At 60.0% G+C, this 110,855-nt stretch carries 115 protein-coding genes (2 of these 115 cut by a window edge); 51 read left to right on the top strand and 64 right to left on the bottom strand.

What is annotated here, in order from left to right; translation table 11 throughout:
* Positions 1–789, top strand: partial view of a cyclic nucleotide-gated ion channel gene (locus CHH27_RS09645; protein ID WP_094074636.1) — the 3' portion only. 531 nt of this gene lie to the left of the window's left edge; only the last 789 of its 1,320 coding nucleotides appear in the window; the start codon falls outside the window, past its left edge; its stop codon occupies positions 787–789.
* A 3-nt stretch (positions 790–792) separates the two neighbouring features.
* Here the strand turns inward: CHH27_RS09645 and CHH27_RS09640 are convergent, their stop codons facing one another.
* Both CHH27_RS09640 and CHH27_RS28080 read right to left on the bottom strand, forming a co-directional pair.
* Positions 793–1,251, bottom strand: a complete 459-nt coding sequence (locus CHH27_RS09640; RefSeq protein ID WP_094071397.1) for a cupin — start codon at positions 1,249–1,251, stop codon at positions 793–795.
* A gap of 16 nt (positions 1,252–1,267) precedes the next feature.
* On the bottom strand, positions 1,268–1,564 hold the full coding sequence (locus CHH27_RS28080; protein ID WP_208988751.1) for a hypothetical protein: 297 nt from the start codon (positions 1,562–1,564) through the stop codon (positions 1,268–1,270).
* Between the two features lie 451 nt (positions 1,565–2,015).
* Between CHH27_RS28080 and CHH27_RS09630 the strand changes: the two genes are divergently transcribed.
* Positions 2,016–3,128, top strand: a complete 1,113-nt coding sequence (locus tag CHH27_RS09630; RefSeq protein ID WP_094071395.1) for a vWA domain-containing protein — start codon at positions 2,016–2,018, stop codon at positions 3,126–3,128.
* 35 nt (positions 3,129–3,163) lie between these two features.
* Here the strand turns inward: CHH27_RS09630 and CHH27_RS09625 are convergent, their stop codons facing one another.
* Complete coding sequence (locus CHH27_RS09625; RefSeq protein ID WP_094071394.1) at positions 3,164–3,802, bottom strand: glutathione S-transferase family protein; 639 nt, start codon at positions 3,800–3,802, stop codon at positions 3,164–3,166.
* 498 nt (positions 3,803–4,300) lie between these two features.
* On the opposite strand from CHH27_RS09625, the gene CHH27_RS09620 reads away from it, so the two are divergent.
* Genes CHH27_RS09620 through CHH27_RS09610 form a run of 3 tightly spaced genes read left to right on the top strand, consistent with a single transcriptional unit; the run spans position 4,301 to position 7,801 of the window.
* Positions 4,301–5,992 carry an Hsp70 family protein gene (locus CHH27_RS09620; RefSeq protein WP_157738838.1) on the top strand — a complete coding sequence of 564 codons (1,692 nt, stop codon included), beginning with the start codon at positions 4,301–4,303 and terminating at the stop codon, positions 5,990–5,992.
* Positions 5,982–6,950 carry a hypothetical protein gene (locus tag CHH27_RS09615; protein WP_094071392.1) on the top strand — a complete coding sequence of 323 codons (969 nt, stop codon included), beginning with the start codon at positions 5,982–5,984 and terminating at the stop codon, positions 6,948–6,950. Before CHH27_RS09620 ends, CHH27_RS09615 begins: the two co-directional genes overlap by 11 nt.
* Before the next feature lie 23 nt (positions 6,951–6,973).
* The gene (locus tag CHH27_RS09610; protein ID WP_157738837.1) at positions 6,974–7,801 is read left to right on the top strand and encodes a hypothetical protein; all 828 of its coding nucleotides are present in this window, start codon (positions 6,974–6,976) and stop codon (positions 7,799–7,801) included.
* Positions 7,802–7,906: 105 nt separating this feature from the next.
* Here the strand turns inward: CHH27_RS09610 and CHH27_RS09605 are convergent, their stop codons facing one another.
* From CHH27_RS09605 to CHH27_RS09595, 3 genes are all read right to left on the bottom strand, one after another.
* Positions 7,907–9,124, bottom strand: coding sequence for an NADP-dependent isocitrate dehydrogenase (locus CHH27_RS09605; protein WP_094071390.1), 1,218 nt, complete (start codon positions 9,122–9,124; stop codon positions 7,907–7,909).
* Between the two features lie 74 nt (positions 9,125–9,198).
* On the bottom strand, positions 9,199–9,822 hold the full coding sequence (locus CHH27_RS09600; RefSeq protein WP_157738836.1) for a hypothetical protein: 624 nt from the start codon (positions 9,820–9,822) through the stop codon (positions 9,199–9,201).
* Positions 9,823–9,864: 42 nt separating this feature from the next.
* Positions 9,865–10,278, bottom strand: a complete 414-nt coding sequence (locus CHH27_RS09595) for a hypothetical protein (protein ID WP_094071388.1) — start codon at positions 10,276–10,278, stop codon at positions 9,865–9,867.
* A 243-nt stretch (positions 10,279–10,521) separates the two neighbouring features.
* Here CHH27_RS09595 and CHH27_RS09590 point away from each other — a divergent pair, with 243 nt between their 5' ends.
* Positions 10,522–10,839, top strand: a complete 318-nt coding sequence (locus tag CHH27_RS09590) for a hypothetical protein (RefSeq protein ID WP_094071387.1) — start codon at positions 10,522–10,524, stop codon at positions 10,837–10,839.
* A 389-nt stretch (positions 10,840–11,228) separates the two neighbouring features.
* Positions 11,229–13,325: a bifunctional diguanylate cyclase/phosphodiesterase gene (locus CHH27_RS09585; RefSeq protein ID WP_157738835.1), complete on the top strand. Its 2,097-nt coding sequence runs from the start codon at positions 11,229–11,231 to the stop codon at positions 13,323–13,325.
* A 97-nt stretch (positions 13,326–13,422) separates the two neighbouring features.
* Here CHH27_RS09585 and CHH27_RS27605 read toward each other — a convergent pair whose 3' ends face one another.
* The 9 genes from CHH27_RS27605 to CHH27_RS09545 form a co-directional block, all read right to left on the bottom strand.
* Positions 13,423–13,656, bottom strand: coding sequence for a hypothetical protein (locus CHH27_RS27605; protein WP_157738834.1), 234 nt, complete (start codon positions 13,654–13,656; stop codon positions 13,423–13,425).
* 399 nt (positions 13,657–14,055) lie between these two features.
* Positions 14,056–14,697: a peptide chain release factor H gene (gene prfH / locus CHH27_RS09580; protein WP_094071385.1), complete on the bottom strand. Its 642-nt coding sequence runs from the start codon at positions 14,695–14,697 to the stop codon at positions 14,056–14,058.
* Positions 14,694–15,887, bottom strand: coding sequence for an RNA ligase RtcB family protein (locus tag CHH27_RS09575; protein WP_094071384.1), 1,194 nt, complete (start codon positions 15,885–15,887; stop codon positions 14,694–14,696). The genes prfH and CHH27_RS09575 overlap by 4 nt, the downstream gene beginning before the upstream one ends.
* A gap of 333 nt (positions 15,888–16,220) precedes the next feature.
* Positions 16,221–18,446, bottom strand: coding sequence for an NADP-dependent isocitrate dehydrogenase (locus CHH27_RS09570; RefSeq protein WP_371681841.1), 2,226 nt, complete (start codon positions 18,444–18,446; stop codon positions 16,221–16,223).
* Positions 18,447–18,716: 270 nt separating this feature from the next.
* Positions 18,717–19,175 carry a hypothetical protein gene (locus CHH27_RS09565; protein ID WP_094071382.1) on the bottom strand — a complete coding sequence of 153 codons (459 nt, stop codon included), beginning with the start codon at positions 19,173–19,175 and terminating at the stop codon, positions 18,717–18,719.
* Between the two features lie 125 nt (positions 19,176–19,300).
* The gene (locus tag CHH27_RS09560; RefSeq protein WP_157738833.1) at positions 19,301–19,843 is read right to left on the bottom strand and encodes a hypothetical protein; all 543 of its coding nucleotides are present in this window, start codon (positions 19,841–19,843) and stop codon (positions 19,301–19,303) included.
* A gap of 125 nt (positions 19,844–19,968) precedes the next feature.
* The gene (locus CHH27_RS09555; protein ID WP_094071380.1) at positions 19,969–20,508 is read right to left on the bottom strand and encodes an STM3941 family protein; all 540 of its coding nucleotides are present in this window, start codon (positions 20,506–20,508) and stop codon (positions 19,969–19,971) included.
* Positions 20,509–20,594: 86 nt separating this feature from the next.
* Positions 20,595–21,182, bottom strand: coding sequence for an STM3941 family protein (locus CHH27_RS09550; protein WP_094071379.1), 588 nt, complete (start codon positions 21,180–21,182; stop codon positions 20,595–20,597).
* A 41-nt stretch (positions 21,183–21,223) separates the two neighbouring features.
* Positions 21,224–21,652, bottom strand: coding sequence for a DUF2267 domain-containing protein (locus tag CHH27_RS09545; protein ID WP_094071378.1), 429 nt, complete (start codon positions 21,650–21,652; stop codon positions 21,224–21,226).
* A 526-nt stretch (positions 21,653–22,178) separates the two neighbouring features.
* On the opposite strand from CHH27_RS09545, the gene CHH27_RS09540 reads away from it, so the two are divergent.
* Together CHH27_RS09540 and CHH27_RS09535 are read left to right on the top strand one after the other, a co-directional pair.
* Positions 22,179–23,780, top strand: coding sequence for a DUF3369 domain-containing protein (locus CHH27_RS09540; RefSeq protein ID WP_094071377.1), 1,602 nt, complete (start codon positions 22,179–22,181; stop codon positions 23,778–23,780).
* 103 nt (positions 23,781–23,883) lie between these two features.
* Entirely contained in the window at positions 23,884–25,026 is a 1,143-nt protein-coding gene (locus tag CHH27_RS09535) for a PAS-domain containing protein (RefSeq protein ID WP_094071376.1), read from the top strand.
* Between the two features lie 68 nt (positions 25,027–25,094).
* On the opposite strand, the gene CHH27_RS09530 is transcribed toward CHH27_RS09535, so the two are convergent.
* Entirely contained in the window at positions 25,095–25,865 is a 771-nt protein-coding gene (locus tag CHH27_RS09530) for an ABC transporter substrate-binding protein (protein ID WP_208988747.1), read from the bottom strand.
* A 413-nt stretch (positions 25,866–26,278) separates the two neighbouring features.
* Here CHH27_RS09530 and CHH27_RS09525 point away from each other — a divergent pair, with 413 nt between their 5' ends.
* A complete protein-coding gene (locus CHH27_RS09525) occupies positions 26,279–27,091 on the top strand; it encodes an RNA methyltransferase (protein WP_094071374.1) in 813 nt (270 codons plus the stop codon).
* Positions 27,092–27,099: 8 nt separating this feature from the next.
* Complete coding sequence (gene murI, locus CHH27_RS09520) at positions 27,100–27,891, top strand: glutamate racemase (RefSeq protein ID WP_094071373.1); 792 nt, start codon at positions 27,100–27,102, stop codon at positions 27,889–27,891.
* Between the two features lie 174 nt (positions 27,892–28,065).
* Here the strand turns inward: murI and CHH27_RS09515 are convergent, their stop codons facing one another.
* Positions 28,066–29,862: a GGDEF domain-containing protein gene (locus CHH27_RS09515; protein ID WP_094071372.1), complete on the bottom strand. Its 1,797-nt coding sequence runs from the start codon at positions 29,860–29,862 to the stop codon at positions 28,066–28,068.
* 480 nt (positions 29,863–30,342) lie between these two features.
* Between CHH27_RS09515 and rpsD the strand changes: the two genes are divergently transcribed.
* Entirely contained in the window at positions 30,343–30,960 is a 618-nt protein-coding gene (gene rpsD / locus CHH27_RS09510) for a 30S ribosomal protein S4 (protein WP_094071371.1), read from the top strand.
* Between the two features lie 68 nt (positions 30,961–31,028).
* On the opposite strand, the gene CHH27_RS09505 is transcribed toward rpsD, so the two are convergent.
* From CHH27_RS09505 to CHH27_RS09495, 3 genes are all read right to left on the bottom strand, one after another.
* Positions 31,029–31,649 (bottom strand): hypothetical protein, encoded by a 621-nt coding sequence (locus CHH27_RS09505; RefSeq protein WP_094071370.1) that lies wholly within the window; start codon positions 31,647–31,649, stop codon positions 31,029–31,031.
* Positions 31,650–31,796: 147 nt separating this feature from the next.
* Positions 31,797–31,982, bottom strand: a complete 186-nt coding sequence (locus tag CHH27_RS09500) for a hypothetical protein (RefSeq protein ID WP_094071369.1) — start codon at positions 31,980–31,982, stop codon at positions 31,797–31,799.
* A 119-nt stretch (positions 31,983–32,101) separates the two neighbouring features.
* Positions 32,102–32,590: a LysM peptidoglycan-binding domain-containing protein gene (locus CHH27_RS09495; RefSeq protein WP_094074635.1), complete on the bottom strand. Its 489-nt coding sequence runs from the start codon at positions 32,588–32,590 to the stop codon at positions 32,102–32,104.
* Between the two features lie 194 nt (positions 32,591–32,784).
* Between CHH27_RS09495 and CHH27_RS09490 the strand changes: the two genes are divergently transcribed.
* The 3 genes from CHH27_RS09490 to CHH27_RS09480 all read left to right on the top strand — a co-directional run bounded on the left by CHH27_RS09490 (position 32,785) and on the right by CHH27_RS09480 (position 34,735).
* Positions 32,785–33,159 carry a hypothetical protein gene (locus CHH27_RS09490; RefSeq protein ID WP_157738832.1) on the top strand — a complete coding sequence of 125 codons (375 nt, stop codon included), beginning with the start codon at positions 32,785–32,787 and terminating at the stop codon, positions 33,157–33,159.
* A gap of 115 nt (positions 33,160–33,274) precedes the next feature.
* On the top strand, positions 33,275–34,216 hold the full coding sequence (gene ttcA / locus CHH27_RS09485; RefSeq protein WP_094074634.1) for a tRNA 2-thiocytidine(32) synthetase TtcA: 942 nt from the start codon (positions 33,275–33,277) through the stop codon (positions 34,214–34,216).
* Positions 34,217–34,273: 57 nt separating this feature from the next.
* Positions 34,274–34,735, top strand: a complete 462-nt coding sequence (locus CHH27_RS09480; protein ID WP_094071367.1) for a hypothetical protein — start codon at positions 34,274–34,276, stop codon at positions 34,733–34,735.
* Between the two features lie 61 nt (positions 34,736–34,796).
* On the opposite strand, the gene CHH27_RS09475 is transcribed toward CHH27_RS09480, so the two are convergent.
* A complete protein-coding gene (locus tag CHH27_RS09475) occupies positions 34,797–35,423 on the bottom strand; it encodes an HAD-IA family hydrolase (RefSeq protein ID WP_157738831.1) in 627 nt (208 codons plus the stop codon).
* Between the two features lie 94 nt (positions 35,424–35,517).
* Positions 35,518–36,393 carry a LysR substrate-binding domain-containing protein gene (locus tag CHH27_RS09470; protein ID WP_094071365.1) on the bottom strand — a complete coding sequence of 292 codons (876 nt, stop codon included), beginning with the start codon at positions 36,391–36,393 and terminating at the stop codon, positions 35,518–35,520.
* Between the two features lie 118 nt (positions 36,394–36,511).
* Here CHH27_RS09470 and CHH27_RS09465 point away from each other — a divergent pair, with 118 nt between their 5' ends.
* Entirely contained in the window at positions 36,512–37,504 is a 993-nt protein-coding gene (locus tag CHH27_RS09465; protein ID WP_094071364.1) for an NAD(P)-dependent oxidoreductase, read from the top strand.
* A complete protein-coding gene (locus CHH27_RS09460) occupies positions 37,501–38,925 on the top strand; it encodes an aldehyde dehydrogenase family protein (RefSeq protein WP_094071363.1) in 1,425 nt (474 codons plus the stop codon). Before CHH27_RS09465 ends, CHH27_RS09460 begins: the two co-directional genes overlap by 4 nt.
* A 42-nt stretch (positions 38,926–38,967) precedes the next feature.
* On the opposite strand, the gene CHH27_RS09455 is transcribed toward CHH27_RS09460, so the two are convergent.
* The 6 genes from CHH27_RS09455 to CHH27_RS09430 form a co-directional block, all read right to left on the bottom strand.
* On the bottom strand, positions 38,968–39,465 hold the full coding sequence (locus CHH27_RS09455) for a cytochrome c (protein WP_094071362.1): 498 nt from the start codon (positions 39,463–39,465) through the stop codon (positions 38,968–38,970).
* The gene (locus CHH27_RS09450; protein WP_094071361.1) at positions 39,465–40,130 is read right to left on the bottom strand and encodes a L,D-transpeptidase; all 666 of its coding nucleotides are present in this window, start codon (positions 40,128–40,130) and stop codon (positions 39,465–39,467) included. Before CHH27_RS09450 ends, CHH27_RS09455 begins: the two co-directional genes overlap by 1 nt.
* A 7-nt stretch (positions 40,131–40,137) precedes the next feature.
* Positions 40,138–40,602: a DUF411 domain-containing protein gene (locus CHH27_RS09445; protein ID WP_094071360.1), complete on the bottom strand. Its 465-nt coding sequence runs from the start codon at positions 40,600–40,602 to the stop codon at positions 40,138–40,140.
* Entirely contained in the window at positions 40,599–40,877 is a 279-nt protein-coding gene (locus tag CHH27_RS09440) for a hypothetical protein (protein WP_094071359.1), read from the bottom strand. Before CHH27_RS09440 ends, CHH27_RS09445 begins: the two co-directional genes overlap by 4 nt.
* A gap of 120 nt (positions 40,878–40,997) precedes the next feature.
* The gene (locus tag CHH27_RS09435; protein ID WP_094071358.1) at positions 40,998–41,342 is read right to left on the bottom strand and encodes a hypothetical protein; all 345 of its coding nucleotides are present in this window, start codon (positions 41,340–41,342) and stop codon (positions 40,998–41,000) included.
* A 135-nt stretch (positions 41,343–41,477) separates the two neighbouring features.
* Positions 41,478–41,795, bottom strand: a complete 318-nt coding sequence (locus CHH27_RS09430) for a MazG-like family protein (protein ID WP_094071357.1) — start codon at positions 41,793–41,795, stop codon at positions 41,478–41,480.
* Positions 41,796–41,974: 179 nt separating this feature from the next.
* Between CHH27_RS09430 and CHH27_RS09425 the strand changes: the two genes are divergently transcribed.
* Complete coding sequence (locus tag CHH27_RS09425) at positions 41,975–42,616, top strand: GDSL-type esterase/lipase family protein (RefSeq protein WP_094071356.1); 642 nt, start codon at positions 41,975–41,977, stop codon at positions 42,614–42,616.
* A gap of 27 nt (positions 42,617–42,643) precedes the next feature.
* Positions 42,644–44,272 (top strand): DUF427 domain-containing protein, encoded by a 1,629-nt coding sequence (locus CHH27_RS09420; RefSeq protein ID WP_208988745.1) that lies wholly within the window; start codon positions 42,644–42,646, stop codon positions 44,270–44,272.
* Between the two features lie 14 nt (positions 44,273–44,286).
* Here the strand turns inward: CHH27_RS09420 and CHH27_RS09415 are convergent, their stop codons facing one another.
* The 9 genes from CHH27_RS09415 to CHH27_RS09380 all read right to left on the bottom strand — a co-directional run bounded on the left by CHH27_RS09415 (position 44,287) and on the right by CHH27_RS09380 (position 51,739).
* Positions 44,287–44,568 (bottom strand): antitermination protein, encoded by a 282-nt coding sequence (locus CHH27_RS09415; protein WP_094071355.1) that lies wholly within the window; start codon positions 44,566–44,568, stop codon positions 44,287–44,289.
* Between the two features lie 219 nt (positions 44,569–44,787).
* Complete coding sequence (locus tag CHH27_RS09410; protein WP_094071354.1) at positions 44,788–45,300, bottom strand: NADAR family protein; 513 nt, start codon at positions 45,298–45,300, stop codon at positions 44,788–44,790.
* An 87-nt stretch (positions 45,301–45,387) separates the two neighbouring features.
* Positions 45,388–45,723, bottom strand: coding sequence for a Grx4 family monothiol glutaredoxin (gene grxD / locus CHH27_RS09405; RefSeq protein ID WP_094071353.1), 336 nt, complete (start codon positions 45,721–45,723; stop codon positions 45,388–45,390).
* Between the two features lie 13 nt (positions 45,724–45,736).
* Positions 45,737–45,868: a hypothetical protein gene (locus tag CHH27_RS28470; protein ID WP_256386430.1), complete on the bottom strand. Its 132-nt coding sequence runs from the start codon at positions 45,866–45,868 to the stop codon at positions 45,737–45,739.
* Positions 45,869–45,966: 98 nt separating this feature from the next.
* Positions 45,967–46,200 (bottom strand): BolA family protein, encoded by a 234-nt coding sequence (locus CHH27_RS09400; RefSeq protein WP_094071352.1) that lies wholly within the window; start codon positions 46,198–46,200, stop codon positions 45,967–45,969.
* A 43-nt stretch (positions 46,201–46,243) separates the two neighbouring features.
* Positions 46,244–48,442 carry a phosphoribosylformylglycinamidine synthase subunit PurL gene (gene purL / locus CHH27_RS09395; protein ID WP_094074632.1) on the bottom strand — a complete coding sequence of 733 codons (2,199 nt, stop codon included), beginning with the start codon at positions 48,440–48,442 and terminating at the stop codon, positions 46,244–46,246.
* Positions 48,443–48,571: 129 nt separating this feature from the next.
* The gene (locus CHH27_RS09390) at positions 48,572–49,537 is read right to left on the bottom strand and encodes a calcium/sodium antiporter (protein ID WP_094071351.1); all 966 of its coding nucleotides are present in this window, start codon (positions 49,535–49,537) and stop codon (positions 48,572–48,574) included.
* Between the two features lie 147 nt (positions 49,538–49,684).
* Positions 49,685–50,128 carry a hypothetical protein gene (locus CHH27_RS09385; protein ID WP_094071350.1) on the bottom strand — a complete coding sequence of 148 codons (444 nt, stop codon included), beginning with the start codon at positions 50,126–50,128 and terminating at the stop codon, positions 49,685–49,687.
* Positions 50,129–50,236: 108 nt separating this feature from the next.
* Positions 50,237–51,739: a PLP-dependent aminotransferase family protein gene (locus CHH27_RS09380; RefSeq protein ID WP_094071349.1), complete on the bottom strand. Its 1,503-nt coding sequence runs from the start codon at positions 51,737–51,739 to the stop codon at positions 50,237–50,239.
* Between the two features lie 101 nt (positions 51,740–51,840).
* Here CHH27_RS09380 and CHH27_RS09375 point away from each other — a divergent pair, with 101 nt between their 5' ends.
* The gene (locus CHH27_RS09375; RefSeq protein WP_094071348.1) at positions 51,841–52,068 is read left to right on the top strand and encodes a DUF1127 domain-containing protein; all 228 of its coding nucleotides are present in this window, start codon (positions 51,841–51,843) and stop codon (positions 52,066–52,068) included.
* Positions 52,069–52,243: 175 nt separating this feature from the next.
* On the opposite strand, the gene CHH27_RS09370 is transcribed toward CHH27_RS09375, so the two are convergent.
* On the bottom strand, positions 52,244–52,780 hold the full coding sequence (locus CHH27_RS09370; protein WP_094071347.1) for a peroxiredoxin-like family protein: 537 nt from the start codon (positions 52,778–52,780) through the stop codon (positions 52,244–52,246).
* A 109-nt stretch (positions 52,781–52,889) separates the two neighbouring features.
* Here CHH27_RS09370 and CHH27_RS09365 point away from each other — a divergent pair, with 109 nt between their 5' ends.
* On the top strand, positions 52,890–53,693 hold the full coding sequence (locus CHH27_RS09365) for an AraC family transcriptional regulator (protein WP_094071346.1): 804 nt from the start codon (positions 52,890–52,892) through the stop codon (positions 53,691–53,693).
* Between the two features lie 183 nt (positions 53,694–53,876).
* Here the strand turns inward: CHH27_RS09365 and CHH27_RS09360 are convergent, their stop codons facing one another.
* From CHH27_RS09360 to purC, 6 genes are all read right to left on the bottom strand, one after another.
* Complete coding sequence (locus CHH27_RS09360) at positions 53,877–54,131, bottom strand: DUF2164 domain-containing protein (RefSeq protein WP_094071345.1); 255 nt, start codon at positions 54,129–54,131, stop codon at positions 53,877–53,879.
* Between the two features lie 22 nt (positions 54,132–54,153).
* Complete coding sequence (gene purQ / locus CHH27_RS09355; protein WP_094071344.1) at positions 54,154–54,819, bottom strand: phosphoribosylformylglycinamidine synthase subunit PurQ; 666 nt, start codon at positions 54,817–54,819, stop codon at positions 54,154–54,156.
* A 17-nt stretch (positions 54,820–54,836) separates the two neighbouring features.
* Positions 54,837–54,944: a phosphoribosylformylglycinamidine synthase-associated small membrane protein gene (locus CHH27_RS28305; RefSeq protein ID WP_094071343.1), complete on the bottom strand. Its 108-nt coding sequence runs from the start codon at positions 54,942–54,944 to the stop codon at positions 54,837–54,839.
* Between the two features lie 14 nt (positions 54,945–54,958).
* Positions 54,959–55,198: a phosphoribosylformylglycinamidine synthase subunit PurS gene (purS, locus tag CHH27_RS09345; protein WP_094071342.1), complete on the bottom strand. Its 240-nt coding sequence runs from the start codon at positions 55,196–55,198 to the stop codon at positions 54,959–54,961.
* A gap of 107 nt (positions 55,199–55,305) precedes the next feature.
* Positions 55,306–55,845, bottom strand: coding sequence for a hypothetical protein (locus CHH27_RS09340; RefSeq protein ID WP_094071341.1), 540 nt, complete (start codon positions 55,843–55,845; stop codon positions 55,306–55,308).
* Between the two features lie 116 nt (positions 55,846–55,961).
* Entirely contained in the window at positions 55,962–56,726 is a 765-nt protein-coding gene (purC, locus tag CHH27_RS09335; RefSeq protein ID WP_094071340.1) for a phosphoribosylaminoimidazolesuccinocarboxamide synthase, read from the bottom strand.
* 320 nt (positions 56,727–57,046) lie between these two features.
* On the opposite strand from purC, the gene CHH27_RS09330 reads away from it, so the two are divergent.
* Positions 57,047–57,370 (top strand): DUF1476 domain-containing protein, encoded by a 324-nt coding sequence (locus tag CHH27_RS09330; RefSeq protein WP_094071339.1) that lies wholly within the window; start codon positions 57,047–57,049, stop codon positions 57,368–57,370.
* Positions 57,371–57,528: 158 nt separating this feature from the next.
* Positions 57,529–58,335 carry an HpcH/HpaI aldolase/citrate lyase family protein gene (locus CHH27_RS09325; protein ID WP_094074631.1) on the top strand — a complete coding sequence of 269 codons (807 nt, stop codon included), beginning with the start codon at positions 57,529–57,531 and terminating at the stop codon, positions 58,333–58,335.
* 17 nt (positions 58,336–58,352) lie between these two features.
* Here the strand turns inward: CHH27_RS09325 and CHH27_RS09320 are convergent, their stop codons facing one another.
* The 4 genes from CHH27_RS09320 to purB all read right to left on the bottom strand — a co-directional run bounded on the left by CHH27_RS09320 (position 58,353) and on the right by purB (position 61,849).
* On the bottom strand, positions 58,353–58,907 hold the full coding sequence (locus CHH27_RS09320) for an alpha/beta hydrolase (RefSeq protein ID WP_094071338.1): 555 nt from the start codon (positions 58,905–58,907) through the stop codon (positions 58,353–58,355).
* Between the two features lie 105 nt (positions 58,908–59,012).
* The gene (locus CHH27_RS09315; protein WP_247646208.1) at positions 59,013–59,489 is read right to left on the bottom strand and encodes a BA14K family protein; all 477 of its coding nucleotides are present in this window, start codon (positions 59,487–59,489) and stop codon (positions 59,013–59,015) included.
* Between the two features lie 97 nt (positions 59,490–59,586).
* Positions 59,587–60,336 carry a metallophosphoesterase gene (locus CHH27_RS09310; protein WP_094071337.1) on the bottom strand — a complete coding sequence of 250 codons (750 nt, stop codon included), beginning with the start codon at positions 60,334–60,336 and terminating at the stop codon, positions 59,587–59,589.
* Positions 60,337–60,520: 184 nt separating this feature from the next.
* Positions 60,521–61,849: an adenylosuccinate lyase gene (gene purB / locus CHH27_RS09305; protein ID WP_094071336.1), complete on the bottom strand. Its 1,329-nt coding sequence runs from the start codon at positions 61,847–61,849 to the stop codon at positions 60,521–60,523.
* Between the two features lie 159 nt (positions 61,850–62,008).
* On the opposite strand from purB, the gene CHH27_RS09300 reads away from it, so the two are divergent.
* The gene (locus CHH27_RS09300; protein WP_094071335.1) at positions 62,009–62,491 is read left to right on the top strand and encodes an NUDIX hydrolase; all 483 of its coding nucleotides are present in this window, start codon (positions 62,009–62,011) and stop codon (positions 62,489–62,491) included.
* Between the two features lie 83 nt (positions 62,492–62,574).
* Positions 62,575–62,916, top strand: coding sequence for a hypothetical protein (locus CHH27_RS09295; protein ID WP_094071334.1), 342 nt, complete (start codon positions 62,575–62,577; stop codon positions 62,914–62,916).
* A gap of 42 nt (positions 62,917–62,958) precedes the next feature.
* Here the strand turns inward: CHH27_RS09295 and CHH27_RS09290 are convergent, their stop codons facing one another.
* The gene (locus CHH27_RS09290) at positions 62,959–64,569 is read right to left on the bottom strand and encodes an APC family permease (RefSeq protein ID WP_094071333.1); all 1,611 of its coding nucleotides are present in this window, start codon (positions 64,567–64,569) and stop codon (positions 62,959–62,961) included.
* A gap of 375 nt (positions 64,570–64,944) precedes the next feature.
* On the opposite strand from CHH27_RS09290, the gene CHH27_RS09285 reads away from it, so the two are divergent.
* Positions 64,945–65,259, top strand: coding sequence for a GIY-YIG nuclease family protein (locus CHH27_RS09285; protein WP_094071332.1), 315 nt, complete (start codon positions 64,945–64,947; stop codon positions 65,257–65,259).
* Positions 65,260–65,488: 229 nt separating this feature from the next.
* On the opposite strand, the gene rpe is transcribed toward CHH27_RS09285, so the two are convergent.
* The 3 genes from rpe to CHH27_RS09270 form a co-directional block, all read right to left on the bottom strand.
* The gene (gene rpe / locus CHH27_RS09280) at positions 65,489–66,160 is read right to left on the bottom strand and encodes a ribulose-phosphate 3-epimerase (protein ID WP_094074629.1); all 672 of its coding nucleotides are present in this window, start codon (positions 66,158–66,160) and stop codon (positions 65,489–65,491) included.
* A 121-nt stretch (positions 66,161–66,281) separates the two neighbouring features.
* A complete protein-coding gene (locus CHH27_RS09275; RefSeq protein ID WP_208988744.1) occupies positions 66,282–67,025 on the bottom strand; it encodes a DUF2259 domain-containing protein in 744 nt (247 codons plus the stop codon).
* A gap of 77 nt (positions 67,026–67,102) precedes the next feature.
* The gene (locus tag CHH27_RS09270; protein WP_208988742.1) at positions 67,103–68,068 is read right to left on the bottom strand and encodes a Na+-dependent transporter; all 966 of its coding nucleotides are present in this window, start codon (positions 68,066–68,068) and stop codon (positions 67,103–67,105) included.
* 107 nt (positions 68,069–68,175) lie between these two features.
* Here CHH27_RS09270 and CHH27_RS09265 point away from each other — a divergent pair, with 107 nt between their 5' ends.
* The 4 genes from CHH27_RS09265 to CHH27_RS09250 all read left to right on the top strand — a co-directional run bounded on the left by CHH27_RS09265 (position 68,176) and on the right by CHH27_RS09250 (position 71,060).
* A complete protein-coding gene (locus tag CHH27_RS09265; RefSeq protein WP_094071330.1) occupies positions 68,176–69,444 on the top strand; it encodes an FAD-binding oxidoreductase in 1,269 nt (422 codons plus the stop codon).
* Positions 69,445–69,590: 146 nt separating this feature from the next.
* Positions 69,591–69,899: a PepSY domain-containing protein gene (locus CHH27_RS09260; protein WP_094071329.1), complete on the top strand. Its 309-nt coding sequence runs from the start codon at positions 69,591–69,593 to the stop codon at positions 69,897–69,899.
* Positions 69,900–70,100: 201 nt separating this feature from the next.
* Positions 70,101–70,673 (top strand): helix-turn-helix transcriptional regulator, encoded by a 573-nt coding sequence (locus tag CHH27_RS09255; RefSeq protein ID WP_094071328.1) that lies wholly within the window; start codon positions 70,101–70,103, stop codon positions 70,671–70,673.
* A gap of 111 nt (positions 70,674–70,784) precedes the next feature.
* A complete protein-coding gene (locus CHH27_RS09250) occupies positions 70,785–71,060 on the top strand; it encodes a PepSY domain-containing protein (protein WP_094071327.1) in 276 nt (91 codons plus the stop codon).
* Between the two features lie 86 nt (positions 71,061–71,146).
* On the opposite strand, the gene CHH27_RS09245 is transcribed toward CHH27_RS09250, so the two are convergent.
* On the bottom strand, positions 71,147–71,626 hold the full coding sequence (locus tag CHH27_RS09245) for an Lrp/AsnC family transcriptional regulator (RefSeq protein WP_006939550.1): 480 nt from the start codon (positions 71,624–71,626) through the stop codon (positions 71,147–71,149).
* Positions 71,627–71,773: 147 nt separating this feature from the next.
* Between CHH27_RS09245 and CHH27_RS09240 the strand changes: the two genes are divergently transcribed.
* The gene (locus CHH27_RS09240; protein WP_094071326.1) at positions 71,774–75,295 is read left to right on the top strand and encodes an indolepyruvate ferredoxin oxidoreductase family protein; all 3,522 of its coding nucleotides are present in this window, start codon (positions 71,774–71,776) and stop codon (positions 75,293–75,295) included.
* An 87-nt stretch (positions 75,296–75,382) separates the two neighbouring features.
* Here the strand turns inward: CHH27_RS09240 and CHH27_RS09235 are convergent, their stop codons facing one another.
* On the bottom strand, positions 75,383–75,601 hold the full coding sequence (locus CHH27_RS09235) for a hypothetical protein (protein WP_157738830.1): 219 nt from the start codon (positions 75,599–75,601) through the stop codon (positions 75,383–75,385).
* Between the two features lie 448 nt (positions 75,602–76,049).
* On the opposite strand from CHH27_RS09235, the gene CHH27_RS09230 reads away from it, so the two are divergent.
* From CHH27_RS09230 to CHH27_RS09210, 5 genes are all read left to right on the top strand, one after another.
* On the top strand, positions 76,050–77,135 hold the full coding sequence (locus tag CHH27_RS09230; protein WP_094071324.1) for a DUF2336 domain-containing protein: 1,086 nt from the start codon (positions 76,050–76,052) through the stop codon (positions 77,133–77,135).
* Between the two features lie 159 nt (positions 77,136–77,294).
* On the top strand, positions 77,295–79,691 hold the full coding sequence (locus tag CHH27_RS09225; RefSeq protein ID WP_094071323.1) for a mechanosensitive ion channel family protein: 2,397 nt from the start codon (positions 77,295–77,297) through the stop codon (positions 79,689–79,691).
* Positions 79,692–79,807: 116 nt separating this feature from the next.
* Positions 79,808–80,374, top strand: a complete 567-nt coding sequence (locus tag CHH27_RS09220) for a hypothetical protein (RefSeq protein ID WP_157738828.1) — start codon at positions 79,808–79,810, stop codon at positions 80,372–80,374.
* A 155-nt stretch (positions 80,375–80,529) separates the two neighbouring features.
* Entirely contained in the window at positions 80,530–81,579 is a 1,050-nt protein-coding gene (locus CHH27_RS09215; protein ID WP_094071321.1) for a hypothetical protein, read from the top strand.
* A 7-nt stretch (positions 81,580–81,586) separates the two neighbouring features.
* The gene (locus tag CHH27_RS09210; protein WP_094071320.1) at positions 81,587–82,462 is read left to right on the top strand and encodes a hypothetical protein; all 876 of its coding nucleotides are present in this window, start codon (positions 81,587–81,589) and stop codon (positions 82,460–82,462) included.
* Between the two features lie 37 nt (positions 82,463–82,499).
* On the opposite strand, the gene CHH27_RS09205 is transcribed toward CHH27_RS09210, so the two are convergent.
* Entirely contained in the window at positions 82,500–83,699 is a 1,200-nt protein-coding gene (locus CHH27_RS09205; protein ID WP_094071319.1) for a multidrug effflux MFS transporter, read from the bottom strand.
* A 318-nt stretch (positions 83,700–84,017) separates the two neighbouring features.
* Between CHH27_RS09205 and CHH27_RS09200 the strand changes: the two genes are divergently transcribed.
* From CHH27_RS09200 to metH, 3 genes are all read left to right on the top strand, one after another.
* Positions 84,018–85,028, top strand: coding sequence for a metalloregulator ArsR/SmtB family transcription factor (locus CHH27_RS09200; protein WP_198338385.1), 1,011 nt, complete (start codon positions 84,018–84,020; stop codon positions 85,026–85,028).
* A gap of 1 nt (position 85,029) precedes the next feature.
* The gene (metF, locus tag CHH27_RS09195; protein ID WP_094071318.1) at positions 85,030–85,941 is read left to right on the top strand and encodes a methylenetetrahydrofolate reductase [NAD(P)H]; all 912 of its coding nucleotides are present in this window, start codon (positions 85,030–85,032) and stop codon (positions 85,939–85,941) included.
* Positions 85,942–86,174: 233 nt separating this feature from the next.
* A complete protein-coding gene (metH, locus tag CHH27_RS09190; RefSeq protein ID WP_094071317.1) occupies positions 86,175–89,903 on the top strand; it encodes a methionine synthase in 3,729 nt (1,242 codons plus the stop codon).
* A 487-nt stretch (positions 89,904–90,390) separates the two neighbouring features.
* On the opposite strand, the gene CHH27_RS09185 is transcribed toward metH, so the two are convergent.
* Together CHH27_RS09185 and CHH27_RS09180 are read right to left on the bottom strand one after the other, a co-directional pair.
* Positions 90,391–91,032 carry a LysE family translocator gene (locus tag CHH27_RS09185; protein WP_094071316.1) on the bottom strand — a complete coding sequence of 214 codons (642 nt, stop codon included), beginning with the start codon at positions 91,030–91,032 and terminating at the stop codon, positions 90,391–90,393.
* A 346-nt stretch (positions 91,033–91,378) separates the two neighbouring features.
* Positions 91,379–92,065 carry a helix-turn-helix transcriptional regulator gene (locus CHH27_RS09180; RefSeq protein WP_094074626.1) on the bottom strand — a complete coding sequence of 229 codons (687 nt, stop codon included), beginning with the start codon at positions 92,063–92,065 and terminating at the stop codon, positions 91,379–91,381.
* 92 nt (positions 92,066–92,157) lie between these two features.
* On the opposite strand from CHH27_RS09180, the gene CHH27_RS09175 reads away from it, so the two are divergent.
* Genes CHH27_RS09175 through CHH27_RS09160 form a run of 4 tightly spaced genes read left to right on the top strand, consistent with a single transcriptional unit; the run spans position 92,158 to position 94,182 of the window.
* On the top strand, positions 92,158–92,490 hold the full coding sequence (locus CHH27_RS09175; RefSeq protein ID WP_094071315.1) for an NIPSNAP family protein: 333 nt from the start codon (positions 92,158–92,160) through the stop codon (positions 92,488–92,490).
* Positions 92,487–92,831: an antibiotic biosynthesis monooxygenase gene (locus CHH27_RS09170; protein ID WP_094071314.1), complete on the top strand. Its 345-nt coding sequence runs from the start codon at positions 92,487–92,489 to the stop codon at positions 92,829–92,831. The genes CHH27_RS09175 and CHH27_RS09170 overlap by 4 nt, the downstream gene beginning before the upstream one ends.
* Before the next feature lie 11 nt (positions 92,832–92,842).
* Entirely contained in the window at positions 92,843–93,763 is a 921-nt protein-coding gene (locus tag CHH27_RS09165; protein ID WP_094071313.1) for a DMT family transporter, read from the top strand.
* On the top strand, positions 93,760–94,182 hold the full coding sequence (locus tag CHH27_RS09160; protein ID WP_198338384.1) for a cupin domain-containing protein: 423 nt from the start codon (positions 93,760–93,762) through the stop codon (positions 94,180–94,182). Before CHH27_RS09165 ends, CHH27_RS09160 begins: the two co-directional genes overlap by 4 nt.
* Before the next feature lie 11 nt (positions 94,183–94,193).
* Here CHH27_RS09160 and CHH27_RS09155 read toward each other — a convergent pair whose 3' ends face one another.
* Both CHH27_RS09155 and CHH27_RS09150 read right to left on the bottom strand, forming a co-directional pair.
* Positions 94,194–95,633 carry an ATP-binding protein gene (locus CHH27_RS09155; protein WP_094071312.1) on the bottom strand — a complete coding sequence of 480 codons (1,440 nt, stop codon included), beginning with the start codon at positions 95,631–95,633 and terminating at the stop codon, positions 94,194–94,196.
* The gene (locus CHH27_RS09150; protein ID WP_198338383.1) at positions 95,630–96,370 is read right to left on the bottom strand and encodes a response regulator; all 741 of its coding nucleotides are present in this window, start codon (positions 96,368–96,370) and stop codon (positions 95,630–95,632) included. Before CHH27_RS09150 ends, CHH27_RS09155 begins: the two co-directional genes overlap by 4 nt.
* Positions 96,371–96,593: 223 nt before the next feature.
* Here CHH27_RS09150 and CHH27_RS09145 point away from each other — a divergent pair, with 223 nt between their 5' ends.
* On the top strand, positions 96,594–97,580 hold the full coding sequence (locus tag CHH27_RS09145; RefSeq protein ID WP_094071311.1) for an EF-hand domain-containing protein: 987 nt from the start codon (positions 96,594–96,596) through the stop codon (positions 97,578–97,580).
* Between the two features lie 806 nt (positions 97,581–98,386).
* Positions 98,387–99,388, top strand: coding sequence for a hypothetical protein (locus CHH27_RS09140; protein ID WP_094071310.1), 1,002 nt, complete (start codon positions 98,387–98,389; stop codon positions 99,386–99,388).
* 10 nt (positions 99,389–99,398) lie between these two features.
* Here CHH27_RS09140 and CHH27_RS09135 read toward each other — a convergent pair whose 3' ends face one another.
* Positions 99,399–99,983 carry a YceI family protein gene (locus tag CHH27_RS09135; RefSeq protein WP_094071309.1) on the bottom strand — a complete coding sequence of 195 codons (585 nt, stop codon included), beginning with the start codon at positions 99,981–99,983 and terminating at the stop codon, positions 99,399–99,401.
* A gap of 67 nt (positions 99,984–100,050) precedes the next feature.
* Complete coding sequence (locus CHH27_RS09130; RefSeq protein ID WP_094074623.1) at positions 100,051–100,428, bottom strand: VOC family protein; 378 nt, start codon at positions 100,426–100,428, stop codon at positions 100,051–100,053.
* Between the two features lie 239 nt (positions 100,429–100,667).
* Between CHH27_RS09130 and xrtT the strand changes: the two genes are divergently transcribed.
* The 4 genes from xrtT (at position 100,668) to CHH27_RS09110 (ending at position 106,765) form a co-directional block, all read left to right on the top strand.
* Positions 100,668–102,131, top strand: a complete 1,464-nt coding sequence (xrtT, locus tag CHH27_RS09125; protein ID WP_094071308.1) for an exosortase T — start codon at positions 100,668–100,670, stop codon at positions 102,129–102,131.
* A 19-nt stretch (positions 102,132–102,150) separates the two neighbouring features.
* Positions 102,151–104,382: a VIT and VWA domain-containing protein gene (locus CHH27_RS09120; protein WP_094071307.1), complete on the top strand. Its 2,232-nt coding sequence runs from the start codon at positions 102,151–102,153 to the stop codon at positions 104,380–104,382.
* Between the two features lie 65 nt (positions 104,383–104,447).
* Positions 104,448–105,161: a response regulator transcription factor gene (locus CHH27_RS09115; protein WP_094071306.1), complete on the top strand. Its 714-nt coding sequence runs from the start codon at positions 104,448–104,450 to the stop codon at positions 105,159–105,161.
* Entirely contained in the window at positions 105,158–106,765 is a 1,608-nt protein-coding gene (locus CHH27_RS09110; RefSeq protein ID WP_094071305.1) for an ATP-binding protein, read from the top strand. The genes CHH27_RS09115 and CHH27_RS09110 overlap by 4 nt, the downstream gene beginning before the upstream one ends.
* A gap of 2 nt (positions 106,766–106,767) precedes the next feature.
* Here the strand turns inward: CHH27_RS09110 and CHH27_RS09105 are convergent, their stop codons facing one another.
* The gene (locus CHH27_RS09105; protein WP_094071304.1) at positions 106,768–107,664 is read right to left on the bottom strand and encodes a LysR family transcriptional regulator; all 897 of its coding nucleotides are present in this window, start codon (positions 107,662–107,664) and stop codon (positions 106,768–106,770) included.
* Positions 107,665–107,830: 166 nt separating this feature from the next.
* Between CHH27_RS09105 and CHH27_RS09100 the strand changes: the two genes are divergently transcribed.
* Positions 107,831–108,451 carry a glutathione S-transferase family protein gene (locus CHH27_RS09100; RefSeq protein ID WP_094071303.1) on the top strand — a complete coding sequence of 207 codons (621 nt, stop codon included), beginning with the start codon at positions 107,831–107,833 and terminating at the stop codon, positions 108,449–108,451.
* A gap of 73 nt (positions 108,452–108,524) precedes the next feature.
* Entirely contained in the window at positions 108,525–110,174 is a 1,650-nt protein-coding gene (locus CHH27_RS09095) for a pyridoxamine 5'-phosphate oxidase family protein (RefSeq protein ID WP_094071302.1), read from the top strand.
* A gap of 267 nt (positions 110,175–110,441) precedes the next feature.
* Here CHH27_RS09095 and CHH27_RS09090 read toward each other — a convergent pair whose 3' ends face one another.
* Together CHH27_RS09090 and CHH27_RS09085 are read right to left on the bottom strand one after the other, a co-directional pair.
* A complete protein-coding gene (locus tag CHH27_RS09090) occupies positions 110,442–110,822 on the bottom strand; it encodes a VOC family protein (protein WP_094074622.1) in 381 nt (126 codons plus the stop codon).
* Positions 110,822–110,855: the end of a thioredoxin family protein gene (locus CHH27_RS09085; RefSeq protein ID WP_094071301.1), read on the bottom strand. It continues 524 nt past the right edge of the window; only the last 34 of its 558 coding nucleotides appear in the window; its start codon lies off the right edge, out of view; the stop codon is at positions 110,822–110,824. The genes CHH27_RS09090 and CHH27_RS09085 overlap by 1 nt, the downstream gene beginning before the upstream one ends.

The following is a 110,855-nucleotide window of genomic DNA, read 5'->3' as shown; positions in this document are numbered from 1 at the left end:
ATCGCAGGCGTCATCCTGCTGGCCGCGACCCTGATGTATCTCATCGAACATGATGACCAGCCGGAGAAATTCCGCAGCATCCTGCACGGCATCTACTGGGCGATCACGACGGTGACCACGGTGGGCTATGGTGACGTTGTCCCGGTCACCAATCTTGGCAAGATGGTTGGCAGCGTGGTGATGATGATGGGCTATGGACTGATCGCTCTGCCGGTCGGCATCATCGCGTCGGCCTTTGCGCGCGAGATCCACAGCCGCGATTTCGTTGTGACCTGGTCGATGGTTGCACGCGTGCCGCTGTTCGAAGACCTGAAAGCCACGGAAATTGCAGAAGTGACCAAGTTGCTGCAGGCACAAAGCGTCCGAAAGGGCGGCATCATCGCGGACAAGGGCGACGTTGCCGACAAGATGTATTTCATTGCCGATGGCGAGGTTGCCATCAAGCTGGAGCACGACACGGTTTATCTGGGTGAAGGCAACTTCTTTGGTGAGCTTGCCTTGATCAATCAGACAACGCGCACAGCCGTCGTCACGGCCAACAGCGATTGCCAGCTCATGGTTCTGGAGGCGGGCGCGTTGCAGCAGCTGATGGATCGCGATGAGGCGCTTGCCCACAAGATCATGGAAGAGGCGCGCGAACGCGTGTCCGAGGGCAAGAAGGTGCTGGGCGAGATCGCCGAAGAAGAGCTGCAACAGGCGGGTGTCTTTGCGTCGGCCGAAACCGCCGACGCGGAACCCGAACTGTTTGAGGGCAGTGCCTCCGTCGTTGAGCGGGATCCGGCGAAATAGCCGTCAGTCGATCCGGCAGGCCAAACCTTGCCTGGGTGGATCCTGGATCTGGATGAGCATCAGGACGCAAGGGGCTTCCCCAACGACGCCGGACAGGTGGCCGGCCCGTCCATTCGCGTCTTCCCGCGCGAGCTGATCCTCTCCGAAGGACAGCTCTCCGGGCCCCATCTCGACCCTCGTGCCATCCATGCTTTCCACGAACCAGGTTCCGGAGAGCGGCACAATCCATTGCGGTCTGGGATTTCGGTGCCATTGCAAGGTGCCTGGCTGCAGCACCAGGATCGTGATGTCTTCCGGCTCTGCTGCCAATCGTCTTACCCAGAGATCTTTGGCGGGCGGCGCGAAATTTTTGAGCTCCAGCTTGTCAAACCGGCACTTGCTTTGATGGGTGATGCCGTCCGTATCGGTCCAGAGATGCCAATAGACAGCAAATTGCGCCGCGTCGGTCGAACTGGAGGTCATTTCGGGCAAAGCCTTCTCAGTATGGCACCAGACCCAGCGGAAGCTGGGCGTAGAGCGGATCGCCCTGCCAGAAGACATCGGTCGGGCCGACCGCGAAGTCGATCAGGTTCCAGCGATTGTACTGAAACTTCAGAAGGGCAACGGTGAAGACGCCGTCCATGTATTCGGCCTGGTTGGCATAGGTGGTCTGGTAAAGGTTGATCACGCCGCCGCCCGGTCGCTGCGGACTGAGCTGAACGAAAGCCCAGCCACTGCCGGAACGCATCCAGTCGACCACGAATTCGACCGGTGGGCCGACGCGCGCTTCCAGCATCGGCCGCACCGCGTTCAGGATTTCCGATCGCTCGGCGGTTCCGCGCGCGGGTTCATGAACGGATTGCGCGAAGGCGTTCAGGCCGAGCGCAAGTGTTAGAAAGGTGCATAAGAAAAGTCTTTTAATAATCTGATTTATCTTGAGAAAAGAGCTTTCTTCAGAAAATGATTCAAACATGGTGTTCCCCGTGTGACGGTCGTGTCAGGTCCAATCAGCTGCAAAGGTAACACGAAATCCGCCAACCTGCCGGGCAGCTGATTATCACCGCCCTGTCGGGTGCTGGTCCGTCCAGGAAGCAGCGGCTTTGCATAAGCCCAAAAGGGGCTGACAACGCCTGACATCTGCCCTGTGGCGGTCGACAAGTTGCCCACAAATCGCCCAATCGACGCCCAAGTTTGAGCCTTCTGGCCTGTTCTCCTGATCTGAGCGTGCTTGCAGATGGAGGAGCCAGATGATGTGTGCCCGCCTTTTCAACAGAACCGTTTGGCTGGGAAGCGCTGTTGCGTTTCTTGCCGTTGCATCGTCTCCGGTCCTGGCCCACAGCCAACCGCATGCAGACCGGATCGAGGTTGCCTTTGTGCTTGATACCACCGGATCGATGTCCGGTCTGATCGACAATGCACGCCGCAAGATATGGTCCATCGCAAACACCATATCCCGCGCCAATCCGAATGCGGATATCCGCATGGGGTTGGTCGCCTATCGCGATTTTGGCGACGACTATGTCGTGCGCACGTTTCAGATGACGCCGGACCTGCAGGAGGTCAACGCTCTGCTGTGGAAGTTTCTAGCCTCTGGCGGCGGCGATGGTCCGGAGGCCGTGAATGAGGCGTTGGATGCTGGTGTCTCGGAGATCGAGTGGTCCCGGTCGGGCAACACCCGTCGGTTCCTGTTCCTGGTGGGCGATGCGCCGCCGCACATGGACTATCAGGGGCCGCATTATCCCGAGATCCTGAAGGAGGCGCGTCAGCGCGATATCACCGTCAACACGGTGCAGGCCGGTGACTGGTATGAAACCCGTCAATACTGGCAGACGATCGCCCGGATGGGGGGCGGCAGTTATATCGCGATCGCGCAGGACGGCGGATTGACCACGCATTACGACAGCCCGTGGGATGATGAGATCCTGGACTTGCAACGGCGCATCGACCAGACCGTGGTGCCCTATGGCAATCGGGCGCAGCAAAGGCAGTTAAAGGCGCGCATCGCCACGAAGTCCTACGCCAAGGATCATGGGGCGGTCGCGGAATCCGCCTATCTCATCGGCAAGGGCAAGGTGACCACCGGAGAAGGCGATCTGGTTGATGATCTTGAGGCGGGCCGGGTGGACTTGCAAACCCTGCCGAAAGATCAGCTGCCCGAAGCCGTTGCCGAACTTGCCGAAGAGGAGCAACGCGCCTTCGTCGCGCAGAAACTGGCGGAACGGCGTGAATTGTCCGCACAGATGAAGGAACTTGTTGCCAAGCGGGACGCCCATGTCGCTGATGCCAGAAAGAGCGAAGCGTCCGCCGCGCCGGCCTTTGACACCGAAGCCAGCCGCATTCTGGAAGAGCAACTGAACTGAGGACCAGAGGCTCCGTCCGGGAGCCTCCCGTCTGCTCAGTCGCGCGACTGCGGCGCAGTTTCCTGAAAACTGGGACGGGTCGCAAAATGCGCCAGCCACGCAGACAGCCTAGGCGCTGCCTTGAGCAACAGGGAGCCTTCCTCGGCCATCTGGAAGAGGGCCAACATCGGAGCTGCATGGCAATCGGCCAGGCTGGGTCTGGTTCCCAGCAGGAACGATCCGCCGGAGCACAGGCTCTCCAACGCGGTAATGATGGTTCTGGCAGCCCCCATGGCCGCAGCGATCTTGACCTCGTCTGCCGGGGTACCGTCCCGGGTCTTCACAATGCGTTCGACAAAAATATCCCAGACGAGGGTTCGATAGGCGTAAGTGTCGAGGATGGACAGGATCTGTGTCATGCGGGCCCGACCGAGTGGGTCGTCTGGCTGCAGCGGCGGGCCGTCAAAGGCTTCATCGATATAGCGCAGGATCGCCACCGTTTCATAAAGGGTCGCGTCTCCGTGTTTCAGAGCCGGGATCTTGCCGAACGGGTGCAGAGCCAGATAGTCCGCAGGCGGGCCTTCCGGCGCAAAGACATCGATCGGAACATGTTTGTAGGCAAGGCCCTTTTCCGCCAGCGCGAGCCGTGCGGAGCGGACATAGACAGAATAGTCGGCGCCATAAAGTTCAATCATGAAGCTCCCCCGGACAAACGGTCGAAACGCAGTCCTTTGGGGGCCACGAACCCCTGGGACCGGTCTCGCATCTGTTGCTCACCAGCCACGTTCCACTGGAAGATGGCAGTATTGCGGTGCCACTCCCGCGTCGGCGTATGGGAAAGCGGCCATCGTTCAACGTGACAAGACCGGTCTTTCTGGCCTGATCCGCGACCGCTCGCAAGAACAAGAAATTGCCCGCACAGGACGGACCCGAGATTGAGGCACAGGCATCCGGTGCGACCTTCGGATCAAGGGCGCCGATCCGTCGTGGTTTCTACTGGGCGAGCGCGGGTACTTGGGAAAAGGCTCAAGCATGCAGCCGAGGTCGTCCGGTCTGCCAAGTTGTAATTGCCATTGGTAAAAATGTCTTGCAATGCCCGGTTTTGCATACTTAAACCCTTCTTGGCATCTGCCCTGAATTGTCAGCGTATTTGATGCAGAACATGACCACAACTTTGCTTTTTGGTGCTTCTTTTGACCCATATTGGAATTGATCTCGGTACGACCAACTCTCTGATTTCCGTGTTCGAGGAAGCCGGACCGAGACTTCTGCCCAACCGTCTTGGAAAATTTCTGACCCCCTCTGTCGTCGGTTACGACGGCAAACAGCTTTATGTCGGGGAAACGGCACTGGCACGTAAAGTCGCCAATCCCGATCAGGTTGTCACCGCTTTCAAGCGCACAATGGGCACGGAAAAGGACTACAAGATCGGCGGCAAGCGGTTCGACTCCGTCGAACTGTCGAGCGCGGTCCTGGCGACGCTCAAGGAAGACGCCGAAACAGCGCTCGGCGCGCCGGTTGACGATGTGGTGATTTCCGTACCTGCCTATTTTAACGAAATGCAACGGAGCTGCGTTGCGACGGCGGCGCGAACGGCCGGTCTCAATCCGGTCCGGCTGATCAACGAACCGACCGCGGCAGCGCTCGCCTATGGGCTTCAGGACCTGGATGCAGAAAGCTGTTTTCTGGTGTTCGACCTCGGTGGCGGTACCTTCGACGTTTCGGTGCTCGAGGTCTTTGAGGGGGTGATGGAGGTCAAGGCGACTTCCGGCGACGCCTTTCTCGGCGGTGAGGATTTCAGCGATGTGCTCGCCAAACACCTTTTTTCCCTGCTGCAAAAGGACCAGCAGACCGATGCGAACCGGGTGCCGGTTGCCAAGATTGCCGAAGAGGTCAAGCGCACGCTGACCGAACGGCCCGCGGCAGAGGTGAAGATCGACCGGCCGGGCCTGTCACTGGCGGCGCATGTGACGCGGGACGAGTTCGAGGACCTCAGTGCCTCTCTTCTGAAAAGGCTGCGGAGACCGCTTGAACGTGTTCTGCACGATGCCAGGCTGGCGCCCTCCGATCTGGAAAAGGTCGTGCTTGTTGGCGGGGCCACGCGGATGCCGGTGATCCGTTCGATGCTGGCCAAGACGCTTCGGCATTTCCCGGACGCCCATATCGATCCCGATCACGCTGTCGCCCTTGGTGCGGCCGTACAGGCTGGCCTTGTCGGCAAGAACGAGGCCCTGAGCGACGTCGTCATGACGGATGTTACCGCGCATTCGCTGGGCGTCGAGACGGCGCGCCAGATCGGTGGCCGTCATTTTGACGGCTATTTCCTGCCGATCATCGAGCGCAACACGGTGATCCCGGTGTCGCGGGAAGAGGTCATCAGCGCGCTGCATCCCGGCCAGACGGCGATCGAGGTCAATGTCTATCAGGGCGAGGCGCCGGACGTGAAATCGAATGTCAAGCTGGGCAGCGTCACGGTGAATTTGCCGCGCAGCAAGTCCGGTGAAGTGGAGCCGGCTTCGGTGCGGTTCACCTATGATGTCTCCGGGCTCCTGGATGTCGATGTCACGACGCTGAGCGACGAGAAAACAACCAGTCTCCTGATCAAGAACCTTGCCGGTCACATGAGTGACAAGGACATCGAGGCGACCCGCAAGAAACTGTCGAAACTCAAGACCCATCCGGCGGAAGAGGAAGTCAACATCCTTCTGCGCGCGCGGATCGAACAGTGCTTCTCCATGGCACGGCTGGACCAACGCGCCGAGTTCTCGGAGCTGCTGACACAGTTCGACGCCGTCCTGGCCAACCAGGATCGATCCGAAATCGAACGCTTCCGCACGGACATCGCTCCGCTTCTTGACCAGTTCGAGGCCAGCTATGTCCTTTGAGAGCGACCAGTCCTTTCCCTTCGGCGTGCTCGGCATCGACAAGCCGGACACCGTGACCCGCAAACAGGTCAAGAGCGCCTATGCCCGCCGATTGAAAACGATTGACCAGGCCAGCGACGCCGAGGCGTTTCAGGAGCTGCGCGGAGCTCTCGAACTGGCTTTGCATCTGGTGGAGTTGCGCGAGCGCTCTCAGGAAGATGATCCCGACGCACAGACGGTCGGAGCGTCCGCCGGCACCAGTTCCGGGCCAGACGTTCAACAGGGTGAATTGCAACAGGAAACAGGCGAAAATGGCGGTCTGCCGGCCGATGAGCCGGAGGCTTCTTCACCAGGTGGTGCTGTGGCATCCCCGGAAGGCGAGCCGCAGCCAGACCCCGCCATATCGGCTGTCATGCGCGACCGCCTTGCCGAAATCGAAACGCTTGGCCCGGGCCACACGGCGATCCGCAAGATCTCCGAAATGCTGGATGATCCGGACTTCGCCGAATTTGAAGCCAACAGGCTTCTGGGGCTGGTCGTCGCGAACTTCCTGGAACGGGCCATTGAATGGCGCGACGACGATACGCCCCGCTTTGCCCCCGACGTGACCAAGGCGTTTCTGCAGAAGCTTGACGAACGCTATCACTGGCTTGCCGATTATCGTGCGCTGGAAGATTTCACCTACCAGCCGGAGATTCTGCATGCGGCCATCTTCCTGACGGTCAACGGCTATCCCGCTGTCGGACAGGAGGTCGGGATCGACAAGATGGCACCGATCGACGGCACGCTCGGGATTGCTGTGCTGATATCGTTTTTCGGCGGCATCCTGGCGCGCGCGCTGGACCCTGGAACCATGGCAAGTGTTGTGGTCGGCTGGATCGTGACGGTTGCCGTGGTGATTGTCTTCGCGATCCTTGCCTTCAAGATTGTTGGCAAGCTTCTCGGTTCGCTGTTCCGGCGTGACGATTTCCGGTCCTGAGAGTGACGTTCGGGGACGGGAAATTGCACGACGCTTTCACCATGGAGGCCTTTGAACTCCTGGGCATCGCCCATCCGGAGCAGGTCAGCCGCAAGCAGATCAGATCCGCCTATGCAAAGCGGCTCAAGCAGATCGACCCAGCCGAAGACCCGCAAGGTTTCCAGGCGCTGCGCAATGCGCTGGAAACCGCGCTGGCGTTTGTCGACGGTGAGGGCACTGGTCCGGCGAAACTTGACGACGTTCCGTCTCCCTTGGCCGACCCGGCTGACGGAAATAAGCCCGGTAAGGAGACAGACCGGCAGGCCGCGACCACACCCGCAGAACCGATCATTTCGGCAGCAGAGCTCGGTCTTGCCGAACTGCAATGCCTGCGGCTCGGCGATAATACCGTATCGACGATTACGCGGCTCCTGAACGACACAGCGTTCGATGACCTGGAGATGAACAAGCAGCTTGAACGAGAACTTGTTCTGTTCCTGGATCGCCGCCTGGTCATGAAGAAGGGCGGCATACCGTCCTTTACAAGCGACATCACGCCGGGACTGATGAAAGCAATGGCGGCCCGGTTCGACTGGCTGACGGATTACCGGGGCATCGAGAAGAACGCCGGGCGTCCTGAATTGGTCAGCATGGCGATTTCGTTCCTGATCGGCGCCGAGCAAACCCGGCAGCAGCATCAACGTGAAGCCATGGCGCTTTGGGACTGGATCATGGGCATTGCCATTTTTGTTGGCATCCCGCTCGGTGTTGCTGCCCAGTTTCTGGAAAAGGACAGCATCTGGCAGCTACTGGCCGGAGGGGCAGCGGGCGTTTCCTTTCTGGTGATCATGTTCGTCCTGATGCGGCGTTAAAGCGCTTTTCAAGCAGTCAACATGGCCTGACCCAGGCCAGCCCCAGATGCCAAAACGCCCCGGAGTGTCCTCCGGGGCGCCAGATATTCCCGATGAGCCTTGAGCTCAGAGCTCCGCCATCGCCTTTTTCAGGTTCTCGTCGATCTTGTCGAGGAAGCCGGTGGTGGTCAGCCAGCCCTGGTCCGGGCCGACCAGCAGCGCCAGATCCTTGGTCATGTAACCCGACTCCACGGTCTTGATGCAGACGGTTTCCAGCGTCTTGGCGAAGCGGGCAAGCTTGTCGTTGCCGTCCAGCTTGGCCCTGTGGGCGAGGCCCCGGGTCCAGGCGAAGATCGAGGCAATGGAGTTGGTCGAGGTGCTTTCACCGGCCTGGTGCTGACGGAAATGACGCGTGACCGTGCCATGCGCCGCTTCCGCTTCCACCGTCTTGCCGTCGGGGGTCATCAGGACCGATGTCATCAGGCCGAGTGAGCCGAACCCTTGCGCGACCGTGTCGGACTGCACATCGCCGTCATAGTTCTTGCAGGCCCAGACATAGCCACCGGACCATTTCAGCGCGCTGGCCACCATGTCGTCGATCAGCCGGTGCTCGTACCAGATGCCGGCCTCGGCATATTCGTCCTTGAACTCGGCCTCGTAGATCTCCTGGAACAGGTCCTTGAAGCGGCCGTCATAGGCTTTCAGGATCGTGTTCTTGGTGGAGAGGTAGCAGGGCACCTTGCGCTGCAGGGCGTAGTTCAGCGAGGCGCGCGCGAAATCGCGGATGGAGTCGTCGAGATTGTACATCGCCATGGCGACACCGGATGAGGGCGCGTCAAAGACGTCGCGTTCGATCTCGGTGCCGTCCTCGCCGACAAATTTCAGGGTCAGCTTGCCTTTGCCCGGAAAGGTGAAATCGGTGGCGCGGTACTGGTCGCCGAAGGCGTGGCGGCCGACGATGATCGGCTGGGTCCAGCCCGGTACCAGGCGCGGTACGTTCTGCATGATGATCGGTTCGCGGAAGATCACGCCGCCCAGAATGTTGCGGATGGTGCCGTTGGGCGAGCGGTACATGCGCTTCAGGCCAAACTCCTCGACCCGCGCCTCGTCCGGCGTGATCGTGGCGCATTTGATGCCGACACCGTGTTCCTTGATCGCGTTGGCGGCGTCGACCGTGATCTGGTCATCGGTCTCGTCGCGCTTTTCGATCGACAGGTCATAATAGAGCAGGTCGATGTCGAGATAGGGATGGATCAGCTTGTCCTTGATGAAGGCCCACATGATGCGGGTCATCTCGTCGCCGTCGAGTTCAACAACGGGATTGTCGACTTTGATCTTTGCCATGGAAGGGTGGCCTCGCGGTCTTTAAAAGGGATCGGGCAATCGGGAAACGCACGGTACAGACTTGTACCGGATTTCTATTGTGTGCGCTTGTATACAATCAGCCGGTGAGAGGCAAGGGCGTATTGGTCTTTCAATCGATTGCCGGAAAACCTCTGTCGAGCCAGCCGGATTAAAACCTCACTCCGCCTTGCAATGCGACCGTGGCAAGGGGACAGCAGATAGGAAGAATCCTCTGGGGTCTTGCGGATCACCGCATCGCCGGCATCACATTGGGCGAAGAAGAGATCCTTGTCCGGTTTCACCAGCAGCCGGTCGTCTGACCTTTCATGGATCTGGAACGACCCGCCGTCACACTCGATGGCACATGTCAGGGCTTCGCCCGAAGCCTCGCAAATGGCGTGATCCTGCCAGGACCGGTCCTGGCCGCGCAACCAGACATCGAGCCTGAGAACCAGCTTTGGCGTGTCCGGATAGGGCTGGAAGGGACTGTCCATGCCCAGGAGTTCCTGCCGGTTCGGAAAATGGCTGATGGCAAAGTCGATCACCTGCTGCCCGCGATGCCGTTCAAGATGTTCGGTGGAATAACTGCGGCCGTAGCAGCTGTCGGTGCTGGCAAAATAGGCTTCCAGGGGCGCGCCCGCAGCGCTGCCTGTCATGACCAGTCCCAGGACGAGGGGGGCTGTAATCCGTCTGAACATCATGTCCTCCGAGGTGCCGTGGAGAGCGCCGGCTGACGGCGATCAGCAGCTGTGGTTTGGGGTGAGGCCGGTCGACAACAAGTGGAAGGATTGCAGCACACCGGCCGGACCTGAAATGGCAAAGGCGAGGCCGGTGCCGTTCACCGTCCAGGAGCCGGTCAGTCCTTCGCCGGCGGCATCGCAACTGGCGCCGAGATAGTAGACCTTCCTTGCCGACAGGATGCGCCCGGTGAAGCCATCGCCGGACGGTTCGAAGCGATAGATGTCCTGCAGGGACGTGAACACATAGCCGTTGGGATTGGCGCTAACCGAATATAAAAGACCGTCAGTGCCGATCGCGACAAATTCCGTGTCAGTGGCATAGGCCGGCAGATCCGTTTCAATCCAGTTTTTGGCGCTTGAAGACGTTCCAGAGAACGATATGAACAGGAAACACAGAAGCAGAAACCGGATCATGTTCAGAACAGCCTTTTCTGAAAACGGGTGGATGAAAAGCCTTGTCGCTTCAAAGACTGAAACGTTAGGGATTTCTGCAGGGAAAATCCAGCAGGCATTGCCTGATGCATTAGTCAAGATCGCGAGGTAGAGGTCCTCGGCTTCCTTTATCCGGGCGACTGATTTTCCGTTCCCATTAACCTGGGCTTATGTCATTGTATTTTTGAGATAATTCGATTTTCTGCATCCAGGAATCTGGCATTGATGAGCAATATTTACGAGTACATCGCTCAAATGAAGGCCAGGCCGGGCATGTTCACAAAGGACAAGGCGCTGGACACTCTGGAGGTCATGCTTCATGGCTATGTCGCCTGTCTCAAGGCGAATGGTTTGCGGGAAGAGTACGACGGGCGCCCATTCGAACCTTCCGCGTTTTCAATCTGGCTCTACGAGGAGTTGGGTTGGTCGGGCAGTCTTGGCTTTGCCTGGGCGATCGAGCAGCACACAGAGGGCAGGGATGCAGCCTTTGACAGGTTCTTTGAACTTGTCGGGCGCTATCGACACAGCAGCCCTGACGGATGAATTCACCTGTTTTGCTGTCGCGCACTGGCTCATTCAGAACACGGAGGAATTGGGCGCGGGATGTCGGGCGCACAACATGATCAGGGTTTCACTGAGATCAGGTGTCCGAGACTTGCCTCCGGGGTGCAGGGCAAGTCTTTCGTCCTTTTTCTGAGGCGTGGGGTGAATTCATGTGTATTGAGTTGAAAAACTTCGTAGAGTTATACGTGTTTTGCTCCATGTAAAAATTGCCATGTTTGGAAACTTTGTTTCGTTTCGTCCGGAAATACGAAATTAGGGCCGTGATTCTACTTTTGCGTTTATAATTTGTTGAGGGGCGAGGGGAACACTGAAGGGGCTGAGCGGCCGTTGGCAGGCGCGGCATTTCTTTGTTTCTCGGGAGCTGTTTTGTGTTGAGTGCCCTTCGTTTCTGGTCCCACGAGCTTTTCAAACGTGTTTTTGTTCGGGCCACTCTTTATGGCGTTTTGGGTCTCGTGGCATTCTCACTCGCTCTGATCGTCATCGACTATTATTCGCAGATGAGCAAGATCGGTGACCGGCTGGCGCGCACGGCACATGACAAGGCGCTGTTTGTCACAAATATCGCTGCCCGCGAAATCCAGAACAAGAATTACGGCGAACTGGAGCGGTTATTGAACGCCATTGCCGGTGATCGCTACATTGTCGCCGCCAAGGTCTACAACCGGTTCGGGCACGAGTTTGCCAGTGATTTCACCTCTGCCATTCCCTCCAGCGAAGTCAGCCTGAACGAAGCGGCTTTGACTGCAGCGCAGACCGGCCAGTCGGCCCATTTCGAGACAGGCACGACCATCGAGTACCTGCTGCCTGCATTCCAGGGCGGCGAGGCTGTCGGCAGCGTGCTGGTCCGGATCTCCAAGATCGAGATGCAGGGCATCCTGCAGGACAAGATTTTGCAGGTCGCCATCGTGCTCGGGCTGCTGCTTTTGGCCTTTGTTCCGGTGCTGGTCTTGCTGATGTATCGGGCGACTGCCGGTGTCAGCCGTGTGACGCAGGCCGCCAATGAGGCGGCGGCGGGCTTTCTGGATTGCGGCCTGAAAACGGACGCCCCCGGCGAAGTTGGTGATCTGCAATCGGCGTTCCGCGGCATGATGATCAAGCTGCGCGAAAACATCGTGAAGATCGAGCAGCTTGCCTATACGGACCGGATCACCGGCCTGCCTAACCGCGCGAAGCTGGACAATTCGGCCCTGACACAGATCGACCTGCGCCCCAATGGCGAAGGCAGCGTGCTCTATATCGGGCTCGATCGCTTCAAGCTGATCAATGATCTGCATGGTCATGCCACAGGCGACAAACTGCTCCGGCTTATTTCCGTCCGCCTGTCGCGTTTCATTGACCAGATGGCCGGGCCTATGACCTCCAAACCGCCCTGCGTGGCCCGGTTCTCCGGCGATGAATTCGTCGTGTTGCTTCCCGGTATGAGCGACCCGGACGCCCTGGAACGCCTGGCGGAAGCCGTCGTGGACCGACTGGGCGGTGCGCACAGGATCGGCCGTCTGTCGCTGTCGGTTACGGTCAGTGTCGGGGTCGTACGCTATCCGGAGCATGGCAGAACCTCCGAAGAGGTGCTGCGCAATGCCAACATGGCGATGTACGAGGCGAAGGCGTCGGGGAGGGCGCAATCCGTCACCTATAATGACCAGATCCGCGAACGCATGACCGAGCGCGAACAGATCCGTGACAGGCTGAAAACGGCGCTTTCGGAGCGGTCCCTGTCCGTGCATTACCAGCCGAAGGTCGATCTTTCGACCGGGCGGATCGCAGGGTCCGAGGCGCTGCTGCGCTGGAAGGATGCGGAGCTTGGTCAGGTGCCGCCGTTCAAGTTCATTCCGGTTGCGGAAGAGAGCGGTCTGATCGCGCCGATTGGCGAGTTTGTCCTGGAGACGGCGCTGCGGGACATGAAAGCGCTCAACGACAATGGCGCCGATGTCTGCGTGGCGGTGAATGTCGCGCCGTTCCAGCTGCAGTCCCCCGATTTCTCCGACCGGACGCTGGGCATCATCAAGGACAGCGGTTTTTCGCGCAGGCGGCTCGAGCTGGAGGTGACGGAATCCAGCCTCGTCGACTATTCCCAGACGCTTCTCGACCAGATCATGGCCATCAAACAGGAAGGTGTGAAATTCGCGATCGACGATTTCGGCACCGGTTACTCGTCGCTTCACAGCCTTGCCAGCATGCCGTTCGACACGCTCAAGATCGACCGGTCCTTCATCATGGATATCGACAAGTCTGAAGACCGGCGGACCATCGTCGAACTGATCCTGATGATGGCACGGCAGCTTCACCTGACCACCGTGTCGGAGGGCGTGGAGACCCAGTTGCAGATGGATTACATCAATCTGTGGGGCGGAACGCTAGGACAGGGCTATTTGTGGAGCCCGGCCGTGCCTTATGGAGAGTTCCGGAAAATGGTGCTCAATCCGGAAGATGCCGGATTGGCCACGCCGCAGGCGGCGGCTTCCTGAACGTCGGACCACCTGCGACCTTCGGGCGGAAAACAGCACTGCCCCGTCCCTGGATGGGGAGGGCAGCAAACGCTCAACGCCGTCTCCAGGACGCTGGCTATTTCCGCTCTACAGACCGGCTGATCTCGGTGATGACACCAAAGGCCACGGCAGCCATGACCTTCAGGAGGCCGCTGTCGATCGCCTGTTCCGGACGCATGTTTCCAAGAAACAGTCCGGGGCGAGGCTCGGTTATGATGTCCATGGCAACGCTGATGGCCAGGCCAACCTGCATGCAGCCAAGGAAAAATACAACTCCAGCGATAAACGTTCCCAATTTTGTAAAGGGCATTGCGAAGTCTCTCGAAGTCTAGTGCATGCCTTTGAGGTTACCAATTGTTATTGTTATTGCAAGTATAAAATCGTAAATTACTGAATGATGAAAATTTTATACAATTTATCTTATAAGTATACTGAGAATTCAAATGTCCAATCTCCTTCTAATATTGAGGAAAAACAAAATATTACGTTGTGGCACCAAAGGGCGTAAGCCGTGATGGGCTGGCAGTTTCGTATTTTCTTGCTCGAAAACGGACGCAGCTGCACCTTGAGTGAACACGCCTTGGCACCTGGAGATGGAGTTCGGTCCGTATGGCAGTCAGGCCCGGCAAAAAGAGGTTCTTCCCTGCACTTTCGTGCCGGGAAGAACCTGCGCGTTCCGGCTGACGCGAGCAGGTGCCGCCAGGTGGCCTCATCGTGTCTCTTCAAAGCGCTCCCCCTTGAAGGTCCTGACCGGGTTTCCGCGCTCCAGCTGCCTGTGTTTCCGGTTGTGATCGGATCTGTTTTGGGCGGCCTGCTCCTGGCTTTTCAGGAGGAAACGGGCTCGCAAACGGTCCAGCGCCACCTGCCGATTACGATGCTGGGAGCGTTCATCGGTTGAGTGGGCCGAGACGCCGGTCGGCATATGGGTGATCCGGACGCCACTGTCGGTGGTGTTCTGGTGCTGCCCACCCGGTCCGCCGGCCCGAAAGGTCTCGATGCGCAGGTCTTTTGGGTCCAGCCGGAGGTCGCCATGTTCCTGCCGGGTCACGGGAAAGACGCCGACAAACCAGTTCTGCCGCTTGCAATGCGGCCGGAACGGGCTCTTGCAGGTCCACTTGACGGTGCCCGACCAGACACTGGCAACATTGTCTGCATCCGGTCCCGTCAACGTGACCAGGGCCGACGCCGGATCGCGTTCGCAGCTGCTGTCCGGAACGGTGGCGCAGAAGCGAAGCCCTTTCAGCAACGCTTCCCTCTCGATCCTGCGCAGCACAAGCGCAACAGCCCTGCGGCACTCCCGGGGACCGTCACCGCTGGTCACCAGAAGGTGTTGTTGTGAAGCTGAGTTCATCGCAGCCCCCTGCGCTCGATCTGGCGCCTGCGTTTGTCCTGCCGGGCGCTTTCAAGCGCCTGCGGAACGGCCCTTTTGTAGGTGAGTAGCGGTTTCAGGCTGGCAACCGGGGCAGCGAGACCCGTCAATTGCAGGTCATTGAGGACCTGGGACGGGTCCTTGTAGGCATTCGGCGCTTCCTCGATCAGCAGCTGACGATCTTCGCAAACGACGATCCCGCCGAATGAAGTCCGGGCGAGTTTCTCCCGGGCCGACCTTGTGTCACCCGCCCGTCCGGCCATGGAGCGGCGGTCGAATTTGCGACCTGCGCCATGGGCAAGGGAGGCCAGTGCTTGCGGGCGCCCGCTGCAGGGGGCGAGCAGATAGCTGAGCGCATCGCGTGATCCGGCGAGCGGCACAAGCGCCTGGTCGGCCTTCGCTGCCCCCTTGCGGTGCAGAAGGCCGTCTCCACGATCCTCGATGAGATTGTGCGGGGCGTCGGCGACAAGGCTGACCTCGCAGCGCAGGGCGTCAGCCGCCCGTTCGGCAATCAATGCCCGGTTCAGGGTAGCCCATCGGACCGCCTGGTCATGCGCTTCCAGATAGGACTTTCCGTCGGCGCTTTCCGGGTCAAGGCCGTCGAACCGGTTCAGCACTGTTTCAAACACTGCCATGCCCAGCGAACGGGAACCGGAATGAACCAGGAGAACGAGGTCCCCCTTGGCAAGGCCGGCGGCCTTCAGAGCGCAGGCATCGGCACTGTCGTCAATTTGCTGGACCTCGCAGAAGTGATTGCCGCCGCCGATCGTGCCGAGCGCCTGGCCGTGAAGATCGCCCGGCAGGTCGCTGGCTGCAAGGCGCGCCCTGGAATTGCCGCCCCAGACGCCTTCGAGCTGGCGCAGCCTGGCGGCGGCCTTGTCCAGCCGCAGCTTGCGGGCGGGCAGGCTGAGCGCATAAAGGCTCATGCCGCAGCCGATGTCGTTGCCGATCAGCTGAGGATAGATCCGGTCCGCCAGGATCGCCGCGCCGACCGGTCCGTATTTTCCGGGATGCAGGTCCGGAAAGGCAGCGACGGCAGACACGCCGGCCAAGCCGGCCACAAGGGCAAGCTGGTCTTCCGCAGCGCCTTCGATCCAGGCCTGACTTGAATAAAAACGATGGATGGGCGCCGCGCGCTCTTGCGCAGCTCCAACCTTTTGAGAAGTGCCCATGTCGGGAACCTTTTTGAAAACGGGTAAAGCACAGGGTCAGGCCTTGCCTGTCCTGATGTGCCTCCGGCGCACCGCGAACGCGGATTAGCGGAGGGGGGCTGCCCTTGAGGGCGCGCGGTGCATGGTCGTCATGTCCGGTGTCCCGTTTTCAAAAGAAATCGTTGGTGCCGCTTGTCGCGGGTGGAAGGGAGATAGGCGCCCGCTCGAGCGGGCGCAAGGGTCTTTCAGGCGGAGCGCGATCGAGGCTCCGCTCCTGTGGCAAATCGGTCACGGGTCTCTGGACGCAAAAAGGCGGCCGAGGCCGCCCTTCAAGAGGTGCCAGTTGAAGCCGTGTCAGCCGATAATGCCGTTCAGCGTCGCGCTCGGGCGCATGACCGCATCGACCTTGGCCTGCGGCGCATGGTAGTAGCCGCCGGTGTCGGCTGCACCGCCCTGAACGCCATTGAGTTCGGCCACGATGGCGTCCTCATTGCTGGAAAGGGCTTCGGCGACGGGTGCAAAATGCGCCTTCAGCTCGGCGTCCTGGTCCTGGGCGGCCAGCGCCTGGGCCCAGTAGAGCGCGATGTAGAAGTGGCTGCCGCGGTTGTCGAGGCCGCCCACCTTGCGGGCCGGGGACTTGTTGTTGTCGAGCAGGCCTTCAATCGCCTTGTCGAGCGCGTCGGCCAGGACCTGGGCCTTGGCGTTGTCCTTGACGTTGGCAAGGTGCTCCAGGGAGGCGCCGAGGGCGCAGAACTCTCCGAGCGAGTCCCAGCGCAGGTAGTTTTCTTCCTGCAGCTGCTGCACGTGTTTCGGCGCAGATCCGCCGGCGCCGGTCTCGAACAGGCCACCGCCATTCATCAGCGGAACGATGGACAGCATCTTGGCCGAGGTGCCGACTTCCAGGATCGGATAGAGATCGGTGAGGTAGTCGCGCAGGACGTTGCCGGTGATGGCGATCGTGTCTTCACCGCGGGCGATCCGCTCGGTGGAGTATTTGGCCGCTTCGGTCGGTGCCATGATCTTCAGGTCCAGACCGGACGTGTCGTGGTCCGGCAGATAGGCATTGACCTTCTTGATCAGCTCCGCGTCATGACCGCGGGTTTCATCCAGCCAGAAGACGCCGGGCATGCCGGAGAGGCGGGCGCGGGTGACGCCGAGCTTGACCCAGTCGCGGATCGGGGCGTCCTTGGTACGGCAGGCGCGCCAGATGTCGCCTTCTTCAACACCGTGCTCGATCAGGGTGGTGCCGGCGGCATCAACGACCCGGATGGTGCCGTCGGCCGGGGCCTTGAAGGTCTGCGGGTGAGAGCCGTATTCCTCGGCCTTCTGGGCCATCAGGCCGACATTCGGCACCGTGCCCATCTTGGCCGGATCAAGCGCGCCATTCTCGCGGCAGAAATCGATGACAGCGGAATAGACACCAGCATAGGACGAGTCCGGGATCACGCATTTGGTATCGGCTTCCTTGCCGTCCGGGCCCCAGCCCTTGCCGCCGGCGCGGATGACGGCCGGCATGGAGGCGTCGATGATGACGTCGGAGGAGACATGCAGGTTGGTGATGCCCTTGTCGGAGTTCACCATGTACATGGCCGGACCGTTGTCGAGCGCGGCCTTGATGTCTGCCTGGATTTCGGCGGCCTTGTCGGCAGGCAGTGTGGCAACCTTGGTTTCCAGGTCGCCGATGCCGAGATCCGGATTGACGCCGAGCTCGGCAAAGGTGGCAGCGTGCTTGGCGAAGACGTCCTTCAGGAACACTTTCACGCAATGGCCGAAGATGATCGGGTCGGAGACCTTCATCATGGTCGCTTTCATGTGGAGCGAGAACAGGATGCCCTGGTTCTTGGCGTCCTCGATCTGCTGCTCGAGGAAGTCGGCCAGCGCGCGCACGCTCATGTAGGTCGCGTCGATGACGTCACCGTCTTCCAGCGGCCAGTCACCCTTCAGCGTGGTGGCGCTGCCGTTCTTGGCAACGAATTCGATTTTGGCGGTGCCTGCGGAGGCGGCGCCAACGGTCACGGATTTCTCGTTGGAGCGGAAATCGCTTTCGCCCATCGTGGCGACATGCGTCTTGGAGGAGCTGACCCATTCCCCCATGCGGTGCGGGTTCTTCTTGGCATATTCCTTGACGGCCTTCGGTGCGCGGCGGTCGGAATTGCCCTCGCGCAGCACCGGGTTCACGGCGGAGCCCTTGATGGCGTCATAGCGGGCCTTGACGGACTTTTCCTCATCCGACTGCGGATCGGCCGGATAGTCCGGCAGCTTGTAACCCTGCTCCTGCAGTTCCTTGATGGCCGCGTTCAGCTGCGGCTGGGAGGCGGAGATGTTCGGCAGCTTGATGACATTGGCGTCCGGCTGCTTGACCATTTCGCCGAGCTCGGCAAGGTCGTCCGACTGCTTCTGGTCGTCGGTGAGATAGTCCGGGAAGTTCGCCAGGATACGGCCGGCCAGCGAGATGTCGCGGGTGCCGATGGTCAGCCCGGCAGCCTTGGTGAAGGAGCGGATGATCGGCAGGAACGAGGCACTTGCCAGTTCCGGCGCTTCGTCGACCTTGGTGTAGATGATATCAGCCATGGCGGTCACTTTTCCCGGTGTTCGAAGTGGGTCTTTCGGGGCGGCACGACACCGGCCCGACTGGAATTTCGACTAGCGTATACAATTGTACGCAATCAATTGAAAGCCCTTCGGAAGGCGTAGGGCGAATTGTCCGGCGGTGTTCTAGCAAACGGGTGGGAAAAGGCAAAGGGAGAGGGGGTTAGTCCCAGTCTCTCGTGGCGGGAGCGCCATGCGCCTTGGCGTATGCGCGTATCATGCATTCGACTTCTTTGCGTGAGAGCTTGTAGCCACTAAGCATTATACATAAATCGCGTTTGTTGAATACTTTTCGCGGTTCACGCGAAGTATCTCCAAGCGCCGAGGGGGGAGGTGATGCAACTCATCTACGTCGAGAAGAGCATAAATGTAGCCTCCAAAGGGAGCCACAAAGTGTGCACTGATAGGCGTTCGAATACGCGCTACTGCATGCCACGGCATAAACGAGCGTTCATAATAAATTCCTTCCGGAGTGAGCTCTAGCAGCGGCTTGTTGTTGAAGTTAGAGAATCGATAAATATAACCAGAAATTAAAATCAGGAAAATTATTGAACTTGCTATCAAAAAGATTCCAGAAAATTCAAATATTTTTCCTTCGTTAAATTCTTTATAAATTACTTTAAAAAATATGATCTCTACGAATAGAAGGATCAAGAAATAGGACGAGTATTTTGTTGCGGAGCGATAAAATTTTCGCTTTTTACTTGTGTCTATTACCATATCAAATATCGCCGGTATCAAATTAGCGATTTGATCATAGACCCGCGCGGTTAAATAAAAGTTGTGAAGGAGGTCGTGGTGTTCTTATGGGTGTGGCGCGGCAGTCGGCTGCTCGCACTCCGGCATTATTGTTCGGCAGGCGCTCCATGCGCCTTGGCGTAGGCGCGGATCATGCGCTCAACTTGCTTGCGCGAGCTTTTATAGCCGTCAAGCAGGATGCAGATATCGCGTTTGGGGAACACTTTCGTCGGTTTGCGCAACGTGTTTCCAGATGCTGAAGGGTTTTTCGTGTAGTGTAGTTCATCCGTGTAAAGCACAAGATACTTTGTAGAGACGCGCGCTAAATAGAGCACTCGAATGCGCGTGACAGCGTGCCAGGGGACGAACCAATGTTGGTGTACGTAAGTAATCCCATCCGGACTGAGTTCTAGCCACGGCTTGTCATTGAAATTTGTCAATTGATAGAGCGTCACTAAAACCAATACAAGGAGAAATATGGTGACAGAAATTGCCAATATTCCTTTGTCTTCGAAGATCTTTCCTTCAACGTATTCGTTGTAGGTGGCAAGCAGCATTCCGAAGGTCATGGCAAGTACTATTAAGAAACTTGCGGTGAATTTTGTTGCGGAGCGATAAAATTGTCGCTTTTTACTTGTATCAATTTCCATATCAAATTTCGCTGGTATCGAATAGGCGAATTGACCATAGACCCGCTCGGTTAATCAGGCGTTGTGAAGGAAGTCGTTGTGTTCTTTTGAGTGTGGCGGGCCTGTCGGCAGTTCGCACTCCAGCACTATTCTACTGCCGGCGCTCCATGCGCTTCGGCATAGGCCAGGACGACCGACTGCAAGTCCCTGAAGGACACACCAAAAGCCATCGGGTTCAGGCAATGCCCTTGTGCACCGACCAGCGCATTTGCGAGCCGGTAGGTCTTGTAGAGGGCAGACTGATTCAAGGTGGTCTCGAAGGTCTCGTCGAGGTCCAGTATGATGAAGGAGGAGCCGCGGCTTCGCCAGGTGGATATCCCGGTGATGTGGGCCCAGGGCAGCCAGTCCGCTGAAATCCGGGTGTCGCGGATGCCCTCGGGGCCGATCTGGATGGCCTGATCGGGCTTCAGCAGCAGGCGGATCGCGCCAAAAAGGCCGAGACCGCCGAAAAACGCCATGCAGACAATGCCGAGGATCCGGCCGTCGCCCTCGCTGCCGGGAGCGTCGAAGACGCCCGTTGTCAGCACGTAACCAAGACCCACGAAGGGGATGCTCAGGCTCAACAGCAGCAGCGTCCTGGCAAGGGAGCGTTTGAAGCGGAGCGTTTCCCCGGGATCGATCATCATGCGGGAGAGATATCCTCTTTAAAAAAACATGACAAATCTCGGTTTATCAGAAATGCCCTATGGTCGTGAGACCCGGGAGCGGGCATTCACTCCCAGTCCCTGGCTGCCGGGGCGCCATAAGCCCGCGCGTAAGCTTCGACAACGTGCAACAGCCTGCGATGGGAGCCGGTCAGATTGGAGGCGAGCAAGGCGACATCTCCATAGCCCCAGAACTTGTTGTAGCGGTGGAACCGACGTTTCGAGCTGCGCAGCGTGCGCAGTGCTGTCTCATCAACATGCAAAACGACATAGTGGAGCCGCCCTTTGTTAACGGATCGGGTTCGCTTCAAGACACGCCTAATTTGCGACCACGGTATCGGAGCTGTCACGCAGCGTTCGTCGAAAACACCGTCCGGACCGATGATGACCGGAGGACGGTTCAGGCGTGCAAACCTGACCAGATAGAAAAGGAACATGCTGGCGAAAATGCAGAGAAAAATCACCGGAAGAAGAACCGGAAGAAGACGATGTGCGCCCTGCGCTCCAGATTCCTGCCATATGGCGATCGTCATGAAAGCTGCAATGCATGTCGCGATTGCCCCGAACGCCAGATAATAGAGTGTCTTGCCCATGGAATAATGGATTTCCGTTGTTCCGGACGTTTCAACGATGTCTGGCGGCGATGAAAGAAACAAGGTGGGCCTGCTCGTGTGAATGACGCAAATGAAAGCGTTTTCTACCGATCCACCTTCCAGAAATCCACCGCTCCGTCCGGAAATCCCGCCAGCACCCGGTCCAGCTCCCGCTCATCGATGGAGGACCGGCGCAGGGCGGTCGCAACGTCCTCGATCGCGCTTTCCGGGGCCAGGTTGTGATCCTTGCGGACGGATTTCATTTCCCGGATCAGTGCGGCCCGGTCCGAAAAGGGCGGCGGGCTGTCTGAGAGCGTCCAGTCCTCGACGAAGATGGCCCGTGGCACGGCCGGCAGCACATTTGCGAAATCAAGAGCCTGCTGGGCGGTCAGGTGGCTGCGGAAGGTGTGCAGCACGGCGCGCAGCGTGTGATAGGCCTGATGATGGGTTTGCAGCATGCAGGTGTTGCGCACGTCCTTGATGAAGGCGTCGAAGTCCCGGGAAGCGAGGAAATAGGTCTGGGGCATCGGCATGGCAGGCACCGGGCAGGATTCGGTTGTCCTCCAGTCTGTCCCGGCATTGTCTGTCTGTCACCTGCAATGCCTGTGCCTTGATGCCAGGCCATGCGCCGCGCGCTGTGACCTGCTGAACAAGAAGGCTCATCTGATGGGGTTTCATGCGCCTTGCCGGTATCCGGATCTTCACTTTGCCACGCTTGCGGTGACGCTTGACGGTACGAGAGGTCAGAACCCCTCCCGTTGTTCATTCTGGAGGCCGTTGCGGTCCGGTTAGGTGTGCTTTCCTGGCTTTTTTCGCCGTGGTTCTTGCATCTGTCTCCGCCTTGCTGGCGAGAGAGGCGCGGCATGCAGCGTTCGTGACGCCCGGCATGCCGATCGTGATCACAAGGCAAGGAGCGCGAAGTAATATCCGGTCAGGAAACTGGGAACGCCAACGTCAAGAACTGCTGCGGACCTCTCCGTGAGTTGGCGGTCACTTCAACATTACCGTAACGAACGTGTCATAAGATCTTGACCTCGCAAGCACAGGGAGGCAGCGGCAATGACTCTTACCGCTAAAGGGACCGAGCCGGGAGCCACTGAGAGCAAGCCACTATTCGCAAAGACCGCAAAGGCGTCTTTGTTCAAGAAGAGATCGGATGAAAAAATCTCTTCAGCTTCAAGTTCTTGCAGGACATGGAAGGTTGCCATCGTTGATGACGATGAGCAGGTGCACCAGGTCACCAAGTTGGCTTTGTCCGGCTTTTCGTTTCGGGGTGACAGGCTCGAGCTTGTTCACGCCTATTCCGGAAAAGAAGCAAGGGAGCTGTTTCAGGAGCACCCGGACATAGCGGTGCTGTTGCTGGATGTCGTGATGGAAGACGACCATTCGGGTCTTGAGTTTGCCAAACATGTTCGGGAGGAACTCAAGAACGCTCATGTTCGGATTGTGCTGCGAACCGGCCAGCCGGGGCACGCCCCCGAAAGCAGAATTATTTCCGATTATGATATCAACGACTACAAAGAAAAAACCGAACTGACTGCACAAAAGCTCTACACGCTGATGTTTTCCTGCCTCCGTTCCTACAGAGACATCATGGCCCTGGAGCGCAACAGACGGGGGCTGGAGCACGTCATCTCGGCCTCTCAAGACATTTTCACGCATGACTCCATTTCCACTTTCGCCGAAGGGGTCATGGAACAGATCAGTTCTCTTCTTTATGCGGACCAGGGGGCTCTCATGTGTGAGCTGAATGGTCTGGTGACACATGAAAACCGGGCGGGGATAACCTTTCTGGCAGGCACCGGCAAATTCGAAAACAAGGAGGGAAAGGTTCTCAATGACTTTCTTCCCGGCGAGGTTCTAAGCCGCCTGAGCCTGGTAGAAGATGACTCGGGTAGCATCGAGGTTGGAGATCACTTCCTGTCCTACCTGTCCACCAAGGATGGTCATCGAAATATTCTGCTTATCTCCGGGGTCAGGTTTGCTCACCCCTCGGAGCGAAGGATCATGAACCTGTTCTGCCAAAACGCTCTCATTGCGTTCGATAATCTCAATCTCAGAGTCGAAATTGAAGAAACGCAAAGGGAACTGGTCTACCGGCTGGGGGAAGCCGTTGAGACCCGCTCAAGGGAAACCGGGAACCATGTGCAGCGGGTCGCCGAGTTTTCGAAGATACTCGCTCTCAAATCCGGGATGTCTGCAAGAGATGCCGAAATCTTGAAGCATGCCTCGCCAATGCATGACCTTGGGAAAATCGGCATTCCAGATTCCATTCTGAACAAGCCGGCAAAGCTGACGGAGGAAGAATGGGAGATCATGCAGAACCATGCGTCTCTCGGCGCCCAGATGTTGGGGAATTCAGACAGGGAAATCCTGAATGTTGGGGCGATAGTGGCCCTCGAGCACCATGAGAAATGGGATGGCACTGGCTATCCGAATGGAAAATCCGGCGAGGAGATTTCGCTGGTCGGGCGGATCACGGCGATCACCGACGTTTTCGACGCTCTGTCCAGCGATCGCTGTTACAAGAACGCCTGGCCGCACGACGAAGTCGTTCAGTATCTCATTTCTGAAAAAGGAAAGCACTTTGATCCCGACCTTGTGGATCTGTTTATTGAAAACATGGATGAGATGAGATCGGTTCAAAGCCGATATCCATAGGTGGGGTTGGCGGAATCTGTCTTCCGGGCGTGCGGGGCGAGCGCAAGACGAACTGCGTGTGAGACAAAATACTCGTACTGGATCAGCGGGGCGTTTTGTTCCAATGGTGGAAAAAGACGAAATAGCGCAAAATCGTGTTCTGAAGATCATCACGGAAAACACGAAGCACGGCATATCGTTCTTTGACCGGGACCTGGTGCTGGTTGCCTGTAATCATCGGTTTGCTGAACTGTTGCAGTTCCCGAGCGCGTTTTGCGAACCGGGAACGCCCATGAGGGACCTCTTCTATTTCAACGCGAGACGCGGGGAGTACGGCCCGGGTGATATCGATGAGCAAGTAAGCCAACGAATGGCGTTGGCACGTGAGTTTTCCGCTCACAAGTTTGAGCGCGTGCGCCCCGACGGTATGGTTATCGAAGTCATTGGTACACCGATAGACGAAGGCTTTGTTACGACCTACACCGACATTACCGAGCTGCGAAAGGCTCAGAAAAACCTGGTGGAAGCCGAAAAAATGGCTTCACTTGGCTCCCTCGTCGGAGGGGTGGCGCACGAAATCAATACCCCGTTGGGTATTTGCATTACGGCCGTGTCGCACTTTCAGACACAAGTCGCACAGCTTGATGCCCGTTTCCGGTCAGGTGAAATCACGGAAGACGATCTCACCGAATTCATTTCGACGGCACGGGAGGCAACCCAGCTCCTGGAAACCAACATGAACAGAGCCGCAAGGCTCGTGAAAAGCTTCAAGCAGGTAGCCGTTGACCAGACATCTGAGGAAAGGCGCAAGATCGACCTGCTCAAGTATTTTGAGGAGGTCCTGGTCAGTCTTACTCCCGAGTTGAAGAAAACCAGGGTCAAGGTAAACCTGGAAATACCCGATGGCTTGTCGATGGATACGTATCCCGGGCCCTTGGCGCAAATAACGACCAATTTGATAATGAACAGTCTCATTCACGGTTATGCGGGTGGGACTGAACATGAGGGAGCCATAAGGATTGCCGCGCTACAGGAACAGGAAAACCGGATCCGCATCCAATACGAAGATACGGGGCGCGGAATAGAGGCCGACGCCCTTGGAAAAGTATTCGATCCATTTTTCACAACAAACCGGGACAACGGTGGAAGCGGGCTGGGCCTTCACATTGTCTACAATCTGGTCACCCAGAAACTCGCAGGCACCATCGAGTGTGACAGCAAGCCTGGTTCGGGAACAACGTTCACGCTGTCACTTCCGGTGAGTTGACCCCCGGATTTCTCCTGCTTGGCCGGGAAAGAGAAGTCGTCGAATGAAGCCATGCCGGCCCGTCGGGCTCAATTGAGCACCCGCGTTTGTTTGTACTTGGAGGTAATGCGCTCGAAGTCGCCACTGTCCTTCATGGCTTTCAGCTCCGCGTTGAAGGCGGCAACGAACTCTATCGGGACGCTCTTCTTGGCGAACATGATGTAGTTGGGTTCTGAGGCGACGACGACGTTGGTAGCCTTGATCTTGTCACTGAGGCGCAGCTTGCCAATTTCGGCGGTGATGACGAAGGTTTCTCCGAGGACGGCATCCACCCGGCCGAGCATCAGTTGTTTCAGATTGAGTTCCTGGCTGTCGGTTGTCTCGATCTGGTCCGCATAGGTGTTCTTCAGTCCGGGAAAATCACCGCCATAAGCGTATTCGCGGATAACGCCAAGGCGATGGCCCTGTTCGAAAAAGGCTGAGAGCGTGCTGTAGGAGGGCTCGGTTCCGGCAGCGACGAACAGGATTTCGTCGGCATTTATATAGGGTTCGCTGAAATGGGCGAATGCCTCTCTGTCCGGTGTCTTGGTGACAGGCGTTGCAAGGTCCACCGTGCCGTTCTGCATGGCTTTCAGATGGCGGGCCCAGGGCAGGGGCACCTTGGTGAGCCGGCAGCCCATCTTGTTGAGGATGGTTTCGATGACTTCGAAATCCATGCCGCTGACGGTATCACCCTCGACGATGTTGTAGGGTCTGTAGTCTCCAGCCCCCGCGATCAGGGTGCCGTCCCGCGGACAGTCTGCTGCATGGGCAGACTGACCTTGTTGTGCAACGCAAAGCGCAAACAGGACGAACGTCACTGCGAAGGACTTGCTGGTGATGGGGCGCTTTAGGAGCCTGCACATGTGTAAAACATGACTTTGAAACGTGAAATTACTCTTGATCGAAATGTATAAATGTCAAAACAGTTTTGATCATGATAGAATTACTTAATAAGATAAAGTGGTGCAGACCCAATCTGCACGCAGGACCTGTAACAGAAGGGACGCAGAGCCTGTCCACACCCGTCTGTTCGTTTCCTTGATGCCTGGATCAGCGACCACGGACCGCAGGGCTGTACCCCGGAGGCGCCGATCTCCTTTGTCTATTCGGCTGAAACGCGCAGCAGTTTCAAGGCACGGGCGTTTCTGGACCTTGCGCGGGTGGCCTTTCGACGTTGATATGTCGGTCGGCAACTTCCCATTTTCGGCAGAACCGGGTACATCCCCCGCCCATGAGCAAAAACGCACATATCAGAGATGAAGCCCGGGTCGTGACCGCCCGGCCGCCGGCGGTGATCCTGTGTGAGCCGCAGCTTGGTGAAAACATCGGCACCGCAGCGCGGGCCATGGCTAATTTCGGCCTGGTCGATCTCAGGATCGTCAATCCGCGCGATGGCTGGCCGAGCGAAAAGGCACGCGCGGCCGCCAGCAGGGCCGATCACGTCATCGACAAGGTCCAGGTGTTCGACAGCGTCGAGGCCGCGATTGCCGATCTGCAATTTGTCTATGCCACCACGGCGCGTTCACGCGAAGTGCCGAAACCCGTGCGCGGGCCGGATGAAGCGGCGAAAAAATCTGTCGAACTTGGCGAGACGGGGGCCGCCACCGGCTATCTGTTTGGCCGGGAGCGCTGGGGCCTCAACAACGAGGAAGTGGCGTTGGCCGACGAGATCGTCACCTTGCCGGTCGACCCGGATTTTGCCTCGCTCAACATTGCCCAGGCGGTGCTGGTCTGCGCCTATGAATGGCGCAAGACGGCAACTTCCGGTGCGCTGCCCTTTATCCTGTCGGAAGAAGAGCATCCGCCGGCAAGGAAGGACGACATCCTGCGCTTCTTCGAACATCTGGAAGGTGCACTCGACAAGGCAACTTTCTTCCGCCCACCGGAACGGCGCCCGCATATGGTGCGCACCTTGCGCAACATCTTCCAGAAGGCGGAACTGACCGAACAGGAAGTCCGCGCGCTCCGCGGTGTCATTGCAAGCCTGGAAAAACGCGAAACCCGTCCGCGCAAGGACAGGGGTTCTTCAGAAAGCGAAGACTAGGAGCGGGCGTGAGCGACACGGGACCGGTTCTGTTTTTCGATTCAGGTCTTGGCGGGCTCACGGTTCTGCGCGAGGCGCGCTACCTGCTGCCCTACGAGCAGTTCCTTTACGTTGCCGATGATGCCGCCTTCCCGATCGGACGCTGGCAGGAGACGGAGCTGAAAGCACGGCTCCTGACGCTGTTTGACGATTTGATCGCCCGCCATGCCCCGAAGGCTGTGGTCATTGCCTGCAACACGGCTTTCACGCTGGCTGGAGAAGCCCTGAGAGAAGCCCATCCCGGTCTGCCTTTTGTCGGCACCGTTCCGGCGATCAAACCGGCGGCAGAACGGACGTCTTCCGGGCTGATTTCGGTTCTGGCGACACCTGGGACCGTGCGCCGGACCTATACCAAGAGCCTGATCGACAGCTTTGCCGGCAAGTGCCATGTGCGTCTGGTCGGGTCCGACGCGCTGGCAGAGCTTGCCGAACGGCATCTGCGCGGCGACAGGGTCGCTGACGAAGAGCTGCTGGCGGAGATTTCCGACTGTTTCCTGGAGCAGGACGGACTGCGGACGGATATCGTCGTGCTCGCCTGCACGCACTATCCGTTTCTCGCCAATCGGTTCCGCAAGATTGCCCCCTGGCCGGTTGACTGGCTGGATCCGGCCGAGGCCATTGCCCGCCAGTTGGTGCGTGTTCTGGGTGAAGGGGCCGCGACGCAGCCGTCGCAGGGGCCGGACCGGGCTGTCTTCACGTCGAACCCGAAGGAGGCCGCGCTGATCCGGCTTCTGGCCGGCTTCGGGCTGGCTCTCGTCTGAAGGCTGGAAAGGCTCTGAAACCCCAACCCAGGGCGTCATTCTGAGGAAGCGCATTCGCGCTGTCTCGAAGGATGGGCCACATGCACCTGAATTTGCAGCCGGTCCTGCGAGACGCGGGCGGGCGCGCGCCTCGGGATGACGCTGAACAAGTGTTTACGCTGCGCTTGGTTGGCTTTACGCCGCCAGGCTCTTGACCACGAGGCCGTCGTCGGAGCGTTTGGCTGCCCGTTTCAGTTCCATGATCTCGTGGTTGAGTGTCTCGGGATGCACGGTCGTTCCCTTGGGCAGGCTCAGGATAGAGATGGAGCACTGCAGCAGAGGAAACTGCCGCGTGGTGCCAAACCGGTCCTGAGCCTCTATGTAACCACGTTCCCGGTGCTCGGGCTCGTAAAAGCTCTCCACATCGAGCCGGAAAGCGCGTTTCAGCGCAAGCATGCGCGCGGCGACATCGGTCTGGTCGATGTTGTGAAAACCGACGAAGAAATCATCGCCGCCAATATGTCCGTGAAAGGTGCCGGATCCGGAAATGTGGCGTTGAAGCAGTTCGCCGAACAGGATGATGGCCCGGTCCCCCTGACGATAGCCGTAGGTATCGTTGAACGGTTTGAAATTGTCGAAATCGAGATAGATCAGATGCCGGTCCTGTGTGCCCTTGCGCGCGGATTCGGCGATGAACCTGGCAACGGCGCCATTGCCGGGCAGGCGGGTCAGCGGGTTCTGGTCCTGCGCCTCCTGAAGGCGCTTTTCATGAATGATCTTCAGAAGCGACGTTGCCGACAGGAAACCGGCGTAGCGAAAATTCTCCGTGATGATGATGCCGTCCGAGTTGATCGAGGAGGCAAATGTCACCAGGAGCATGTCTGCATTGGAATCGATGTCGGCGATCGGACAGGCACGAACAAAGGAACGCAGGGGAAAATCGAGCGCGGCCTTGGCGTCGTCGTCATCCGGGCCCCCGGCGTAAAGATAGGCCTTGAGATCGCGCTCGTGGATCAGCCCGCGGGGCTCGTTGTTGCTGTCCAGCACAGGCACCACGCTGGCATCCTGGTTGTGGACCACCATGTCGAGCAATTCGTTCATGGAAGCGTCGAACCGGATCGTCGGCAACTGGACGAGTTCGTTGCGGATGCGGTCCTGTTCCTCGCGCCGCTTGCCGCCGGTACCAGGCGCGCGCACGTGATCATAAAAAAGCTTTGCGGCAGAGGCCTTCTGAAACGGCCTGGCGACAAAATAGCCCTGGATCAGGTCGCAGCCGGCTTCCCGGCACGCCTTGAATTCGCGTTCCGTCTCCACGCCTTCTGCAATCACCCTTGCGCCCAGCACATGGGCGAGGTTGGCGACGGTGGTGACAAACAGTTTTCGGCGGGCATCGCTGTCGATGCCATTCAGGAAAAACCGGTCGATCTTGACATAGTCGGGCGACATGTCGTGCAGCAGGCGCAGTTCGGAGGACCCCCGGCCGAAATCGTCCAGCGCAATCAGGAAGCCGATCTGGCGCAAGTCGTTGATCGCGTGATGGGTGAGGTCGGTGAAGGTCTGCTGATGGCGTTCGGAAAACTCCAGGCAGATCTGGTTCACCTGAAGTCCGGCAGCGGAAACGATTTCGCTCAGATGCATGCGCGGGTCGTTTTCCTCGCCGAGGTCGCGTCCGTCCAATTTGAAATAGAGTTTGGTGCCCTGCGCGATCTTCAGGCTGGCGAATCGGGCGAGGGCCTTTTCGACCAGTTTTGCTTCCAGCTCCGGCAGATACCCGGCCGCGTGCGCGTCGTCGATCAGGTCATCCACCGACCGGGCCCCGACCTGATCGCAATTGCGGATCTGGGCTTCATACCCATAGACAACGCCAGTGCCGATATCGACGACCGGCTGAAGGGCATAATCGAGCGCAGCGAGCGTGTCTTTCGGCGCGCAACAGATCACACCGGTATCGTCCGGTTCTGCCTGCAGAGCTGATTGACTGTTCGCTGACATGCTTGATCCCGTTGCCTCGTTCGGCCGATGTGCTTCCACTTGTGTGATGGGTGTCTGAGGGTGCCGTCTCCCTGCTATTATTCTCTAGGGTTGTAACGGCGATTGCATAGTGAAAAGCTGCAATTAAAATTTCCTAAATGTATGCATTGTTTTCCGCTTCTTGTGAACGTAACGTCATCAATTAGGGGTGGATATCCTTTTAGATGCGATCTGAACGCTGGGCTTGTCCAACAAAAACCGGCGAAATCGGCGTGCATGAGCCGGCATTGCCCGTTCTTCCATTGACATTCCCGGGCCCTTTCTGTATCTCCGCGCGGTCCGGTGGGCTTTGCCTTCCGGATCTACGCACCCGTGGGCATCCGGCCGGCGCCGTCTAGCCGGGTCCCTGTCGATCCGATCTTCCCGCAAAAGCAGGTTGTGACGATAAAGGAGGGCGCGTTTCCTTTTAAATAACAACGCGAATTCAAAGGAAACCGCGATATGTCGAAGCGCCATAGCGTTAAGTACAAAATCGACCGCCGGATGGGCGAAAACATCTGGGGTCGTCCGAAGAGCCCGGCCAACAAGCGTGAATACGGCCCGGGTCAGCACGGCCAGCGCCGCAAGGGCAAACTGTCCGACTTCGGTATTCAGCTCCGCGCCAAGCAGAAGCTGAAAGGCTACTACGGCAACATTTCCGAGAAGCAGTTCCGCAAGGTTTACGCTGAAGCGTCCCGTCTGAAAGGCGATACGTCTGAAAACCTGATCGGTCTGCTGGAGCGTCGCCTCGACGCCGTCATCTACCGTGCCAAGTTCGTTCCGACCGTGTTTGCTGCCCGTCAGTTCATCAACCACGGCCACATCAAGGTCAACGGCAAGCGCGTCAACATCCCGAGCTACCAGCTGCGCCCGGGTGACGTGATCGAAGTCCGCGAAAAGTCCAAGCAGCTCGCCCTGGTTCTGGAAGCTGTCCAGTCCGCAGAGCGTGACGTGCCGGATTATGTCGACGTCGACCACAACAAGATGACCGCGACCTACGCGCGCATTCCGGGTTTCTCCGATGTACCTTATCCGGTGCAGATGGAACCGAACCTGGTCGTCGAATTCTATTCGCGCTAATCAGCGCCGAATACGGTTTGAGGGGAAGGGCCCGCCATCTGGCGGGCCTTTTCTTTTGAGCAACAGAGCTACTGAGCGCGCAATCTTTGCATATGCAGGTCCATTGCCTTTTCGATTGGTGATTTCTGGGTCTTGTCGGCAGGCACATAGACGCCATCGTCGGCGAGACTGGCCCACAGGGCCGATTGTTCCGCCTTTTCATGATGACGCGTTTCCTGATTGAGCTGCCTCATCAAGGCGCGGGTTTTGGCCTCTCTTTGAAAACTGAAGTGGTGTCCGTCATAGAGGCCCTTTTGAGCCGGATCTGCTGATCGATGCACATAAACCGAGGTGAGGAGTTCAATGCCGGACCGGGTTCTGCCTTTCAAGAGACACTCAAAGACCGCGACGCCATAGGTCTTGCCGCCGGTCCCGTATCTGCCTGGCAAGGAGCCCAAATCGCTGCCGAGTTTGGGGCAGGCGATTGCGCGATAGTCGTTGATCTCCCGGGTAGAGGCCTGAACGAACATGCCATCTGGCGCGATCGCATAGACATCTTCGGCCGGAGAAAATTGAAGTTTCCTTGCCAGAAGCCTGTCTGCTTCAGTCGTCTCCAGCGGCCCGGTTCCGCGAAACATGTGTATCAGAAAATAGCCGATCGCAACCGAAACAAGGCCGATTGAGATCCATTTCGAGGCGGAACTGCTCATGATCCGGTCTCCTCTTCAACGGTATCCTGCGGCCCAGTCCTCTTGGGGCCGTCCTTTCCTTCTGGGCCTCGACGGAAGGCGCCTTGCTCACGGGGCCTTTTGAGGCCCCTTGCTCAACGCCTTTGCGGCCGTTGGCAACAAGGCCGGTCAGTTGACGGTCTTGGGACTGGCGGTACGGCGGCCCGAGGCTGCGGCGACCGGAAACAGTTCCCGGGGGCTTTCCGTGCGATCGGAGCCAGGTTGTCCGCTCCAGACGGTGACCGTGACCTTCGGGGCGTCCTGCAAAGGGGCAAGGCGTGCGAAAATCCGGTCGTTCGACATCAGATTGTTCATTTGAACCAACTCGCATTGCTGAATGAATGTGACGAGTGCACCTTAGCAAACATGTCATTCTGGTTGTGTGATTTTCGGCACATCCTTGCGGTATCGTGGCACAATGTCGTCAACCTTGGTCAGATGTCATTGCGCGGAATGCGCAGCACCTGGCCCGGAAAGATCAGGTTGGGATTGCTCAGCAGATGCTGATTGGCTTCAAAGATCGGCTGATAGATCGTGTTGCCGTAGTGTTGTTGCGCAATCTTCGTCAAAGTGTCGCCGGGCCTGACGGTATAGGGCTGCCAGCCGCGATAACCGGACAGGATCCTGGGGCCAAAGAGGATCGGGATCACGACGGAGGGCCCGTTCTCATTGCCGCTGTCATCCACCAGGGTCAGAAAGAGGCGGGTCAATTCGAAGCTGTTGGTGTCCGGAATGTCGATGAAACCCTGAAACTGCCGCAGGCCCAGGGAGCCGACCTGGATAAACGACGTATATTCGTCGTGACCTTCGGAAACGCGGACACTGAGCGTGCCTTCAAAGGCTGTTGCATTGCCCGCGATCAAGATCCTTGGGCCAACGAGATCGAAGGGCTGCGGCTGCTGAATGTCGAGTGTCACGGTCATCTCGATTGCCTCCTGATACGTGCTCCGGATGTCAAAACTGCCCTCGACTGGTTCATAGTCAGCCACAATTTCTGGGCGAAAACGTGTTCGGTGCACTTGGGATTGAGGGTGACGGATTGGCAATTTTCAAGCCGGTGAACATACGCTAGAGATTGCCCCGACAAACCTGTTCAAAGACAGACGGCAAGGGCCACATGACCGACAAGTATTCAGAACTGCACCGGGAAGTTTTGAGATATTCGACAAAGAACGGATATCCGATCGACCGTTTTCAGCCTGTCCAATGCCAGTGTGGCCGGAATGATCTGCGTCTGGACAGTGACGATGAGTGCGGGGCGGCCGTTGTGACCTGTCCGTCCTGTCACTCCGAAACGGATATTCAGGACAGCCGCGATTACGCGGAGAACCTCGTTCGAAACATCTGCACCTGCGAAGAGGAGACATTGCTACTGGGGGTCGGGACCGCTGCGTATGACGACGACTCGGGCGATGTGCGCTGGGTTTATGTGGGCGGGCAATGCGAAGCATGCGGGCTTGCTGGGGTCTATGTTGATTGGCACGAACGATAACTTTCTGGCGGTTCGCTGCAGGGCGGGCCTGTGAAAGCGGGTGCTTTTTGCTTTTCCCTGCGCCAGCGATCCGCTATGTCACCGCAAACAGCCACGGAGCCCCAAGGCCGCGATCATGAACGACATTGCCGATACCGCCGACACGGATGTGCCGGCGCTCCTGCGAAACGCACCTTCAAGCGTGGAGTTCAAGAAGCTGCGCAAGCGGCTTCTGCGGCAGACGCGCGAGGCGATCGGCGACTTCGGCATGGTGTCTGCGCAGGCAACGCAGGAGAACAAGCCGAAATGGCTTGTGTGCCTGTCCGGTGGCAAGGACAGCTACACGCTGCTGGCGGTTCTGATCGAGCTGAAATGGCGCGGCCTGCTGCCGGTTGACCTCATTGCCTGCAATCTGGATCAGGCCCAGCCGGGGTTTCCGACCGATGTCCTGCCGAAATTCTTTGAAGACAACGGCATTGAACACCTGATCATCCGCGAGGACACCTATTCGATCGTCACGGACAAGATCCCCGAGCATCGCACCTATTGCTCGCTGTGCTCGCGCCTGCGTCGGGGCATTCTTTACCGGGTGGCGCGGGAGCAGGGCTGTGAGGCCATCGTGCTGGGCCATCACAGGGAAGATATTCTTGAAACCTTCTTCATGAATCTCTTCCATGGCGGCCGTCTTGCCTCCATGCCGCCGAAACTGATCAACGACGAGGGGGATCTTCTCGTTCTGCGCCCGCTGGCCTATGCGGCTGAGAGCGACATTGCCAAGTTCTCAAATGGCATGCAGTTCCCGATCATCCCGTGCAATCTCTGCGGCTCGCAGGACGGTCTGCAGCGGGAAGAAGTCAAGCGCATGCTGCAGGGCTGGGAGAAAGCCAATCCCGGCCGGCTCGGCGTGATGGCGAGGGCTTTGGGCCACACACGGCCGTCGCATCTGCTCGATCGGTCGCTCTATGACTTCGTCAACCTGCGTCCGGCGGAGGGGCAGGGCAAGGAAGAAAGCGGCGAGGCTGAGGAACCCTGCGGCGCAAGCCTCGCCATGACCGCCAAGCTGTTTGCTGCGGAGTAATAGGCCATAGCTTAACTGCTTATCGTAAGACGATTTTTCTAACCTTTTAAGGTACCAATGCTTGTTCCAGACGCAATTTTGAGAGAATGCCGGAAAGGTGGCGAGTTTGAAACACTGGAGCCCGTTCCACGGGTGAAAATCGATGAACTCAAAATCAAGTTCCCAAACTTACCCCAGCAATATCTCTATTTTCTGGAGCATGTTGGTGAAGGGGTAACTCGTTCTGAATATTGCATTTTTCAGCCCTTTGCTGCAGAGGAATACTACGACATACCGGAAGGGGGAGATTTTTTGCTGCCAGGGCCTTGGGAGACATCGGGTTTGCCAGAAGGAATGACCATGCCGCCCAGGTCAGCACTTGTTTTTGCACCCTCAGGTGGCGCCTGGGACTACTGTTTTTCCGGTCTGGGTGATGAAGCCGTTTTCACGCTTGATGTAACCGTCCCTCTGTTCAGTCGATCTTACGATGATTTCTTTTCCTACGTTTCCAGGTTGACCAACAGGACGCCCAAAATCTGACGTTATTGGGTTTGTCCTAGGGCCGATTTCCCGGGACGTGACGAGACTGCTGCGTAGAACTTCAGCTCAAATTGAATGTGATCTCCCGGAAGTCCGAAACCCGCGGACAGACGTGCGCTGCAACCTCGGGACGCGCAAAATCGATGGCAATGACGTCACAGCCTGCCCTCAGGCCAGCCTCGATCCCGGCAGGGGCGTCTTCGAAAACCAGACACGCTTCGGCACGCACATTCAGCCGTTCCACGGCCAGGAGATAGCCGGAAGGGTCCGGCTTGCCCTGTTGGATATCTTCCGCCGTCACGAACACTTCCGGAATTGGCAAACCGACGGCTGTCAGGCGCCGCGTCGCGAGATCTCGTCCCGCGGATGTCACGATGGCCCACCGGTCGGGAGGCAACCGGTCCAGCAGATTGGCGGCGCCCGGGACGGCGATGATACCGCGCACATCCGAGACCTCTGCCGCCTCAAGTCTTGCGGCCTCCGCTTCACAGTCCATGTCTGCTGTTGCAAAGTCGCGGATCGTGTCGATTGTCCGTCGGCCCTGGCAAACGGCGAGTAGAGCCTTGGGATCGACACCGTTCTGAACGGCCCAATCCGTCATCACGCGCTCAACGACGGCGCTGGAATCCAGGAGCGTGCCGTCCATATCGAACAGAACCGCCGAATACGTCCGATCCAGATGCACCATTCTCGATCTGATCCTTTGAAATTGCGGGAAACCTGAGCTGAGCATAGCCAGTCGGTCTGGTGAAATTCATGAAAAACCCGTGGCAAGGCTGGTTTTAGGCGAAAATCTCCCTCAACCAGCCTTCGACCGTTTGAACCGCCGGTCTTGCCGGGCGTGCGCTGTCACGGTGAAGCAGATGATGTGTTCGTGCCGAGGGCAGGGGGATGTTGAACGGGATCGCTAACCGGCCGCTTGTTGCCAGCTGCCGCGCGACCTTGCCCAGGAGCAGGGCGACACCGCCGCCGGACGCTGCCAGTTCAACCGCCGCAAGAGATGTGTCGACCGTGATGCCACGGCGCTGGTCCGGGGCTTTCAAACCGGCAGTCTCGAGGAAATTCGGCCAGTGATCGTCAAAGCCCAGAATGTTGATCCAGGGCTGGCCGAGAAGGTCTTCCGGTTGTCGCAGTTGCTTTCCAAGGTCCGGATGGCAGACGGGCAGAATGGTTTCCGCGCCGAGGGCTTCGGATTTCGCACCCGGCCAGCTGCCTGTACCCAACCGGATCTCAATATCGATCCCCGTTTCCAGCATGGTGTCCGCCCAGATGGCGGAGAGAAGCCGGATGGAAAGACCCGGGTGCCGGCGCTGAAGGGCAGGCAGGGCAGGAGCGATGATCAGGGCCGCCTCGGAGATCGGAGCGCGGAGGGTGACCGTGCCGGATGACCTGGTGCCGAAGAGAGAGTTGGTGGCTGCGGCAAGGTCCTGCAAGGCCTTGCGCACGGACGGTAAATAGGCGCGCCCGCTTGCGGTGAGATCGACTTTGCGCGTGGTGCGTTCCAGAAGCTGGTGGCCGAGCTGGTTTTCCAGGGAGCTGACATGGTTGCTGACGGCGGCCTGGGTCAGGCCAAGCTCCGCACCGGCCGCGGTGAAGCTGCCCAGCCGGCTGGCCGCCTCGAAGCTTCGCAACCACTGCATATTGGGGAGGGAGGACATCACGCAGCCTATTCATAAAAAATACGAAGGAAACTTGTCAGATTATATCGTTTCTCTTTTGATTTGGCGAGGCGCAAGCTGAGAGCTCCTGTTTCACTCCTTCAGAAGGCTGCGTCTCATGCGTGTCGGTTTCATCGGTCTTGGCAATGTCGGCGGCAAACTTGCCGGCAGCATCCTGCGTAACGGTTTCGAGCTCACCGTGCTCGACCTCAACCCGCTGCTGGTGGAGAGTTTTGTCGCCAGGGGCGCAACACGCGGCGACAGTCCGAAACAGTTGGCGGAAAGCTGCGATGTTGTCATCACCTGCCTGCCGAGCCCGGCGGCGTGTGCTGCCGTGGTCGAAGGCGAAAACGGCATCCTTGAAGGGATCGGCCCGGGCAGGATCTGGGCGGAGATGTCGACGACCGACGCGGCTGAGACCAGGCGTCTGGCAGAGCTCGTGATCGCCAGGGGGGCGGAGGCGATCGAATGTCCGGTTTCCGGTGGATGCCACCGCGCGGCGACCGGCAACATCGCGATCTTTGCCGGCTGCGCGCGGCCCACCTTTGAAAAGGCACTGCCGTTCCTGACCGTGCTCGGCCGGCGCGTGCTGCATACCGGCGACATCGGATCGGCCTCGATCCTGAAAGTGGTGACCAACTACCTGGCAACGGCCAATCTCGTCGCCCTTGCGGAGGCGCTGACCACCTGCAAGGCCGCCGGCATGGATCTGAACACCTCTTATGAGGCGATCCGGATTTCCTCGGGCAATTCCTTTGTGCACGAGACGGAGAGCCAGGTCATCCTGAACGGCTCGCGCGACATCTCCTTCACCATGGACCTGGTGGCCAAGGATATCGGTCTCTTTCAGAAGATCGCCGAGGACAATGACGTGCCTTTGGAACTGTCGCCCCTGCTGAACCGGATCTTTGCCGATGGCATCGAGCGGTATGGCCCGAGGGAGCTCTCGCCGAACATCATCAAACGGCTTGAAGACGCAACCAGCCTCAATGTGCTTGCGCCCGGTTTTCCCGCTGAAATGCTTGACGACGAGCCGGAAGAATCCGGCTATGAAGTTGTGCCCCATCGGGGTGAACCGGCGTCAAACAAACGGGAAGCGGCAGGCGGATGATCGAAAAGCGGCAGTTTTACATCGATGGCACCTGGGTTGAGCCGATTGAGCCGAATGACCTGACCGTGATCAACCCGGCCACCGAGCAGCCGGTTGCCGTGATTTCGCTCGGCACCGCTGCCGATGTCGACAAGGCCGTTGCCGCCGCGCAGGCCGCCTTCGACACCTGGTCGCAGACCTCTGTCGAGGAACGGGCGGCTCTGCTGGAGCGGGTCATTGCCATTTATGAGCGACGGTCAGGCGAGATGGACGAGGCGATCCGCCTGGAAATGGGCGCGCCGATCGATTTTGCCCGCGAGCAGCAGACGCCTGCCGGGACAGGCCACCTGCAGGCTACTCTGGAAGCGTTGCGGAACCACCGGTTCGAAAGACCCAGCCCGCGCGGGGGCAGTCTTCTGCGCCACGAACCCATCGGTGTCTGCGGCCTGATCACACCCTGGAACTGGCCGATCAACCAGATCGCCGCCAAGGTGGCCCCGGCGCTGGCCGCCGGCTGCACCATGGTTCTGAAGCCGAGCGAGATTGCGCCGCTGTCCGCACTTCTCTTTGCCGAGATGCTGGACGAGGCCGGCTGTCCGGCGGGCGTGTTCAATCTGGTCAATGGCGATGGTCCCGGGGTTGGCGCTGCCATGTCGTCCCATCCCGGCATCGACATGATGTCTTTCACCGGGTCGACCCGCGCTGGCATCTCCGTCACGCAGAACGCCGCGGAGACAGTCAAGCGCGTGGCGCTGGAGCTGGGCGGCAAGTCGGCCAACCTGGTGTTTGCGGATGCGGACCTGGAAACCGCGCTGCGCTTTTCCCTTGGCAGCTGCTTTTCCAATACGGGCCAGTCCTGCGACGCGCCGACCCGCCTGCTGGTGGAGCAAAGCGTCTATGAGGATGCAGTTGCTCTTGCAGGAACAATCGCGGCGGAGACCAGGGTGGGCGATCCGGCCAGGCCCGGCGATCACGTCGGTCCCGTGATCAGTGATCTGCAATATGAAAAGATCCAGGGGCATATCGAGCGCGGCATTGCCGATGGCGCCCGGCTTGTCGCCGGTGGCCCGGGAAAACCGGACGGGTTCGAGACCGGCTATTTCGTCAAGCCGACGGTCTTTGCCGATGTCACCAACGAGATGTCGATTGCCCGCAACGAGATTTTCGGACCCGTGCTGGTCATGATCCCGTTCGAGACGGAAGACGAAGCGATTGCCATGGCCAATGACACGCCCTATGGCCTGGCCGCCTATCTTCAGACCGGCGACCCGGAACGGGCCAAACGTGTCTCGCGGAAACTGAGAGCGGGCAGCGTCTATGTCAACGGGGCCAGCCCGGACTGGGACGTGCCTTTCGGTGGCTACAAGCAATCGGGCAACGGCCGCGAATACGGCGAATTCGGCCTGGAGGATTTCCTGGAGCTGAAGGCGATTACGGGCTGATGCTGGAACCCCGCATTTGCGGTTTGACGTCGAACTGCCGGATCAGTTCTTTGCGTCCTTCGACCTGTTGAGCAGGTCGTGCCGTGTGCGGATGTCTTCCGGCCAGCTGGCCTTGATGAAGGACAGAACCGCGACGATGTCTTCGTCTGTCAGCGTCTCTTCAAACGCCGGCATGTTTGAGGCAACGGTCTCCAGTCCCAGCGCTTTTCGGGTTCCGAATTTGGTGATCCGGAAGAGAAGGTCGTCGGAATGGTGCCAGGTGTGGCCTGTTTGGTCATGCGGTGGCGCCGGCAGCGTGCCGTCGGCATTCGCGGTCTGCCAGTCCGGTTCTCCTTGAAGCTGATTGCCGTGGCAGGCAGCGCAGGCCTGCTCATAGATGCCGGCACCCTGACGGACCAGCGCCGGATCGTCCGGGCGGAGAAGGCCGGCCGGAGCAGAGTTTGAGGTCCCTTGCGGCCAGGTGGCGTATCCGACGGCTGCCGCAATGGCCATGATCAAGGCGGCGCAGGCAGGCCAGACGACTTTTGGCCGAAGGATCATCACAGCACAACGATAGGCGAGCCGTCGGGAACGCGGCTGTAGAGGTCGATGATGTCCTGGTTGATCAGCCGGACGCAGCCGCTGGAGACGGCCGAGCCGATGGTCCAGTATTCCATCGTGCCGTGAACGCGGTAGAGCGTGTCCTTGTTGCCCTGAAAGATGTAGAGCGCCCGGGCGCCAAGCGGGTTCTGCAGTCCCGGCGGCATGCCGCCGTTGCGCCAGCTCCACTGCTCCAGTTCCGGCTCGCGGGCAATCATCTCCTCAGGCGGCGTCCATTTCGGCCAGGCGGCCTTGCGGGCGATCCTGGCCCGTCCGGACCATTCGAACCCGGCTCGTCCAAGACCGACGCCATAGCGCATCGCCTTGCCCTGTTCCTGGACCAGGTAGAGGTAATAGTTGTTGGTGTCGACGACCAGGGTCCCGACCCGTTCGCTGGTCGGGTAATCGACCTGCTGTCGAAAGAAGCGCTCGGGGACTTTTTTCAGATCGACCGCGGGCAGCGGAAACCGCTCTTCCGGCATGGCGCGATACATGGCGAGATTGGCCGGATCCTCCGCGGGCGACAGGGGAATTGGCGCCTTGCCGGTCGACGCGCAGCCGGTGACGGCGAGCCCTGCAAGGCTCGCCGAACCGGCAAGAAAGTGTCTTCTTGTCAGGTGTTTCATCTTGTTGTCACTGACCCATTTCCATGTAGGGTTTGGCGCTTTCAGAGCCCTTTGCCCTGATTGCGTAGACGGAGTAACGGGCATCAGGGTCGTGCCCCATGCCGAGGGAGCCTTGCGGCATTCCCGGCACGGCGATCCCGCGAATGTCAGGGCGCTCGCTCATCAGTTTTTCCATGGCCTCCAGCGGCACATGGCCTTCAACGATGTATTTGCGCTCATCGCCGATCACCGCAGTGTGGCAGGCCTGCATGTCGTCCGGGACACCGGCCTGCTTCTTGATCGCGGTGAGGTCGTCGTGGTCCTCGACGACGACCGTGTAGCCTGCGGCTTCAACGGCGTCGGTCCAGACCTCGCAGCAGCCGCACCAGGGCGTCTTGTAGACGGTGATCGTCGTCTCGTCCCCGGCCTGTGCTGCGGCAGACAGGAACAGGGCGCTGCCGAGTGCGGCAAGCATCACTTTGGTCTTGGTCATTGGTTGGCTCCGGTCTTGTTGGTGGTATGGCAGGATTTGCCCATGAAACGGTGCAGGACCGCATGCATGGCAACGCAGCCGAGCATCGGCCCGGCCAGGAGAAGGGTTTCCGTCCAGGTCAGTCCGGAAGGGGCCGAATAGATCAGGAGCCCCGTGCCGGCGAGCATGGCCAGACAGCAGGCAGCCATGAAAAGCGTGTGGGCGTTCAGGAAGCCGCGAGCGGCGACCGGTGTCGTGACGGACGAAGTCCGATTGGTGGTGTCCTCAAAGCTCATTGAGCGATTACCTGTAAGTGAGGTGAGGCGAAGCCCGGGCCGGGTGAAGGCACCCGGATCAGCTTCGTTCAACCTTGCAGTTTCTGATGATCCCGGGCCTGTCGGACCGGGGACGGGTGATCAGAAACCGATGGGAGGCTGAAGGACGGGGCCAGGCCCATGCGCGGTCAGGACGGACGATGAGGTTCTTTCGATTTCCACTTCGGCCGCCACGGGAAGCGCCAGAGACGCCAGCAGCAGAGACAGACAGTCTGCGCTGCACTGGACCGATTTGGTGCCGGGAGCCTGTCGGCTGCCCTGTTCACAGCATGCGTGATGAGGCAGTTCTAGAGCTGACGTCGTTGCAGAAACGCCAGTCTCGGGGCTTGCCATGGCACCGGCCGTCGTCTTGGCACCGCTGAAGGCGGCGGCCATGTTGACCCCCAAAAACAACATCAGCAGCAATGTAACGAGGATGGCGCGCATGCCTGACCTGTTTTCCACTCCTTGCCCGCACAGACTCACCTCTTGAGCCTTTGCAGCCTGACCCCGCAGGTAAGGGCGAAATGCGTTCAAACCGTGACTGAAGAGCTGTTGGCGGCGACTGGCGCACGGATCGGTCTAGCGTCCTGATCCGATGTCACCCTTCAGGTCGGCTCTTGCCTGATATTTCTGCAAAGCGGCCAGCAGGCTCTTTTCGGGATCGAGGCCGCATTCGATGGCGAGCGCGTGGACGGCGAACAACAGGTCGCCGATTTCCTCTTCCAGATCGGCGGTGATGTCAGGCCTGGACCGTCCGTAGTTTGAAGCCTTCAGGACTTCCTTGCTGACCTCTCCAAGTTCGCTGGTGATGTCGAGCAGACGCTGCTCCGGAGCGCATTTCAGGCCGTGTCTGGCCAGAAAGGCAGCAATATCTTCGGTTGACGTGGTCTCTGTCATGTTTTCACCGGTGCCTGATTGTCTGTTGCAACAGAATAGCCACTTGCAGCCTTCAGAACGATGCTTTTTGGGTTTGAAGACGATCCAGTGCCGCTCGGCCCGCAACTTCCCCTCCTCAAGACTGGACCCGGTGCACCGATCGGGCCAGTCTGCTGGGAAGTGGACTTGCGGGAGGTGTCATGCGGGATTTGCGGATCTGTTTTGTGGGCGACAGTTATGTAAACGGCAGCGGAGACGAAACAGGCCTTGGTTGGACCGGGCGTCTTTGTGCCCGGCGAATCTCCGGGGACCTGCGCCTGACCCGCTACGATCTCGGCATTCGCGGGGAAACCACCGATCAGATCGGCGCACGCTGGCAGAGCGAGTGCACACCGCGGCTGCCGGAGGGCGCCGACAACCGGGTGGTTCTGCAATTCGGCATCAATGATGTTGCCGTGATTACAGGGCAGGGGCGGCATGTTGCCCCCGAAGCGTCTCTGGCGAGCGCCGCGGAACTGGTTTCGGCAGCAGCCGCGGCCTACCCGACCCTGTGGGTCGGTCTGCCGCCGGCAAATGTCGCATGCTCTCCGATGCATCCAAGCGCCGGACTTGAAATCAGCTTTCGCCAGGAAGACGCGATCGCGCTCAACGGTGCCTTCAAGGACCTGGCCGCCAAGCTGGGCATTGCCTATCTCGACATTCAGACCCCTTTGCTTGGCGATACAGCCTATCTGGACAGCCTGACCCGAGGAGACCGGATGCATCCGGACGGAGAGGGCTATGCCCGGATTACGGATCTGGTGGATGCCTGGCCCGCCTGGTCGGACTGGTTCGAAGTGTAGAAATGGGAGAGGGTGAATTGAAGCGTCTTGCCCATCTTTTCGGCGGAGCGCCGGTGTGAGCGGCTGGACGACGTTTCAACCATCCCCTATCTCTTTCCCATGACCTTGCGCGCACAACAGACATCCAATGACTACGGTATCGTCGTGGAACCGCTTGCCGGCGAAGTGATTGCCTGGCGGGGCAAAGAGATAATAGCCCGTTCCAACAGAGCGAAGGTCATGTATGAGACCCGGCTGTCGCCGGTGGTCTATTTCCCGCAAGAGGACATCCTGGCAGAGCTGGAACCGGCGCCGGAGCACAAGACCTTCTGTCCGTTCAAGGGCACGGCTTCCTACAGCCACGTGAAGGTCGGTGAGGAGCGTATGGAAAACGGTGCCTGGCACTATCCCAAGGCCCTGCCGGAAGGCCAGGCGGTGGACGGTTGTTTTGCCTTCATGCCCGGTGTTGCAGACCGGATCGAGCACGAGGGCGCGGAGATCGAGGCGCTGCCGATCGGCAATATCACCGGGCCGGTGGTCGACTGGCTCCTGCGCGAGGCGTGGCTTGCCAAGTCGCCGGACGAGCTGCTGGCAGCGCTCGGCCGGAAACTGGTGGAGGACGGCGTTGCCGTTTCCCGCCTCAGCATTCTGATCTGGTCCCTGCATCCGATGATCGCCGGGCAGAACTGCATCTGGTCGCGCGACGAGGACGAGGTCATCAGCCGCTATCCGTCCTACGAGATCCTGGAAAGCCCGGTCTTTACCGACAGCCCGTTCCAGCACGTGGCCGACGGCCTCGGCGGTGTGCGTCAGAAGCTCGACACCAATCCGGACGAATTCAACTTTCCGATCATGGAGGATCTGAAGGAGAAGGGCGTAACCGACTATGTCGCAATGCCCTTGCCTTTCTCCGACGGGCGCATCAACGTCCTCACGCTTGCATCAGACCATCCGAATGGTTTCACCACCGCCAATCTCGGGCTCATTTTCGAGTGTTCCGCCCTGATCAGCCGCCTTTTTGAGGTCTTTGCCCTGACCTCCAGCGCGACCTCGCTGCTGGAAACCTATCTGGGCAAACGCACAGGTGCCCGGGTGCTGGGCGGAGAGATCCGCAGGGGCGACGGCGATGTCATCGACGCGGCAATCCTGTTCTGCGATCTGCGCCATTCCACGCGGCTGGAGACGGAGCTGGGCCGTGAAGCCTATGTGGAGCAGCTCAACCGCTTCTTTGAAGTCACCACGGACATCGTCAACTCGCATGAAGGCGAGGTGCTCAAATTCATCGGCGATGCAGTGCTGGCGATCTTTCCGGCGGGAGCCGGGCATGCGGCGGCCTGCGCTCATGCCGTGGAAAGTGCGCACGAGATTGTCTCAAGGCTGAAGGACCCGGATCCGGAGACGAATGACATGTCGCTGTCCTGCGCCATCGGCATTGCCTATGGCGAGGTGACCTATGGCAATGTCGGGTCAAAGGAACGGCTGGATTTTACGGTGATCGGCAGTGCGGCGAATGTTGCTGCCCGGCTTGGCGAATATGGCAAGGTCATCGGCCAGCCGGTGGTGGCAACGGACGAGGTTGCGGTGGAGGGCCGGTTCAGAACCGACAGTCTTGGCGGTGTGGAGCTGCACAATGTCAGGGACCGGGTCGCGGCCAGTACGGTATTCGTTGAAGGCTAAAGTTCGTTCCCGGTTCAGTGAAGGCTTTTTTCGCCTGCAAACCCGCCCATCGGCTGGTTGCGCACCAGGATCACGAGACCTTCGTCGGACGGCCCGGCGTTCTTCGCGGCGACGCCACCGTAATTGGCGCAAAGCTCTTCAGCGCTCTTCTTTTGAGCGGGCGTGAACATGGTGATGGCCTGGCAATCGACCCGGCGCAGTTCCGTGTCGGTTTTCACGCCGCCGGACAAGGCGAGACTCACGCCGGCCAGTGCAAGCGCGAAAGTGGTGGTGGCTGCAACAGTAATCTTCTTCATTGTCCCCGGTCCCATTTCCCGGCCCCGAACAGTTCAAGGGCCTCGTGATATGGACGGAGAATGGCGGAACACACCTGTACTCACCCTGACATCCGCATTCACCTGACGTTCAGATTAGGCGATTCGTCTGATATTGCCGAGGTTTGGCGCCAGAAGCTGCGATTTCGATTCGGGTTAACGTTGGATAAAGCGCAAGTCTAGGTGGTTTTGACGGGGGTGTCAGAGCTCCGTCTGGGTCACCTCGTCCGGATGCTCCAACCGAAGCTGGTTCCGGACATCGGTCAGGATCCTGCCCAGAAGGTTCTGGCCCGGCCAGTCTTCTGGCGCGGTCCGGGCCGCCTTTTGCGCGTCAAGACCAATGCCCCAGATCAGGTCGTTGGGGCTGGCTTCGGCGAGCAGCTTGTCGCCTGTCTGGAAGAGCTTGCGCCTGAGCCCCTTGTTCTGGCTGAACTTCGCGTGGTTCACGCGGTAGACGATCTCTTCCCTGCGGGCCTGCCAGATGGTTTCCTCAAAGTTTCGGACCTGCCGGCCAAGCGCCTTTTGCCGCCCCGGATCGGAAGCGGTCGCGATTTTGGCAGCCGTCTCGGGATCGTCGAACAGGAGCGCCTTGGAATACATCATGGCCTGTTCGGCGGTGTTGAAGGTCTTGCCGTCGAGATCGAACGCGGATTTCTGCCACTGGCTGAATGGTCCGCCCCAAAAGAAATGAAATCGGTCGGCGGTGTTGGTCAAAACCTTGTCCTCATGGGCGACACATCGGCAAACAAAAGGGGCGGAAGACCGCCCCTTGAAACTTCGACCCTTGCAGGTGCTGGCGGCTCAGGCCGTCTGCTGGCTGGTCTCGACACCTTTTTCGGTGAGCATGCCCTGCAGTTCCTGGTTCTGGAACATTTCACGGATGATGTCGCAGCCGCCGACGAATTCACCCTTCACGTAGAGCTGGGGAATGGTCGGCCAGTTGGTGAATTCCTTGATGCCCTGGCGCAGCTCATCGTCTTCCAGCACGTTGATGCCTTTGTACGGCGCGCCGACATAGTCGAGGATCTGCACAACCTGCCCGGAAAAACCGCATTGCGGGAAGTTCGGGGTGCCTTTCATGAACAGCACAACATCGTTGCTGTCGACTTCGTTCTTGATCCAGTCCTGGATGCTCATGGGTTTCACGTCCTCATTGTTTCGCCGGCGGCGCCAGAAGCGATTTGCCGGTGCGGTAAACCAGTTTCGATACGGAGCGCCAGATCCGAAGTTCCATGACCAGCATGGCAAGCAAGGTCACGGTCAGCAATAAGGCGAGCATCATGTTCAGATCTCCGATCGACTTCCCTGCTATCTGGACAGGTGAGGGGCAAGAATCAAGTGTTCATGCGCCTGCGCGGCAACCTGTCAGGCCGTTTTTGCTCAATCCGGAGCCTTGGTCTGAAGCGCAAGCGCGTGCAGGGCACCGCCCATGTTGCCCTTCAGGGCTTCATAGACCAGTTGATGCTGCTGGACGCGGCTCTTGCCCCGGAAGGCTTCGGAAACGACATTGGCCGCGTAGTGATCGCCATCGCCGGCCAGGTCGCGGATCTCCACCTGAGCGTCGGGCAGCGCCTCCTTGATCAGGGTTTCGATCTCATTCGCGTTCATCGGCATTGTGCATCAGTCCTTTTGTATAAGCGCCTGAACGGCAACGAGCTTAAGCCGTCGCCATATAGTTCGGGAACCAATCTTCGTGCGCTTTTTTCAAGTTTGCAACGGATATGGTGAGGATGCCTTCCACAGTCAAATCCGATCCGCCCGTTGTGCCGATTTGTTGAACGTCGACGCCGGCGTCCAGAATGTCTTCCATCACCGCCTCGACCTTGTCCTGCGCGACGGTCAGAACGTAGCGGCCCTGGTCCTCGCCGAAGAGTGCGGCATGGGCGGGGCTGTCCACCTTGACCGTGGCGCCGAGGCCGCCGGCCATGGCCATTTCTGCAAGCGCAACGCCCAGGCCCCCGGAAGAAATGTCATGCACGCCTGTGAGGCGGGCTGCGCCGATCAGCTGGCGGACCAGCGTGCCGCGGCGTTTTTCTGCGGCCAGGTCCACGGGCGGCGGAGCACCTTCCTCGCGGCCGAGAATGTCTGCGAGATACTGGGACGCGCCAAGGTGGGTGCCAAGGCCGCCGATCACCAGGATCGCGTCGCCTTCCTGCGTGAAGGCAGCAGCGGCTCGGACAGTGACATCCGGCAGCAGGCCGACGCCGCCAATGGCCGGGGTCGGCAGGATCGCTTCGCCATGGGTCTCGTTGTAAAGCGAGACATTGCCGGAAACGATCGGGAACTGCAGCTCGCGGCAGGCTTCGCCGATGCCTTTGATGCAGCCGACGAACTGGCCCATGATCTCCGGCTTTTCCGGATTGCCGAAATTGAGGTTGTCGGTCGCTGCAAGGGGTTCGGAGCCGACGGCAGTCAGGTTACGCCACACTTCGGCAACCGCCTGTTTGCCGCCTTCAAACGGATCGGCCTCGCAATAGCGCGGTGTGACATCGACGGAGAAGGCCAGGCCCTTGCGGCCGCCCTCCACACGGATGACGCCGGCATCGCCGCCCGGCGTCGCAGCGGTGTTGCCCTGGATCAGGGTGTCATATTGTTCATAGACCCAGCGGCGGGACGAACCGTTGGCGTTGCCGACCAACGTCTTCAGAGCTTCGGCATAGTCCGCCGGCTCGGCGACGTCTGAAGCGGTCAGAACAGGCAGTTTCTTGGGCTCGACCCAGGGCCGGTCATATTCCGGTGCCTCGTCGCCCAGTTCCTTGATGGGCAGGTCGGCAACGATGTCGCCCTGGTGCTTGACCACAAAGCGCAACGTGTCGGTGGTCTTGCCGACAATGGCGAAGTCCAGGCCCCATTTCTTGAAGATGGCCTCGGCCTCGTGTTCCTTTTCCGGACGCAGCACCATGAGCATGCGCTCCTGGCTTTCGGAAAGCATCATCTCGTAGGCGCTCATGCGCTCTTCGCGCACCGGCACCTTGTCGAGGTCAAGTTCGATGCCGAGGTCGCCGCTGGCGCCCATTTCGACGGCAGAACAGGTGAGACCGGCGGCGCCCATGTCCTGGATGGCGATGACGGCACCGGTTTCCATCAGCTCCAGACAGGCTTCCAGAAGGCATTTTTCGGTGAACGGGTCACCGACCTGAACCGTGGGGCGCTTTTCGTCGATCGTGTCGTCGAATTCGGCCGAGGCCATGGTCGCACCACCGACGCCGTCGCGGCCGGTCTTGGCGCCGAGATAAACGACGGGCAGGCCGACACCTTCGGCCTTGGCCAGGAAAATCGCATCGGATTTGGCAAGACCGGCTGCAAAGGCGTTGACCAGGCAGTTGCCGTTGTAGCGGGCATGGAACTCGACTTCACCGCCGACCGTCGGCACGCCGAAGGAGTTGCCGTAACCGCCGACACCGGAGACGACCCCGGAGACCAGGTGTTTTGTGCGCGGATGGTCAGGCTCGCCAAACCGCAATGCGTTCATGGCAGCGACAGGCCGGGCGCCCATGGTGAACACGTCGCGCAGGATGCCGCCGACCCCGGTCGCAGCGCCCTGGTAGGGCTCGATATAGGACGGGTGGTTGTGGCTCTCCATCTTGAAGACGACCGCCTGGCCGTCGCCGATATCGACGACGCCGGCATTCTCGCCCGGTCCCTGCAGGACGCGCGGACCTTCCGTCGGCAGCGTCTTCAGCCATTTCTTGGAGGACTTGTAGGAGCAATGCTCGTTCCACATGGCCGAAAAGATGCCGAGTTCGGTGAAGCTGGGCTCGCGGCCGATCAGCTCCAGGATGCGCTCGTATTCATCGGGCTTCAGGCCGTGGGAAGCAATCAGGTCGGGCGTGATCTTGATGTCGTTCGGGATCATGTCGGTCCGGTCATTTGAGGCCGCTGCGGCGGGGCCGCGCTGGCGCAGGCTGGCAGTGATGCCGCCCTTTAGCAGATTGTCCGGGAAATGGGGAGCCTCGCGGTTCAAAGAAAATCCGGAAATTGCCGCTCATCCAAGAGCTTTCGCCAGAATAACGCCCGTATAGCCGACATAAGCCAATAGCATGAGCGCGCCTTCGCGGCGGCTAAGGCGCCATCCGCTCATGGCAAAGACCAGCAGCGCGGCGGTTGCACCGAGCAATACCCAGATGTCGAGCCGCATGATTTCCTGCGGAACCTGCAAGGGAGAGATCACTGCCGTCAGACCGAGAATGCCCAGGATGTTGAAGAGGTTCGAGCCCAGAATGTTGCCGAGAGCGATGTCTGTCTGGCGTTTGAGCGCAGCCATGACCGAGGTGACAAGTTCCGGCAGCGAGGTGCCGACGGCCACGATCGTCACGCCAATGACGGCGTCGCTGACACCGGCTGCCCTGGCAATCGTGCTTGCACCGGCCACCAGAAAATGCGCGCCACCGAGAATCATGGCAAGACCGCCAAAGGCCATGAGCAGATTGAGAGACAGGTGCGACGGTTTCGGCTGGGGGATGACAAGCTCCGTCCCGCCGCGATGAAGCTCTGCTGCTGGCGTTTTCTGTCCCTTTTCCATCCGATAGGTGATCACAAGATAGGCGGCAAGGGCGAGCACGAGCGCAAGGCCTGCTTCCCGGCCGATCAGGCCGGTCAGGGCAAGGCCGGTAAAGGCGAGCGCTGCCAGGGCGTTTGCAGGACCGTCCCGCATGAGGGCTGCCGGATCGACGCGCAAGGGACAGATCAGCGCGGTCAGGCCAAGGATCAAAAGAATATTGGCGATGTTCGACCCGGCGACGTTGCCCACGGCAATGCCGGGCGAGCCGTTCAGGGCGGCCAGGACGCTGGTCATGAGTTCCGGTGTCGAGGTGCCGAAACCGACCAGAACCAGACCAATCAGCAATTCGGAAATGCCGAACCGCTGCGCGAGGCCCACGGAACCGCGCACAAGCAGGTCACCACCAGCCACGAGAAGCGCAAGGCCAAGCAGAATTTCAAGGACGGTCATGGTCGAGATCCAATGGAATGGCGATCGGCAGATAGGGGGCGTCCCTGCGGTTTGCAATGGCTATGGTCTGGAATGCGACCAGGCGCAGCCAGCAAACTGGTTCACGACACGAAGACACAAGAAATGCCTGTCTGCACTCGTTTCACTTCATCCCCGGATTTGTGCTTCCAGCGCCTCCACCAGGCCCTTGCCGTAAAACGTGACCCGTCGGGTCCCGGCGATGCGCGGATCGCGAATTTCAAGCCGCAGCGCTTGCGTGAAAAAGAGGTTGGTGCGGTCGGCCTCGGCGATTGCGTTCCAGGGGATCAGCAGTGGCTCGTGGCCGATCCGGAAGGGCAGGATCGGGCGCAGGAAGAGGCCGGATGGTGTCGTCATCACCGTAAGCACGTTGCGATAGCTGGACAGCCTGCCGAAGGTGGCGCTGGTGAAATGCCAGCTCTGGCCTGAAGCCGGCTGCGTCCCGGGATAGGATCGCGCCAGCGACGCCCAGCCGCTGATGCGGGCCGTCGCAAACACGATTGCCGACCACAGCAACGCAAAGCCGACGAAAAATCCTGGGATGATCAGGGCGACTAGACCGGAGTCGGACATGGACAACAACCGCTTTTGAGCGCAGCACCTGCGCATTGAACCCGCAGTCTAGCCCAGATTCGCCGCGACGGTCCGTGGAATGTTCACTGCCAGCTTCGGCAGAACGTCCTATTCGAAACTGTCGTAACAGACACAATTGTCTTCCAGCAGATCCTGCAGAACCTGAAGGCCCTTGGCGGTTTCCTCGCGGCTGCGCGGGTTGGTGATACCGATGCGCACCCGATGATAGACCTTGCCGGAGCGCCCCGCCTTGAATTCGTCCTCGTCGTCGATGAGCACGTTTTCAGAGGCGGCGGCGGCCTTGAAGGTGCCAGAGAGCCAGGGTTCGGGCAGCTTGAGCCAGAGGAACGGCGCGTCCGGCGCTGATTCCATCTCGTATTTGCCGAGATGCGCCTGGACCAGAGTGTGGCGCGCCGCAATTTCAGCCAGGATCTTCTTGCGGAAATCCTCAGCGGCACCGGACAGAACCAGGCGGGCGGAGAGTTCCGACAGCAGAAAGGAAATGCCGCCGGTCAGCATCTTGTGCGCGGTATAGACCCGCTGGGCATGGGAGAGGGGGCTGGAGACCCAGCCGCCACGCACGCCTGCGGTCACCGACTTTGACAGGGAGCCGACATGGAAGGTGCGTTCCGGGGCGAGTGCGGCTATCGGCAGAACGTCCGTTTCTCGCAAGGAGCCGTAGACTTCGTCCTCGATGATCCAGAGATTGTGCTGACGGGCCACGTCGGCAATCTCCTGCCGACGCCTGGCGCTCATGATGCGCACGGTCGGATTGTGCATGCTCGGCATTAAAAACATCAGCTTCGGGTGTTTTTGCGCGCAGACCCGCGCCAGATCGTCCGGCAAGGGTCCCTCATCGTCCCGGGCGACCTGGATCGGCCGCCGGCCGCTAAGCGCCGCGCCGCGGGCAATTGAGCTGTAGGTGAGGTCCTCGAATGCGACCTGGTCTCCGGGCGCCGTTGTTGCGGCAATGATGGCCATGATGGCGGCCTGGGCGCCGGTTGTCGGCACAATGCTGCCTTCCGACGGTTCCCAGCCGGCACGGGACAGCCAGATGCGGCCCGCCTGCCGCCAGCTGTCCGGCACCGTGCGGGTATAGCTGGCAATTTCGTAGGCTGCCTCCCGCGTGATCTCCGCCGTCAGATTGCAGATTGCCTCGGCCTGGCCGATTTCCGGCGCGGAGGTGCTGTCGAAACGGATGGCTTCCGGGGAGGGGACCGAGATCCGGGTGCCGGCGAAGGCCGTGTCTCTCGGAGCGGCCATGGCACCCTGCAGCCAGGATGTCGCCCGGGAAGCGCTGCCGGCTGGTGCGTGCGGCGGCCTGTCCAGATCCGGCTTGGTGTCTTCCTCGAGCGTCGGCTCCGGCGCACTGCCAAGCACAAAGGTGCCGCGGCCGACTTCACCGCTGACCAGACCTCTTTGCCGGATCACCGCGTAAGCGCGTCCGATCGTGCCGACGGTGACGCCGAGATCATAGGCGAGGTCGCGTTGCGGCGGCAGCTTCGCGCCCGCCGCAAGTGCGCCGGTCGCAATGTCTTCACCGATCCGGTCGGCAAGGCGGATATAGAGCGGTCCCTGGCCGTCCGGGATTTCTGGGTGCCAATTTGTCATGGTGACAATTTAATATATTGCATCCGTCATTGAGTCAATTCATATGATTGTAGCGCTACAATGTTTGGTGCAACACAAATTGTAACCCTTTGGAGTAAGAAATGAGTGCAATACACACGCTGACTGGCGCGCCAAGCGCCCCTTCAAGCTTCTTGTCGGAGATCAGGAGCCAATTGTTCCTGTTCCTGCGGGCAAGGCGGACGCGGCTGGATCTCCTGGAACTGAGTGATCACCAACTGGATGATCTCGGCCTCAGTCGGGAAGCGGCGCGCCAGGAAGCGCAGCGTCCGTTCTGGGACATTGGCGGCCGGCGCGAGGGCCGGTCTTGAAGCCCATTTTCCAAACCAGGGTCTTTCCGGGTCAGACCAGACCTGTCTGACCCGGAAAGGCCCTGGTGCAAAAGCCCCGGCCTGAGCAATTCAGCCCCTGACAAGGACCGCTGCCCCCGGCGGAGCCTTGTTGACTGCCGGACACGGATGCAGTCCCGTGTCCGGCATTTTGCGTTCAGACCGCGCCGGTATATTCGCCGCGGGCCGGATAGTCGTTTTTCTGGACAAAATCGAGGGCGCCGACCATCTCCTGGAAATGCGGGCGCACAAACGGCATTGTCTGGACAGAGGCGAAATAGAGCGTTCCGTCCGGCTTGACCAGGAACACACCCGGTTCGGAAAAGAGCGCCGGTTCCTCGATTCCGATGGATGTCGTGCCCCGGCTGGTAGAAATGAACAGCCCCCAGTCTCGTGCGACCGTCAGTGGCAGACCGTACCCGAAGCGCAGGCCAGGCTGGGCAACCTTGTCGGCCATCTTCCGAGCGCGGTCCTGGTCATCGGAGGAAATCGCGATTGTCTTCACGCCCTTGGCGGCGAAATCCTCGCTAAGACGGCCGAGTTCCTTCAGATAGGTGGCGCAGATCGGACAATGCAGGCCGCGATAGAACACGACCAGCGTTGCGAAATCCGCACCATCGCCGGACAGGTCGAAGGTTCCGTTGTCGAGCGTTTCGACGGTCAGCGCGGGAACCGACTGGCGGGGAACAAGCATGATTTACCTCTTTTCCAATGGGCAAGGTGTCTTTTTCCTTGCAGATACCCCTAAGTTAGTGAACGATTGTGATATAAACATTCTAAAAAGTTGCCTTGGAGTACGGAAAATGCAGGTTCCCTATCGCACATCCTTCAATGGCAAACTGGATCGGCTGTCTTCCCTGATTGACCGGCTGCGCGTTCATGTGGCCAATACGCTTGCTGGTGGCACCGAGTTGGATACGGCCAATTTCCGGATCTACAAGTCTGACGACGAGGCATTGCGCCTTGTTTTCTGTCCGTTGCGGCAGGATGGTATCGGTGATTGTGCCGATGTTGCGCCTGGCGAGCGGGAAACGACACTTGTTGCCGCGCGGATCACCATTTCAGGCATTGGCCGCCAGCTGATCAACGCGCTGCCGGACTGCATTTCCGTGCCGCTTGCCGAAGAGCCCTATCTGAACGCGGTGGTGACGCCCCTGATCGAGGAAGTGACGCAGCCGCGCTGCGGCGGACAGGCGGTGTTCCAGCGCCTGTGTGAAGTGGTGGTGATCCGCCTCCTGCGGCACGCAATGGAGGAGGGTAAGGCGGATACGGGTCTGCTGAACGGGCTCGCGCATCCGAGGATTGCCGCCGCGCTGGTCGCGATTCACGAGGCACCTGGCGAGGCCTGGACCCTTGAAAAACTGGCGACTGCGGCCGGCATGTCGCGCACGCAGTTTGCGGTCACCTTCAAGGATCTCGTCGGGATCACGCCGATGGGCTACCTGTCGAACTGGCGACTGGACATTGCACGCGCGGAGCTGGAAGCCGGGCGTCAGGTCAAGGCCGTTGCAACCTTGTGCGGCTTTGCCAGTCCGGCGGCTTTCTCCCGCGCCTTCTCCCGCCGGTTCGGCTATTCGCCCAAGAAGCGGCCGGTTGAAGCTGCGTGAGGAACATGGAGAGCGACAGCTCGTGTCCTTGTCGGATTTGCCCCGTCGTCATGCCACGGATAGACCATGGCGCCCATGCCGATTCAGGTTCCGCATGCACCTAGCAACTATGGGGAGGAGGCGACAGGAACTGCCGGAACACGCAAGGCAATGACGACCGACTTTTTCGGGCGGAACTCAGTCCTAACCGCGCTCGTCGATACGGCGCTCCAGGGCATAAAGCTCGTCATTGATATCGTCGGCCTTGCGTGCGAACAGCGCCTGGGCGTCCTTCAGGCCGAGATTGTAGAAATGCGCACCGAGGGTCGGCGTGAGGAAATCCATCAGCAACTCGGCATCCATGTTGCCGATATCGATGTCCAGGTCTTCGTCCAGATAACGCTTGATCTGCTGGGCGAGGCGGGTTCGGACGTCCTTTTCGAGTTTGAGTTCCGTCATTCCCGCCTCCCTGTGTGCTCTGTCAGGCCGCGTCGGCAAGGCTTTCGAACAGGGTCCGGCCGTCGAGGCCGCCATGCAGCGGTTCGACCAGGTTTTCCGGATGCGGCATCATGCCGAGCACATTGCCCTTGTCGTTCATGATGCCGGCAATGTCGTTGATCGAGCCGTTCGGATTGGTGCCGTTGGCATACCGGAATACGACCTGGCCGTTGTCCTCGATCCGCTTGAGCGTGTCTTCGTCGGCGAAATAATTACCGTCGTGATGGGCGACCGGGCAGCGCCAGACCTGGCCCTTCTCGAATTTGGAGGAGAAGCGGGTTGCCGTGTTGACCGTTTCCATCATCACTTCCTTGCAGACGAAGTGAAGATCGGCGTTGCGCATCAGCGCACCGGGCAACAGGCCGGCTTCGGTCAGGATCTGGAAACCGTTGCAGACGCCCAAGACCGACACGCCGCTGTCGGCCTTGGCCACCAGGTCCTTCAGGATTGGCGAGCGCGCGGCGATCGCACCGGAGCGCAGGTAGTCGCCATAGGAAAACCCGCCAGGCACCACCACCAGATCGACATCGGGCAACGTGCTTTCCGTGTGCCAGACACTCTGTGGCCGGGTTCCGGTGATCAGTTCCAGGGCGTGGAACATGTCTCGGTCGCGGTTGGAGCCTGGGAAAACGATAACAGCGGTTTTCATGTGTTTGGGTCCGGAAGTCAGAGCAGGAAGAAAACGGCAAGAAGAGCTGCAAGGGCTGGCACAAGGATGAAGATGGCCGCTTTGAGGGCCAGAAAAGTCACCGCCTTGCGGGCGTCTTCATCCATGATGGCTCCCGGCCTCAGGCGATCTCGATGGCGTAGTTCTCAATAACGGTGTTGGCGAGCAGCTTTTCGCACATCTGCTCCAGCTCGGCCTTGGCAGCCGCTTCATCGGAACCGGTCAGCTCGACATCGAACACCTTGCCCTGACGGACGGAACCGACATCGCCAAATCCGAGGCCGCCAAGCGCGCCTTCAATGGCTTTCCCCTGAGGATCGAGCACACCGTTTTTCAAGGTGACGATGACGCGTGCTTTCATGTGTGGGTCCCCGCAACACTTGCGCTGAGCGCAAAACAAACAGTTTGGGGCTCCCCATACACGAGGAGCCCCAGAAGAGGAAGAGCAATGTGGACAAAAGCGGTGGTTTACGGAAGCCGCTTGATGGTCGTGTTGCTCAGGTACCGCTTGAAATAGGTGTTCGCGACACTCCGTGAGCGCGAAGCTGCAACGAGAACCGATCCCCGGTTGTCTTGGATAATGAAACGGCCCGTCATCCAGATGCGACCCTCCCGGTCCTTGAAATAGGCGGTGAAATCAAATCCGGCGTAGTCCTTTTTCACGACGCGCCGCGTGATCGTGATCTTTTCCTGATCCTTGGAAGCAATATTGTAGACATTGGCGATGGCGTTGAAGAGTTCACGGGACAGAACTCCGTCCTTGATCGCCTTTTCCATGTCCCCGGACACCTTGACCGGGCCGTGAGCGATCAGGCGATCCGACTTGCAGCGTGGAGCATGGCAGACATAGCCGGTGAAGCCGTTCGATGTTTTTTTGGTCCAGCCGGCTGGTGCGTAGTTCGTCTGAATGCTTCCCGGCTTCAGACCAGTCGTCTGACAGGCTGCCAGAAGGCCGCAAAGCAATGTGACGGCAACCGTCTTGAGAATGGATTTTGATTGAAAAGACATAACGCCCCCTTGTTGAAAACAAGAGGGCGTTTAATGGGTGTTTTTTACAGGGGCAATCGTGACGCAAGGTCCGATTTGTCAAATAGAATCCGACATGTGTCCCGATTGCATCACTGTTACTTCACCAGGGTCGGACCCGACCCTACGGGCCGTTCGCTGCCGAGCATGATGCCGAGGCGCTTGGCGACTTCCTGGTAAGCTTCCAGCATACCGCCCAGATCGCGGCGGAAGCGGTCCTTGTCCATCTTGTCGTTGGTCTCGATGTCCCACAGACGGCAGCTGTCCGGCGAAATCTCGTCCGCAATCACGATGCGCATCATGTCGCCCTCGAACAGACGGCCGCATTCGATCTTGAAATCGACCAGGCGGATGCCGACACCCAGGAACAGGCCGGACAGGAAGTCGTTGACGCGGATGGCAAGGGCCATCATGTCGTCGAGCTCCTGAGGTGTTGCCCAGCCAAACGCGGTGATGTGCTCTTCGGCGACCATCGGATCGTCGAGCTCGTCGTTCTTGTAATAGAACTCGATGATGGAGCGTGGCAACTGCGTGCCTTCTTCCAGGCCGAGCCGCTTGGCGATGGAGCCGGCGGCGACATTGCGCACCACGACTTCCAGCGGAATGATCTCGACTTCCCGGATCAGCTGCTCGCGCATGTTGAGGCGGCGGATGAAATGGGTCGGAATGCCAATGGCATTGAGATGATTGAAGACGAATTCGGAGATGCGATTGTTGAGCACGCCCTTGCCGTCAACGATCTCGTGCTTCTTGTTGTTGAAGGCGGTCGCGTCGTCCTTGAAGTGTTGAACCAGGGTTCCCGGTTCCGGACCTTCGTAAAGGATCTTGCCTTTACCCTCGTAAATGCGCCGGCGGCGGTTCATAGGCTATACCGTTTGTTATTAGAGAAACCTGTGACGGGTTCCTGCTCACCTTGTCGTCCATCCGTCGGGAGTTTTTTACGTCAACCGGCGGGCGCCCTAAGGCTGCAAGCCCTATTTTGCGGCGCGGAACTTACCCGAAGCGGGAGAAAAGTACAATCCTGGTTTCCCGCGCCATGCCTAAGGTTTTTGCGGGGCCGTTATGCTTTTGACGCATGAGTGAAGGTACTGCGTTGATTTGCTGGCCCTGCGGGGATATGCAAGAGGCCAAATCAACCCCATATAGGGGGCAGTGCATCAGCGCAGTTCAGGAGACGATGAATATGAGCACATTCGACAAGCGCGAGCAGGGATTTGAAAACAAGTTTGCGCATGACGAGGAGCTGCGGTTCAAGGCAAACGCCCGGCGCAACAAGCTGCTGGGCCTGTGGGCTGCCGGGCTTCTTGGGTATGAGGGCGACAAGGCCGAGGAATATGCCAAGGAAGTGGTTCGCGCCGACTTCGAAGAGCCGGGCGACGAAGACGTCTTCCGCAAGCTGCGCGAAGATTTCGACAAAAACAATGTCGAACAGTCCGACCACCAGATTCGCCGCAACATGGAAGAATTGATGGCGACCGCCGTCGAGCAGCTTCAGAACGAAGGCTGATCCGCTTTCGAACGAAAAGTTTTCAGAAACGCCCGCCGGTCTCGGCGGGCGTTTTTTGTTGGAGGTAAAACGTGTTGGACGGCTTGGGGGGCAATCGGCACTTGCGTCGTTTCGTCCGGCAAGATCTTATGCTCCAGTCCAAAAAAGGAGAGCGCCCCGTGACCGACAAACCGTTTCTCGCCGACAAATTGCGTTCCGGACAGGCCGTTGTCACTGGCTGGTCGCTCCTGTCCGAGCCGATGGTGCCCGAGTTGTTCGCCCGGGCCGGCTATGAGGCCGTGACCATCGATCTGCAGCACGGCATGTACGATTTTGATGACGCCTGCACCACGCTGGCAGCCATTGCCCTTGGCGGTGCTCACCGCATAGCCCGCATTCCGGTCGGTGACAATGCGCTGGCCGGCCGGCTGGTCGATATGGGCGCGGAATGCCTGATCGCGCCGATGATCAATTCCCTGAAAGAGGCGGAAGAATTTGCAAGGGCCGTCAAGTATCCGCCGGAAGGTGAGCGCAGCTGGTCGCCGTTCCGGGCGGCGATGCTGAGCGAACAGACCAGCGACCAGTATCTGAAAAACGCCAATCGGCAGACCCTGGCGCTGGCGATGATCGAGACTGAGGAGGCCATGGACGCGCTGGACGACATCCTGACCGTCGACAGTCTGGACGGCGTCTTTGTCGGGCCGAGCGATCTGTCCCTGACCCTGTCTAAAGGCGCGGCGCTTGATCCCAATGGAGCGCGGACCTCGGAAGCCTGCGCGGATATTGCCCAAAAGACCCTGGCAGCCGGCAAGCTGGCCGGCATCTTCTGTCTGAACGCCGACAAGGTCGAGGAAGCCTATCACCAGGGCTTTCGCCTGATGTCGCATGGCATCGACACCATTTTCCTGGATCATTCCGCCCGGACATGCCTCAGGGAAGTCGCCTGGCTTGGAGACGTCAAGGATGGCCCGGCAACGGGGTATTGAGCTTAAGCTCTGCGGGCTCAGTCAAGCCGTTTCATGAAATGGGCAAAGGACATCAGGCCCTCGGGCCAGGGGCCGTGCCCGCTTTCCAGATTGATGTGGCCGGCTTCGCCTGCATCCTGAAACGTTGTGCCCCAGGCCTTTGAAAAGGCCTGTGCGCGCTCGTAATCGCAATAAGGATCGTTGCGGCTGGCGACCAGATGTGTCTGGAAGGGCAGGGGCTGCAGCGGCACCGGTTTGAAATCCCCGCCGTCAAATTCCGGAACCAGTCCGTCCCTGTCCCAGTCGGACGGGGCGACGAGATAGGCGCCGTGGATCTTGTCCTTCAGAGCATGCGCGCCATGAGCCACCAGAATGCAGCCCAGGGAGTGGGCGACCAGAACAACCGGCTTGTCGCAGGCCTCAACCTCGGCAACCAGGGTGTCCAGCCAGACATGGCGCTCCGGCTGATGCAGCTCGGCCTGCTTGACGATCCGGGCGGTCGGCATCTTGTCGCGCCAGCGCAGCAGCCAGTGTCCCGGGAGAATCTGGCCGTAGCCGGGAACAAGAAGAATGTCAGTCTCGGAAATTTTCACGTGTCTCAGCCTGTCGCGAAGAAAGAAGCGGTTACCCGCTCTGTTGCAGATAATCTTGGGTCTTGTCAAACGGGCTGCACGGCACCGAACAAACGCTTGCTGAGCTCAGGGACCATAAGGCGAGAGACAAGCGCGCCTTGGGCCCTTGTAGGGCTGGAAACTGTTGTCGGCGGCCCGATACGAGCGATACCGTTCGTCGCACCACTGATAGTGGACCGGGCTCAGGTGAGGTGCATAGCGAGGTGGAGGCAGGTAGAGCGGCGGACGCACCACAACATAGGGCGGTGGAACCACGTTGAAGCCAAAGGCAAAGGCGGCCGGCGGATACCACCATCCATTGTAGCGGCGGTAGCCATATCGGTATTTGGGATAGCCGCGATAACCAAGATAGTGCTGGGGGCGGCGCTGGGGCGCCTGCCCACTGGTAAAGCCGCTGCGTTGGTCGATCTTGACCAGTGGCAGATGCTTGGCCAGCGTCGTGGTCAGATTACCTTTTGGTGCTGGCAACGCTTCAACCGGCATCGTGAAGGCAAGGGCAAGGCAGCCGCAAATCATGGCGGCCGAGAATGCTTTGTTGAACACGGTCTCACTCTCCATCTGCCCTTGGAGAGTTTAACCGATTTTCGAGCGAATTTCTCTTTACCCAGCGGAAATTTTAAAAACGTGATCTGCTATCAGCTCAGGACAGGGGGCCGTAGAACCCGTGCTGAAGAGAGCGTGCCCAGCCCGGGCGTCGGTTTTTTTCCGCTTCGCGCGCGGCCTTGTCCCAATCGTAGGTCAGGATTTTTTCCTGAAAGTTCCAGGCGCCGTTGTTGTTGGTCATGGTGGCGTAGCGGGCATGAGGGCTGCCGGCTTCCATGACATGGCGGTGCGGATGGTCGTCCTCGTAGGACGGCAGGCCGACACTGCCGGGGTTGAGCAGGATCTGACCGGTCTTCTGCAACCGGATCACCCTTGGAATGTGCGTGTGGCCACAGCAGACGACAGGTGCGGCTTCGCCCTTCAACTCGGCGAGCAGCGTCTCCTCGTCCGGCAGGTGGCCCTTCGGGCCATCGACCTTCTCGGTCAGGTAGCGGTCGTCGTTGTCCGGGGTGCCGTGGCACAGGAAGATGTCGTCCGTCAGCCGGATTGTGGGCTGCGAGGTGGACAGCCAGTCCCGGCTCGCCTCACTCAGGCGCTCGACTGTGAAAGCATCTGTCGGTCCCATCTTGTCGATGGGATTGTCCAGCACAATGCGGTCGTGATTGCCGCGAATGGTCGGCCAGCCGGTTTCGCGCAGAATTGCGGCCGTTTCCTCCGGCCAGAGCGGGCCGGACACGCAGTCGCCAAGATTGACGACGAGGTCCGGGGCTTCCAGCCTGAGATCCGCCAGCACGGCTTCCAGCGCAAGGACATTGCCGTGAATGTCGGACACAACTGCGATTTTCATGGATGCGCTCCGCTTGATTCCGTCGCTGACGGGAAATCTGGAAGACCAGATGTGCGTGGGTTTGCCTGACCCGAAACCGTATTTTGAGGAAGCGCAGCGCGCTTCCTCAGGATCAGGCTGCGCGCTGCCACCGTGTTGTGCCGTGATTGGGGACAGGCACCTGATGGCCGCGAAGTTTTACCGATCAGCTTTCGCCGAAGACCCGCTCGAAGATCACATCGACATTCTTGGTGTGATAGCCAAGATCGAAGCGGTCGCGGATCTCTTCTTCGGACAGGTATTTGCGCACGTCTTCGTCCGCCAAAAGTTCGCTCAGGAAATCGACCGATGCGGAGCCGGCCACCTGGTAGCTGTCCCAGACCTTCATGGCATTGCGCTGGACAAGGCGATAGGCGTCTTCGCGGGACGACCCGGCCTGGGTAAGGGCCAGCAGGATACGCTGGGAATGCACCAGGCCGCCGAGACGGTCCATGTTGCCGATCATGCGCTCCGGATAGACCATCAGCTTGTCGATGACGCTGGTGAGGCGGACCAGGGCGAAATCCAGGGTGACGGTCGCGTCCGGGCCGATCATGCGTTCTACCGAAGAGTGGGAAATATCCCGCTCGTGCCACAGCGCCACGTTTTCCATGGCCGGGATGGAATAGCCGCGCACGATGCGGGCAAGGCCGGTGAGATTTTCGGTCAAGACCGGATTGCGTTTGTGCGGCATGGCCGATGAGCCCTTCTGGCCCTTGGAGAAGAACTCCTCGGCCTCGAGCACTTCGGTGCGCTGCAGGTGGCGGACTTCGGTGGCGACGCGCTCGATCGACGACGCGATCACGCCGAGCGTTGCAAAATACATGGCATGACGATCACGCGGGATCACCTGGGTGGAGACCGGCTCGGCCTGCAGGCCCATGGCCTTGGCAACATGCTCTTCAACGGACGGATCGATATTGGCGAAGGTGCCGACGGCGCCGGAAATGGCGCAGGTGGCGATTTCCTCACGGGCGGCCAGAAGCCGGGTCTTGCAGCGGTCGAACTCGGCATAGGCCTCGGCCATCTTCAGGCCAAAGGTGACCGGTTCGGCGTGAATGCCGTGGGACCGGCCAATGCAGACCGTGTCCTTGTGTTCCATGGCCCGGCGCTTGATCGCGGCAAGCAGCGCGTCCATGTCGGCGAGCAGGAGATCGGTCGCCTTGACCAGCTGAACGTTGAAGCAGGTGTCGAGCACGTCGGAAGAGGTCATGCCCTGGTGTACGAAACGCGCATCCGGGCCAACGATTTCCGCCAGATGGGTGAGGAAGGCGATGACGTCGTGTTTGGTTTCCCGCTCGATCTCGTCGATGCGGTTGATGTCGAAAGTCGCGTTGCCGCCCTTTTCCCAGATCGTCTTGGCGGCTTCCTTGGGAATCACGCCGAGTTCCGCCAGCGCGTCGCAAGCATGGGCCTCGATCTCGAACCAGATGCGGAATTTCGATTCCGGCGACCAGATGGCAACCATGTCGGGACGGGAATAGCGCGGGATCATCGCAGGCAGGACCTCGTTTTTGAGAGAATTTCTGGCTGCGGCATAGCAAATGGAGGAGGGCGCTTCAATGCGGCACGGCGGTTTTTGCTTGCAGCGCTGCCGTACAATGTGAATTTTACCTCTCAGACACGTGGCTTAGCTGTTCAAAAGGAGCGGTGCATGACGATCTGGCGCCCGTCCAGTTCCATAACGGTCAAGGCAATGGCCCTGATCTGGCAGGATGACGCCTTGCTCTTGTCTGAAATCCGTGATGACGCCGGCCGGGTGACGGGCATGCGCCCGCTCGGCGGTTCCGTGGAGTTCGGTGAGCCCTGGCGTGACGCACTTCAGCGTGAATTCCTGGAAGAGCTGGGCACGCGGATTACACTGCTCGACAATCACTTCGTGATGGAAAACATCTATGAGCATCACGGTGTCACCGGTCACGAGATCGTTTTCCTGTGCCATGCCCATTTCACGGACAGCAGTTACTACCGCATGGATACCGTCATCTACGAGATCAATGACGATACCATGGGCACGGCAAAGTGGATCACGCTCGATGAGCTTGCTGCCAAGGGACTGGACCTCTACCCGGCGGGGCTTGCGCAAAAACTTTCCCCGCCCGCTCCTGGCCAGAAACCCGGCCGGTTGTTCAGCTGACCCGGTTGCTCTCCTCCTTTGAGCCTCATAACCAAACTGGCCGCACCGACTGCGGCCGACTTCATTGATTGATTGGAAAACAGATGATTTATCGCCCTCTTGCCATCGCTGTCATGACCCTTGTCACCAGTGCCGGGTCGGCTCTGTCGGCAGAACCTGACTTTTCCAGGTTCATGGCGTCACCCTCCGGTGCTGCCGGCCTGAGTGCGGCCATCGGCAGCCTTGGACCCTGCGCGACAACGCCGCAATGGTCCCTGGGCTTTGACCCGGATCTCGACAAGGAAAACCCGGACCACGTCTATGTCGGCTGTCAGTATGATCCTGGCGGAGAAGAGGCCGGAGAGCTTTACGACAAGGGCGTGCTGGCGAAATTCGTCAACTACGGCGGTGTGCTGTATCTGGAGAGCCTGACACAGCTGCCCTAGGCCCACCCGGCGGCCGCGTGCACGCTCGACATATCGGCTGAATCAGCGCTTGAAGTCAGGCCGTTCGACCGGGGCATCGTCGACGCTGTCATATTCCAGCATCTCGTCGAGTTCTTCCTCGGCGATATAGCGGTTGAACTTGTCCTTGTGCAGGCTGAGCCGGACCGCCAGCAGGTAGATGCCCGTGGCCATCAGGGCAATGGCAATCATGTCGGGACCGACGGGCAGCATGCCGGAGCCTCCGCCAAAAGACCCCAGATAGGAAAAGCACACAAGGCCGATCAGGTAAGGCGGCAGCCAGGCCGCTTCGCGCCAGTCGAGACTGTCGAACCCGCCCTGTTTGCTGCGCACCAGCATCAGGGCAAAGCCGATGGCAAGGCAGATGCCGAGATGCAGCATCGTGTGCCAGCCACTCCAGTAGATGATCAGGCTGGCGACAACAAATGCAAGACAGCCGGAGACCGGGGCGGCGGGCAGGACGAAGGCGCGAGGTGTGTCGGGCAACAGACGCCGGAAGGACAAAACGGCGATCGGTCCGACAATGAACGACAGGACGATCGAGGAGGTGTTGAGCGCGAGCACTTCCTTGAAGGGCAGAAGCACGAAGAACAGCGACGCGACTGCAAAATTGACCAGAAGCGAAAACAGCGGCACACCGCGGGCAGACAGGGTTTCCATGAATTTCGGGAACAGGCCGTTCTGCGCCATGGCAAGACCCAGGCGGGCATTCGAGCCAACGGAGACGAGCCCCGAGGCGAAGCTGGAAATGCGGGCGCTGGTGTCCAGAATGCTGACGATCCAGAGCGCGCCGACCGCTGTCGCAAGGGCCGCCATGGGACCGAGCTCACCGGTAAAGTGCAGCGCCGGCCAGCCATCCGACAGCTGTGCGTGATCAAGCGCGCCCAGAAAGGCGAGCTGCAGACCGCCGTAGATCACCAGACAGACCACGAGGGACAGCACAAGCGCCAGGGGCACGTTGACTTTCGGGTTACGGGCTTCCCCGGCCATGTCTATCACGTGCCGAAAGCCGATCAGGGCGAAGATGACACCGCCGGTGGAGATGGCCGACAGGATCCCCTTGAGCCCTTCCGGCGCGAAGCCGCCATAGTCGCTGAAATTGGCATAGCGGAATTCGGAGGTCAGGATCACGGCGGCGAGCAGCGCGGGGATGACGATCTTGACCCAGGTGAGCGCCGTGTTGATCCTGGCAAAGAATTTGACACCAAAGGCATTCAGCACGGTGAAGAACAGCAAGAGCAGGCAGGCAACACCAAGCCCGGCGGGTGTCAGAAGACCATCCGGGCCGTAGAGCCAGGGCGCCATGCTCTTCGAGTAGCGCAGGACGGCCTCGACCTCGATGGTCGCCGTCGTGTTGTAGCCGACCCAGGCGGTCCAGCCCATGGTCATGGAAACGACCGAGCCATGGGAAAAATGCGGTACCCGGCCAATGCCGCCGGCAACAGGCAGGATCGTTGCAATCTCGGCAAAGGTCGCCGCCAGGAGCAGCATGGCAAAGCCGCCGATCATCCAGGCGATCAGGGAGGAGGGGCCAGCCGCCTGGGCGGCCAGAAGCGGGGCAAACAGCCAGCCGGAGCCGAGAATGCCGCTGATGGCGACAAAAGTCAGCCCAAGCAACCCGATACTGCGTTCCATATGCGCCAAGACGAATCCCCCCGGATTTTTGTCTTCGAACTGGGAGCTTAACCGAGGGAGTGTCTCATCGGGAAGACGGGTTGTTGCGGTTGTGAAGGTGTTGCGTGGAAATCCCTGATTTTTGAGGCTTATCGTAACCTCGGGCAAGCGGCCGATCCTTCGAGACGGGCCTGCGGCTCTCCTGAGGATGAGATTGTTGGGTTTGGGAACCGTTCGGTTTCTGCCGATTGAAACAAGGCTTAGTGCCTAACTCTTTCCAGTGACAGCCAAATTCCAGACCTCATCCTGAGGAAGCGCGTCAGCGCTGTCTCGAAGGATGGGCTACTTGCTCAGTATTTCTCGCAATGGTTGTGTCTGCTGTGTTAAGCATGTCGCATGAGTGCGACCGTTTACATCCTGCGCTGTGCCGATGGCAGCTACTATGCCGGGGTCACGGAAAAGGACCTTGAAACCCGCCTAAGTGAGCATGAGCAAGGTGTTTATGACGGCTTCACAGCGCGGCGCCGGCCGCTATCGCTTGTCTTTAACTGTCACTTTGAGCGGATCACGGACGCGATAGCCTTTGAGCGTCAGGTCAAGAAATGGCGGCGAGAAAAGAAGGAAGCGCTGATCCGGGGCGATTTTGAAGCGCTTCCGAAGCTTTCTCGGCGAGGGAAAAAACACGGTAAAAATGCCGGAGAAAACCGGTAGCAAGCGGCCGATCCTTCGAGACGGACCTAGCGATCCTCCTCAGGATGAGGTCTGAGGGTGTGGCAATACCGAACAGTCAGATTTGCGGGACTTTAAGACTCAGACGGCAGTCTTTGGTATCGATCCATCCAGCAAATTCTGGCATTGCAGCAATCAACGGTCTCATCCTGAGGAGGGCCGCAGGCCCTTCCCGAAGGATCGGCCGCTTGCTCCCGCATACATCATATCCTTAAGCTTCTGCCGCTGCCTCGCGGATCGCCGAGATATTCTCCCGGTAGCCGTCCACGAACCCGCCCTTGAAGACGGCCGAGCCGGCCACAAGCACATTGGCGCCGGCAGCGGCCACGAGCGGCGCGGTTGCCGGAGTGACGCCGCCGTCGATTTCCAGATCGATCGGACGGTCGCCGATCATCTCACGGATGCGCCGGGTCTTTTCGACCTGGGACTCGATGAATTTCTGTCCGCCGAAACCCGGGTTCACGGTCATGACCAGGATTAGATCGAGCCGGTCAAGCACGTATTCCAGAACGTTCTCAGGCGTGGCCGGATTGAGCGACACGCCTGCCTTCTTGCCGAGGTTGCGGATGGCCTGGAGCGAGCGGTCGAGATGGGTGGTTGCTTCCGCATGCACCGTGATGATGTCCGAGCCGGCCTTGGCGAAGGCTTCCAGGTAGGGATCGCAGGGTTCGATCATCAGGTGGGTGTCGAAGACCTTGTTGGTATGGGGGCGGAGTTTTGCGATCACGTCCGGGCCGAAGGTGATGTTGGGTACAAAATGGCCGTCCATGACATCGAGATGGATCCAATCGGCGCCAGCTTCAACAACGTCGCGGACCTCCTGGCCCAGCTTGGAAAAATCGGAGGCGAGGATGGACGGAGCGATCTTGATGTCGCGCGGCATGGCAGTCTCCCGAATGGCCCGTGCGGCCTCGACTTGGGCCGCGGAAATCTTGTGCCGCCGCGCTAGCATTTCTGGCCCTTGCGGGCAAGGCGGCGCGGCAGGCCTCAATCGGTTTAGTTGCTCAAAGCCGTCCGGTTATCGCCAGATACCGTCTGTCCGGACCTTCAAATCCGAGGCTGTCCATCTGAAGGAGGACGGCAAAGACCGGTGGTGCTTCGGCAGGGAAGAAGGTCACAAACCGCTCGATACGGTAGCTGAGCGGGCACTTGCGGCTCTTGGGAACGGATTTGTCTTCGTTGAGAACACGCGTAACGCCGTCATACACCATGGTGAGGCGGAAGCCCCTGGTTTCTGCGCCATAGCCCTGGCACGTTGCGTCGGGCAGCGCGTATTCGGACAGGGTGAGCTCCACCGGGCTGTCCCCCTCCTGAAAGAACACGCGCGGGGCGACGACCATCTTGTGGGGATCGGATGTCAGTTCCGTGAGCGGACTGAAGCCGACCGTGTCGCCCTTGCCGGCGATTGCCTTGTCCTTCAGAAGCGGTTGCGCGTTGAGGCGGTTTTCGGAGCGCGCGGCCGTCAGAGCGTTGTCGGCGGCATCCCCCAGGCCGACATCGACGTCCTTGCGCAGGCGGAAAGGCGAGGGTTTCACCCAGCTGTCGCCGATGACATCCACCACAAAGATTTCCGAATAGGGAAAGCCGGAGCCATCCTGGAAGCCGTATTGTTCAAAGGCGAAGAAACTGCCGGTCTTGGAAAAACCGAGCACATGCAGTTTTGCCGTGTCGCCGGCAAAGGCCGCCGGGGACAGAAGACCGGCGGCGACGAGAAGGGACAGGCATCTGAGTGCGCGGATAAAAGTCACGGACAGGCTCCTTCGGGGGTTGGTTGGTGTCATCCTGGAGCGGCAGATAAGCATACCACGCTCATGGGAAAGACCGGCTACGTCACACTTCCGGCGTTCGGTCCGCAGTAGAGCCGCACGAAGGGTTTCAGCATCATCGGCAGCATGTAGATCGGGAACTGGCCGACGGCGAACCACAGCCAGGTGAGTTCGGGCAAGGTGCCGCCGAGCGCGGCCACCATCAGGCCCATGTTGCGGGTGCCGCAGGTGTGGGCGATGGCATAGGCGTCTTCGCGGCTTGCGGGGGCGAAGAGGGCAAGCGACAGCAGCATCTGCACAAGCGCCAGCGCAAAAGTGAGGGCGGTCAATCCAAGCGTAAATCCAGGCTTTGCGGCAAAGCTTGCCGCGACCCCGTCCATGGCAGCAATCGCGAAGACCAGCAGCAGCAGGACGTTCAGCCCGCTGATGTGGTGGGACGAGCGCACCAGACGTTCACGCCCGGCCAGGCGCCGGAAGATGAAGGACAACAGAAAGGCGCCGACCAGAAGCGCGGACAATTGCAGGGCCAGGCCGCCAACGCTCAGGGGCAGCGACGGGCCAAGCATGAGTTCTCCGACGAGGGGCGCTGTCAAAGGGGTTACGATGAGTGCGGCGACCGAGAGGGCAAGGCTCAAGGTGCCGTCGAGGCCCAGCAGGTAGATAAAGGCTGGAGCGGCCATGACGGGCGGTGCCGCGGTCGCGATATAGAGGGCCAGGACGATGTCGGGGCCGAGCTGGTCCGGGCCAATGGCCAGGATGGCCATCCAGGTCAGGAGCGGGGCACCCAGCATCATCCAGACAAGGGCTGCGATCAGCAGCGTTGGCCGGCGCAGACGGCGGACAATGGCATCCTGGTCGACGCGCAGGAAAGCAAGAGTCAGGAGGCTGAAGACAGAGATGCCGAGATAGGGGCGCATATAGGCGGACAGGGCCGGCAGGGCGACGCCGATAAAGATACTCACAACAAGTGCGGCCGTGCCGTGACGTCCAATCCACGCCAGGCCTGCCCCGATCATCCGAATCATCTAGTGTTGTCTCCTGACATGGCTGGCTTGGCAGATGGTACGGTCCGAATTGACGGATGGCAGGACCTCAAGCAAGACCCAATGACCCTGGACCGACCGGAACAGGTATGACAGCAAAAACAAGACAGACGCAATCCTTTGACGTGATCGTGCTTGGTGCCGGCATCGTCGGCGTTACCACTGCCCTGCATCTGCGCCGCCTGGGACTGGAAGTGGCGTTGGTCGACCGGAAGCATCCGGGTGAGGAGGCCTCTTTCGGCAATGCCGGCATCGTGCAGCGCAATGGTTTTGTGCCGCACAAGGTGCCGACGCACCCGCTGCAGCTGCTCGGCATTTTCCTGGGGCAATCCAGCGCCGTGTCGCTTGATCCGGCCACGGTCCTCCGGTTGCTGCCCTGGATCAGGCAGTTCCATAAGGCTGGCAGCGAGCGCGGTGCCGAGATCTATTCCAGGGTGGTCGCGCCCCTGAGGGCATTCGCAGTCGAAGAGCATCTGGAGCTGGCGCGAAGTACCAATGCCGACCGCTTCTACCGCCAGGGCGGCTGGCTGCATCTCTATCGCACAGAGGCCGGCTTCAAGGAGAGCAACGCGGAGCGCCAATACGCACGGGTGTTCGGCGTTGCCTATGATGAACTTGGAGACAGCGAGATCAATGCTCTGGAGCCCGGACTGAAAACCGGCGGGCTGAAGGCGCTGCACTGGCTGGAAAGCTGCTCCGTTTCCAATCCGGGGGCTGTGGTCGACGCGTTCTGGCGGGGTTTCATCCGGGAAGGGGGCAGCTCCTTTCGGGGCGACGCGCGGCGGCTGACCCGCCACCGGAGCGTATGGCAATTAAGCTGTGAGCGCGGCGAGATAACGGCCTCCCAGGCCGTGGTGGCGCTGGGCGCCTGGTCTGACGACCTGCTGACGCAGCTCGGTGAAACCTATCCGCTTGCCGTCAAACGCGGCTACCACATGCATTACCGGCCTCTTTCCGGAGCGTCGCTGTCGCGTCCGGTTGTCGACGTTGAAAACGGGTTTGTCCTGACACCGACGGATAACGGTATCCGCCTGACGACAGGTGTGGAACTTGCAGCGCGCGACGCACCGCCCAATCCGGCGGTCCTGAAGCGGACTAAACGGCGGGCCGAGGAGCTTTTCCCGCTTGGCCGGCGTCTGAAAGACGAAGTCTGGATGGGGTGCCGGCCATGCCTGCCCGATTCCCTGCCGGTCGTGGGGGCGTCTCCGTTGACGCCTGGCCTGTGGCTGAATTTCGGTCATGCCCATGACGGCTTCACGCTTGGACCGATTACAGGGCGTCTGCTCGCTTCAATGATCGCGGGTAAGGATCCTTTGCTCGATCCGGCTGGCCTGTCACCGGGGCGGTTCTTTCAATAAACCTTTTCTAAACCCGCCTAAACCTTGGTTGAGCCGCGGGTTTATAAGCCTTTGAGGGATGGAGCGCCCGGCGTTGGACGGGCAAATCGGAAGCCGCGGCGCTGAAGGTGCCGTTGGCCCGACCTCCAACAGTCAAAGGACCCCCCATGACGCTCCCGATCAAATCTACTGCGCTTACCCTGTTCTCCCTAACCGGATTTCTGGCCGGGACAAGTCTTGCCGTGGCCGCGGTTTCCGTCGGCGATACGCTCGGCACGACGGAAGACGAGATCCGCGCCGCGCTGACCGCCGAGGGTTACACGGTGGAAGAGATTGAAACCGAGAATGGTGAAATCGAGGCCGAAGTCTCCCTGGATGGCAAGGAGATGGAAGTTGTTGTCGATGCCACGTCCGGCCTGGTTCTGGAAATGGAACTGGATGGTCAGGACGAGGACGATGAGAAAGACGACGACTGATATCTGACCGGCCAACCCCGGCCGGACCCGCCGTGGTCCGCCCCGACCACCCGGCCGGGGGCCAACACCAAATTCTGCCTATGATGCATCATTCGACAAACGGCCTTGGTTTACCCCTGGAAACACCGCATCATGCGGCCCATCAGACCGGCGTCGCGACGGCCGCTCTCGTGCCTGCCTTCAGGGAGATGATTTCGAACAATGCCGACTTTGCCCAACTGGAAAATTGCCTGGCCCTGGCTCCTCTTCGGCCTGCAGGCGATTTGCGTTTTCTTTCTCGTCACGGAAGAAGTCGTCGACTGGGTCTGGGGAGAAAACCCTGCTTCGGTGATCGGCAACGACATCGTGGAAAACCTGGTCGTCGCGGCGCTGGTTGTCAGTCTGGTGGCCACCGGTTTTGAAGTGCGAAAGACCATGACCCGTCAAAAACGCCTGGAACAACAGGTCAAGGCCGCCTCCGGCGCCTTTGCCACGATGCTGGAAGAGCATTTCGAGACCTGGGGTCTGACGCCATCCGAATGCGACGTTGCGCTGCTTGCGCTGAAGGGCTTTACCATTTCGGAAATCGCCTCAATTCGCAAAACCGCGGAAGGGACCGTGAAGGCCCAATGCAACGCGATTTACAGGAAGGCCGGCGTGTCGGGCCGTCCGCAGCTGCTGTCACTTTTCATTGACGAGTTGCTCTACGGTTCCCTGATCTCGGACGAAAACCGGGACACCGGGAAACCTGACGCGTCCGGGCCGGTTTCGACCTCGCGCCCGCAGCGGGTCTGATGCGGGTTGCATTTCGGCTTGGTCTAACGTGTCCCATTTGTAATTAGGAAAGTTGCCCGGGCATCCCATCTGTGTCCCGAACAATGGTGATAACCAAACCGGAGACACAAAATGTTACCGAGCCTGCGCCATGGACTCGTGGCCGCGATAGTCCCCGCTTTTCTGGTCGTTTCGGGGCAGGCGGCCCTGGCACAGGTCCAGCCCGGTCATTCGGTCGGCCTGAAGATCTCCGAGATTGCCAGGAGCCTTGAGGACAATGGCTACGAGATACAGGAAATCGAGGTCAAACCTGACCGGGTCGAGGTTGAGGTCGTGATCGAAGGCGAAAAACTGGAGATCAAGGTCGATCCGCAGTCGGGCCTCGTCACGCGCATTGAACGAGACTAGACGCGATTATTGGGTGCCATTCTCCACGACGAGCGTCCAGGACGCAGCCGCACCAACGGCGTCCACGTCCTTCCCTGGCCGGGGTCTCAGCTCTCGCGCAACGGCAGTGCCACGGTATCCTTGACCGTATTGACGACGATGCGCGATTGCACGTCGGACACCAGCGTGTTGTCGAGCAGTTTCAGACGCAGAAAATTGTCGTAGGTTTTGATATCATCGGTGACGACCTTGATTAGGTAGTCGACGGCACCGGTGATACGCTCGCATGTGACGACTTCCGGCCAGTGATGCACCAGCTTGTCGAAAGTTTCCATGTTTTCGCGGCTTGGAACGGCAAGCTTGACGAAGGAATAGGCCACGAAGCCCAGACCGACAGATTCTCGGTCGATAATGGCTGTGATCTGGCGGATGATCCCCTGTTCCTTCAGGCGTTTTATCCGCCGCCAGCAGGGTGTTTGGCTCATGCCCGCCTCCTTTGCGACTTCGGCAATGGAGAGCGAAGCATCCCGCTGCAGGACGCGCAGGACACGGATGTCAGACGGGTCGAGAAGATATTTATCGGTCATTGGTTATTTTAGGAATTTTTATTCTGCCCCTAGGTGATTGCCCGTGACGATAGCACAGAAATTGCCGGAGAAAAGGATGATATTAATCTGAAAGAGAGGTTGCCGCCGGGCCTGGCCGCCCCAGGTGCGGTATGAGGAGGAATTCGGATGAACGTGCATATGCCAACCGTGACCCTGGAGGACAAATATGTCGCCACGGAAGGCCGGGTCTACCTGACGGGCATACAGGCACTTGTCCGCCTTGCGCTCGACCGGGCCCGCATGGATCGGGAGGCCGGTCTGAAAACCGGTGGGTTCATCTCCGGATACCGCGGTTCGCCGCTTGCCGGCTATGACACCGAACTGATGCGCGCGCACCGGCACCTCCAGGGGTATGACGTTGTCTTCAAGCCCGGCGTCAATGAAGAGCTGGGCGCAACAGCCGTCTGGGGCAGCCAGAAACTGCGCGGCGAAGGTGGTATCGGCCGGCCAACAGCCTATGACGGGGTCTTCGGGATCTGGTACGGCAAGGCACCGGGGGTGGACCGTGCCGGCGACGCCCTGCGTCAGGCAAATGCGTCCGGTACCGACCGAAACGGTGGTGTCCTTGCGCTGGCCGGGGACGATCACCTGGCCAAATCCTCCATTCTTCCGGCCCAGAGCGAATTCTTCTTCGAACATGCCGAAATGCCGGTGCTCAATCCGGCGGACATCCAGGAAGTGCTCGACTACGGCCTTCATGGGCTGGAAATGTCACGCTTTACCAGCTTGTGGACCGCACTGATCTGTGTGGCCGACACGATGGATGCGTCTGCCACCATCAACGTGGCGCCGAACCGGCTGCGGCTGGTGCGTCCGCTCGAAGGCGACCCGCGCAAGGACTACCGCCAGAACCGCGACCTGCTTCTGGGCAACCGGCTGGAAACAGAGCGTCTGGTGCGTGACCTGCGTGTGCCGGCCGCCCAGGCCTATGTGCGCACCAATGGCCTCGACCGGGTCGCCTTCGGCACCCGCAGCAACGCCAAACTGGGGATCGTGACCTCCGGCAAGGCCTATCGCGATCTGCTGCAGGCCCTTGACCTGATGGGCATCACCGAGGATTTCGCAAAACGTCTCGGGCTCGGGGTCTACAAGGTCGCGATGACCTGGCCGCTGGAACCGCTCGGCCTGCGCGAATTTGCCCGCGGTGCTGAACGCCTGCTGGTGGTTGAGCACAAGCGTGCCTTCATGGAAACGCAGATCAAGGAGATCTCCTATCACTGGCCGGAAATGAGCCGCCCGGAAATCTGGGGCAAGCGCCGCCCGGACGGGGCGCCGTTCCTGTCCGACGTTCTGGAGATTTCGGTCGCCGAACTTATCGAAGGGCTGATGAAGTGGTTGCCCGGGGATGTGGTCAACGACGAAATGCGCGCTGTCGCTGCACGGATGAACAAGCAGGCCATGTGGGCCCAGGGCCATGCGGAACGCGCCGCCCGCATTCCCTATTTCTGCTCCGGCTGCCCGCATTCGACCTCGACCAGGACACCGGAAGGCTCCCGCTCCATGCCGGGCATCGGCTGTCATGCCATGACCGAAATGGCCGGCCGCACGACCGAGGGCCAGATCGCCATGGGCGGTGAGGGTGTGCTCTGGGTTGGCCAGCAGCCTTTCTCCGGCGACAGCCACGTCTTTGCCAATGTCGGCGACGGCACCTATTTCCACTCCGGCATCCTGGCCATCCGCCAGGCGCTCGCGGCCAAGGTGCCGATCACTTACAAGGTGCTGTACAACGACGCGGTTGCCATGACCGGCGGTCAGAAGGTCGATGGCCAGCTGACCGTGCCGCAGATCACCCGCCAGCTGGAAGCGGAAGGCGTGGAACGCATTGCCATCGTCTCCGAAAACCCGGAAGGCTATGGCTCCTGGTCGCCGATTGCGCCGGGTACGAAGGTGCATCACCGCGATGAACTGATGGATGTGCAGGAAGAGTTGCAGACGTATCCGGGCGTTTCCGTGATTGTTTATGACCAGACCTGCGCGGCGGAAAAGCGCCGCCGGCGCAAGCGCGGCTCCTTCCCGGATCCGGACATGCGTCTGTTCATCAATGATCGCGTCTGCGAGGGCTGCGGCGACTGCTCGGTCCAGTCGAACTGTCTGTCGGTGGAACCGCTTCCGACCCCGTTCGGAGAAAAGCGGACCATCAACCAGTCCAGCTGCAACAAGGACTTTTCCTGCATCAAGGGCTTCTGCCCGTCCTTTGTCGAGATCGACGGTGCCGCGCTCAAGAAGCCGAAAAAGGCTGATGTTGATGTCGACGTCCTGGTCGAAGCTCTGCCGCAACCTGAGCTGGCGTCGCTGGAGCGGACGCAGAACACGCTGGTCGCCGGTATCGGTGGCATGGGTGTGACCACGATCAGCGCGGTGCTGGCCATGGCCGCTCATGTCGACGGCAAACAGGCCTCGACGCTGGACATGACCGGTCTGGCGCAAAAGGGCGGTCCGGTCACGTCTCACGTGCGCTTTGCCGCGCTCGACAAATCCATCGAAGGGCCGCGTGTTCCGGCGGCAAGCCTGGATCTTCTGATTGCCAGTGACATGGTGGTCGCTGCCAATGCGGACCAGTTGGCGCTCGCCCACCGGGGGCATACGCTGACGGTGGCCAACACCAAGGTGGCGCCGACGGCGGAATTCGTCCTGAAGCAGACGCTGTCCTTCGACGAGCAACGGATGGACAATGCCCTGCGCCAGGCGTCGAGCACCTATCTGCCGGTGAATGCAGCTGATGTTGCCGAAAAACTGCTGGGCGATGCCATCTACGCCAACATGCTTCTTGTGGGCATGGCCTATCAGAGTGGTGCCCTGCCGATCTCCGATTACGCTATCGAGACCGCACTGGAGCTGAACGGCGCTGCGGTGAAGAACAACATCAAGGCGTTCCGAGCCGGACGGGTTCTGGCGGCCGAGCCGGAAAAACTGCTCACTTCGCTGCCGTCGGAAGCCAGGCCGCGGGTCTTTACGCTGGACGAAAAGATCGCGTTCAACGCGGCCGAGCTGACCGCCTATCAGGATAGCACCTATGCCGACCGGTATCTTTCTCTGGTTGCCAAGGTCAAGGCAGCGGACGAAGCTCATGGCCCCGGCACCTTGCGCCTGACCCAGACCGTCGCCGACATGCTCTACAAGGTGATGGCCTACAAGGATGAATATGAGGTGGCCCGGCTCTATTCCGATCCGGCCTTCAAGGAGAAGATCGCGCAGCGGTTTGAAAATCCGCGGCAGCTGAAAGTGCATCTGGCGCCGCCGATGCTGGCGCACCGCATTGATCCGAAGACCGGTCGTCCGGAAAAGATCGCCTTCGGGCCCTGGATCTTCAGCGCGTTCAAGCTGCTGGCCGGGTTCAAGGGCATGCGCGGCAAATGGTACGATCCGTTCGCCCGAACCGCCGAGCGCAGGGGCGAGCGGGCACTGATCGTTCAATACGAGGCCGATATTGCCGAAATCCTCAACCGGTTACCCGACAGCAAATACGGTCTGCTGGTCGAACTTGCCCGGGTGCCGGATCTCGTAAGGGGCTTTGGACCCGTAAAAGAGACCAACCTGGAAAAGGCCGCCGACAAACGCCGCCTCCTGCTCAGCCAGCTCCACAAGAGCAATGACGATGGCAGTGACGATCAGGTGGGGACCAAGGAATTTCTGGCGGCGGCAGAGTAAGCCGGACGCCCTTTCGGGAGGCGATGAACTCAGACCCGGTGCCGCAAGGCGCCGGGTTTTCTGGTTTTTGAATGCCTTTCGACGACGTCAGTTCCAGAGACCGCTGATTTCCGGGCGGCGCCTTTCCTCTTCCCGGGCGCGCAATCCGTTGTCTGCAAGAACGTCGGCGAGCAGGTCATGCGGAATTGCACCATAGGCCGGTTTTTTCCGGAACAGATGTTTCAAAGCCGTCGCCCAGTTTTGAAGACCGCGGGTGTCGCTGGAGGGCGGGACCAGATGAAGGTGTGCTGGGTGCGGGCGGGGCATGAATTTCTCCATTAAAAAATAATTTCCTTTCTTTATGTGGGGGTGTAAATCAGCACATCAATAAGAAAAGAAAATTATTTTTTAATTCGTGTGCGCAGGGCGATCCGTCGCGGTTTTCCGAGGTTAAAACTGTCATTTGGTTCTTTAACAGAGGGGTAAATGCCAACCGCCGAAGTCAGGCGCCAGCGCAGCCAGGAAGACTTTTTCGCAATTATTTTTTTACAATTTCAGCCAGCATTTTCTCCCTCTTCACCCTGCTGGGAAAAGGAGATAATTATTTAAATTCAGTATCTTATATTGAATACATGGTATATGTATAGAATTCTCGGAAAGTTTTACAAAAAGACGATTACATTCTCGAAAAGCGCGTTTCGACCTTCTTTAAATCTCACCTTCATTTTCGGTATCAACGCCGGACCGGCACCCATTTGAAAACTGGTATCGAAGAATGACTGAAGCGTTGAAAACAGAACTGGTAAACTTCTCGGAGCTGACCGGTGAAGCTGGCAGCGCCCGTCGGGCCGAACTGGCCCGGCATGTCGCAACGCTGTTCGCCCTGACCTCCGACCGTTGCTCGGATGAACAGGTTGATATCTATGACAGCGTGCTGCTACGCCTCGTCGACATGGTCGAAGCCGAGGTGCGTCGCTACGTTGCCGAGCAAATGGCCAGCCTGCGCCGCGGTCCGGAAGAAACCATCCGCCGCCTGGCAGATGACGACATCGAAGTTGCCGAACCGATCCTGTTGCGGTCAACCGTTCTGCGCGACACCGACCTGATCAAGATCGCCGAAAAACGCGGTAACTCCCATCGGTTTGCAATTGCACAGCGCGAGGTTCTTTCCGAAGAGCTGACGGATGTTCTGGTGCGCGAGGGTGATCTGAAGGTGAAGCGCAAGGTTGCCAGCAACGACGGTGCCAGCCTGTCGAACCTGTCGATCATCTCCCTGATCAGCGATGCGGCGTCCGATGCCACCTTGCAGCTTTCGCTGAGTGAGCGCGCCGACCTGGCAGAAGCCCATATCGCCAGCCTGATTTCCGTGGCCAGCGAAGAAGTGCGGCGCAAGCTGCATGCGCAGGGTCGCGGTCAGGAAGCGGCACGGGTCGATGAAGCCGCAGACGTTGCCGCACAGCGCATGTCGAACCAGTACTGGCTGGGCCGGTACGACTTTGAAACCGCGCGCGGCCGGATCCTGCTCCTTGCCAAGCGCGGCATGGTCAATGAAGCGGCACTGCGCCGTTTTGCCTCCGAGGACCGGTTTGCAGAAGCGGTGGCCACATTTGCCTGGCTGGTCCGCTGTGGGGTGGAGGAAGTCAGTCACTGGATGGTCCGGCCGGATCCGGAGCCCTTCGTGATCCTGGCCAAGGCGTCGGGCTTTTCCTCCATCACGGTCGGTTCGCTGCTCGGCATCGGACCCTGGCGCCACCGGCTGACACCGGAAGTGCGCAGCGACGCCATGGCAACCTTCGAACGCATGACCATCGCGGAAGCCAAGCGCAAGATGGCACATTGGAACCACAACGTTCTGCACTGAATTTACCAGCGAGGCGCATCCTGCTGAGACTTGAAGCCCGGCTCGTCAGAGCCGGGTTTGTTTTTTTGATCTGCTCCCATTTGGCGCAGTTTCTTTCAAATCAAACAGATCCGTGCAAAGAAGGACGCAGTTTTTCATGCGACTCGACACGGAGCTCTCATGCGTCTGCCTCATACGCTTTCCCGTCCCCTCAATCTGAAACCCGCCCGCGTCCGGAATGCGTTTCGGTTTCTGAGTGTCCTGTTCACCGTCCTGCTTGTTTTCAGCGCCACATCCCTGCCTGTGCAGGCACAGGGCCTTACCGGCGTGATCTCCGGCATGGCCGCGTCGGGGGAGACGGACGACAAGGCTGCAAACGACAAGGTGGCCGCCGAAACGGCTGACGACGAAGCCGCCCATGAAGAGGGAGACGAAGAAGGCGGGGGAATTCTCGGTTCTGTCGATGAGTTTGCAGATGAGGCGGTGGCGGCAAGGGATGTCTTCAAATCCATCCTGAAGGAAATTCCGACCATCCACGACACGATGCTGGAAACCCTGCAGGACGAAGGTGAAGGGCAGGGGCTGAGCTGGATTCCCACCGCGCTGATGGACATCGTCATCGCAGCTGCCTTCGGCATTGCGGCGTCCATCCTGCTTGCACGCTGGGGCCGGCGGCAGTTTGCCTCCATGTACAAGGAGGATGCCTATTCGCGGTCTGACAAGATCATCTATCTCTATTTGCGCGCGCTTTTGATGATTGTCGGCGTCGTTCTGTTCTTCGCCGTTTCGGTTCTGGTCTTTCTTTTGATCGGGTCCGGCCTGGAGGCTGCCAACGAAACCGCCATGGTGGTGTTCGGTGTCGTCGCTGTCTTTATGGCGCTCAGGATCATCTGGCTCAATCTGCTGGTGCCCGATGCAGAAAGTCATCGGTTGATCGCTCTGACCAACTCGGAAGCGAACGGTCTGTACAAGAGCTTGTTGATCGGCGCAGGTGTCTCGCTGTTTGCGGTTGCTTTCTGTCTCTGGATGGAACGACTCGGATTGAACGAGGACGCGCACAAGGTCGCCCTGATCGGCGCTTCGGCCCTGTCCATGATCATCCTGACCGGCATCGCCTTCGCGTATCGCAAGGCCATTGCCCGGTTGATCCGGGGCGAGGGGGACGTGCCCGTCTGGCGGCGTGTCATCGCAGGGTCCTGGCACTACATCGCCATCTTCTATTTCGTGATTGCCTGGGGCATTTCCGCGGTCCGTATCCTGCTTGATCTTCCGGATGCCACTGGGCTCGTCGGCGCTCCGCTCCAGGTGATCCTGTTGGCGGCGATCGTCTATGGCCTCCTGATCCTGATCATCGACCGCGTGCTGTTGCCACGGCTCGATACGGCTGACGCGCAGGCGAAAATCGCGGAAGACATTCAGCGGGCCGAAGAGAACGAAGGCAGCGAGCAGGACGAGGAAAGCGCCCAGGCCCAGGCGCGTGCGGAAGCCGCCGAACGGGAAGCGATGCGATCCCCCTTCCGGGATCTGTTCGACCGAGGGGCTGCGATCATAGTCGTCTTCGGTGCCGTCGACATCCTGGCCAATCAATGGGGCGTGCCACTTGCCGGCAGCGGCTCCCTGATCGGATCCTTCATCGAGGTGCTGCTGGTCGTGTTCCTGGGTTATATGGCCTACGAGGCGGTCAAGATCGTCATCGACCGTCAGATCGCCAAGGAAGCACCTGCGGAGAAGGACGAGGAAGCGGAAGTTGGCGGAGCCGGCGAAAGCAGGATTGCCACCCTGCTGCCGATCTTCCGCAATTTCCTGCTGATCACCATCGTCGTGATTGCGGCCATGGTGGTCCTGGCGGAACTCGGGGTGAACATTGCCCCGCTCTTTGCCGGTGCCGGTGTTGTCGGCCTCGCCATCGGCTTCGGTGCCCAGACCCTGATCCGGGACATCTTCTCCGGTGCCTTCTACCTGATCGACGATGCGTTCCGGAAAGGCGAATACATCGACATCGGCAGCGCGAAGGGCATGGTCGAGAAAATCTCGATCCGATCCATGCAGCTGCGCCACCATCGCGGTGCGCTGACGACGGTTCCGTTTGGCGAAATCCAGCAGGTGGAGAATTTCTCACGCGACTGGGCCGTCATGAAGCTTGCCTTCCGGGTGACATACGACACCGACGTTGAGAAGATGCGCAAGCTGATCAAGAATTTCGGCAAGGAACTGCTTGAAGACGAGTATTACGGGCCGATGTTCCTGGCTCCGCTCAAGTCCCAGGGCATCATGTCGATGGAAGACAGTGCCATGATCGCGCGGGTGAAATTCACCACCAAGCCGGGCAAGCAATTCGAACTGAGGAAGATCGTCTATGCCGGCCTTCGGGATCTGTTTGAGCAGAACGGTATCAAGTTTGCGCATCGCCAGGTGACCGTGCGGGTTGCAGGGGAAGACGGCGAAGCACCCTCGGACGCTCAACGGGCGGCCGCCGCGCAGGCCGCCGCCCAGGCGGCGCTCGCTGGCGGGGCGGCCCATAGCAGCTTCGATGATCTTGAAGGAGATAATGGGGGGGGCGGAACCGATCAGATCTGACCGGTTCGCCGCCAGAAGCCAGGTCTGATTGCCCGACCGAGGCTGAATGACTTGCGCAATGGCTCTGTCACGATGTTATGCTTCTTTTCCACCAGGTTCAGGCATTGGGGGGAAAGATGCTCAGAAGTGGTATTGCCGGTATGGTTCTCAGCCTTGCGCTTGCGGGATCGGCTCTTGCCGGTCCCTTGCAGGACAAGGCGGGTGAAGCGGAAACAGCGCTGGGAGCGGGCAAGGGTGTTGAAGCCATCGACCTGATGCGCCAGGCGCTGTTCGATGTCTGGAACGAGGCGCCCATGGCCATCCAGACGGCGACCTATGTCACGGCCCCCGCAGACGGCTATGGCATCTACACGGCCCGGGCCGGCGACAGTTTTGCGTCCGGAGAACCTCTTTTGATCTACCTCGAGCCGGTTGGCTTTGACTGGAAGCAGCAGGACGGGCTTTACAACTCCCTTTTGACCGTCGATTTCGATCTGACGTCCCCGGAGGGCAAGGTGCTTGCCGGTCAGAAGGGCTTTGGCCGGTTCAATTTCAAGAGCCACGTGCCGAACACCGAATACATGGCCAATCTGACGCTGAATGTCAGCGGTGCACCCGCCGGTGACTATGTGCTTGTGTTGACGGTCAATGACGAACATGGCGGTGGTTCGGCGAAGGTCGACCTGCCATTCACGATCAAGTAGTTGGTTTTGGGCAGGCGTCGCTCACCAGCGTGCATTTCTTCTGCGGGTGCATGGACCTCTGCCGTGAAATCCTTTATCGCTCCCGGCGGTAATGCCAAACTGCGACGGCGCAAGAATATGGTCGGCGCGCTTTGGTGCGAGACAACAGGACCGGAATGCGGATCGGATTTCAGGCAGGCACCTTGAACGAGCGCGGCATGAGTGTCGCGCTTCATGACTATGCGCTCGGGGTCCAGGACAAGCTTGGGCACGAGGCCTTTGTCTTTTACAAGAAAGCCAAGAGCACTCCGTCCGTCGTGGAAAAATTCGGACAGTCCCTGACCATGGTGCCGGTCGAAGCGGGCGTTGACGCTCGCCGGGTCAGCGAGCCGTTGCAGCTCGACTTCTGCTACTACATACGTGAGGGGCGCCTTGGTCCGCTGGACGTTGCCGCGAACAGCTCGGGCGTTCATTCCGTGTTTCGTCATTTCGAGCCGCATGGCGATGTCTATGCCTATGTCTCCGACTGGCTGGCCGACTGGATGACCGGCGGACTTGCCCCGGCCGTCCCGCATATTGTCGATCTGCCGCTACCGACCGGTACGCTGCGCGCCGAGCTTGGCATTCCGGCGGACGCGCATGTGGTGGGACGCTATGGCGGCGCTGACCAGTTCAACATTCCGTTTGCGCAGACGGCCGTTGAAGAGGCTCTCGGCAAGCGGGCGAACCTCTGGTTTCTGTTCGTCAACACGCACAAGTTCATCGATCACGACCGCGTGCTGTTTCTGCCGCCGATCGTCGACCCGTTGGAAAAGTCGCGTTTCATCGCGACCTGCGATGCCGGGCTCAACGCCAAGAAAATCGGCGAGAGTTTCGGACTGGCCATCGCGGAGTTCCTGATGTTCGGCAAGCCGGTCTACAGCTGGGCCGGCGGGATGGATCAGAATCATGTCGTCATGACCCCCAAATCCGAGTGGATCTACCGGACGCAGCGGGATCTCGTGCGCCTGCTGTCAGAATATACGCCGTCCCTGCAGGATTCCGATCTTGCACGTGATTCCGTGGCGGCCTATCTGCCAGGTCCGGTGATGCAGAAATTCGACGAGGTGTTCTTGTCCGGAAAATGGTCCGCGGACGGGCTCACATTGCCGGCCTCGTTCAAGATCAAGCGCTATCTCCAGGAAAAGGCGCTCAGGGCGCAATTCAGACTATGGAAGAGCCTGTAGGCCTGACATGAAGCTTTACGACTGTTTTGTCTTTCACAACGAGTTCGACCTTCTGGAAATCCGTCTGCGGGAAATGGGCGACCATGTCGACCATTTTGTTCTCGTAGAAGCCAACCAGACGCAGCGCGGCGGCGCCAAACCTTACTATTTCGCCGAAAACCGGGAGCGTTTTGCGCCCTGGGCCGACAAGATCATCGATCTGCAAATCGAGTTTCCGGACGAGTTGCCTCCGGCGCTCGGGGTTTACAAGAACCGGCGGAAGAAAGACTGGGAGCGCGAAAACTATCAGCGCAACTGCGTTGCACGCGCGCTGGAAGACTGTGCGCCGGACGATCTGATCCTGTTGTCGGATGTGGATGAAGTTATCCGCAAGCCGGTCCTTGCGAAGGTGTTGAACGAACGGCTTTGCAGGAACCGCCTTCTGGTCTTCGAGCAGAGCCTGCACAAGCATCACCTCAACAGGATTGTTCCGGGCAAGACCTGGCTGCTTGGGTCGCGCATGATCGAAAAGAAATTCCTGACGACGCCGCAGCAGCTGCGGCGCACCAAGGCGCGGCTGACCAAGAAGAGCTATGTTCCCGGATTTCTGACCCAGCCTTTCCTCAGGATCCGCAACAACAACCTCTCCGGTATCAGCCGTCCGGTCACGATTGTTCCCGATGCGGGGTGGCACTTCTCGTCCATGGGGGGGCTTGAAGCTTTCAGGACCAAGCTTGCCTCCGTGGTTCACGGGCAGACGGTCGATACCAGCAACATCGAAGAGCTCTACCGGCGGGAGCTGATCGGCACCGAACTTGTTCCTCTCAAGGAATTGCCACGCTGCGTCCGCGACGGAGCATTTGCTCACATGCTGGAGACCGGCGAACAGGCCGCAGCAAGCTGAGACAACTGTCCGCGAGCAAAAGCCGGTCGGATGCGGCCTATACGCCCTCGCTGCCGGAAAGGTGCTCGTAGCGACGGGCCGCGACGGCGGCACCGAGCGCGATCATTGCCGACCCGAGCATGATCACCAGCAAGCCATAACGGACATTTTCATCGGACAAGGCCATCCCGGCGATCCAGGACATGATTGCGCCCGACATGACCGTGAAAGCCCCTGCCAGGCCGGCCGCGCTTCCCGCTAGCTTGGGCCTGACAGACAAAACGCCCGCATTGGCGCTGGGCAGCGTCAAACCGTTGGAAAGACCAACAAGCATGCAGGGGCCGAAGAGGGCCAGAACATGGTCTGCCCCGGTCACGTAGAGGCCAAGCCCAAGCAGGAGGCCTGCACAGGCGATGATCCGGCCGGTAAGCATCATTGTGGTCAGCCGAACGCGGCCGGCAAACCGTCCGGATAGGAAACTGCCGATCATGAAGCCGCCCGTGATGGAGCCCATGAAAAGACCAAGCACGCCCGGTGACAGGTCGAAGGCCGCGTTGGCGGCAAGCGGTGCGCCGGCCAGGAAGGCGAAAAAGGCACCGATCGAAAAGCCCATGCAGACCGTGTAAGCCCAGAAGCGGCGCGATCTTATGAGCTCAGGGTATGTCCGGAACTGTTCGAGGATCGTGTCGGACGGCGACCGGTTGGTTTCCTTGAGGTCAAACCAGCACAACACCAGAACCGAGACACCAAAGGCTGCCAGGAACCAGAAACTGGCCCGCCAGCCGAAGGTTTCGTCCAGGAGGCCGCCGAAACCGGGTCCAAGCATGGGGGCAACAGCCCAGGCCATCGCTATGTAGCCGATCTTGCTGGCGGCGTCCTGCTTGCTGGTCGTGTCGCGCACGACGGCGAGCGCCACGGCATAGGTCGGGGCGATGACAGCCTGGATCAACCTGAAGGTCAGGAACCACCAGATGTCCCGGGCCAGAATGCAGCCGAGTGTCGCCACAAGGAAGATCACAAGTCCGCCCAGGATGACCGGCCGGCGGCCGAATCGGTCGGAGAGCGGCCCAAGCACCAGTTGCAGGAGGGCCGAGACGGCGGCATAGGCCGCCAGGGACAGGCCGACAATGGCATAGTCCACGTCGAACTCTGCAGCCATGTTGGTCAGCGATGGCAGGAAGATGTTGATCGGAAGGATGCAGAGCGCCGACAGCAGGATCAGGGTGGAGAGGCGCGGGCCGGCGGTGGGACTCTGCATGATCGGGGCACATCTGGGTCAGCGAAAGTGAACAAAGAGCTGTCGGTGCCGATGACAACGCCGTTCTGCATCTCGAGCGTTTCCAGACAACAGATCGCCGGTCCATTTTGCAATGACAAACTGTAGCCGGCCCCTTCGATGTGCGTACGCAGTGTCGGGAAACTGGCCGTAGAAAGATGCGGTGGGCGAACAGTTACTGAGGGTTTTGGTCAAATTAGGCGCATTTAAACCAATCCGTGTCGCAAATGTTTTGATCGCTTGCATCGATCGAGCATTTGATATAAAGATATCTTTATATCGACATTGATGGCGAAACTGATGACTGATGAGCATACCCTTTCCGTGGAAGACACTCTGACAGCCCTTCGGGCAGTCGGCGAGACAACACGTCTTCGCCTGATCGCCCTGTTGGCGGAAAGTGAGCTGACGGTAAAGGATGCGACCGCAATACTTGGTCAGAGCCAACCCCGTATTTCGCGCCATCTGAAGCTTCTTGCCGAGGCCGATCTGATCAAGCGTTATCCGGAAGGATCCTGGGTCTATTACCGTTTGGCCGACGGCCCCGCCGGTCAACTGGCGCGCGACCTTGTCGCCCGCATCTCGACCGACGACGCTGTCCTGGCTGCCGACCAGGAGCGCTTTCAAGGCATTCGCAAGGCCAAGGCGGAAGAGGCCGCTGCCTATTTTGCCGCGCGCGCGCTCACCTGGGATCGCGAGCGGTCGCTGCATGTCTCCGAAGAGGATGTTGAGGCCGCCATGCGGTCTGCGCTTGGAGACACGCCCTTCCAGTCATTTCTCGATCTGGGGACCGGAACCGGCCGTCTGCTCGAGGTGTTTGCGGACCAGTACACAACAGCCCTCGGCATTGATGCCTCCCACGACATGCTGGCTGTTGCCCGGGCCAATCTTGCCAAGGCAGGCCTTTCCAATGCCCAGGTCCGCCACGGCGACGCCTATGCGCTCAACGTGCCTCCGCGTTCCTTTGATGTGGTGACCATCCACCAGGTGCTGCACTTCCTGGACGAGCCGGCGCGGGCGCTGAGTGAAGCCGCCCGGGCGCTGCGCCCCGGAGGCCGCCTGCTGATCATTGATTTTGCCCCGCACGAGCTTGAATTCCTGCGCGAGAAGCACGCCCATCGCCGTCTTGGATTTGCCCATGACCAGATGGAGCGCTGGCTGGACGCGCTTGAACTGGATCTGGAACAGGTGACCGACCTTGTTCCGGGAGAAGACAACGATACCAACCTGACTGTTACCCTCTGGCTTGCCCGTGACCGACGCATCGTCACCGACCTGCCAGCAAGAGATACGTCCCGAGAGGTCGCCTGAAATGACTGACACGTCCAACCGCCGCTCGCATCAGGCGGCTCCGTCGCCGATCACCGCGTCGTTCGAGTTCTTTCCACCCAAGAGCGACAAGATGGCCGAGACGCTGTGGAACACGGTTCAGCGGCTGGCTCCGCTTGCGCCGTCCTTTGTCTCCGTGACCTATGGCGCCGGCGGGTCGACGCGTGAGCGCACCCACAAGACCGTTGAACGGATCCTGACCGAAACGGACCTTGCACCTGCGGCCCACCTGACCTGCGTCGGGGCATCTCAGGACGAAGTCAACGAGATCGTGCGTGACTATTGGGACCTTGGCGTTCGCCACCTTGTGGCCCTGCGCGGTGACCCTCTTGAGGGGATCGGCACGCGCTACACGCCGCACAACAATGGCTACCCTTACGCTTCGGACCTGGTTGCCGGGATCAAGAAGATCGCCAATTTCGACATTTCGGTTTCCGGCTATCCGGAAAAACACCCGGAAAGCGGCAGCTGGCAGAGCGAGATCGACAATCTGAAGCGCAAGGTCGATGCCGGTGCGGACCGGATCATCACGCAGTACTTCTTCGACAATGATCTGTTTGACTCCTATCTCGACCGGATTGCGGCCGCCGGCATCAACATTCCGGTTATCCCGGGCATCCTGCCGATCCACAATTTCGAGCAGACCATGGTGTTCTCCGCCAAATGCGGCACCTCGATCCCGCAATGGCTTGCCCGCCGCTTTGCCGGCCTGAAGGATGACCCGGAAACCCGCAAGCTGGTTGGTGTCTCGGTGGCCTGCGAACAGGTCATGGATCTCGTCGACAAGGGCATCAATGACTTTCACTTCTACACCATGAACCGTGCCGATCTGACTTATGCCATCTGTCACATGCTTGGCATGGGACGGCAGGAACCGGAAAACCTGGCAGCCTGAAATCAGGTAGCCTGTCAGGTTTGACCCTGCGGCCCGCAGGACATGCCCGTGAAGGGGCCCAGCCTTTTTGACCGGGCACCCGACGCTTCTCTTGTTCCCCACCGGAGGGGCAAAACGGGTTCTAAGTTCGACCGCCGAATTCCTCGGCAGGTGACACGACACGATTATCCGCGCCTTCCATGCAGGAAGGCGCCTGACCACATTGAACCAGAGCTTCTGGAAGGAATGATCCCGTGACCAAGTCCGACGCCTTTGAGCGCCTTCGTGACCTCGCCAAGACCCGTATTCTCGTGCTTGACGGCGCCATGGGAACTGAAATCCAGCTCCTGAAACTGGATGAAGCAGCCTATCGTGGGGACAGGTTCAAGGACTGGCCGAGCGACGTCAAAGGCAACAACGACCTCTTGAGCCTGACCCAGCCCGACGCGATCCGGCAGATCCATGTCGATTATCTTCATGCCGGTGCCGACCTTATCGAGACCAACACGTTTTCTTCCACGACCATTGCCCAGGCCGACTACGGCATGGAGGAACTGGCCTATGAGCTCAATTTCGAGAGCGCCAAACTGGCACGGGAAGCCTGTGACAAGGTCATGGCCGAGGACCCGTCGCGGCCCCGCTTCGTCGCCGGCGCCCTTGGCCCGACCAATCGAACGGCGTCCATCTCGCCGGACGTGAACAATCCCGGCTACCGCGCTGTTTCCTTTGATGATCTTCGCATTGCTTACGCGGAAGCTGCACGCGGTCTGATTGCCGGTGGCGCTGATGTCCTTCTGGTCGAAACGATCTTCGACACGCTCAACGCCAAGGCGGCCCTGTTCGGGATCGAGGAAGTCTTTGAAGAGGTCGGCACGACCTTGCCGGTCCTCGTCTCCGGCACCATCACCGACCTGTCCGGCCGCACGCTTTCCGGCCAGACACCGGAGGCCTTCTGGAATTCCGTACGTCACACCAGCCCGCTCGCCATCGGCCTCAACTGTGCCCTTGGTGCCAAGGAAATGCGCGCCCATGTGGACGAGCTTGGCCGGGTTGCCGACACGCTCGTCTGCGCCTATCCGAATGCTGGTCTGCCCAACGAGTTTGGCGAATATGACGAGAGCCCGGAGCACATGGCCGGGCTGATCGAGGAATTTGCCTCTGCCGGGCTTGTCAACATTGTCGGCGGCTGCTGCGGCACCACCCCGGCGCATATCAAGGCGATTGCGGACGCCGTTGCGGACAAGACGCCGCGTACGATCCCGGAAATCGACAGGCATATGCGCCTGTCGGGCCTGGAGCCGTTTGTCGTCACCAAGGAGACCAATTTCGTCAATGTCGGCGAACGCACCAACGTCACCGGGTCGGCCCGCTTCCGCAAGCTGATCAAGGAAGGCGACTATGCGACCGCGCTTGATGTCGCCCGCCAGCAGGTCGAAAACGGCGCGCAGATCATCGACATCAACATGGATGAAGGCCTGCTGGACTCCGAAGAGGCGATGGTCACCTTCCTCAACCTGGTGGCGGCCGAGCCGGACATCGCCAAGGTTCCGGTGATGATCGACAGTTCCAAATGGACCGTCATTGAAGCCGGCCTGAAATGCATTCAGGGCAAGGGGGTCGTGAACTCAATCTCGCTGAAGGAAGGCGAGGAGGAGTTCATCAAGCATGCCAGGCTGGTGCGCCGCTATGGCGCCGCCGTAGTTGTGATGGCCTTCGACGAGAAGGGTCAGGCAGATACCTTCGAGCGCAAGACCGAGATCTGTTCAAGGTCCTACAAGGTGCTGACGGAGAAGGTCGGGTTCGCGCCGGAGGACATCATTTTCGACCCGAACATCTTTGCGGTGGCCACAGGCATCGAGGAACACAACAATTACGGCGTCGACTTCATCGGGGCGACAGGCTGGATCCGCGAAAATCTGCCGCATGCCCATGTGTCGGGCGGCGTTTCGAACCTGTCGTTCTCCTTCCGCGGCAACGAGGCCGTGCGCGAGGCCATGCATTCCGTGTTCCTCTATCACGCCATTCAGCGCGGTATGGACATGGGCATTGTCAATGCCGGTCAGCTGGCGGTCTACAACGATCTGGACACCGAATTGCGCGAGCTGTGCGAGGACGTGGTCCTGAACCGAAGGGACGACGCGACGGATCGCATGCTGGACGCGGCCGAGCGCTGGAAAGGCGAAGGCGGCAAGAAGAAGGAAGCCGATCTGACCTGGCGCACCTGGGGTGTGGCCAAGCGGCTGGAACATGCGCTTGTGCACGGGATCGATGACTTCGTGGTCGAGGACACGGAAGAAGCCCGGCAGGCGTTTGACCGGCCGCTTCACGTGATCGAAGGCCCGTTGATGGACGGCATGAATGTGGTCGGTGACCTCTTCGGGTCCGGCCAGATGTTCCTGCCGCAGGTGGTCAAGTCCGCCCGCGTGATGAAAAAGGCCGTCGCCTATCTGATGCCCTTCATGGAGAAGGAAAAGGAAGAAAAAGGCATCACTGGCCAGTCGTCGGCCGGCAAGATCCTGATGGCGACCGTCAAGGGCGACGTCCACGACATTGGCAAGAACATCGTCGGCGTTGTGCTTCAGTGCAACAATTTCGAGGTGATCGATCTTGGTGTGATGGTCCCGGCTGCCAAGATCCTTGAAACGGCGAAAGCGGAGAAGGTCGATATGGTCGGGCTGTCCGGCCTGATCACGCCGTCGCTCGATGAAATGTGCCATGTCGCGGCCGAACTGGAACGTGAGGGCCTGGATGTGCCTCTTCTGATTGGCGGTGCGACCACGTCGAAGATCCACACGGCTGTGAAGATCCATCCGAACTACGAGCGGGGTCAGGCGATCTATGTGACCGATGCCGGCCGTGCGGTCGGGGTGGCGTCCAAGCTGATGAGCGAAGGCGGGCGGGCGCCTTATTACGCCGATGTCCGTGCCGAATATGCCGACATTGCCGAAAAACATGCGGCCGGCCGGGGCAACCAGCAGCGCACGTCGCTGAAGGCCGCCCGGGACAATGCCTTCAAGGCGGACTTTACCGGCAAGCCGCCGGTCGCGCCGAAGAAACCGGGCTCAACGGTATTCGATGACTTCCCACTGGAAGACCTCGTGCCGCTGATCGACTGGACACCATTTTTCGCGACCTGGGAAATCAAGGGCCGTTATCCGGCCGTTCTGACGGACAATCGCTATGGCTCGGCAGCCAAGGCGCTTTATGACGACGCCCGGCGCATGCTGGACGAGATCGTCGAAAAGAAGCTGCTGACCGCGCGAGGTGTCGCCGCACTTTGGCCGGCAAATGCCGTGGGCGACGACCTCCGCGTCTTTACCGACGAGACCCGGTCCGAGACCCTGGCGACCTTCCACACCCTGCGCCAGCAGATGGCACGTTCCGCCGGTGGACGCGCGAATGTTGCGATGAGCGACTTCGTGGCGCAGCAGGACAGCGGCATCTCCGACTGGATCGGCGGGTTTGCGGTGACGGCCGGTCACGGCGAAGACGAGCTTGCCGCGCGGTATGCCCGGGAAGGGGATGACTACAACAAGATCCTGTCCCAGGCCTTGGCGGACCGGCTGGCGGAAGCCTTTGCGGAAAAGCTCCACCAGATCGTTCGCACGGATCTCTGGGGCTATGCCAAGGAAGAGGCCTTGTCCCTGGAAGACATCATCGCCGAAAAATACCAGGGCATTCGCCCGGCGCCTGGCTATCCGGCCCAGCCGGACCACACGGAAAAGGACACGCTATTCAAGCTGCTCGACGCGGAGCGCCTGACCGGCATTCAGCTGACGGAAAGCAAGGCCATGTTGCCGGGGTCTTCGGTGTCCGGTCTCTATTTCGGCCATGCGGACAGCCACTATTTTGGTGTCGGCAAGATCGAAAAGGACCAGGTGGAGGACTACGCGCTGCGCAAGGGCTGGGATCTGGCCTATGCGGAACGTTGGCTGGCCCCGATTCTGAACTACGATCCGGCGCGCATGATTGCAGCCGAATAGGCGGCACTTTTCTCAATCGGAGCAGAATGCAACCGGCCCCTCGCAGAATTCCTGCGGGGGGCCTTTTGCGTTTTCTCGTTTAAAAAGAATGACGTAAGGAAAATAACAGAATTTTTAGAAAAAATGCACAGGGTGCACTCTTGTAAAGTGCACATAGTGCGCTAATATTTGGGTGTCAGGTGATCGCTATACGTGTGGTCATCAAAGGAGAAGAAAAATGAATGTGCAAATCGCTCGAATTCTTCTGGTCCGGCACCGTCAGGATTACAATCGGGATCGCCTGCCATGGCTCCCGGCACGTCTTTACCGGTCCTGGCGTGAAGCAAAGCCGGCAAAGCAGAAAGCCTCGCGGGCTGCCTGACTGATGCCAGATCCAAATCGGCCCCTGAGATAACAATAACAAGAACCCACAGACGTTTCGTTGCCCCAAACGTCTGACCACAGCCTTACAAGACCCGGCCTCGGCCGGGTTTTTTGTCTTCCGGGATCAGGTTCTGCTCAAAAGAAGTCTAACACCCGCAAATGCAAAGAAACCGCCGAGCAGCAGCTGAATGCTCCGGCGGGCCTTGCCGTAGAGCCGGAGCATTGCCGGTGTTGAAAAGGCGACCGCGTAAAGCACGTGCACAAGGACGGAAAGCACGAAGGTGCCCAGCACGATTACGGCGCCGACCCAGACAGGCGCATCCTGTTTGAGGCCGAGGGAAATGATTGCGATCCAGGCGAGAGCTGCCTTGGGGTTGGTCATCTGGATCACATAGCCCCTGATCAAATAACCGATCGGTGTGCGCGGTCCCCCAGCCAGCTGTTTTGCGTCGATGTCGTGCCGTGACAAGGCCGATTTCAGCGACTTCCAGGCCAGCCAAAGCAGATAGAGCCCGCCGGCAATCTTGATCACCGTCAGTGCGGAGGCATAGGTGGCAAGAAGGGCGGAGAGGCCCAGAACCGTCAACATGGCCCAGGTAAAGGACCCTGTGGCGACGCCAAGCGCGAGTGCTACGCCCGATCTGCGCCCGGCGCTCATGGATGTTCCTAGGACCGCCAGTATGTTCGGGCCCGGACTGGCAATGGCCAGGAGAAAAGCGGAATAGGCGAGCAATATGCCCGGCAGGTAGAGGGAAAGTTGGCCCATGATCGTCTCTCTTGTCGTCTGGTCAGAGCACCATAAGAGGATATGGACGAGTAATGCCTCGGTCTGGATCGAAGTGTGGCGGAAATCAAAAACAATCGCTTGAAGGACAGCCCGTGCATCTCAGTTAGTCATCCGGAGGGCAACGGAGCGGAGAGCCGGGATGACAATCGATTGTTCGTTTTTGACGGCATCGGCTCAGCAATCGACGTCATCCTGAGGAAGGCCGCAAGGTCCGTCTCGAAGGACGGGCCACGGGGTAGGGACCATGCTGCCGATCCTTCGAGACGCCGCTAATGCGGCTCCTCAGGATGAGATTGGAACGTTAGGGGCGGTCCGAAGTCGCAAATCAAAGCGGAAACAGCTCCTTCATCGCCACTTCTCCCCTAGACGAAATATGCACGACGCGGCTGTTCTCTTCCCGGCGCAGCCAGCGCTGGTCCTGGAAATGGGAGAGGAGGGCCGCGCCCAGGCTGCCGGCCAGATGATTGCGCCGTTCACTCCAGTCGAGACAGGCACGGCACATGGGGCGGCGACTGGCGTTCAGGGCGCCAAGGTCGATGCCGATCTCCGAGATGAAGGTGACGCCTTTCTCGGTCAACGCGAGACCGCCCTTGTCGGATGAGGCTGCCAGCATGTCCCGCATCTGCAGGCTGTCATAGATCCGGACCGCCATGTCGCCGGCGAGGTGATCGTAGCAGACACGGGCGGCACGCATGGCCGGATCGCGGGGGCCGGTCCGCGTGCGCAGATGTCCCTTGCGGGCGGCGAGCCCCATGATGGCTTCCAGAACGGTGCTGACTTCCGGCCCGGCCAGTGTGAAATAGCGGTGGCGTCCCTGCTTGGCCTGGGCGAGCAGGCCTCCTTCCATCAGTTTCTTGAGGTGTGAACTGGCGGTCTGGCCGGTGATGCCGGCTTCCGTGGCCAGTTCCGTCGCCGTCAGCGCCTTGCCGCTTAAAAGAGCGCTCAGGATGTTGGCGCGGGCAGGGTCGCCGATCAGGGCGCCAATGCGGGCGATGTCCGGTCCTTCCTTCATGATCAGCCTCCATGGTTCGATCACTGTCGAAGCATTCGCGTCGCGGAGCATGGCATAGTGCGGATCGTTAGACCAGCGCAAAGGACCGCTCCATGATTACCTGTTTCATCCGCTATCACATTGACCCGACCAAGAAGGCCGCCTTTGAGCAATATGCCCGCAACTGGGGGCAGGCAATCCCCCGTTGTGGTGCCGACCTGATCGGTTATTACGCACCGCATGAAGGCTCCACGACGCTCGCCTATGGCGTTTATTCCGTCGAGAACCTGGCAGCTTACGAAGCCTATCGGGCGCGGCTGGCCGCCGATCCACTCGGCAGGGAGAATTATGAATTCGCCATGGCGGAGAAATTCATCTTGCGGGAAGACCGCACCTTCCTGAAACTGGCCTCCGCACCGCATGCGAGGGGAGAGAGTGGACGATGATAGCCGTGATTTTCGAAGTGATCCCGCATGCGGACAAGAAACAGGCCTATCTGGACATGGCTGCCGAGATGCGGCCGCTTGTGGATCAGATTGACGGCTTCCTGTCAGTGGAACGGTTTCAAAGCCTGACCAATCCGGAAAAACTCCTGTCTCTGTCGTTCTTCCGCGACGAGGCGGCGCTCGACGAGTGGCGGCAGCTGACGCAGCACCGCAAGGCCCAGACCGCCGGACGGACCTCTTACTTCAAGGACTACAGGCTGCGCATTTCGCATGTCCTTAGGGATTACGGCATGGACGAGCGGGCGGAGGCCCCGGCCGATAGCCGTGAGCTGCACGGGTAAAACAACGTCTCATGCCTTCCAGATCTTTCGAGTTCTTCCTGCTGGGTGTTCTCGCCCTGCTGTGGGGCTCCTCCTACATGTGGATTGCCTTGGCGCTGCCCTCCTTTCCACCTGCGACCCTGATTGCGATCAGGGTCCTGTCGGCTTCGCTGGTGCTTCTTGTAATCCTTGCTGCCCGAGGCATTGCCTTGCCGAAGGATGGCCGTAGCTGGCGGCTGTTCTTTGTGCAGTCGCTGGTCAACAGCACCGGTCCCTGGCTGATGCTGGCCTGGGGGCAGCAATATGCGGGGACGGCTGTCTCCAGTGTGCTTAATTCGACCTCGCCGCTCTGGGTGTTTGCCTTGTCCTTTCTGCTTCTGCAAAGAGGTCAGCGGCCGGGCGTGCTTCAGCTGACCGGCGCGTTGTTCGGCTTTGGCGGCATCGTTCTGATCGTCGGGGTCGGCGCGCTTGAGGATATAGGCCAAACCCTCGTGCCGCAGCTCGTGGTGCTTCTGGGGGCGGTCCTATACGGTATCGCCGCTTGGCGCGGGCCACTCTTTGCAGAGTATCCGCCAATTGTCGCCGCCACCGGCACGCTGATCTGTGCCTCTGCCGTGCTTGTCCCGTTGAGCCTGCTAACGGAGAGCCCCTGGGAGCTGACACCGGACGCAACTGGCATTCTGTCGGCGCTGATCCTGGGCGTCATCTGTACGGCTTTCGCCTTCCTGATCTATTTCCGCCTTTTGAACACGCTTGGCCCCATGGGCACCGCCAGCCAGGCTTATCTGCGCTCTGGCGTCGGCGTCTTTCTGGGCGTCGTGTTCCTGTCGGAAAGCCTCGATCTGGAAACCTTTACCGGAATCTGCCTTGCCATTTTCGGGGTTGTTCTGATCAACTGGCCTCAGAAGGCAAAACGTCAGGCCGCCCCAAGTCCGGGCAAGGAGGTGTCATGAGTGTGCTGACGGTATTCGAGGCCGGGTCACGGCCGACAAAACGCGCCAATCCGGACTATTTCACCGGCACGGTCTGGCAGGATCCGGTGATCGAGGCTCCGGCGCCGGCGCGGGTCAGGGCAATCCGGGTGACATTCGAACCCCGTGCGCGCACGCATTGGCACACGCATCCGCTCGGGCAGACCTTGCAGGTGCTCGAGGGGGCAGGCTTTGTGCATTTGTGGGGGCAGGAAAAACTCTCGATCCTGCCGGGCGACGTCATCTGGATCCCGCCCGGGGTCAAACACTGGCACGGCGCCGGGCCGACAACCGCGCTTGTGCATCTGGCGATCCAGGAAGAGCTGGACGGGTCGGTGGCCGAGTGGCTCGAGGCTGTCGATGATGCCACCTATGCCGGTGGCATCGAGGCGCGCCGCTGACCGGCAGCCTTTCAGCTTCCGAGCGGTAACCGCACCTCGGCTTCCAGGCCACCTGCCTGACGGTTGCGCAAATCGATCCGCCCGCCATGGGCGTGGATGATGGAGCGCGTAATGGCAAGGCCCAGTCCGATGCCCCCGGTTTCTTCGCTACGGGATTCTTCCAGTCGAACGAACGGCTCGAAGACGTCCTTCAAACGATCGTCAGGAATGCCGGGTCCCTTGTCATGGACGCGGATGATCGCCTCTTGTCCTTCCTTGCTGGCCTTGATGGAAACGGCTTCGCCGTAGCGGATGCCGTTTTCGATCAGATTGCGCAGGGCCCGCTTGAGGGCCATCGGACGGCAGGGGACAATAATACGTTCGCTCGTTTCCACGCTGCAGCTGTGACCGAGATCCTGCTGATCGCCCGCGATCGCTTCCAGAAGCGCCCCCAGGTCGGCGTTTTCGGCCGTTTCCGCCTGAGCCTCGTCCTTGGCAAAGCGCAAGGCAGCTTCGGTCATGGCCGCCATTTCATCCAGGGTCTCGATCATCTTGTCGCGGTTTTCGTCATCGTCGATGAATTCCGCCCTGAGGCGCAAAGACGTGATCGGGGTTCTCAGATCATGGCTGATGGCCGCCAGCATGCGGGTTCGGTCCTGGACAAAGCGTGTCAGCCGGTCCTGCATGTCGTTGAAGGCGGTGGTCAGCGCGCGGACTTCCCTGGGTCCGCTTGGTGTCAACGGTTCCTGTTCCTCGCCGCGGCCGAGTTTTTCCGCACTTGTAGCAAGATCCTTGAGCGGCCGCGTGACACGGCGCACGGCAAGACCGATGATGAGCACCGTCAGCAGGGCGGTGAGGCCAAGCTGTACCATGAGCGCAATGAACGCGCCGGAGGGAGGCCGGTAACTTGTCGCGACATTCAGCCAGCGACCATCGGTCATCTGGATCGACAGGGACAGGTCTTCCGGCTTGTTCATGATCTTGCGCAAATTGTGTGGCCGCTCGCGTTTGGGAACGTCGCGCCAGCTGGCCTTGTCGTCGTCCCTGGCCTCTCGCCTGCCGGGACCGCGCTTTTCGTCTGCGTGAATGTTGAGATGGACCACCTGGCCCGGGGCGAGGTCGCGGGACATGTAACCCTGCAGTCGCTGTTCGAACCGGGAGGTGCCCGGCTCGGGCGCAAGCGGTGTATCGCCCAGCCAGAAGACGGCGTAGCGGCTGCTGCTGGCTTCCAGGATCCGGTCCTGCAGCGCAACCGGCGTGTCCTCCATCAGCTCCGACAGGGCGACGGCGCGGGCCAGGAGATTGTCGCGGGCCGCGGCGACCAGCGCGATGCGGCGTTCATCCTGGAAGATCCAGATGCTGAGCGCCTGGGCCACGACAATCGCGGCCAGCATCAGCACGATCAGCTGGGAGGCCAGGGAGCTAGGCCAGAGAAACGCTGCAATCTTGCGGGGGAGGGCGGTCCGGTTCATTCGGCGGTGTCTTTCACCTCTGACGTGAACATGTAACCGCCGCCCCAGACCGTCTTGATCAGCTTGGGTTCTTTCGGGTCTTCCTCGATCTTGCGGCGCAGGCGGGAGACCTGGTTGTCGATCGACCGGTCAAAGACGGCTGGCGTACGGCCGGTCGTCAGGTCCATGAGCTGGTCCCGGTTCAGCACCATTTTCGGGCGTTTCAAGAAGGCGCAGAGCAGCTGGAACTCCCCGCTGGACAGGGCGACAGAGGTTCCCTCCGGATCGAGCAGCTCGCGGCGGGCAACATTCAGCGACCAGCCGTCGAAATGCAGCCTGTCCTGTTCGATCGGGTCACGTTCTCTTGGAACCAGCGATGTGCGCCGCAGCACCGCCCGGATCCGGGCCAGCAGTTCACGCGGGTTGAAGGGCTTGGTGACATAATCATCCGCGCCGATCTCCAGTCCGATGACCCGGTCGGTGTCATCGGCCATGGCGGTCAGAAGGATGACCGGCATGGATCCGGTCTCCACCAGGTGCCGGCACAGCGACAAGCCGTCTTCCCCCGGCATCATGATGTCGAGCACCACCAGATCGATGGAGGCGGCCTTGAGCGCCTTGCGTGCATGGGCGGCATTTTCGGCCGTCGTTGCGCGCAGACCGTTCTTGACCAGATAACGCGCCAGTGTCTCGCGGATGTCGCGATGATCGTCGACGACCAGGATATGCGGGCTCGGGTCGCTCACATCTGTCTCCATTCTTGTGGCGTCCTTTCAGACATTGAATCTGCGAAGCCACGGATCTTGCTGTTTCTATGGGTAAAATAGTCTTCCGCGCAGAAAGGTGCGAGCCGAACTTGTAACAAAGTGTATCGCAGCAGCCCTTGGGGACAGATGGCGACACTTCGGGCCTCTTCCACGGGTAATCCTGCGACAATTGCTTCTTACCTTCAGCTCATCAACGAACCAAGGAGTTGTTGGAATGAAACCGTTCAAGAAGATTGCAATTGCCGCCCTGGCTGCGAGCGTCGCGGGTACCGCGCTGACCGCCGGCCTTCCCGCTCTCGCCCAGGACACGGCAGCAGCCGGGGACGGGGGCAAACAGATTCAGCAGACCGAGGGCCAGCGCATGGCTCACAAGGGAGAACGCGGCGGACGCGGTTGGGGCCGTGGCCATCGCGGCGGCGAGCAGCGCGCAGAGCGCCTGTTCGAGCGCTTTGACGTGAACAAGGATGGCGTCATCACCCAGGCCGAAATCGAGGAAGTCCGGGCGCAGGATTTTGCCGCGGCCGATACCGACGGAAATGGCGAGATCAGCCTGGAGGAATTCAAGGCGGCTTTCATGGAACGGTCGAATGACCGCATGGTCCGCGCCTTCCAGTTCCTGGACAGTGACGGTGACGGCACCGTGACCCAGGCTGAAGTCGACGCGGTCGCCAACCGCATGTTCAACCGGCTCGACCGGGACGGCAACGGCGTTGTCGAGCGTGTCCGTGGCAATCGTGGCCAGGGCGCCGAAGAAGGGGACCGCCAGCAGCGCGCAGACCGCGGTGAACGGGGCGAGCGTGGCGAACGCGGCGGGCGTCGCGGTGGCCGCGGCGGTCAGGGGGCCATGTTCCTGAGCCTGTTCGACACCGACGGCAACGGCCAGGTCACCCGCGAAGACTTCGATGCCAAGCGCGCCGAACTGTTCGCGCTTGCCGACACCAATGGCAGCGGTTCCTTCACCATCGAAGAGTTCGGGCCGCTGTGGCTGGCGCTGAATGAGAACCGCATCGTCAACATGTTCCAGCGTGCAGATGCCGATGGCAGCCTCGGGATCACCGCCGAGGAACATGACAAGCGCCTGGACAAGCTGATGGAGCGCGCCGACCGCAACAAGGACGGTGTCATCACCAAGGCCGACTTCAAGGGCGGCAAGAAAGGCAAGGGCAAAGGCAAGGGCTGGCACAAGAACCAGCGCGGCTAAGCCTGAAGCACCCTCCGGACCCGCCTCCGGAGCCGTTTCCCCGCTCTTCCATACCCCCTCCTTGCGGGGAGACATCTTGGGAGCCGCAACCGCGGCTCCTTTTTTTAGTTTGGCCGCTGCGACCAGGCTTCTTCGATCGCCCGTTGAGGATCAGACAGATCTATCAGGACCTCAACGATAGCATTCTTGCCTTCTTCATCTGTACTTACATAAGCAAACAAAAGTGCAGAAAAGAACAAAGCCGCAAGGAGCAAAAAAGCGACACACCAAGCGATTAGAAAACGGGTTGAGTAAAGGAATGATAATCCACTTTTAGGTTTGGCTGGTTTGAATTTCTTTTCAATGAAAATGCATACAGCGAGAGTGATGATAATGAAGAGAATTATTGAATATATTGAAGGCATTTAGGGTGATTGCTTCCTTTTATTCTGGTTCCAATCTCGTCATCCAAATCGTCTGCATCGCATTCAGCTGAAACTCGAATTACGTGTGTTGAATGCCCAAGTTGCAGCAAGCTGAGAACGGACGACATATAAAGGCACCAATTTAGCTCATCAGTGCTGTCTAGCACAGCCTCATCCTGAGGAAGCGCAGCTGCGCTGTCTCGAAGGATGGGCCGCTTAGAGCATGCCGCCCATCCTTCGAGACGGACCTGAAGGCCCTCCTTTGGATGAGGTTGTCGGATGCGCAAACGCTAGAGCAGGCAAAGCTTTGCCGATAGCGTCTTTTGACGAGACACCCATCCGTTACGGGAATTTCAAGGATTTTCGGCCATTCTCCCGCCCGGGTTACATCCGGGGGACGACATGACCAAGCCGAGTTTGATGGATTTTGTCGAGGCGAAGATCGCGGAGGGCGTCGTCAGCGAAGATGATGTCATCACGCTGCGCCGTTACATCTATAGCGACATGGTCGTCTCGCTCGAGGAAGGGGCTGCCCTGTTCAGATTGAATGCGGCAGCGCAGGGTTTTCCAGACAGTTGGTACGACCTGTTTCCCGAAGCGATGGCCGACATCCTTGTCAATCAGGTCCGGCCCTCCGGCTATGTTTCCGAAGACAATGCCGCGTGGCTGATCGGGCAGGTGACCGCGGACGGGCATGTCTGCAGCCGCACCGAGTTGGATGCTGTCCTGCACATTCTGGAAAGAGCGCGCAAGGCGCCGGAAAATCTTGAACAGTTCGCGCTGCGTGCGGTGGCTCAATCCGTGATTTCCGGGACGGGGGCCACGCGCTCCGGTGCGGAGCTGAAGCCGGGTGTGATCTCCGACGGAGAGGTGGAGCTGTTGCGCCGGGTGCTTTATGCCGGCGCCGGCTGCGGTGGCATGGCCATTTCCAGGGCGGAGGCGGAAGTCCTGTTCGATCTCAACGATGCGACGGTGGAAGCGGAAAACGCCCCGGCCTGGTCGGAACTGTTCACCAAGGCCGTTGCCAATCATCTGATGGCGCTGTCCGGATTTGCCCCGCCGCCGCGCGAAGTCGCTCTGGCGCGGGAAGACTGGCTTGAGCAGCCCGGTGGTTTTGAAGGCGGCATTGGCGGTTTTTTCAAGAAGATGGTCTCCGGCGGTGTCAGCGGTGTGCGTGAGGCCTATCGGGACCAGCCGGACCCTTTTGCGGAACGCGGCGCGGCCATGGAAGCCGAAATCGCGGTCAATGAGGTGGTCACCGGTGACGAAACCGGCTGGCTGGTGGAGCGCATCGGCCGGGACGGGCAACTGCACGAGAATGAAAAGGCGCTCCTGCGTTTTCTGCGCGAAGAAAGCCCGACCATTCATCCTTCCTTGCAGCCGCTTCTGGACAAGGCATTTTGACGAAACGGTCTTACTCGACCCGCATGGCTTCCGTTTCCAGGATCAGCTGAACCTCATCGCCGACAAATCCATTGTCGACCGCATAAGTCATGCCGTACTGGCTGCGGATCACGGTTCCCTTGGCACTGATGCCAAGCGTGAACCGGCCATGGCCAAACGGATAGTTGGCCGCCTTGTTCAAGGTCACTTCCAGCGTCAGCGGATGGGTCTGGCCCAAGAGGGTCAGGTTGCCTTCCACAGTCCCTGTTGTGTCGCTTGTTGGCGTGCCGCCGGTCGCCGTGAAGGTCATCACCGGGAAGGTCTCGACATTCAGGAAATCCTTGTTGCGCACATGGTTGTCGCGCGCGGCGTTGAAGGAATTCACGCTGGCGGACTGCACCGTAATTGAGACATCGGACAGTTCCCGGCTTTCCATGTCATAGGTAAACCCGCCCTCGAATTCCAGGAACAGACCGAGCGTGTCGGCATAACCCAGGTGATCGACCATGAAGGCGATGGTGGTGTGTTCGGGATCAAGTTCATAGCGGTGAGGTTCGGCCAGGGCAGGGGCGGCCATCAGACCGATTGCAAATGCACTTCCAAACACGTTCCGCATGACCCACCTCGTCTAGACTGCTCCCACCCGATCCCAGCTAGCGCGGTTTCGCGTGGAGGCAATGGGGTCAGACGATCTGGCCGACATCGATGCGGTTGCCGTCCGGATCTGCAAAGACAAAGGAGCGCAGGCCATAGTCCTTGTCTTCAAGGCGCCTGATGATCCTGAGGCCATGGGCCTCACAGGCCTTGTAGGCGGCGTCGGCATTCGATACCAGCATGTGCGCCTGGTTGAAGGCCGGCGGCTTGTAGGTTTTTTGCAGGGACAGATGCAATTCCGCGCCGTCCTTTTGCAGGATCACGAAGCCGGTCGGATCTCCGTTTTCAAAGACCTTTTCGAAGCCGAAGACGGCCTGATAGACCGCACAGGCGCGCTGGATATCGCTCACGCCGAGTGTTGCTGCGATACGGCCTAGCCGGAGACTGGAGGAGGGGTCAGACGTCATGATGAGCCCGTTTTTCAATTGAGGCGAGGGGCAAGGTGGTGGACGGTGCCGACGATCCCTTGTCCTGTCGCTATCCCAGGGCGGTGCCTGTCTGACGGCGATCTTACTGCGAATTCTCGGTCGAACAACCGGCTTCCTGCGAATTGTTGCAAATGGTGTTCGGCATCAACGGCCAGTTTGCGCAAAATCTGCACATAGGCTGACAACGCCCTGCAACCGGGTCCGGCAGAAAGACTGCCATGACCCGTCTGGCAAATCTTTCACCGACCTCCACCGCCTTCGTTCTGGCCTCCGCCATTCTGGCCTATGAGCCGCTGCGCTGGCTGCTGGGCTCCTGGCAGGACCCGTCCTATGCCTCCAGCGGACTGATCTATCTCGCAGCCCTTTTGGCCCTTGGCGTCTGGTCGCTCTCAAGTCCGGTCAAAACCGTTGAGACGCACCATCGGCAGGTCGCCGTGCTGTTGCTGGTCGCCTCGGCGCTGATCCGGCTGGCCAGCCAGGTGCTGGCCATCAACGTGATCGGCGGTCTGGCCCTGGCGCTGGATGTGTTCGCCCTGGCAACCTTTTTCCGGACCGGTGAACGCCACCGGGCCGTGTCGCCCTTCTGGCTGTCGGTCCTGTTCCTGTTCACGCTGCCGGTGGAGCGGATCCTGCAGCGGCTCATCGGCTATCCCTTGCAGGAATTGTCTGCGAACCTGTCCTGCGCGGGCCTTGACCTGTTTTTTACAGATCTTTCCTGTTCCGGCATTCGTATTGCGCTTGCCGGCCGCGATGTGCTGGTCGATCTGCCGTGTTCCGGGACATCCGGTCTGATGCTCGCCATGGCCTTTGTCGTGCTTTTGAACGCGCTCTACCGGCCGGCCCTGATGAGCGCTGTCCTCTGGCTGGGGCTCGCCTTCCTCTTGGCGGTTCTGGGCAATGCGCTGAGGATCATGCTGCTAGCGGTCGGCCTTGCCTTTCCGGATGCGGTGCTCGGGGCGGATGTCATGGTAGGGCCGCTGCATGACCTGATTGGATATATGACGCTCGCCTTGTCGATGGTCCCGGTGTTTATCCTCTATCGGCCGAGGGCCAAGGCACACACGGCCGCGATCTGGCAGATGCCGTTGCCGCCGATGTCCAGAGCGGCCCGGTCCTTGTCCGCACTCCTGTTCCTCAGCCTTGCCGCCGTGATCGTGTCGCTGCCGCGCCAGGCACTTGATGTCTCCGCAGCAACAAAACCTCAGCCGCTGCCGGTCAGCCTTGGTGGCGAAATCGGCATGGATGAAGCCCTGCTGCCGGTCGAACAGCGCTATTTCGAACTTTATGGCGGCCACGCCCAGAAACGCCGCTACGGGCCGATGGCGCTGACGCTGGTGCATACGTCCTCACCCTTGCGGCATCTGCACGCGCCGGATGATTGCCTGCGCGGTCTCGGTTTCGAAGTGACCTTTCTCGGCACCCGTTTCGATCCGGTGCCGACGGCCTACTACCGCGCGACCTCCGCGGACGGCGGCGACTGGCGGGTCGCGGTCACCTTCACGTCCAGCACGGGTGCGGTCACGCACAACATCGCCGAAGCGATCTGGCTGTGGCTCAAAGCGCCCGGCAGCAGCTGGACCAGCATTCAGCGCATCACCCCCTGGTCTCTTGCCGAGGATCGGCAGACGGCCTTCGAAGCGGCCGCCCGTGCCGCACTTGACCTGACCTCCCCGGAAATCTGACCCAGAAGGAGTTGCCTCCATGTTGACGTCGTTCCAGAAAATGCTGCCTTTGGCGCTTGCCGCGCTGACGTTCGGCTTGGGGCCAGCTGCCGCCGACCCGGACCTTGATGACCTTGCCGGCAGCGTCGTTGCCAATGTGGACGGCAAGGAAATCCACCTGCCGCTGCTTTCATCGGACTATTCCGTCCGGATCGATGGTGATGCCGCTCATGTCGAATTGACCCAGACCTTTCTCAACCCGACCCGGACACCGCTGCACGCGACCTATCTGTTTCCCCTGAACCAGAAGGCGGCCATTCACGCCATGAAGATGGATCTGGACGGCGAGACCGTCATTGCCCGTATCCGGAAAAAGGCGGAGGCCCGGAAAACCTTCGAAGCGGCCAAGGCCGAGGGCAAGGCGGCGGCACTCCTGACCCAGCACCGCCCCAACATGTTCACCCAGGACATCGCTCATCTGATGCCCGGCCGTCCGGTTCGGATCACACTGGAATATGTTCAGCATGTGCCGAAGATCGATGGCGCCTACGAACTGGTCGTGCCGCTGGTGGTGGGGCCGCGCTATGACGGGCCGGACCTCAAGACCGATGTTCAGTTGAGCAGCACCAAGACCGACGACCGCATCGCCTATGATGACGATGTTGTTTCGGCTTCCGAGACCGTTTCCGGTTGGCAGATCGACAAGCTTCCGGCCTATCCGCCCGTGATCGGTCAGGACGCGCCGGACGAGATCGATCCGAAGCGGGTCTCGCTTGACCTCAGGCTGACGGCGCCGATGCCGGTCACCGCGCTCTGGAGCAAGACCCATGCGCTGGATGTGGCCGACGAGGGCAAGGTCAAGACCATCCGATTTGCCGGCAACAAGACCATCGACAACCGCGACTTCGTGCTGCGCTACGAGCTGTCGGCTGAACAGGATGTGGCAGCGGGTGTGTCCGCATTCTTCGACGCAGAACGTGGCGGCTATTTCTCCATGCTGATCGAGCCGCCAAAACTGCCGGCAGAGGACACGATCGGGCGCCGGGAACTGGTCTTCGTGCTGGACACGTCCGGCTCCATGAGCGGCGAGCCGCTTCAGGCCAGCAAGGTCTTTATGGAAGAGGCCATCAAGGGCCTACGGCCTGAAGACCACTTTCGTATCCTGCGCTTTTCCAACACCACGTCCGAATTTGCCCGCGGTGCCGCGAAGGCAACAGAACGCAACAAACAAAAGGCACTCCGCTTTGTTGCCGGTCTGAGCGCAGATGGCGGTACGGAGCTCAACCGGGCGATCAACACCGCTTTTGATCTTGCCACGGTGAAAGACACGACACGGATCGTGGTGTTCCTGACCGACGGCTACATTGGTGCCGAGCGCGACGTGATTGCCTCCATCGCGCGGCGGATCGGCAATGCCCGCATCTATGCGTTTGGCGTTGGCGATGCGGTCAACCGCTTCCTGCTGGATGCGATGGCGCGAGAGGGCAGGGGATATGCCCGGTATGTCGGCCTTCGCGAAGAGGCCAGGGTGGCTGCCGAGGCGTTTGCCGCCAGACTGAAGTCGCCGCTCCTGACCGATATCTCCATCGACTGGAACGGGCTCAAGGTGGCAGACCAGACACCGGCCAGGATCCCGGATCTGTTCGAAGGTGGTGCTGTCCGGCTACTGGGCCGCTATCAGGCAGGCGGCAAACACACGGTCTTCGTCAATGGCCTCGTCAATGGCCGGGCAGCCAGCCTGCCGATCGAGATCGACCTTCCCGGCACCGCTGCTGCAGGCGACCAGGCGGCAAAGGCCCTGCCGCTGCTTTGGGCGCGTGAACAGATCTTTGACAAGAACCGCGCCTATACGATCGGTGGCAGCCAGGACAGTCAGCTTGAACAGGAAATCACCGAGCTTGGTCTGACCTATGCGCTTCAGTCCCGGTTTACCTCCTTCGTGGCGGTGTCGGAAAAAGTGGTCAATACGGACCCGGCCTCGGCCAGTCAGAAGAGCGTTCCGCTGCCGCAGGTGTCTGGCGTCTCAAAGGCGGCCTATCCGTCGCTCAACCTGAGTGGCAGCTCGGCGCCGGAACCGGAAGGTATTCTGGGTGTGATGATGATCCTTCTGGCGCTGCTCGCCCGCTTCCGGAAGCAGATCTCGTCTCGCTTGAGGGCATTGGTGGCAAGGATCCAGCGGTCCGAAGTCAATGCCTCGGATGAGCCCGCCATGGCCCTGGACCGACGGCTTCCCAAAGGTCTGCGCCGGGACAGCTGGTGGCTGGAAAGCTGATCGACGCTCGTTTATTGATAACGCTTCCGCGGCCAGCCGCGGGAGCTCTTTTCAGGAAGACTGCATTGCAAGACAAGACCATTCTCGTTGTTGATGACGACCCGGCCATCCGGGACGTGATCTGTTTCGCCCTCCAGAAAGCCTCCTATCGCTATGAAGTGGCCACCGATGGCAAGGAGGCGCTGGACAAGGCGGCGCTCCATGATCCTGCGCTGATCGTGCTCGATATCGGCCTGCCGGAAATGGACGGTCTCGATGTCTGCCGGCACCTGCGCCGGACCTCCGAAGTGCCGATCCTGTTCCTGTCGGCACGGGACGATGAAATCGACCGGATTGTGGGTCTGGAACTCGGGGCCGACGATTATGTCACCAAGCCGTTCAGCCCGCGTGAGCTGATTGCCAGGGTCGGCGCGATCCTGAAACGCTATGGTGCGCCTGCCCAGGACCAGGAGAGCAAGGAGGAGCCCGTGCTGGAGCATGGCAGTCTGCGCCTCGACAAGGCTCAGCGCGAGGTTACGGTGGGCGAGGCTCCCGTCTCCATGACCGTGATCGAATTCGACATCCTTGCCACGCTGCTCGCACGGCCGAAGATCGTCTTCTCCCGCGAACAGATCCTGCAGCAGGCCTACAAGGACAACATCCACGTTTCGGACCGGACCATAGACAGTCATGTCCGCAACATCCGCGCCAAGCTGACCGGCGCGGGGTGCCGTGATGCGATTGAAACGGTGCATGGTGTCGGCTTTCGTCTCGGGCCCTGCCGGATTGACGGCGCATGATCCTCTCCCGGACCTTCCGTGACAAATGGCGGCCGCCCCTGTTTCTGGTGGTGGCCGCGGTGCTCGGCATCATGCTGCTGGTGCCGCTGGCGGGGATCTCCTTCTTCCGGGTCTATGAAAATCAGCTGGTCGAAACGACGGAAGCCGAGCTGATTGCCCAGTCGGCCGCGATTGCCGCGGCGACCGCGCAGCGGTTGAAGGAACTTGGCGGCACCGATCTGCCACTTGGCGAGGCCGTTGCAAGTGCGCCCGCCAAGTCCTATCGCGGCGGTCTTGTCGTTCAATATCTGACCGGAGGCTGGACCCCGGTTCTGACCCGGCTCGATCTGACCAAGACACCGATCCTGCCGGGCCGGCCCGATCCGCTGCCGGCAACGGAGGCCGTGCCTCCGGTCTATGAGGAGACCGGAGGCCATCTCGATCAGATCCTGCTGGAAACGCAGAAGCTGACTCTGGCCGGGTTCCGGCTGCTCGATTTCAACGGCACGGTGATTGCGGGCCGCGACGAATTGGGCCAGTCCCTTGCTCATGTCGAAGAGGTGCAACAGGCGTTGACCGGCCGCTATGCCAGTGCCTTGCGCGAGCGGGTCGTCGGCAACCCGCAGCCGATCTATTCCATCAGCCGCGGCACCAGTGTCCGCGTTTTCATCGCGATGCCGATCATCGTGGACAACAAGGTCGCGGGCGTTGTTTATGCCTCGCGCACGCCCAGCAACATCCTGAAGGAACTGTTCCTGAAGCGGGAAGCCGTCTTCTGGCTGGTCCTTTTTGTGCTGGGCGCGACCTTCATCGTCGGCCTGATTTTCGTGCGCGCGATTTCCGGACCGATCCGGGCCTTGACCCGCCGGTCGCTCCAGATCGGTGCCGGCGATCGCGACGCCCTGAAGCCGCTCGTCATCCACGGCAACCGGGAAATCCACGCGCTGTCGGAAAGCATGCTCGACATGTCGCGCAAGCTGTTTGAGCGCAACGACTACATCAACACCTTCGCCAATCACGTCACCCATGAACTGAAGTCGCCGCTGACCGCGATCCAGGGCGCGGCGGAGCTGATGAAGGATGGCGGCAGTGAGCTCAGCGACGCGGACCGGGCGCGTTTCCTGGACAACATCCTGCGCGACACGGACCGGGCGTCCTTGCTCTTGAACAGGCTGCGTGAGCTTGCCAGGGCGGACAGTGTCGAGATTGCGGGATCCTGCCAGCTGGCGTCGGTCGTTGCCGGCCTGCGAAGCCGTTTTGAAGGCGTTCAGATCGCGTGCCCGAAAGAGGCCAAACTGCCGATTTCGGCAGAAAATGCACGGATCGTGTTTGAAAATCTGATCGACAATTCCGTGCGTCACGGGGCTGACCATGTCACGATTTCGGCAACAACGGACCGTCAGCATCTGCAGGTGAGGGTCCAGGACAATGGCGAAGGCATCTCCGCCGGCAACGCCGATCAGATCTTCGATCTGTTCTTCACCACGCGGCGTGACAGTGGCGGTACGGGCATGGGGCTGGGCATCGTCCAGGCGCTTCTGAAAGCCCACGGCGCGTCGATCAGCCTGCTGCCGACAGACGGTGATGGAGCCTGTTTCGAGCTGGAACTCCCGATGCGGAACTGAAGTCAGCCAGTCCATCGTGCGCTGAACTCAGCCGCCAGATGGTCTATCAGGGCTCTCAGTCGCCGCGTCAGATGCCTGTTGGGCGGGTAAAGCGCGTAGACGCCATAGGTGTCGGTGGCATAGTCCGGCAGGACCCGTTCCAGCTGCCCCTCGCGCAGTGCGGTCTCGACAGGGTAGAAGGGGGACATGGCTATGCCCAGGCCACCAATGGCCATCTGGGCAAGGGCCGCCGGTGAATTGGACGTGACCGCGCCCTGCATACGGACCACGTGTTCCTTGCCGCTTCTGTAAAAACGCCAGATATTGGGTTCCATCTGGTTGCTGTTGACAAGGCAGGTGTGCGTGGCAAGCGCCTCGGGGCTGCGCGGCCGGCCGTTGCGGTTGAGATAGTCCGGGGAGGCGCTCAAGACCAGCGGCATGTCGGCGAGTTTGCGGGCAATCAGGGCGGAGTCACGCAAGGCGCCGATCCGGACCGCCAGATCGAGACCTTCCTCAACGACGGACACACGGCTGTCGGTCAGCTTCATGTCGAGTTCGACATTCGGATGGGCCTGCAGGAACGGGATCAGCGCCTCCGTCAGTTTGGTGCTGCCAAATCCGGTCGGAGCGGTCAGGCGGATCGGGCCGGCCAGCGCGCCCTGTTTTTCGCGCACAAGATCGTCCAGTTCGTCCATCTGGTCCAGGATCGGCCGGCAGCGTTCCAGGTAGGCGGTTCCAACGTCTGTCAGGGACACGCTGCGCGTCGTCCGGTTGAAGAGCTGTGTCTTCAGCTGGCTTTCCAGGTGTTGCACATATTTGCTGACCAGTTTGGTCGACAATCCGAGTCGTTTGCCGGCTGCGGTGAAGGACTGGTCCTGCGCCACTGCCACGAAAGCGCGCATGGTCTCGATCTTGTCCAAGGCCGGTCTCCGGTTTGCAGTCGAAGGCTTTAACTATCCACAAATTGTTCATAATCATTGAATGAAGTCGAGGATTATCTTCAAAGGCGCTGGGTGACATATTGCGGTCATCGGATCCGGCAGGACACCCCGCCGCCGCGATAAGTTCAGTCAATCGGAGACCATCATGTCCAACGCCATTCGCATTCACACCTTTCCGCTTTCCGGTCATTGCCACAGGATCGAGCTCTTTGCCGGGCTTGCCGGGCTCAATCACGAGCTGATCAAGGTCGACCTTGCGGCCGGTGAGCACAAGCAGCAGCCGTTCCTGTCACTCAATCCGGCCGGCAAGGTGCCGGTGATCGAGGACGGCGACTTCGTCCTGGCCGATTCCAACGCGATCCTTGTTTATCTTGCCCGCAAATACGCTCCGGACTGGTTGCCGGCTGATCCGGCGCAGGAGGCGCTTGTCCAGCGGTACCTGTCGCTGGCCGCAAACGAAATCGCCAATGGCCCGGCCGCGGCGCGCCTGGTGACCGTGTTCGGTGCGCAGCTGGATGCGGACAAGGCCAAGGGGATCGCGGCCTATGCGTTCGATCTGCTCGAGGGGCTTCTGGAGGGCCGGGACTGGCTGGTCGGCAACCGGCCGAGCATCGCCGATGTTGCGATCTACAGCTACACCGCCCATGCACCGGAAGGAAATGTCTCGCTGGAGCCCTATCCCAACATCCGTGCCTTCCTGAAGCGTGTCGAGGCCTTGCCGGGCTTTGTCGCCATGCCGGCAACACCGGTCGGGCTTGCTGCCTGAGCGTGATCAAACGGCCGGACCTGTTCCGAGGTTTCCGGCCCATAACCCATTCCTGAGACAGTGAGGATCGGACATGTTTGACCCAGACCAGACCAGAGCACAGCCGGCCGTGTCGCCCTTTCACGACGGCGAGCGTCATGTGCAGGAAAAGCTCGGCGACAGCGATGTGCAGAGCTGGGCAGGCGGCGCCATTCGCAACTTCATGCCCGATCAGCACAGGGTCTTTTTCGAGGAACAGCCGTTTCTGGTTGCTTCCGGTCGGGACGGCGAGGGGCGGCCGTGGGCCACGCTTCTGGAGGGCGGTCCGGGATTCGTGCAGTCGCCGGAAGCAACCACGCTCGAGATCTCGGCTCGTCCTGTGACTGGCGATGCATTGGACGGGGCATTTGCAGCGGGAGCCGATATCGGCCTCCTCGGCATCGAGCTGGCAACGCGCCGCCGCAACCGGGCCAATGGCCGGGTGGCGGTGAACGATGATGCCGGAATTCGCTTTGCGCTCGGCCAGTCCTTCGGCAACTGCCCGCAATATATCCGTGCCCGCAAATACTGGTGGTCGCCGGACAAACCCGAGGGCTCAGCGACCCGGGGCACCGCGTTGACGGAAAGCCAGCAAGACTGGATCAGAGCTGCCGACACGTTTTTCATCGCTTCCGGATATCGGGGCGAGGACGACAATCCCGCCTACGGCATGGACACCTCTCACCGCGGCGGCGAGGCCGGTTTTGTCGAGATCCTGGACGAGAGAACCCTGCGGTTTCCCGACTATGCCGGCAACAGGTTCTACAACACGATTGGCAATATCCTGAAGGACCCGCGCGTGGGCTTCCTGTTTGTCGATTTTGCCTCCGGCAGCCTCTTGCAATTGACTGGCCGGGCCAGCATCGACTGGGACTCCAGCACCGTTGCACGTGTGCCGGGAGCACGACAGCTAATCACGCTGGAAATCGACGAGATCGTCGAGCTGCGCTCCGTGCTGCGCCTGCGCTGGCAGGAAGAGGCAGCAACGGCGCGGGACCTGCGCCTGGTCAACAAGGTCCGGGAGAGCGCGGGTGTCACGTCGTTTTATTTTGAATCCCGCGACGGCGGCCCGCTGCCCTCGTTTCAGGCGGGCCAGCATCTGCCGATCGAACTGCATCTTGCCGGCGATCTCGGCAAGGTCCAGCGCAGCTATTCGTTGTCCGGTTCACCAACGGACAGGCACTATCGGATTTCGGTCAAGCGCGAACCGCGAGGGCTGGTGTCGCGGGTTCTGCATGATGCGCTGGAGGTCGGTTCGATCATTGGCAGCAGCAAGCCGGCGGGCGATTTTGTTTTGTCGCAGGATGCCGCGCCGCTGGTGCTGGTCGGTGCCGGGATCGGCATCACGCCGCTCATGAGCATGCTGCACGAACTTGTCTCTGCCGGTGACACGCGGCCCGTCTGGTTCGTGCAGGGTGTGCGCGACGGAGACCACCATCCGTTCAGGCAGGAGGCCGCAAGGCTCGCGTCGACACGTTCGACCATCCAGCTGCACAGCGTTTACAGTCGGCCCTCGGCGACCGATTTGGAAAAGCGCTTCTCCGACACGCAGGGCAGGGTATCAGGTAAGTTTCTGATTGACCTCGTTAGCCAGCCCGATGCGCGCTACCTGTTGTGTGGTCCGGCCGGATTTCTGGCTGAAGTGACCGCAGACCTGCAACGCCATGGCGTGCCGGAGGACAGGATCTCGTTCGAGACGTTTTGAACGAGGTAAGGCCCAGACCCTGGGACCCGTCGCTCAGGCTTCGGCGTCGCTACCCACCAGTGTCACCCCGGGCGAGCAGAGCGAGACCCGGGGCCTACTCATTTCCAGAGCGCTGCTGTTTTGCAGCATGCGTTGGTAGAGTTTCGATCAGTTTCAGCAAGCTTTGTGTCGAGTGGGCCCCGAATCGCGCTTCGCTTGTCCAGGGTGACACCGGTGGTTCGGGTAAGTGCCGAATTGAAAATGTCAGCTGCCGTTCGAACCTGCTCGTCACTCTTCCGGTGCAAAGTCGATATGGATGTGGTTTCCATCCGGGTCCCAGACATTGATCGAGACCGTGCCGAACCCGGGCTGGACGGAGCGGCGGTAGGTCTCGCCGCGCTCCTTGAGACGGGCTTCGAAGGCTTCGGCGCCCGTCGCGGTGAAGGCAAAATGCTCCAGCTTCAGCCGCTCTTCCGAGCCGACGGCCGGGTCGCCGTCGATGCCGACCAGGTGGATGGCGGCCGCGCCGCCAGCATAGAGCCAGGCGCCAGGAAAGGGAAAACCCGGACGCGGACCGGGCTTCATGCCCAGAATGTCACCGTACCAGGCGATCATCGCGTCGAGCTGTGTCGTGCGCAGGTTGACATGGTCCAGTTTGCCGATCTGCATCAAGCTGCCTTCCATTTGATCGAGCAGCCGATG

Source organism: Labrenzia sp. VG12, from assembly GCF_002237595.1.
In the GTDB taxonomy this organism is placed as follows: domain Bacteria; phylum Pseudomonadota; class Alphaproteobacteria; order Rhizobiales; family Stappiaceae; genus Roseibium.
The sequence above is the reverse complement of the archived record's forward strand: the minus strand, read 5'-3'. Positions and strand labels throughout refer to the sequence as shown.

Coding starts and splice junctions, on each gene's coding strand:
- CHH27_RS09640 (WP_094071397.1), bottom strand. CDS start 1,251: ATGACCTCCAGTTCGACCGACGCGGCGCAATTTGCTGTCTATTGGCAT.
- CHH27_RS28080 (WP_208988751.1), bottom strand. CDS start 1,564: ATGCTGGAAGCGCGCGTCGGCCCACCGGTCGAATTCGTGGTCGACTGG.
- CHH27_RS09630 (WP_094071395.1), top strand. CDS start 2,016: ATGATGTGTGCCCGCCTTTTCAACAGAACCGTTTGGCTGGGAAGCGCT.
- CHH27_RS09625 (WP_094071394.1), bottom strand. CDS start 3,802: ATGATTGAACTTTATGGCGCCGACTATTCTGTCTATGTCCGCTCCGCA.
- CHH27_RS09615 (WP_094071392.1), top strand. CDS start 5,982: ATGTCCTTTGAGAGCGACCAGTCCTTTCCCTTCGGCGTGCTCGGCATC.
- CHH27_RS09605 (WP_094071390.1), bottom strand. CDS start 9,124: ATGGCAAAGATCAAAGTCGACAATCCCGTTGTTGAACTCGACGGCGAC.
- CHH27_RS09600 (WP_157738836.1), bottom strand. CDS start 9,822: ATGTTCAGACGGATTACAGCCCCCCTCGTCCTGGGACTGGTCATGACA.
- CHH27_RS09595 (WP_094071388.1), bottom strand. CDS start 10,278: ATGATCCGGTTTCTGCTTCTGTGTTTCCTGTTCATATCGTTCTCTGGA.
- CHH27_RS09590 (WP_094071387.1), top strand. CDS start 10,522: ATGAGCAATATTTACGAGTACATCGCTCAAATGAAGGCCAGGCCGGGC.
- CHH27_RS27605 (WP_157738834.1), bottom strand. CDS start 13,656: ATGCCCTTTACAAAATTGGGAACGTTTATCGCTGGAGTTGTATTTTTC.
- prfH (WP_094071385.1), bottom strand. CDS start 14,697: ATGAACTCAGCTTCACAACAACACCTTCTGGTGACCAGCGGTGACGGT.
- CHH27_RS09575 (WP_094071384.1), bottom strand. CDS start 15,887: ATGGGCACTTCTCAAAAGGTTGGAGCTGCGCAAGAGCGCGCGGCGCCC.
- CHH27_RS09565 (WP_094071382.1), bottom strand. CDS start 19,175: ATGGTAATAGACACAAGTAAAAAGCGAAAATTTTATCGCTCCGCAACA.
- CHH27_RS09560 (WP_157738833.1), bottom strand. CDS start 19,843: ATGGAAATTGATACAAGTAAAAAGCGACAATTTTATCGCTCCGCAACA.
- CHH27_RS09555 (WP_094071380.1), bottom strand. CDS start 20,508: ATGATGATCGATCCCGGGGAAACGCTCCGCTTCAAACGCTCCCTTGCC.
- CHH27_RS09545 (WP_094071378.1), bottom strand. CDS start 21,652: ATGCCGATGCCCCAGACCTATTTCCTCGCTTCCCGGGACTTCGACGCC.
- CHH27_RS09540 (WP_094071377.1), top strand. CDS start 22,179: ATGACTCTTACCGCTAAAGGGACCGAGCCGGGAGCCACTGAGAGCAAG.
- CHH27_RS09535 (WP_094071376.1), top strand. CDS start 23,884: ATGGTGGAAAAAGACGAAATAGCGCAAAATCGTGTTCTGAAGATCATC.
- CHH27_RS09525 (WP_094071374.1), top strand. CDS start 26,279: ATGAGCAAAAACGCACATATCAGAGATGAAGCCCGGGTCGTGACCGCC.
- CHH27_RS09515 (WP_094071372.1), bottom strand. CDS start 29,862: ATGTCAGCGAACAGTCAATCAGCTCTGCAGGCAGAACCGGACGATACC.
- rpsD (WP_094071371.1), top strand. CDS start 30,343: ATGTCGAAGCGCCATAGCGTTAAGTACAAAATCGACCGCCGGATGGGC.
- CHH27_RS09505 (WP_094071370.1), bottom strand. CDS start 31,649: ATGAGCAGTTCCGCCTCGAAATGGATCTCAATCGGCCTTGTTTCGGTT.
- CHH27_RS09500 (WP_094071369.1), bottom strand. CDS start 31,982: ATGAACAATCTGATGTCGAACGACCGGATTTTCGCACGCCTTGCCCCT.
- CHH27_RS09495 (WP_094074635.1), bottom strand. CDS start 32,590: ATGACCGTGACACTCGACATTCAGCAGCCGCAGCCCTTCGATCTCGTT.
- CHH27_RS09490 (WP_157738832.1), top strand. CDS start 32,785: ATGACCGACAAGTATTCAGAACTGCACCGGGAAGTTTTGAGATATTCG.
- ttcA (WP_094074634.1), top strand. CDS start 33,275: ATGAACGACATTGCCGATACCGCCGACACGGATGTGCCGGCGCTCCTG.
- CHH27_RS09480 (WP_094071367.1), top strand. CDS start 34,274: ATGCTTGTTCCAGACGCAATTTTGAGAGAATGCCGGAAAGGTGGCGAG.
- CHH27_RS09475 (WP_157738831.1), bottom strand. CDS start 35,423: ATGGTGCATCTGGATCGGACGTATTCGGCGGTTCTGTTCGATATGGAC.
- CHH27_RS09470 (WP_094071365.1), bottom strand. CDS start 36,393: ATGTCCTCCCTCCCCAATATGCAGTGGTTGCGAAGCTTCGAGGCGGCC.
- CHH27_RS09465 (WP_094071364.1), top strand. CDS start 36,512: ATGCGTGTCGGTTTCATCGGTCTTGGCAATGTCGGCGGCAAACTTGCC.
- CHH27_RS09460 (WP_094071363.1), top strand. CDS start 37,501: ATGATCGAAAAGCGGCAGTTTTACATCGATGGCACCTGGGTTGAGCCG.
- CHH27_RS09455 (WP_094071362.1), bottom strand. CDS start 39,465: ATGATCCTTCGGCCAAAAGTCGTCTGGCCTGCCTGCGCCGCCTTGATC.
- CHH27_RS09450 (WP_094071361.1), bottom strand. CDS start 40,130: ATGAAACACCTGACAAGAAGACACTTTCTTGCCGGTTCGGCGAGCCTT.
- CHH27_RS09445 (WP_094071360.1), bottom strand. CDS start 40,602: ATGACCAAGACCAAAGTGATGCTTGCCGCACTCGGCAGCGCCCTGTTC.
- CHH27_RS09440 (WP_094071359.1), bottom strand. CDS start 40,877: ATGAGCTTTGAGGACACCACCAATCGGACTTCGTCCGTCACGACACCG.
- CHH27_RS09435 (WP_094071358.1), bottom strand. CDS start 41,342: ATGCGCGCCATCCTCGTTACATTGCTGCTGATGTTGTTTTTGGGGGTC.
- CHH27_RS09430 (WP_094071357.1), bottom strand. CDS start 41,795: ATGACAGAGACCACGTCAACCGAAGATATTGCTGCCTTTCTGGCCAGA.
- CHH27_RS09425 (WP_094071356.1), top strand. CDS start 41,975: ATGCGGGATTTGCGGATCTGTTTTGTGGGCGACAGTTATGTAAACGGC.
- CHH27_RS09415 (WP_094071355.1), bottom strand. CDS start 44,568: ATGAAGAAGATTACTGTTGCAGCCACCACCACTTTCGCGCTTGCACTG.
- grxD (WP_094071353.1), bottom strand. CDS start 45,723: ATGAGCATCCAGGACTGGATCAAGAACGAAGTCGACAGCAACGATGTT.
- CHH27_RS28470 (WP_256386430.1), bottom strand. CDS start 45,868: ATGATGCTCGCCTTATTGCTGACCGTGACCTTGCTTGCCATGCTGGTC.
- CHH27_RS09400 (WP_094071352.1), bottom strand. CDS start 46,200: ATGCCGATGAACGCGAATGAGATCGAAACCCTGATCAAGGAGGCGCTG.
- purL (WP_094074632.1), bottom strand. CDS start 48,442: ATGATCCCGAACGACATCAAGATCACGCCCGACCTGATTGCTTCCCAC.
- CHH27_RS09390 (WP_094071351.1), bottom strand. CDS start 49,537: ATGACCGTCCTTGAAATTCTGCTTGGCCTTGCGCTTCTCGTGGCTGGT.
- CHH27_RS09385 (WP_094071350.1), bottom strand. CDS start 50,128: ATGTCCGACTCCGGTCTAGTCGCCCTGATCATCCCAGGATTTTTCGTC.
- CHH27_RS09380 (WP_094071349.1), bottom strand. CDS start 51,739: ATGACAAATTGGCACCCAGAAATCCCGGACGGCCAGGGACCGCTCTAT.
- CHH27_RS09375 (WP_094071348.1), top strand. CDS start 51,841: ATGAGTGCAATACACACGCTGACTGGCGCGCCAAGCGCCCCTTCAAGC.
- CHH27_RS09370 (WP_094071347.1), bottom strand. CDS start 52,780: ATGCTTGTTCCCCGCCAGTCGGTTCCCGCGCTGACCGTCGAAACGCTC.
- CHH27_RS09365 (WP_094071346.1), top strand. CDS start 52,890: ATGCAGGTTCCCTATCGCACATCCTTCAATGGCAAACTGGATCGGCTG.
- CHH27_RS09360 (WP_094071345.1), bottom strand. CDS start 54,131: ATGACGGAACTCAAACTCGAAAAGGACGTCCGAACCCGCCTCGCCCAG.
- purQ (WP_094071344.1), bottom strand. CDS start 54,819: ATGAAAACCGCTGTTATCGTTTTCCCAGGCTCCAACCGCGACCGAGAC.
- CHH27_RS28305 (WP_094071343.1), bottom strand. CDS start 54,944: ATGGATGAAGACGCCCGCAAGGCGGTGACTTTTCTGGCCCTCAAAGCG.
- purS (WP_094071342.1), bottom strand. CDS start 55,198: ATGAAAGCACGCGTCATCGTCACCTTGAAAAACGGTGTGCTCGATCCT.
- CHH27_RS09340 (WP_094071341.1), bottom strand. CDS start 55,845: ATGTCTTTTCAATCAAAATCCATTCTCAAGACGGTTGCCGTCACATTG.
- purC (WP_094071340.1), bottom strand. CDS start 56,726: ATGAACCGCCGCCGGCGCATTTACGAGGGTAAAGGCAAGATCCTTTAC.
- CHH27_RS09330 (WP_094071339.1), top strand. CDS start 57,047: ATGAGCACATTCGACAAGCGCGAGCAGGGATTTGAAAACAAGTTTGCG.
- CHH27_RS09310 (WP_094071337.1), bottom strand. CDS start 60,336: ATGAAAATCGCAGTTGTGTCCGACATTCACGGCAATGTCCTTGCGCTG.
- purB (WP_094071336.1), bottom strand. CDS start 61,849: ATGATCCCGCGCTATTCCCGTCCCGACATGGTTGCCATCTGGTCGCCG.
- CHH27_RS09300 (WP_094071335.1), top strand. CDS start 62,009: ATGACGATCTGGCGCCCGTCCAGTTCCATAACGGTCAAGGCAATGGCC.
- CHH27_RS09295 (WP_094071334.1), top strand. CDS start 62,575: ATGATTTATCGCCCTCTTGCCATCGCTGTCATGACCCTTGTCACCAGT.
- CHH27_RS09290 (WP_094071333.1), bottom strand. CDS start 64,569: ATGGAACGCAGTATCGGGTTGCTTGGGCTGACTTTTGTCGCCATCAGC.
- CHH27_RS09285 (WP_094071332.1), top strand. CDS start 64,945: ATGAGTGCGACCGTTTACATCCTGCGCTGTGCCGATGGCAGCTACTAT.
- rpe (WP_094074629.1), bottom strand. CDS start 66,160: ATGCCGCGCGACATCAAGATCGCTCCGTCCATCCTCGCCTCCGATTTT.
- CHH27_RS09270 (WP_208988742.1), bottom strand. CDS start 68,068: ATGATTCGGATGATCGGGGCAGGCCTGGCGTGGATTGGACGTCACGGC.
- CHH27_RS09265 (WP_094071330.1), top strand. CDS start 68,176: ATGACAGCAAAAACAAGACAGACGCAATCCTTTGACGTGATCGTGCTT.
- CHH27_RS09260 (WP_094071329.1), top strand. CDS start 69,591: ATGACGCTCCCGATCAAATCTACTGCGCTTACCCTGTTCTCCCTAACC.
- CHH27_RS09255 (WP_094071328.1), top strand. CDS start 70,101: ATGCCGACTTTGCCCAACTGGAAAATTGCCTGGCCCTGGCTCCTCTTC.
- CHH27_RS09250 (WP_094071327.1), top strand. CDS start 70,785: ATGTTACCGAGCCTGCGCCATGGACTCGTGGCCGCGATAGTCCCCGCT.
- CHH27_RS09245 (WP_006939550.1), bottom strand. CDS start 71,626: ATGACCGATAAATATCTTCTCGACCCGTCTGACATCCGTGTCCTGCGC.
- CHH27_RS09240 (WP_094071326.1), top strand. CDS start 71,774: ATGAACGTGCATATGCCAACCGTGACCCTGGAGGACAAATATGTCGCC.
- CHH27_RS09235 (WP_157738830.1), bottom strand. CDS start 75,601: ATGCCCCGCCCGCACCCAGCACACCTTCATCTGGTCCCGCCCTCCAGC.
- CHH27_RS09230 (WP_094071324.1), top strand. CDS start 76,050: ATGACTGAAGCGTTGAAAACAGAACTGGTAAACTTCTCGGAGCTGACC.
- CHH27_RS09225 (WP_094071323.1), top strand. CDS start 77,295: ATGCGTCTGCCTCATACGCTTTCCCGTCCCCTCAATCTGAAACCCGCC.
- CHH27_RS09220 (WP_157738828.1), top strand. CDS start 79,808: ATGCTCAGAAGTGGTATTGCCGGTATGGTTCTCAGCCTTGCGCTTGCG.
- CHH27_RS09215 (WP_094071321.1), top strand. CDS start 80,530: ATGCGGATCGGATTTCAGGCAGGCACCTTGAACGAGCGCGGCATGAGT.
- CHH27_RS09210 (WP_094071320.1), top strand. CDS start 81,587: ATGAAGCTTTACGACTGTTTTGTCTTTCACAACGAGTTCGACCTTCTG.
- CHH27_RS09205 (WP_094071319.1), bottom strand. CDS start 83,699: ATGCAGAGTCCCACCGCCGGCCCGCGCCTCTCCACCCTGATCCTGCTG.
- CHH27_RS09200 (WP_198338385.1), top strand. CDS start 84,018: ATGACTGATGAGCATACCCTTTCCGTGGAAGACACTCTGACAGCCCTT.
- metF (WP_094071318.1), top strand. CDS start 85,030: ATGACTGACACGTCCAACCGCCGCTCGCATCAGGCGGCTCCGTCGCCG.
- CHH27_RS09185 (WP_094071316.1), bottom strand. CDS start 91,032: ATGGGCCAACTTTCCCTCTACCTGCCGGGCATATTGCTCGCCTATTCC.
- CHH27_RS09180 (WP_094074626.1), bottom strand. CDS start 92,065: ATGAAGGAAGGACCGGACATCGCCCGCATTGGCGCCCTGATCGGCGAC.
- CHH27_RS09175 (WP_094071315.1), top strand. CDS start 92,158: ATGATTACCTGTTTCATCCGCTATCACATTGACCCGACCAAGAAGGCC.
- CHH27_RS09170 (WP_094071314.1), top strand. CDS start 92,487: ATGATAGCCGTGATTTTCGAAGTGATCCCGCATGCGGACAAGAAACAG.
- CHH27_RS09165 (WP_094071313.1), top strand. CDS start 92,843: ATGCCTTCCAGATCTTTCGAGTTCTTCCTGCTGGGTGTTCTCGCCCTG.
- CHH27_RS09160 (WP_198338384.1), top strand. CDS start 93,760: ATGAGTGTGCTGACGGTATTCGAGGCCGGGTCACGGCCGACAAAACGC.
- CHH27_RS09155 (WP_094071312.1), bottom strand. CDS start 95,633: ATGAACCGGACCGCCCTCCCCCGCAAGATTGCAGCGTTTCTCTGGCCT.
- CHH27_RS09150 (WP_198338383.1), bottom strand. CDS start 96,370: ATGGAGACAGATGTGAGCGACCCGAGCCCGCATATCCTGGTCGTCGAC.
- CHH27_RS09145 (WP_094071311.1), top strand. CDS start 96,594: ATGAAACCGTTCAAGAAGATTGCAATTGCCGCCCTGGCTGCGAGCGTC.
- CHH27_RS09140 (WP_094071310.1), top strand. CDS start 98,387: ATGACCAAGCCGAGTTTGATGGATTTTGTCGAGGCGAAGATCGCGGAG.
- CHH27_RS09135 (WP_094071309.1), bottom strand. CDS start 99,983: ATGCGGAACGTGTTTGGAAGTGCATTTGCAATCGGTCTGATGGCCGCC.
- CHH27_RS09130 (WP_094074623.1), bottom strand. CDS start 100,428: ATGACGTCTGACCCCTCCTCCAGTCTCCGGCTAGGCCGTATCGCAGCA.
- xrtT (WP_094071308.1), top strand. CDS start 100,668: ATGACCCGTCTGGCAAATCTTTCACCGACCTCCACCGCCTTCGTTCTG.
- CHH27_RS09120 (WP_094071307.1), top strand. CDS start 102,151: ATGTTGACGTCGTTCCAGAAAATGCTGCCTTTGGCGCTTGCCGCGCTG.
- CHH27_RS09110 (WP_094071305.1), top strand. CDS start 105,158: ATGATCCTCTCCCGGACCTTCCGTGACAAATGGCGGCCGCCCCTGTTT.
- CHH27_RS09100 (WP_094071303.1), top strand. CDS start 107,831: ATGTCCAACGCCATTCGCATTCACACCTTTCCGCTTTCCGGTCATTGC.
- CHH27_RS09095 (WP_094071302.1), top strand. CDS start 108,525: ATGTTTGACCCAGACCAGACCAGAGCACAGCCGGCCGTGTCGCCCTTT.
- CHH27_RS09090 (WP_094074622.1), bottom strand. CDS start 110,822: ATGCAGATCGGCAAACTGGACCATGTCAACCTGCGCACGACACAGCTC.